107 protein-coding genes and 3 tRNA genes (2 of these 110 only partly in view) are annotated in these 112,795 nt (G+C 66.1%); 29 read left to right on the top strand and 81 right to left on the bottom strand.

Going from position 1 to position 112,795, the window contains the following annotated elements; translation table 11 throughout:
• Positions 1–944 carry the start of a ComEC/Rec2 family competence protein gene (locus AE618_RS05180; protein WP_197280676.1) on the bottom strand. The gene continues 1,261 nt to the left of window position 1, outside the view, so 944 of the gene's 2,205 nt are visible here — the first part of the coding sequence; the start codon lies at positions 942–944; the stop codon falls past the left edge of the window.
• 315 nt (positions 945–1,259) lie between these two features.
• Between AE618_RS05180 and gltX the strand changes: the two genes are divergently transcribed.
• The 3 genes from gltX to AE618_RS05165 all read left to right on the top strand — a co-directional run bounded on the left by gltX (position 1,260) and on the right by AE618_RS05165 (position 5,412).
• Positions 1,260–2,714 carry a glutamate--tRNA ligase gene (gene gltX / locus AE618_RS05175; RefSeq protein ID WP_054207955.1) on the top strand — a complete coding sequence of 485 codons (1,455 nt, stop codon included), beginning with the start codon at positions 1,260–1,262 and terminating at the stop codon, positions 2,712–2,714.
• Between the two features lie 276 nt (positions 2,715–2,990).
• Positions 2,991–4,280 (top strand): citrate synthase, encoded by a 1,290-nt coding sequence (gene gltA / locus AE618_RS05170; RefSeq protein WP_054207954.1) that lies wholly within the window; start codon positions 2,991–2,993, stop codon positions 4,278–4,280.
• A gap of 142 nt (positions 4,281–4,422) precedes the next feature.
• The gene (locus AE618_RS05165) at positions 4,423–5,412 is read left to right on the top strand and encodes a Bug family tripartite tricarboxylate transporter substrate binding protein (protein WP_054207953.1); all 990 of its coding nucleotides are present in this window, start codon (positions 4,423–4,425) and stop codon (positions 5,410–5,412) included.
• Positions 5,413–5,439: 27 nt separating this feature from the next.
• Here the strand turns inward: AE618_RS05165 and lpxB are convergent, their stop codons facing one another.
• The 24 genes from lpxB to AE618_RS29025 form a co-directional block, all read right to left on the bottom strand.
• Complete coding sequence (lpxB, locus tag AE618_RS05160) at positions 5,440–6,612, bottom strand: lipid-A-disaccharide synthase (RefSeq protein ID WP_054207952.1); 1,173 nt, start codon at positions 6,610–6,612, stop codon at positions 5,440–5,442.
• Positions 6,609–7,460, bottom strand: a complete 852-nt coding sequence (locus tag AE618_RS05155; RefSeq protein WP_082364999.1) for an LpxI family protein — start codon at positions 7,458–7,460, stop codon at positions 6,609–6,611. The genes lpxB and AE618_RS05155 overlap by 4 nt, the downstream gene beginning before the upstream one ends.
• Positions 7,461–7,483: 23 nt before the next feature.
• The gene (gene lpxA, locus AE618_RS05150) at positions 7,484–8,293 is read right to left on the bottom strand and encodes an acyl-ACP--UDP-N-acetylglucosamine O-acyltransferase (RefSeq protein WP_054207950.1); all 810 of its coding nucleotides are present in this window, start codon (positions 8,291–8,293) and stop codon (positions 7,484–7,486) included.
• Positions 8,294–8,338: 45 nt separating this feature from the next.
• Positions 8,339–8,797, bottom strand: coding sequence for a 3-hydroxyacyl-ACP dehydratase FabZ (gene fabZ / locus AE618_RS05145; protein ID WP_054207949.1), 459 nt, complete (start codon positions 8,795–8,797; stop codon positions 8,339–8,341).
• A gap of 187 nt (positions 8,798–8,984) precedes the next feature.
• Complete coding sequence (lpxD, locus tag AE618_RS05140; protein WP_054207948.1) at positions 8,985–10,040, bottom strand: UDP-3-O-(3-hydroxymyristoyl)glucosamine N-acyltransferase; 1,056 nt, start codon at positions 10,038–10,040, stop codon at positions 8,985–8,987.
• A gap of 40 nt (positions 10,041–10,080) precedes the next feature.
• Positions 10,081–12,597 carry an outer membrane protein assembly factor BamA gene (bamA, locus tag AE618_RS05135; RefSeq protein ID WP_054207947.1) on the bottom strand — a complete coding sequence of 839 codons (2,517 nt, stop codon included), beginning with the start codon at positions 12,595–12,597 and terminating at the stop codon, positions 10,081–10,083.
• 338 nt (positions 12,598–12,935) lie between these two features.
• Complete coding sequence (gene rseP, locus AE618_RS05130) at positions 12,936–14,087, bottom strand: RIP metalloprotease RseP (RefSeq protein WP_054207946.1); 1,152 nt, start codon at positions 14,085–14,087, stop codon at positions 12,936–12,938.
• A gap of 23 nt (positions 14,088–14,110) precedes the next feature.
• On the bottom strand, positions 14,111–15,289 hold the full coding sequence (gene dxr, locus AE618_RS05125; RefSeq protein ID WP_054207945.1) for a 1-deoxy-D-xylulose-5-phosphate reductoisomerase: 1,179 nt from the start codon (positions 15,287–15,289) through the stop codon (positions 14,111–14,113).
• A gap of 7 nt (positions 15,290–15,296) precedes the next feature.
• On the bottom strand, positions 15,297–16,091 hold the full coding sequence (locus AE618_RS05120; protein ID WP_054207944.1) for a phosphatidate cytidylyltransferase: 795 nt from the start codon (positions 16,089–16,091) through the stop codon (positions 15,297–15,299).
• 50 nt (positions 16,092–16,141) lie between these two features.
• The gene (locus AE618_RS05115; RefSeq protein ID WP_054207943.1) at positions 16,142–16,900 is read right to left on the bottom strand and encodes an isoprenyl transferase; all 759 of its coding nucleotides are present in this window, start codon (positions 16,898–16,900) and stop codon (positions 16,142–16,144) included.
• A 78-nt stretch (positions 16,901–16,978) separates the two neighbouring features.
• Positions 16,979–17,542, bottom strand: a complete 564-nt coding sequence (gene frr / locus AE618_RS05110) for a ribosome recycling factor (RefSeq protein ID WP_054208023.1) — start codon at positions 17,540–17,542, stop codon at positions 16,979–16,981.
• Positions 17,543–17,765: 223 nt separating this feature from the next.
• Positions 17,766–18,473: a UMP kinase gene (gene pyrH / locus AE618_RS05105; RefSeq protein WP_054207942.1), complete on the bottom strand. Its 708-nt coding sequence runs from the start codon at positions 18,471–18,473 to the stop codon at positions 17,766–17,768.
• Positions 18,474–18,579: 106 nt separating this feature from the next.
• Positions 18,580–19,503 (bottom strand): translation elongation factor Ts, encoded by a 924-nt coding sequence (gene tsf, locus AE618_RS05100; protein ID WP_054207941.1) that lies wholly within the window; start codon positions 19,501–19,503, stop codon positions 18,580–18,582.
• 190 nt (positions 19,504–19,693) lie between these two features.
• Complete coding sequence (locus tag AE618_RS05095) at positions 19,694–20,731, bottom strand: 30S ribosomal protein S2 (protein WP_054207940.1); 1,038 nt, start codon at positions 20,729–20,731, stop codon at positions 19,694–19,696.
• A gap of 189 nt (positions 20,732–20,920) precedes the next feature.
• Complete coding sequence (locus AE618_RS05090) at positions 20,921–21,643, bottom strand: FkbM family methyltransferase (protein WP_156330107.1); 723 nt, start codon at positions 21,641–21,643, stop codon at positions 20,921–20,923.
• Between the two features lie 284 nt (positions 21,644–21,927).
• A complete protein-coding gene (locus AE618_RS05085; protein WP_054207938.1) occupies positions 21,928–22,299 on the bottom strand; it encodes a VOC family protein in 372 nt (123 codons plus the stop codon).
• A gap of 69 nt (positions 22,300–22,368) precedes the next feature.
• Positions 22,369–23,061: a helix-turn-helix transcriptional regulator gene (locus AE618_RS05080; protein ID WP_054207937.1), complete on the bottom strand. Its 693-nt coding sequence runs from the start codon at positions 23,059–23,061 to the stop codon at positions 22,369–22,371.
• Between the two features lie 43 nt (positions 23,062–23,104).
• Entirely contained in the window at positions 23,105–26,578 is a 3,474-nt protein-coding gene (gene dnaE / locus AE618_RS05075) for a DNA polymerase III subunit alpha (RefSeq protein ID WP_054208022.1), read from the bottom strand.
• Positions 26,579–26,959: 381 nt separating this feature from the next.
• Positions 26,960–27,658 carry an ABC transporter ATP-binding protein gene (locus tag AE618_RS05070; RefSeq protein ID WP_054207936.1) on the bottom strand — a complete coding sequence of 233 codons (699 nt, stop codon included), beginning with the start codon at positions 27,656–27,658 and terminating at the stop codon, positions 26,960–26,962.
• 5 nt (positions 27,659–27,663) lie between these two features.
• A complete protein-coding gene (locus tag AE618_RS05065) occupies positions 27,664–28,962 on the bottom strand; it encodes a lipoprotein-releasing ABC transporter permease subunit (RefSeq protein WP_054207935.1) in 1,299 nt (432 codons plus the stop codon).
• Entirely contained in the window at positions 28,959–30,290 is a 1,332-nt protein-coding gene (gene proS / locus AE618_RS05060) for a proline--tRNA ligase (protein ID WP_054207934.1), read from the bottom strand. The genes AE618_RS05065 and proS overlap by 4 nt, the downstream gene beginning before the upstream one ends.
• A 132-nt stretch (positions 30,291–30,422) precedes the next feature.
• Positions 30,423–30,923 (bottom strand): pantetheine-phosphate adenylyltransferase, encoded by a 501-nt coding sequence (gene coaD / locus AE618_RS05055; protein WP_054208021.1) that lies wholly within the window; start codon positions 30,921–30,923, stop codon positions 30,423–30,425.
• An 86-nt stretch (positions 30,924–31,009) separates the two neighbouring features.
• On the bottom strand, positions 31,010–33,136 hold the full coding sequence (locus AE618_RS05050; RefSeq protein ID WP_156330106.1) for a methyl-accepting chemotaxis protein: 2,127 nt from the start codon (positions 33,134–33,136) through the stop codon (positions 31,010–31,012).
• 83 nt (positions 33,137–33,219) lie between these two features.
• Entirely contained in the window at positions 33,220–33,342 is a 123-nt protein-coding gene (locus AE618_RS29025; RefSeq protein WP_282568488.1) for a hypothetical protein, read from the bottom strand.
• Positions 33,343–33,490: 148 nt separating this feature from the next.
• Between AE618_RS29025 and AE618_RS05045 the strand changes: the two genes are divergently transcribed.
• Together AE618_RS05045 and AE618_RS27820 are read left to right on the top strand one after the other, a co-directional pair.
• The gene (locus AE618_RS05045; RefSeq protein ID WP_054208020.1) at positions 33,491–35,374 is read left to right on the top strand and encodes an ABC-F family ATP-binding cassette domain-containing protein; all 1,884 of its coding nucleotides are present in this window, start codon (positions 33,491–33,493) and stop codon (positions 35,372–35,374) included.
• Positions 35,375–35,526: 152 nt separating this feature from the next.
• The gene (locus AE618_RS27820; protein ID WP_197280675.1) at positions 35,527–36,078 is read left to right on the top strand and encodes a hypothetical protein; all 552 of its coding nucleotides are present in this window, start codon (positions 35,527–35,529) and stop codon (positions 36,076–36,078) included.
• Between the two features lie 49 nt (positions 36,079–36,127).
• Here the strand turns inward: AE618_RS27820 and AE618_RS27815 are convergent, their stop codons facing one another.
• The 5 genes from AE618_RS27815 to AE618_RS05020 all read right to left on the bottom strand — a co-directional run bounded on the left by AE618_RS27815 (position 36,128) and on the right by AE618_RS05020 (position 39,050).
• Positions 36,128–36,277: a hypothetical protein gene (locus AE618_RS27815; RefSeq protein WP_156330104.1), complete on the bottom strand. Its 150-nt coding sequence runs from the start codon at positions 36,275–36,277 to the stop codon at positions 36,128–36,130.
• 105 nt (positions 36,278–36,382) lie between these two features.
• Positions 36,383–36,562 carry a hypothetical protein gene (locus AE618_RS05035; protein ID WP_054207931.1) on the bottom strand — a complete coding sequence of 60 codons (180 nt, stop codon included), beginning with the start codon at positions 36,560–36,562 and terminating at the stop codon, positions 36,383–36,385.
• 75 nt (positions 36,563–36,637) lie between these two features.
• Positions 36,638–37,057 (bottom strand): hypothetical protein, encoded by a 420-nt coding sequence (locus AE618_RS28400; RefSeq protein ID WP_054207930.1) that lies wholly within the window; start codon positions 37,055–37,057, stop codon positions 36,638–36,640.
• Positions 37,054–37,506, bottom strand: a complete 453-nt coding sequence (locus AE618_RS05025) for a DNA polymerase III subunit chi (protein WP_054207929.1) — start codon at positions 37,504–37,506, stop codon at positions 37,054–37,056. Before AE618_RS05025 ends, AE618_RS28400 begins: the two co-directional genes overlap by 4 nt.
• Before the next feature lie 50 nt (positions 37,507–37,556).
• On the bottom strand, positions 37,557–39,050 hold the full coding sequence (locus AE618_RS05020; protein ID WP_054207928.1) for a leucyl aminopeptidase: 1,494 nt from the start codon (positions 39,048–39,050) through the stop codon (positions 37,557–37,559).
• Between the two features lie 164 nt (positions 39,051–39,214).
• On the opposite strand from AE618_RS05020, the gene lptF reads away from it, so the two are divergent.
• Genes lptF through AE618_RS04990 form a run of 6 tightly spaced genes read left to right on the top strand, consistent with a single transcriptional unit; the run spans position 39,215 to position 47,067 of the window.
• The gene (gene lptF, locus AE618_RS05015; RefSeq protein WP_054208019.1) at positions 39,215–40,402 is read left to right on the top strand and encodes an LPS export ABC transporter permease LptF; all 1,188 of its coding nucleotides are present in this window, start codon (positions 39,215–39,217) and stop codon (positions 40,400–40,402) included.
• On the top strand, positions 40,402–41,490 hold the full coding sequence (gene lptG / locus AE618_RS05010) for an LPS export ABC transporter permease LptG (RefSeq protein WP_054207927.1): 1,089 nt from the start codon (positions 40,402–40,404) through the stop codon (positions 41,488–41,490). Before lptF ends, lptG begins: the two co-directional genes overlap by 1 nt.
• A 58-nt stretch (positions 41,491–41,548) precedes the next feature.
• A complete protein-coding gene (locus tag AE618_RS05005; protein WP_248310748.1) occupies positions 41,549–44,080 on the top strand; it encodes an LPS-assembly protein LptD in 2,532 nt (843 codons plus the stop codon).
• 42 nt (positions 44,081–44,122) lie between these two features.
• A complete protein-coding gene (gene pdxA, locus AE618_RS05000) occupies positions 44,123–45,172 on the top strand; it encodes a 4-hydroxythreonine-4-phosphate dehydrogenase PdxA (protein WP_432704488.1) in 1,050 nt (349 codons plus the stop codon).
• Positions 45,169–46,017, top strand: a complete 849-nt coding sequence (rsmA, locus tag AE618_RS04995; RefSeq protein ID WP_054207925.1) for a 16S rRNA (adenine(1518)-N(6)/adenine(1519)-N(6))-dimethyltransferase RsmA — start codon at positions 45,169–45,171, stop codon at positions 46,015–46,017. The genes pdxA and rsmA overlap by 4 nt, the downstream gene beginning before the upstream one ends.
• A gap of 60 nt (positions 46,018–46,077) precedes the next feature.
• Positions 46,078–47,067 carry a Bug family tripartite tricarboxylate transporter substrate binding protein gene (locus AE618_RS04990; RefSeq protein WP_156330103.1) on the top strand — a complete coding sequence of 330 codons (990 nt, stop codon included), beginning with the start codon at positions 46,078–46,080 and terminating at the stop codon, positions 47,065–47,067.
• A 14-nt stretch (positions 47,068–47,081) separates the two neighbouring features.
• Here the strand turns inward: AE618_RS04990 and gmk are convergent, their stop codons facing one another.
• From gmk to fabD, 7 genes are all read right to left on the bottom strand, one after another.
• Positions 47,082–47,735 (bottom strand): guanylate kinase, encoded by a 654-nt coding sequence (gene gmk / locus AE618_RS04985; protein WP_054207924.1) that lies wholly within the window; start codon positions 47,733–47,735, stop codon positions 47,082–47,084.
• Positions 47,736–47,741: 6 nt separating this feature from the next.
• Positions 47,742–48,623 (bottom strand): YicC/YloC family endoribonuclease, encoded by an 882-nt coding sequence (locus AE618_RS04980; RefSeq protein ID WP_054207923.1) that lies wholly within the window; start codon positions 48,621–48,623, stop codon positions 47,742–47,744.
• 123 nt (positions 48,624–48,746) lie between these two features.
• The gene (mltG, locus tag AE618_RS04975; protein WP_248310747.1) at positions 48,747–50,129 is read right to left on the bottom strand and encodes an endolytic transglycosylase MltG; all 1,383 of its coding nucleotides are present in this window, start codon (positions 50,127–50,129) and stop codon (positions 48,747–48,749) included.
• A gap of 198 nt (positions 50,130–50,327) precedes the next feature.
• Complete coding sequence (gene fabF, locus AE618_RS04970) at positions 50,328–51,599, bottom strand: beta-ketoacyl-ACP synthase II (RefSeq protein WP_054208016.1); 1,272 nt, start codon at positions 51,597–51,599, stop codon at positions 50,328–50,330.
• Between the two features lie 57 nt (positions 51,600–51,656).
• Positions 51,657–51,890 carry an acyl carrier protein gene (locus AE618_RS04965; protein ID WP_054207921.1) on the bottom strand — a complete coding sequence of 78 codons (234 nt, stop codon included), beginning with the start codon at positions 51,888–51,890 and terminating at the stop codon, positions 51,657–51,659.
• A gap of 259 nt (positions 51,891–52,149) precedes the next feature.
• Positions 52,150–52,887 carry a 3-oxoacyl-[acyl-carrier-protein] reductase gene (fabG, locus tag AE618_RS04960; RefSeq protein WP_054207920.1) on the bottom strand — a complete coding sequence of 246 codons (738 nt, stop codon included), beginning with the start codon at positions 52,885–52,887 and terminating at the stop codon, positions 52,150–52,152.
• Positions 52,888–52,933: 46 nt separating this feature from the next.
• The gene (gene fabD / locus AE618_RS04955; protein WP_054207919.1) at positions 52,934–53,878 is read right to left on the bottom strand and encodes an ACP S-malonyltransferase; all 945 of its coding nucleotides are present in this window, start codon (positions 53,876–53,878) and stop codon (positions 52,934–52,936) included.
• A 346-nt stretch (positions 53,879–54,224) separates the two neighbouring features.
• Here fabD and rpsF point away from each other — a divergent pair, with 346 nt between their 5' ends.
• From rpsF to AE618_RS04900, 11 genes are all read left to right on the top strand, one after another.
• Positions 54,225–54,686, top strand: a complete 462-nt coding sequence (rpsF, locus tag AE618_RS04950) for a 30S ribosomal protein S6 (RefSeq protein WP_054207918.1) — start codon at positions 54,225–54,227, stop codon at positions 54,684–54,686.
• A gap of 3 nt (positions 54,687–54,689) precedes the next feature.
• Positions 54,690–54,935, top strand: a complete 246-nt coding sequence (gene rpsR, locus AE618_RS04945) for a 30S ribosomal protein S18 (protein WP_038367644.1) — start codon at positions 54,690–54,692, stop codon at positions 54,933–54,935.
• Between the two features lie 162 nt (positions 54,936–55,097).
• Positions 55,098–56,054, top strand: coding sequence for a DUF2232 domain-containing protein (locus AE618_RS04940; RefSeq protein WP_054207917.1), 957 nt, complete (start codon positions 55,098–55,100; stop codon positions 56,052–56,054).
• Between the two features lie 53 nt (positions 56,055–56,107).
• Positions 56,108–56,671, top strand: coding sequence for a 50S ribosomal protein L9 (gene rplI, locus AE618_RS04935; protein ID WP_054207916.1), 564 nt, complete (start codon positions 56,108–56,110; stop codon positions 56,669–56,671).
• A 197-nt stretch (positions 56,672–56,868) separates the two neighbouring features.
• Positions 56,869–57,924 (top strand): 2,3-butanediol dehydrogenase, encoded by a 1,056-nt coding sequence (locus AE618_RS04930; protein WP_054207915.1) that lies wholly within the window; start codon positions 56,869–56,871, stop codon positions 57,922–57,924.
• A gap of 154 nt (positions 57,925–58,078) precedes the next feature.
• Positions 58,079–59,566 carry a replicative DNA helicase gene (locus AE618_RS04925; protein ID WP_054207914.1) on the top strand — a complete coding sequence of 496 codons (1,488 nt, stop codon included), beginning with the start codon at positions 58,079–58,081 and terminating at the stop codon, positions 59,564–59,566.
• Positions 59,566–60,696, top strand: a complete 1,131-nt coding sequence (alr, locus tag AE618_RS04920; protein WP_082365011.1) for an alanine racemase — start codon at positions 59,566–59,568, stop codon at positions 60,694–60,696. The genes AE618_RS04925 and alr overlap by 1 nt, the downstream gene beginning before the upstream one ends.
• A 166-nt stretch (positions 60,697–60,862) precedes the next feature.
• Entirely contained in the window at positions 60,863–62,257 is a 1,395-nt protein-coding gene (radA, locus tag AE618_RS04915) for a DNA repair protein RadA (protein ID WP_054207913.1), read from the top strand.
• Positions 62,258–62,364: 107 nt separating this feature from the next.
• Complete coding sequence (locus tag AE618_RS04910; protein WP_054207912.1) at positions 62,365–63,048, top strand: CvpA family protein; 684 nt, start codon at positions 62,365–62,367, stop codon at positions 63,046–63,048.
• Positions 63,049–63,125: 77 nt separating this feature from the next.
• Positions 63,126–64,613: an amidophosphoribosyltransferase gene (gene purF / locus AE618_RS04905; protein ID WP_054207911.1), complete on the top strand. Its 1,488-nt coding sequence runs from the start codon at positions 63,126–63,128 to the stop codon at positions 64,611–64,613.
• Positions 64,614–64,770: 157 nt separating this feature from the next.
• Positions 64,771–65,511 (top strand): SDR family NAD(P)-dependent oxidoreductase, encoded by a 741-nt coding sequence (locus AE618_RS04900; RefSeq protein ID WP_054207910.1) that lies wholly within the window; start codon positions 64,771–64,773, stop codon positions 65,509–65,511.
• A gap of 93 nt (positions 65,512–65,604) precedes the next feature.
• Here the strand turns inward: AE618_RS04900 and der are convergent, their stop codons facing one another.
• From der to AE618_RS04755, 29 genes are all read right to left on the bottom strand, one after another.
• A complete protein-coding gene (gene der, locus AE618_RS04895; protein ID WP_054207909.1) occupies positions 65,605–67,026 on the bottom strand; it encodes a ribosome biogenesis GTPase Der in 1,422 nt (473 codons plus the stop codon).
• 204 nt (positions 67,027–67,230) lie between these two features.
• A complete protein-coding gene (locus AE618_RS04890) occupies positions 67,231–67,896 on the bottom strand; it encodes a tetratricopeptide repeat protein (RefSeq protein ID WP_054207908.1) in 666 nt (221 codons plus the stop codon).
• Between the two features lie 183 nt (positions 67,897–68,079).
• Positions 68,080–69,177, bottom strand: coding sequence for a tRNA preQ1(34) S-adenosylmethionine ribosyltransferase-isomerase QueA (queA, locus tag AE618_RS04885; RefSeq protein ID WP_054207907.1), 1,098 nt, complete (start codon positions 69,175–69,177; stop codon positions 68,080–68,082).
• Positions 69,178–69,202: 25 nt separating this feature from the next.
• Entirely contained in the window at positions 69,203–69,673 is a 471-nt protein-coding gene (locus AE618_RS04880; RefSeq protein WP_054207906.1) for a peptidylprolyl isomerase, read from the bottom strand.
• Positions 69,673–70,314: a hypothetical protein gene (locus tag AE618_RS04875; RefSeq protein ID WP_156330102.1), complete on the bottom strand. Its 642-nt coding sequence runs from the start codon at positions 70,312–70,314 to the stop codon at positions 69,673–69,675. Before AE618_RS04875 ends, AE618_RS04880 begins: the two co-directional genes overlap by 1 nt.
• Positions 70,315–70,368: 54 nt before the next feature.
• Positions 70,369–70,929, bottom strand: coding sequence for a peptidylprolyl isomerase (locus tag AE618_RS04870; protein WP_156330101.1), 561 nt, complete (start codon positions 70,927–70,929; stop codon positions 70,369–70,371).
• Between the two features lie 433 nt (positions 70,930–71,362).
• Positions 71,363–71,593: a DUF1467 family protein gene (locus AE618_RS04865; protein ID WP_054207904.1), complete on the bottom strand. Its 231-nt coding sequence runs from the start codon at positions 71,591–71,593 to the stop codon at positions 71,363–71,365.
• The gene (locus AE618_RS04860) at positions 71,590–72,006 is read right to left on the bottom strand and encodes a RidA family protein (protein WP_054207903.1); all 417 of its coding nucleotides are present in this window, start codon (positions 72,004–72,006) and stop codon (positions 71,590–71,592) included. The genes AE618_RS04865 and AE618_RS04860 overlap by 4 nt, the downstream gene beginning before the upstream one ends.
• A 1-nt stretch (position 72,007) precedes the next feature.
• Positions 72,008–72,412 (bottom strand): methylmalonyl-CoA epimerase, encoded by a 405-nt coding sequence (mce, locus tag AE618_RS04855; RefSeq protein WP_054207902.1) that lies wholly within the window; start codon positions 72,410–72,412, stop codon positions 72,008–72,010.
• Positions 72,413–72,513: 101 nt separating this feature from the next.
• Positions 72,514–74,184 carry a ribonuclease J gene (locus AE618_RS04850; RefSeq protein ID WP_054207901.1) on the bottom strand — a complete coding sequence of 557 codons (1,671 nt, stop codon included), beginning with the start codon at positions 74,182–74,184 and terminating at the stop codon, positions 72,514–72,516.
• Positions 74,185–74,297: 113 nt separating this feature from the next.
• Positions 74,298–75,053 (bottom strand): biotin--[acetyl-CoA-carboxylase] ligase, encoded by a 756-nt coding sequence (locus AE618_RS04845; RefSeq protein WP_054207900.1) that lies wholly within the window; start codon positions 75,051–75,053, stop codon positions 74,298–74,300.
• A gap of 97 nt (positions 75,054–75,150) precedes the next feature.
• Entirely contained in the window at positions 75,151–76,578 is a 1,428-nt protein-coding gene (gene nuoN / locus AE618_RS04840; RefSeq protein WP_054207899.1) for an NADH-quinone oxidoreductase subunit NuoN, read from the bottom strand.
• Positions 76,579–76,588: 10 nt separating this feature from the next.
• Complete coding sequence (locus AE618_RS04835) at positions 76,589–78,100, bottom strand: NADH-quinone oxidoreductase subunit M (RefSeq protein WP_054208013.1); 1,512 nt, start codon at positions 78,098–78,100, stop codon at positions 76,589–76,591.
• Between the two features lie 4 nt (positions 78,101–78,104).
• The gene (nuoL, locus tag AE618_RS04830; RefSeq protein ID WP_054207898.1) at positions 78,105–80,147 is read right to left on the bottom strand and encodes an NADH-quinone oxidoreductase subunit L; all 2,043 of its coding nucleotides are present in this window, start codon (positions 80,145–80,147) and stop codon (positions 78,105–78,107) included.
• Positions 80,148–80,173: 26 nt separating this feature from the next.
• Positions 80,174–80,482 carry an NADH-quinone oxidoreductase subunit NuoK gene (gene nuoK, locus AE618_RS04825; RefSeq protein WP_054208012.1) on the bottom strand — a complete coding sequence of 103 codons (309 nt, stop codon included), beginning with the start codon at positions 80,480–80,482 and terminating at the stop codon, positions 80,174–80,176.
• On the bottom strand, positions 80,479–81,102 hold the full coding sequence (locus AE618_RS04820; RefSeq protein ID WP_054207897.1) for an NADH-quinone oxidoreductase subunit J: 624 nt from the start codon (positions 81,100–81,102) through the stop codon (positions 80,479–80,481). Before AE618_RS04820 ends, nuoK begins: the two co-directional genes overlap by 4 nt.
• 148 nt (positions 81,103–81,250) lie before the next feature.
• Complete coding sequence (gene nuoI / locus AE618_RS04815) at positions 81,251–81,739, bottom strand: NADH-quinone oxidoreductase subunit NuoI (RefSeq protein ID WP_054207896.1); 489 nt, start codon at positions 81,737–81,739, stop codon at positions 81,251–81,253.
• A gap of 19 nt (positions 81,740–81,758) precedes the next feature.
• Positions 81,759–81,998 carry a hypothetical protein gene (locus AE618_RS04810; protein ID WP_054207895.1) on the bottom strand — a complete coding sequence of 80 codons (240 nt, stop codon included), beginning with the start codon at positions 81,996–81,998 and terminating at the stop codon, positions 81,759–81,761.
• Positions 81,998–83,017, bottom strand: a complete 1,020-nt coding sequence (gene nuoH / locus AE618_RS04805) for an NADH-quinone oxidoreductase subunit NuoH (protein ID WP_054207894.1) — start codon at positions 83,015–83,017, stop codon at positions 81,998–82,000. The genes AE618_RS04810 and nuoH overlap by 1 nt, the downstream gene beginning before the upstream one ends.
• 6 nt (positions 83,018–83,023) lie before the next feature.
• Positions 83,024–85,102, bottom strand: a complete 2,079-nt coding sequence (gene nuoG, locus AE618_RS04800) for an NADH-quinone oxidoreductase subunit NuoG (RefSeq protein WP_054207893.1) — start codon at positions 85,100–85,102, stop codon at positions 83,024–83,026.
• A complete protein-coding gene (locus AE618_RS04795) occupies positions 85,099–85,623 on the bottom strand; it encodes a DUF6717 family protein (RefSeq protein WP_197280674.1) in 525 nt (174 codons plus the stop codon). The genes nuoG and AE618_RS04795 overlap by 4 nt, the downstream gene beginning before the upstream one ends.
• Before the next feature lie 5 nt (positions 85,624–85,628).
• On the bottom strand, positions 85,629–86,933 hold the full coding sequence (gene nuoF, locus AE618_RS04790; RefSeq protein ID WP_054207892.1) for an NADH-quinone oxidoreductase subunit NuoF: 1,305 nt from the start codon (positions 86,931–86,933) through the stop codon (positions 85,629–85,631).
• 10 nt (positions 86,934–86,943) lie between these two features.
• Positions 86,944–87,873, bottom strand: coding sequence for an NADH-quinone oxidoreductase subunit NuoE (nuoE, locus tag AE618_RS04785; RefSeq protein WP_054207891.1), 930 nt, complete (start codon positions 87,871–87,873; stop codon positions 86,944–86,946).
• Positions 87,873–88,157: a hypothetical protein gene (locus tag AE618_RS04780; RefSeq protein WP_054207890.1), complete on the bottom strand. Its 285-nt coding sequence runs from the start codon at positions 88,155–88,157 to the stop codon at positions 87,873–87,875. The genes nuoE and AE618_RS04780 overlap by 1 nt, the downstream gene beginning before the upstream one ends.
• Complete coding sequence (locus tag AE618_RS04775) at positions 88,154–89,344, bottom strand: NADH-quinone oxidoreductase subunit D (RefSeq protein ID WP_054207889.1); 1,191 nt, start codon at positions 89,342–89,344, stop codon at positions 88,154–88,156. Before AE618_RS04775 ends, AE618_RS04780 begins: the two co-directional genes overlap by 4 nt.
• Before the next feature lie 12 nt (positions 89,345–89,356).
• On the bottom strand, positions 89,357–89,962 hold the full coding sequence (locus AE618_RS04770) for an NADH-quinone oxidoreductase subunit C (RefSeq protein ID WP_054207888.1): 606 nt from the start codon (positions 89,960–89,962) through the stop codon (positions 89,357–89,359).
• Positions 89,959–90,210 (bottom strand): hypothetical protein, encoded by a 252-nt coding sequence (locus AE618_RS04765; protein ID WP_054207887.1) that lies wholly within the window; start codon positions 90,208–90,210, stop codon positions 89,959–89,961. The genes AE618_RS04770 and AE618_RS04765 overlap by 4 nt, the downstream gene beginning before the upstream one ends.
• A 3-nt stretch (positions 90,211–90,213) precedes the next feature.
• Complete coding sequence (locus tag AE618_RS04760) at positions 90,214–90,798, bottom strand: NuoB/complex I 20 kDa subunit family protein (protein ID WP_054207886.1); 585 nt, start codon at positions 90,796–90,798, stop codon at positions 90,214–90,216.
• 66 nt (positions 90,799–90,864) lie between these two features.
• Positions 90,865–91,245: an NADH-quinone oxidoreductase subunit A gene (locus AE618_RS04755; RefSeq protein WP_054207885.1), complete on the bottom strand. Its 381-nt coding sequence runs from the start codon at positions 91,243–91,245 to the stop codon at positions 90,865–90,867.
• Positions 91,246–91,529: 284 nt separating this feature from the next.
• Between AE618_RS04755 and AE618_RS04750 the strand changes: the two genes are divergently transcribed.
• From AE618_RS04750 to AE618_RS04735, 3 genes are all read left to right on the top strand, one after another.
• Positions 91,530–91,868, top strand: a complete 339-nt coding sequence (locus tag AE618_RS04750; protein ID WP_156330099.1) for an HdeA/HdeB family chaperone — start codon at positions 91,530–91,532, stop codon at positions 91,866–91,868.
• 89 nt (positions 91,869–91,957) lie between these two features.
• Positions 91,958–92,509, top strand: a complete 552-nt coding sequence (locus AE618_RS04745; RefSeq protein WP_156330098.1) for a YcbK family protein — start codon at positions 91,958–91,960, stop codon at positions 92,507–92,509.
• A gap of 595 nt (positions 92,510–93,104) precedes the next feature.
• Complete coding sequence (locus tag AE618_RS04735; RefSeq protein WP_054207881.1) at positions 93,105–93,944, top strand: alpha/beta fold hydrolase; 840 nt, start codon at positions 93,105–93,107, stop codon at positions 93,942–93,944.
• Between the two features lie 253 nt (positions 93,945–94,197).
• On the opposite strand, the gene AE618_RS04730 is transcribed toward AE618_RS04735, so the two are convergent.
• Positions 94,198–94,274: transfer RNA gene (locus tag AE618_RS04730), tRNA-Asp, on the bottom strand.
• Between the two features lie 191 nt (positions 94,275–94,465).
• Here AE618_RS04730 and AE618_RS04725 point away from each other — a divergent pair.
• Positions 94,466–94,541 (top strand) — tRNA-Val (locus AE618_RS04725).
• A gap of 5 nt (positions 94,542–94,546) precedes the next feature.
• Here AE618_RS04725 and AE618_RS04720 read toward each other — a convergent pair.
• The 6 genes from AE618_RS04720 to AE618_RS04695 all read right to left on the bottom strand — a co-directional run bounded on the left by AE618_RS04720 (position 94,547) and on the right by AE618_RS04695 (position 103,232).
• The gene (locus AE618_RS04720; protein WP_054207880.1) at positions 94,547–96,331 is read right to left on the bottom strand and encodes a methyl-accepting chemotaxis protein; all 1,785 of its coding nucleotides are present in this window, start codon (positions 96,329–96,331) and stop codon (positions 94,547–94,549) included.
• A gap of 115 nt (positions 96,332–96,446) precedes the next feature.
• Complete coding sequence (gene lon, locus AE618_RS04715) at positions 96,447–98,873, bottom strand: endopeptidase La (RefSeq protein WP_054207879.1); 2,427 nt, start codon at positions 98,871–98,873, stop codon at positions 96,447–96,449.
• A 405-nt stretch (positions 98,874–99,278) separates the two neighbouring features.
• Complete coding sequence (clpX, locus tag AE618_RS04710; RefSeq protein WP_054207878.1) at positions 99,279–100,547, bottom strand: ATP-dependent Clp protease ATP-binding subunit ClpX; 1,269 nt, start codon at positions 100,545–100,547, stop codon at positions 99,279–99,281.
• 285 nt (positions 100,548–100,832) lie between these two features.
• Complete coding sequence (locus AE618_RS04705; protein ID WP_372689310.1) at positions 100,833–101,459, bottom strand: ATP-dependent Clp protease proteolytic subunit; 627 nt, start codon at positions 101,457–101,459, stop codon at positions 100,833–100,835.
• 161 nt (positions 101,460–101,620) lie between these two features.
• Positions 101,621–103,063: a trigger factor gene (tig, locus tag AE618_RS04700; RefSeq protein ID WP_054207877.1), complete on the bottom strand. Its 1,443-nt coding sequence runs from the start codon at positions 103,061–103,063 to the stop codon at positions 101,621–101,623.
• Between the two features lie 84 nt (positions 103,064–103,147).
• Positions 103,148–103,232, bottom strand: a tRNA-Leu gene (locus tag AE618_RS04695).
• 188 nt (positions 103,233–103,420) lie between these two features.
• Here AE618_RS04695 and AE618_RS04690 point away from each other — a divergent pair.
• Both AE618_RS04690 and AE618_RS04685 read left to right on the top strand, forming a co-directional pair.
• Positions 103,421–104,863, top strand: coding sequence for a multicopper oxidase family protein (locus AE618_RS04690; protein ID WP_054208010.1), 1,443 nt, complete (start codon positions 103,421–103,423; stop codon positions 104,861–104,863).
• Between the two features lie 38 nt (positions 104,864–104,901).
• Positions 104,902–105,264: a DoxX family protein gene (locus tag AE618_RS04685; RefSeq protein WP_432704489.1), complete on the top strand. Its 363-nt coding sequence runs from the start codon at positions 104,902–104,904 to the stop codon at positions 105,262–105,264.
• Positions 105,265–105,282: 18 nt separating this feature from the next.
• On the opposite strand, the gene AE618_RS04680 is transcribed toward AE618_RS04685, so the two are convergent.
• From AE618_RS04680 to AE618_RS04665, 4 genes are all read right to left on the bottom strand, one after another.
• The gene (locus tag AE618_RS04680; RefSeq protein ID WP_248310746.1) at positions 105,283–105,810 is read right to left on the bottom strand and encodes a gluconokinase; all 528 of its coding nucleotides are present in this window, start codon (positions 105,808–105,810) and stop codon (positions 105,283–105,285) included.
• Between the two features lie 6 nt (positions 105,811–105,816).
• Positions 105,817–106,869, bottom strand: a complete 1,053-nt coding sequence (gene gnd, locus AE618_RS04675; RefSeq protein ID WP_082364994.1) for a phosphogluconate dehydrogenase (NAD(+)-dependent, decarboxylating) — start codon at positions 106,867–106,869, stop codon at positions 105,817–105,819.
• Positions 106,870–106,991: 122 nt separating this feature from the next.
• A complete protein-coding gene (locus AE618_RS04670) occupies positions 106,992–107,297 on the bottom strand; it encodes a hypothetical protein (RefSeq protein WP_054207875.1) in 306 nt (101 codons plus the stop codon).
• A 5-nt stretch (positions 107,298–107,302) separates the two neighbouring features.
• On the bottom strand, positions 107,303–108,313 hold the full coding sequence (locus AE618_RS04665; protein ID WP_054207874.1) for a 1-aminocyclopropane-1-carboxylate deaminase: 1,011 nt from the start codon (positions 108,311–108,313) through the stop codon (positions 107,303–107,305).
• 158 nt (positions 108,314–108,471) lie between these two features.
• On the opposite strand from AE618_RS04665, the gene AE618_RS04660 reads away from it, so the two are divergent.
• Positions 108,472–108,936, top strand: a complete 465-nt coding sequence (locus AE618_RS04660) for an Lrp/AsnC family transcriptional regulator (protein WP_054207873.1) — start codon at positions 108,472–108,474, stop codon at positions 108,934–108,936.
• A gap of 7 nt (positions 108,937–108,943) precedes the next feature.
• Here AE618_RS04660 and ppk2 read toward each other — a convergent pair whose 3' ends face one another.
• From ppk2 to urtC, 4 genes are all read right to left on the bottom strand, one after another.
• Positions 108,944–110,020 (bottom strand): polyphosphate kinase 2, encoded by a 1,077-nt coding sequence (ppk2, locus tag AE618_RS04655; protein WP_054207872.1) that lies wholly within the window; start codon positions 110,018–110,020, stop codon positions 108,944–108,946.
• Positions 110,021–110,191: 171 nt separating this feature from the next.
• Positions 110,192–110,887 (bottom strand): urea ABC transporter ATP-binding subunit UrtE, encoded by a 696-nt coding sequence (gene urtE, locus AE618_RS04650; RefSeq protein ID WP_054207871.1) that lies wholly within the window; start codon positions 110,885–110,887, stop codon positions 110,192–110,194.
• Between the two features lie 193 nt (positions 110,888–111,080).
• Positions 111,081–111,845, bottom strand: coding sequence for an urea ABC transporter ATP-binding protein UrtD (gene urtD / locus AE618_RS04645; protein WP_054207870.1), 765 nt, complete (start codon positions 111,843–111,845; stop codon positions 111,081–111,083).
• A 5-nt stretch (positions 111,846–111,850) separates the two neighbouring features.
• On the bottom strand, positions 111,851–112,795 hold the 3' portion of the coding sequence (gene urtC / locus AE618_RS04640; RefSeq protein ID WP_054207869.1) for an urea ABC transporter permease subunit UrtC. Its footprint extends 195 nt past the window's final position; the window shows 945 of its 1,140 coding nt (coding positions 196–1,140); its start codon lies beyond the right edge, outside the window; its stop codon occupies positions 111,851–111,853.

Here is a 112,795-nt window from a genome sequence, read left to right as displayed (position 1 = left end):
TTGACCGGCCATCGCAGTGCCAGCGTCTGCGACAGGGCGAGAAGCGCCCGCACCAGCCAGAAGATCGTGCCGGCGGCCAGCACCATGTGCAGGCCCGAGATCGAGACGATGTGGTAGATGCCCGCGGCGCGCAGGTCGGTATTGGTGGTCTCGGTGATCAGGCCGCGCTTGCCCGTCACCAGCGCCGCCGACATCGCGCCGGCCTGGCCGCCGCCGATCTCGGCGATACGCCGCGTCAGGGCGTTCCTGGCCTGGTCGATCGTCGCCGCCATCGTCAGTCCGGCCGGCGGCGGACGCGGCGGCGGCGTGAGCGCGATCTTGCCGGGAATGCTGCCGACGGCGCCGAGCCCGCGAAAGAAGGCATCCCGCCCGAAGTCGTATCCGCCCGGCCGGGCCGGTCCCGGCGGCGGCAGCAGGCGCGCCACGGCCGCGATATGATCACCCGACGAGACCGTGCCGCTGCGGACATTGACGCGCACGCGCTTGGGCCAGCGCTCGGGCTCCACCCCTGCAAGCCCGGTCACCAGGATCACGAGCCTGGCGCCCACGTCACGAGCCTCGACCGATTCCACGAAGCCGCTGAGTTGCGCGATGCGCGGGCGATCGAGCATCGGCGCGGCGACCGTCGCGGTCCGCCAGGCCGCGGCAGCAAAGCCGGCGAAGGCCGCTACGCAGGCGAGGCAAAGGAGCAGTGCGAACCGGCGCTGCCGCAGAACGAACGCTGCAGCACAGGCCGCGAAGAAGCCCGTCGCCGGCGCCCAGAGCGCGGGCTCACGGTCGGCGGCGAAGTAGAGGAGGATACCCGCCCCCATCATCACCGGCAGCCAGAGGAACAGTCTTCGGCGCTCGGCCTCGCGCGACAGCGCGGCCAGCAGGCGGTCGCGCCAGGCCGACAGGGTCAGTTCAAGATTGGGACCACCGAGCGCGAAGGCTGAAGGACGCAATGACAAGACGCCAACGCGCGCGCCGCGCGGTTTCGACGAACTCCCCTGCCCTGGCGGCCCCGGCTGCATCGGCCGTTCCCTGTGCCTTGCCGATTGCGATCCCTGCCGGTCGCGTCCCCTCTGATCGCGGTCTTTCGCTGCGATCTTGCGCTTAACGCTGGCGGCCGGAGCATGTTACAGGGGCGGCGCCGGATGTCATCTCACGCCCGGCGCGATCCCGGGTCGGGGTTATCCGCATTCGATACTCCCCCGTCTGGCCGTCCTGAATTCTATCGCTGGGCCATCCATCCTCGCCCAGCCGGAGCTTTGCCTTTCATGAGCGATGCCGTCGTCACCCGCTTTGCGCCCTCGCCCACCGGTTTCCTGCACATCGGCGGCGGGCGCACGGCCCTGTTCAACTGGCTCTATGCCCGCCGGCATGGCGGCAAGATGCTGCTGCGCATCGAGGACACCGACCGCGAACGCTCGACCGATGCGGCGATCACCGCGATCCTCGACGGCCTGAAATGGCTCGGCCTCGATTGGGACGGCGACACCGTCTACCAGTTCCAGCGCGCGGCGCGGCATCGCGAGGTGGCCGAGCAGATGCTCGCCGCCGGCAACGCCTATCGCTGCTACGCGACGCCGGCCGAACTCGACGAGATGCGCGAGCAGGCCAAGGCCGCCGGCAAGCCGATGCGCTATGACGGACGCTGGCGCGATCGCGACCCCGCGACCGCGCCGGAGGGCGTCAAGCCGGTGATCCGGCTGCGCGCACCGCAGACCGGCGAGACGGTGGTCGAGGACGAGGTCCAGGGCCGCGTCGTCTGGCAAAACGAGAATCTCGACGATCTCGTGCTGCTGCGTTCGGACGGCAACCCGACCTATATGCTGGCCGTGGTCGTCGACGATCACGACATGGGCGTGACCCATGTCATCCGCGGCGATGACCACCTGACCAATGCCGCGCGCCAGACCCAGATCTACCAGGCGATGGGCTGGCGCGTGCCGAGCATGTCTCACATTCCGTTGATCCATGGCGCCGACGGCGCCAAGCTGTCGAAGCGTCATGGCGCGCTGGGCATCGATGCCTATCGCGCGATGGGCTATCTGCCGGCCGCCTTGCGCAACTACCTGCTGCGGCTGGGATGGAGCCATGGCGACCAGGAGGTCTTCTCGACCAAGGAGATGATCGACCTGTTCAACCTGGGTTCGATCGGCCGTTCCGCGGCGCGTTTCGACTTCGCCAAGCTGGAGAGCCTGAACGGCCTCTACATGCGCCAGTCGGAGGATCGCGATCTGCTCGAGGCGCTGAAGGTGATCCTGCCCGAGATCGGGCCGGCGCGCGGCGTGCCGGCGACGCTGTCGCCGGAGCTGGAGGCGCGCTTCCTCGCGGCGATGCCGGGGCTGAAGGACCGAGCCAAGACGCTGATCGAGCTTTTGGACAGCGCCTACTACCTTTATGCCGCGCGCCCGCTCGCGCTCGACGCCAAGGCCACGGCCTTGCTCGACGATGCGGCACGGCAGCGTCTGCCGGGCCTGGCGGCAAAACTCGCGGCCGTGAACGACTGGTCCGTAGCGGCGCTGGAAGCCGCGGTGCGCGGCTATGCCGAGGAGCAGGGCCTGAAGCTCGGCCAGGCTGCACAGCCGCTGCGGGCAGCCCTGACGGGGCGGGCGATGTCGCCCGGCCTGTTCGACGTCATGGCCGTGCTCGGGCGCGAGGAGACGCTGGCGCGGCTTTCTGACCAGCCAGCCCCTGCCGACCGGACAACCCTTGCCGACCAGACATGAGCGGAAGACGTTGCAGACCGTCTTTCGGCTCTGTTGAACAGCCTCTGCAAATGGTCTAGTGACGCGACCTGTGGCCCGCTCCGGCACCCGCCGGATCGGGCACAAATATTGCTTGAAAATCAGTCGATTGAACCGCTCCTTCCACCGCCCCGCCTCTGCTTCGACACGACGTTGTCATGTCGGGAAAGTCAGATAACGGGACGGTCTCACGGACAACCAGGAACAGATCGAGCGGAACGGCGACTGACAGCAACGAGCCTGAAAGGATCGGTATCGATGAGCGGAACCACCAGCCAGCTTCAGATCGACGGCAAAACCGTCGACATGGCGATCAAGACGGGTTCGATCGGCCCGTCCGTCATCGACATCGGCAAGCTCTACGCCCAGACGGGCATGTTCACCTTCGACCCCGGCTTCACCTCGACGGCGAGTTGCGAGTCGCAGATCACCTATATCGACGGTGACGAGGGCGTGCTGCTCTATCGCGGCTACCCGATCGAGCAGCTCGCCGAGCATGGCGATTTCCTCGAGACCTGCTTCCTGCTGCTGGAAGGCCAATTGCCGACGGCCTCCCAGAAGGCCGACTTCGACTATCGCGTGACGCGCCACACGATGGTCCACGAGCAGATGGCTCGCTTCTTCCAGGGCTTTCGCCGCGACGCGCACCCGATGGCAGTGATGGTCGGGTCGATCGGCGCCCTGTCTGCCTTCTACCACGACTCGACCGACATCTCGGATCCGCATCAGCGCATGATCGCCTCGATGCGGATGATCGCGAAGGTGCCGACGCTGGCGGCGATGGCCTACAAATACACGGTCGGCCAGCCCTTCGTGTATCCGCTGAACTCGCTCGACTACACCTCGAACTTCCTGCGCATGTGCTTTGCGGTGCCGGCCGAGGAGTACAAGGTCAATCCCGTGCTGTCGCGCGCGCTCGACCGGATCTTCATCCTGCATGCCGACCACGAGCAGAACGCCTCGACCTCGACGGTCAGGCTCGCCGGCTCCTCGGGCGCCAATCCCTTCGCCTGCATCGCGGCCGGCGCGGCCTGCCTGTGGGGTCCCGCCCATGGCGGTGCCAACGAAGCGGCGCTGAAGATGCTCGAGGAGATCGGCTCCGTCGAGAACATCCCGAAATACATCGCCAAGGCGAAGGACAAGAACGACCCGTTCCGCCTGATGGGCTTCGGCCACCGCGTCTACAAGAACTACGATCCGCGCGCCAAGATCATGCAGAAGACCACGCATGAGGTGCTGAACGAGCTCGGCATCAAGGACGACCCGCTGCTCGACGTGGCGATCGAGCTCGAGCGCATCGCGCTGTCGGACCCCTATTTCATCGAGAAGAAGCTTTACCCGAACATCGACTTCTATTCGGGCATCACCCTGAAGGCGATGGGCTTCCCGACCTCGATGTTCACCGTGCTGTTCACGCTGGCCCGTACGGTCGGCTGGATCGCGCAGTGGAAGGAGATGATCGAGGATCCGTCCCAGCGCATCGGCCGCCCGCGCCAGCTCTACACCGGCGCCCCGGCCCGCGAATACACGCCGATCGGCCGCCGCTGAACGCGACCGCCTGAGTCTGGCGACACAGGGGCGCGACGGTTTTCCGTCGCGCCCCTGATTGTCTCGGATCATTGAGACGATGGCGGGCAATGGCCGCGCCACGTATCGCGCTAGAGTCGCAAAAGCATCTGGAGGAAAGAGCTTGTCCCAGTCCCACGATCTGAACCGGCGCGGCTTCCTGGCCGGCGCATCCGCACTGACCCTTGCCGGTGGCGCGGCCCATGCGCAGGCCGCCTTCCCCACCCGCCCGATCACCCTGGTCGTTCCGTTCGCCGCCGGTGGCTCGACCGATATCGTCGCCCGCCTCGTCGGCCAGAAGATGACCGAGCTCCTCGGCCAGTCGGTCGTGATCGAGAACCGCGGCGGCGCCGGCGGCAATGTCGGTTCGACAGCCGTCGCCCGCGCCACGCCGGATGGCTACACGATCCTGATGGGCACGATCTCGACCCACGCCCTCAACCCGGCGATCCTGAAGACGGTGACCTTCGATGCGGTGAAGGATTTCACGCCGATCTCGCTGCTTGCGCTCGTGCCGAACGTCATGGTGGTGCATCCGAGCTTCCCCGCCAAGACGGTCAAGGAGGTGCTCGAGGTGCTGAGGGCCAATCCCGGCAAGTACTCCTACGCCTCGTCGGGGGTTGGCACGCCGCTGCATCTCTCGGGCGAACTGTTCAAGTCGCTCGGCAAGGTCGAGATGAACCATGTGCCCTATCGCGGCGCAGGTCCGGCGCTGAACGATGTCGTCTCCGGCGCGGTGCCGATCATGTTCGACAACCTCCCGTCCTCGGCCCAGTTCATCCGCGGCGGCCAGCTGCGCGCGATCGGCGTCACCACCAAGGAGCGCGTCTCGTCCTTCCCCGAACTGCCCACGATCGCCGAAGGCGGGCTCGGCGGATACGAGACCTATACCTGGAATGCGCTGTTCGGCCCCGCCAAGATGCCGGCCGACATCGTCGCCAGGCTGAACAAGGCGGCCAATGACGCGCTCAAGGACGCGAATGTGAAGAAGCGCCTCAACGATGTCAGCGCCGAGATCGTCGGCTCGACTCCGGAGGCACTCGGCGAGCACGTCAAGGTCGAACTGGCCAAATGGGCGCCGATCGCCAAAGCGTCCGGCGCCGTGGTGGAGTGACGCGCCGACTGTGCCGAGCCGGCCGGATCAGGCCGGCCGGGTTGCGACCAATGTCAGCGCGGCCTCGACCGCGTTGGCGGCCGGGCTCGCCCCGGCCGATTTCATGATGGTTTCGACCTCGGCGAAGCCTTCGAGCTGCCGCTGGCGCTCCGGCCCGTCCGTCAGGGCCGCGAGAAGATTCAGGCTCAATGCGTCGGGTGTCGCATCGTCCTGGATGAACTCCGGCACGACGCTGCGGCCCAGGATCAGATTGGGCAGGATCACGCTCGGCAACTTGATCAGGCGCCGCGCGATGGCAGCTTCCCAGCTGGCGCCGCGATAGGCCGCAACCGTCGGCACCTGCGCCAGCGCGAGTTCGAGCGTCACGGTTCCCGATGCCGCCAGCGCTGCTCGGGCGACGCGGAAGGCAGCAAGCTTTTCAGCCTCGCCGACGACGATGTCGGGCTGAACGGCCCAGTTTCGTGTCGCCTGCCCAATCTCCTCGCGCAGATGCGAGACCGCGGGCAGCAGAATGCGCGCGTCCGGACGCACCGCGGCGATCCGCACGACTGCTTCGCCGAAGACCGGCAGCAGGTGGCGGATCTCCGAACGCCGGCTCCCAGGCAGGATCAGCACCACGGGAGCCGCAACATCGGCCCGGATCGCCGCCTCGCGCGCATCGGGCCGCAAGGTTGGTAGCCGTTCGATCAGGGGATGGCCGACATAGATCGTCCTGGGGCCGTGCAGGCGCTCCAATGCCGCCGGCTCGAAGGGCAGCAGCGCCAGGATGCGGTCGACATGAGGCGCCATGCGCCGCGCCCGGCCGGAGCGCCAGGCCCAGACGCTGGGGCAGACCCAATGGGCGATCGGGATTGACGGCGCCCTGGCGCGGACTTTCTTCGCGACGCGCAGGCAGAAATCCGGCGCATCGATCGTCAGCAACAGATCGGGCGCAAAGTCTGCGATGCCGCGGGCTGCGTCCTCCATGCGGCGCAGCAGCAATGGCAGTCGCGCGACCACCGGACCAAAGCCCATCACGGCGATATCGGCCTGCGGGAAGAGCGGGACCATCCCTGCTGCGATCAACGCCTCGCCGCCCACGCCCGTTAAAACGAGTTCGCGGTCGCCGAGCCTTTCCCGGAGGCTTTCGAGAAAGCGCAGTGCCAGCGCATCGCCCGAGGCCTCGCCCGCCACAAGCGCGAGGCGGAAGGGCGGGCTCACGCCTTGTCCCCCGCCATGGCGACGCCTTCGATGAACAGCCCGGCCTTGTCGGCAAGCCTGGCGATCTCCACAGCATCGCCGACCAGCACGCGCCCTGCCCGCAATCCGATGCCCGACAGCCCGGCGGCCGCGACATGGCGCAGCGTTTGCGGGCCGATCGCCGGCATGTCGACCCGCAGATCCTGGCCGTCCTTGGGCGCCTTGACCAAAACGCCGTCGCCCTTGGCGATCTTCAGACGCCCCGAGGCGATCATGTCGCCGACGCGGCGGATCATGGCATCGGTGCCTTCGGCGGCTTCGATCGCGACGACGCGATGGTCCGCGATGATCGCGGCCTGCCCGACATCGAAGGGCGAGAGCGCAGCCAAAAGCTCGAAGCCCCGAGTCATGAGCTCCCTCTGCGAGGGGGAGGCCGACTTTCGGCCGAGCGGGCCTGGCGGGGCCGTCATCTCCGGTCCGATATCGGCCGGGCCATGGACGGTGAAGCCCTGCCCCTCGAAGAACGCCACGACGCCGCGCAGCAGATGATCGTCCCCGCCCCGGAATGCGCGGGCGAAATGCGGCAGATATTTCAGCGTCGAGGCTTCCGGCCGCAAGCCGGCGAAACTCGGACGCGGCAGGCTGCCAATCAGGACGAGGTCCGCAATCTCGCGCCGGCGCAGCTCCTCCAGCAGGCGGCCGAGTTGTCCCAGGCGATAGCTGCACAGATCGGCCTGCCCGAAGGCCGACGGATCGGCGGCGCCGTCAAGCGCCGCGATGAAGACCGGCCGGCCGCTTGCAGCAGCCAATTCGGCAAGGCGCGGCGGAAAGTCGCCTGCGCCCGCGATGATCGCGAGAGGACCACGCATGGCGGCAGAGGCTCGATCAGCGCTCACCGATCCGGCGCATTGACGTCATGGGGCACGCAGATCGCACGCTCGCCGCCGACCCGGATGAAGTCGAGGATTTCGTGGATCAGCGGATGCGCCGCGAACTCGCTGGCGACATCCTCGACGCGCTCAGACAAGGTGCCCTCATCGGCAAAAAGCAGGCGGTACGCACGGCGCAATTCGTGGATCTGCTCGCGCGTGAAGCCGCGACGGCGCAAACCCACAAGGTTGAGCCCGGCGAGATGGGCCGGATTGTCGCGCACCATGCCGAAGGGGATGACGTCGTGCATCACGCCGGCACCGCCGCCGATGAAGGCGTGGTCGCCGACGCGGATGAACTGGTGCAGGCCGGTGCCGCCCCCAACGATGACGAAATTGCCGACCTTCACATGGCCGGCGCACATCACATTGTTCGAGAAGATGACGTTGTCGCCGATCGAGGTGTCATGCGCGACATGGGAGTTGGCGAGGAAGAAGCAGCGATCGCCGATCGTCGTCGTCATCCCGCCGCCCTCGGTGCCGGGGTTCATCGTGACGCCCTCGCGGATCAGGCAATCGATGCCGATCGTCAGGGTCGAGGGCTCGCCCTTGTACTTCACGTCCTGCGGCGGGTGGCCGATCGAGGCGAACGGGTAGATCTTGGTACGGGCGCCGACCGTGGTGCGCCCGGCGATCGCGACATGGCTGATGAGTTCGACGCCTTCGGCCAGCACGACATCGGGCCCGACGGTGCAGAACGGGCCGATCGTCACGCCGTCGCCGATGCGCGCGGCCGGATCGACGACCGACATCGGGTGAATGCTCGAACTCATGGCCGTAAACTCATGCAATCAGGAAACATTTGGCTCGTCATCGGGTCAGACGACCATGGCCGAGAGATCGGCCTCGGCGACGAGCACGCCCTCGACGCGGGCTTCGCCTCGGTAGAACCAGATGTTGCGCTTGCGCGCGACCTTGGTGAGATGAAAGCGCAGCGTGTCGCCCGGCACGACCGGCTTGCGGAACTTGGCTTTGTCGATCGTCGTGAACAGCACCGTGCTGACCGCTGGATCGGCCTCGCCGCGCGAGCTGACGACGAGCACGCCGGCCGTCTGCGCCATGGCCTCGATCATCAGGACGCCCGGGAAAACCGGCCGCCCCGGAAAATGGCCGGTGAACTGCGGCTCGTTGACCGTCACGTTCTTGATGCCGATGCCGGATTCATCGCCGTTCATCTCGACGACACGGTCGACGAGGAGAAACGGGTAGCGGTGCGGAATGCAGGCCATGATTTTCTGGATGTCGGCCACACCCAGGGCCGTCGTCGCCTCGGTCATCGTATCTTCTCTCCCGTGCGCGCCGTCCGTGCGGCTGCATCATCGTTCCGTTCTAGCGGCGTCATCGCAGGACGCCAACACTCCCGAGCATACCGATTGGCGCGCTCGTCGCATCGGTACGGTTGACGGAACGCGAAACGAAAAGGGGCGCGCACGGGCCGCTTGCGGCCGCACGCAAACGCCGAGTTCAGCCTTCCGTCCGGCCCTTGCCGCGATTGGCGACCAGCGACTTCAGCAGCGCGCTTTCGCGTGCCCAGCTCAGGGCGGGCTGGGCCGGATAGCCGCCATAGCGCGCGCCACGCGGAATGTCGCCGGCAACGCCGCTCTGTGCGGCAACCTGCGCGCCCATGCCGACCGTCAGGTGCCCGGCGAGGCCAACCTGACCACCGAGCACGACGAAATCCTCCAGCGTCGTCGATCCGGCGATGCCGACCTGGGAAACGATGACGCAATGGCGCCCGACGACGACATTATGGCCGATCTGGACGAGGTTATCGATCTTGGTGCCCTCGCCGATCACCGTGTCGCGGCTGGCGCCCCGGTCGATGCAGGTGTTGGCGCCGATCTCGACATCGTCCTGGATGATGACGCGCCCGATCTGCGGCACCTTCATATGGCCGCGCGGACTCATGGCGAAGCCGAAGCCATCCTGCCCGATGCGGACGCCGGGATGGATGATGACGCGGTTGCCGATCAACGCGGCCTGCAGCGTGCAGCCTGCGCCGATCGAACAGTCGCGGCCGATGCGGACCTGCGGGCCGATGACGGCATGCGATGCGATCACGGTGCCGGAACCGATCTCGGCCCCCGGGCCGATGACGGCGCCCGGATCGACCGTGACCCCAGCTTCCAGGACAGCGGTTGCATGAACGAAGGCGCCCGGCGCCACGCCCTGCGAGCCGAAGACGGAACCCGGCTTCAGCGCCGCGGGAAAGAAGCGGGCCAGAACCTTGGCGAAGGCATGATAGGGCGCAGGCGATACGAGCGCCGTGGTGCCGGCGGGAACACGTTCGGCAAAGCGGGCCGAGACCAGGCAAAGCCCCGCCGAGGTCGCGGCGAGAGCCTGCGTGTATTTGGGGTTGTCCATATAGGCGATGTCGCCCGGGCCGGCGTTCTCGAGCGCAGCGGCTCCGGTGATCGCGCGCGTCGGATCGACGCCTTCAGGCAGCGTTGCGCCCGAAATGGCAGCGACCTCGCCGAAATCGAGCGAGGTCGCGATGGGGAAAAACTGCGGGTCTGACATCGGTTTTGTCCGGAGCGGGGTGCGGAGGCACCCCGCCTCGTCAGAAGCGGGTGCCACCCGAGAAGCGGAAGGCCTGGGTGCGGTCGCCACCGTACTTGGCGGTGATGGCCTGGCCGTTGATGATCGCCGTGCCGTACTGACCGTCGTCCTTCGACAACGCATAGGCGTAGTCGAAGCGGATCGGACCGAGCGGCGACTGCCAAAGAAGGCTGACGCCGACCGACGAGCGGATGATGTTCTTATCACGCACGCAGGCCACGTTCGTCTGGTAGGGCGACGAGGTCGCAACGTTGAACTGTCGCGCCGACGCACCCGCCGGGCAGCCCGCGAAGGCCGTGGCATTGCCGCCGTCGTAATTGAACAACGTACCGGCATCGGCAAAGAGCGCACCGCGAAGACCCAGGTCACGCGGCAGGCCCCAGATCGGGAACTGCACCTCGAGCGACCCACCGAAATAGGTCGTACCGCCGAGCGCGTTGGCCGTCGGGTCGTTCAGAACGTCGCGCGGGCCGATACCCGATGGCGCGAAGCCGCGCACCAGTGTCGGTCCGAGGAAGTAGTGGTCGATCATGCGCAGATCGCCGCTGGTGGCCTGGACGTGACCGCCCTGGACACGGACGAAACCGACCACGTCGTCGAAGATTTCCTTGTAGTAGCGCGCATCGGCTGCGACGCGAAGGAACTTCGAATCACCGCCCAAACCGGCAAATTCCGGCTTGATCTCAGCGATGAAGCCGTTGCGCGGGTTCTGGAAGCTGTCGAGCGAGTTGTAGTTGAAGCCAAGCCCAACCAGCGAGGTCAATGTCGTCCCGGCCGCTTCCTTGACCGCAATCGTCGCCTCGCCATTGCTCAGGCAGTTATAGACGTTTGTTGCAGCGATCGCGCCGGCAGTACCGGGCGTCACACCCGCGAGCGGCACCGAACAGTCGTTATAGGGACGCTCGGCATCGTTCCGGATCTCGATCTCCGTGCTGTAGATCGAGTAGCGCGGGGTGATCGAGAACTCTTCCGTGATCGGGAAGGTCAGGCGAACCGTGCCGCCGTTGACGCGGCTTTCGAAGCGTCCGGTGTTGTAGTTGTCGCTGAACTTCGAGAACAGGTCGAAGCCCGCCGCGATGCGGCGACCGAGGAAATAAGGCTCGGTGAAGGAGAAATCGACGCCCTGGGTCCGCTGGCCGAGCGTGCCCGCGATGCGGACGAACTGGCCGCGGCCGAGGAAGTTCGACTCCGACAGCGAGACCTCACCGATGACGCCGTCCGAGGTCGAGTAGCCACCCGCGATCGAGAACGAGCCCGTCGCCTTGTCCTCGACATCGATGTTGACCACGACGCGATCGGGGGCGGAGCCCGGCTCGTTGGTGATGCGGACCTTGTTGAAGAAGCCGAGATTGTTCAGGCGCCGCTCGGCGCGATCGACGAACACCTTGTTGTAGGCATCGCCCTCGCCGAGATCGAGCTCGCGACGCACGACATAATCGCGCGTGCGGGTGTTGCCGCGCACGTTGATGCGCTCGACATAAACCCGCGGACCCTCGTCGACGACATAGGTGATGCCGATCAGGCGGCCGGCAGAATCCCGGTCGCCGCGCGGGCGAACCTGGGCAAACGCATGGCCGCGGCGCGAAACCTCGGTCGTCAGGTTGACGAGCGACTTCTCGACGGCTTCTGCATTGTAGGTGTCGCCGGCCGAGGTGACGACGTAGCTCTGAAGCAGGGCGGGATCGATGCCGCGCAGGGTCGAATCAACAGCGACATTGCCGACCTTGTACTGCGGCCCTTCGTCGACGGTGACGTCGATGACCCAACCGCCCGCGGTTTCGTCGAAGCGGGCGGTGTTGCCGACGATCTGGAAGTCGGCATAGCCGTTCTTCAGGTAGAACCGGCGGATCAGTTCGAGATCGGAGGTGATGCGATCGGGGTCGTAAACGTCGGACGTCTTGATCCAGCTTAGGAAGTTCGATTCGGTCGAACTCATCAACCCGCGCAGGCGGCCAGAGGAATAGACGCCGTTGCCAGCGAAATTGATCGACTTGATGCCGGTCTTGCCGCTCTCGTTGATCGTGAAGACCACGTCCGAGCGGCCGTTCGGCAGCGGCGCAATGCGGCCGCTGACCGAGGACAGACCATAGCCGGCGCGGCGATAGACTTCCTTCAGGCGGGCGACGTCGGAATCGATCAGCGCCTGGCTCATCGGGCCGCCGGCCTTCGACTGAACCTGCTGCAGCAGGACGTCGCTCTTCAGGCGGCGATTGCCTTCGAAGGCGACGCGGTTGATGGCGTCGTTTTCCTGAACCGAGATGACGGTCTGCGCGCCACGGCGGCTGACCTGCACATTGGTGAACAGGCCGGTCGCGAGAAGATTCTGGCGAATCTCCTGCGGCGCGTTCTGTCCCGCGGCGTAGGAGCGGATCGTCTCCGCATCGACGCGTCGGTTGCCCTGGACAATCACAGCCTGCGCGAACGCCACGCCGCCGCTAACGGCCAGCATGAAGGCCGAAAGTCCGACTGATCGAGAGAGCCGCGCTCTGAAGGTCCGGCTCTTTTGGGTCGACGTCATCGGGTCGCCTATTCCATTTTCTCAGGTCACCACCCCATAAAGGGGGCCACCACCTTGGGGCAGGGGCACGGAGACATTGCAGTCCATTCGCTTCTACAAAGTTTCCCGCAGGGTGCAAACCGGCATTGTCGTTAACAAAATATTTTTAGCCCCCTCGTTGCCGTCAGGCCACGCGTCGTGCCGCGATTTTGCCGCAAAGTAGGGCCGATTTCGCGCGGAAAACAGGTCGACCGCTCAGACGCGCGGGCTCCGCAACATTCGCTTGCAGCGCCACATTCGCTAAAATTGCGCGCCATCCGTTAATGCCGCGCGCCCTCTCAGGGCCGCCTCGACACGGCTCAAAGCAGCGAGCGGACGTGAACGATGTCGTTCCAGGTGACGAACAGCATCAGCATCAGCACGAGGCCCAGCCCGACACGAAAGCCGATTTCCTGCGCGCGCTCGCTGAGAGGCCGGCCGCGCAGCGCCTCGATGGCATAAAAGAGGAGATGGCCACCGTCGAGCATCGGAACGGGGAAGAGATTCATCAGCCCGATCGAGACCGACAGGATCGCGGCAAGGTTGATCAGGCCGAGCAGGCCGGCGTTGGTCGCGACAAGCCCCGAGACCTGCGCGATCCGAATCGGACCGGAGAGCTGATCGACCGATTCCCGGCCGCTGACCAGTTTCGCGATATAGTCGTAGGTCCGCTCGACGACGTACCAGGTCTCGCTGACGCCGACCTTGGCCGATTCGACCAGGCCGAAATGCTGGGTCTTCCAGTCGCTGGCCTGGCGCGAAGCCTGGATGCCGAGCACGCCGATGCGCTGCTTGCCCACCGGCGTGGTCTGCTCGACGAGCGCCGGCGTCACCGGCAGCGTCACCGTGCCGCTCGCCCGCTCGACCACGACCGACAGCGTCTCGTTGGGGCGCACCGAGATCGCCCGCTGCATGTCGGAGAAGCTGCCGATCGGATGCCCATCGATCGAAACCACGAGGTCTCCGGCGAGAAGCCCGCCGCGTTCGGCTGCGCTGCCCGCCACGACCTGATCGATGCGCGGGGCGAGCACGGGCTTGCCGAAGATATAGACCGTGGCGCCGAAGATCAGGATCGCGAGCAGGAAATTGGCGATCGGGCCGGCGGCGACGATGGCGGCGCGCTCGCCGATCGACTGCGCCGGGAAGGAGCGCTCGCGCTGCAGCGCGGTCATGGCCTGGAGCTCGTCGGAATCGGTGGTCGAGGAGGTGGCGTCGGAGTCGCCGGAGAATTTGACGTAGCCGCCGAGCGGGATCGCCGCGAATCTCCAGCGCGTCCCGTGCTTGTCATTGAAGCCGAAGAGCTCGCGGCCGAAGCCGATCGAGAACACCTTCACATCGACCCCGCACCAGCGGGCGACGAGGAAATGCCCGAGCTCGTGGACGAACACCACAACCGTCAGGACGAACAGGAAGGGCACGATATAGCCGAGCAGGAACGCGCCGGCGTTCCAGAGTGTCGCCACGAAATCCATTACCGTCTCCCAATCCGTCTGCCTTAGGTGACAGCGAAGGGCGCCCGCGACAAGAGCGCCCGCGCGCGGTTTCTCGCCTCATGGTCAATGGCGAGCGCGGCGGCGACATCCGAAGGTGCCGCGGCATCCGGCGCCGCGCTGGCGCAGACGGCCTCGACCAGCGCCGCGATGCCGGGGAAGGCGATGGCCCCTTCGAGATAGGCCGCGACCGCAACCTCGTTGGCCGCGTTCAGGATGGCGGGCATGGCGCCGCCCGCGCCCAAGGCCGCGATGGCGAGCCCGAGCGCCGGGAAGCGCAGGAGGTCAGGGCGCTCGAAGGTCAGCGGCGCGGTCAGCGCCAGATCGAGGAAGCGCGCGGCCGGTGCGTCCAGCCTGCCATCGACGCCGAGGCAATGGGCGGCGGCGACGCGCATGTCGGGCAGGGCCATGCCGGCGCTGACGGAGCCGTCGCGGAAGGTCACGAGGCCATGGACGAGCTGCTGCGGATGGACCAGCACCTCGAGCTGCCCGGGCTCCAGGCCGAACAGGAAGCAGGCCTCGATCAGTTCCAGCCCCTTGTTCATCATGCTGGCGGAGTCGATCGAAATCTTGGCGCCCATCGCATAGTTGGGGTGAGCCAGAGCCTGTTCCGGCCGGGCCACGGCGATCTCAGCCGCGCTCCAGGTTCGGAACGGCCCGCCCGACGCCGTCAGCGTCATGCTGCGGATGGCGGAGATCGGCTCGGTGCCGAGCACCTGGAACAGCGCGTTATGCTCGGAATCGAGTGGCAGGATGCGGGCTCCGACCGCCTTGGCCCGCGCCATCACGGCCGCTCCGGCGCAGACGAGGCTCTCCTTGTTGGCCAGCGCCACGACCCTCCCGGGCGTCAGCGCCGCGAAGGTCGCCTCGAGCCCGGCAGCCCCCGAAATCGCGCTGACGACGATGTCGCTCTCCATCGCGACAGCATCGAGCACGGCCTGGCGCCCTGCCCCACAGGCGATACCGGTTCCCGCCAGAGCCTGCGCCAGTGCCGGCCCCGCGCCGGCATCGGCCAGGGCGGCGAAGGAGGCACCGGTCTCGATCGCGACGCGTGCAAGCGCCTGCGCATCACGTCCCGCGACGACGACGCCGATGCGCAGCCGCTGCGGATTTTCAGCCACGACATCGCGTGTCGATTTGCCGATGGAGCCTGTCGCTCCCAGAAGCGTAACGGTGCGGAGCATGCGTGGTTCAGAGTCCGGGGCGGGTCAGGAACAGCACCGCGCCGGCGAAGACGAGCACCGCCCAATAACCGTCGAGCCGATCGAGAAAGCCGCCATGGCCGGGAATGAGCCTGCTCGAATCCTTGACGCCGAAGCGGCGCTTCAGGCTCGATTCGAACAGATCGCCCATCTGGCTGAAGACGGACGCCGCCAGCGACCCGGCGACGACCAAAGCCGGGCCGACGAGCGGCACTGCGGCAGGCGTCAGCGCCCAGACGACGTAACCGCCGAGCGTGCCCGCAATCGTTCCGCCGATCGCCCCGGACCATGTCTTGCCTGGGCTGACGCTCGGCATCAACTTCGGCCCACCGAGACGGCGGCCGGTGAAATAAGCCGCGATGTCGGTGAACCAGACGACGGCAAAGCTCCAGATGATGACGGCCAGGCCGAGCTCGGGAAGCGAGCGCAGCGCAGGCGCGATCAGCGCGAAGGCCAGCGCGTAGGCCATGCCGCAGGCTTCGAGCGCGAGCCGGCCCCTGACGAAGGGCGTGGCAATGGCGCCGGTCAATGCCGCGGCGGCCGCGACGCCCGCCAGCGCCGCCTGGTTTATCGGGGAGACGCCGAGGACAAAGCCGGCCACGACGACACCGATGCCGGCGGCCACCGCGTTGCCGCGTTGAACCATCGCCAGCCATTCATAGGCGACGAACCCGGCGACCAGCACCCAGACGATCCGAAACGGCCAGCCGCCCCATGCCGTCGCGAGCAAAATCGCGCCGGCAAGGACGAGCGCGGAGATGATCCTGAGCCGCAGCTCGCTCACTGGTCCCGCCTTGCCGGGACCGGCTTCGGGCCCGCCGGGGGGCTTTTGGGTCACGCTGCGCCTGCCGCGCGGTCTGCCGGCTCAGACAGGCCGCCGAAGCGCCGCTCGCGGCGCCGATATTCGGCCAGGGCCTCCTCGAAGGCGGCGCGGTCGAAATCGGGCCAGAGCACGGGTGTGAAGACGAATTCGGCATAGGCCGCCTGCCAGAGCAGGAAGTTCGAAATGCGCGTCTCACCCGAGGTGCGGATCACCAGCTCGGGATCGGGCAGATCGGCGGTATCGAGACGCGAGGCCAGCATCGCCTCGTCGATCGCGGCGGCATCGAGCCGGCCGGCGGCCGCGTCGGTCGCAAGCTGGCGCGCCGCGCGGACGATCTCGTCGCGTGAGCCGTAGTTGAAGGCGACGACCAAGGTCATGCGGGTGTTGTCGCGGGTCACCGTCTCGGCATGCTCGATCAGACGGCGAATGTCGGGGGCGAGGTCATCGCGCCCGCCGATGATGCGCACGCGCACGCCGGCGGCATGAAGCTCGCCGAGATCCTTCTCGACGAACCGTTTCAGCAGGCCGAGTAGGAATGAGACCTCTGTCGCCGGCCGGCGCCAGTTCTCGGTCGAGAATGAGTAGAGCGTCAAAATCCGGACACCGAGTTCGCCGGCGTTCCTGACCGCGGCGCGCAGGGCCTCGAGCCCGCGCCGGTGGCCCTCCTGGCGCGGCAGGCCGCGCATCTGCGCCCAGCGGCCATTGCCGTCCATGATGATGGCGACATGGCCGGGATTGGCGGCTTGTCCCGGGCGTTGGCCTGCTGACATTCTTTTGTATGCCTTGTTCGGCCTGGCGCCGATGATCTCGCGCGGAGCAACCTTGCGCAGGATACCGCGCCGACGGCGTCAGACGCTCAGGATTTCCTTTTCCTTGGTCGCAAGCGCCTGGTCGATCTCGGAGATGTGCTGGTCGGTGGCCTTCTGGACGAGATCGGACTGGCGCGTCACGTCGTCCTTGGTGAAGGCGCCATCTTTCTCGACCTTCTTGATGATGTCGATGGCGTCGCGGCGGACATGGCGGACCGCAATCTTCGACTCCTCGGCATATTTATGCGCGACCTTGACCATCTCCTTGCGGCGCTGCTCGTTCAGCTCGGGGATGCGGATGCGCAGGACCTGGCCTTCGGTCTGCGGGTTCAGGCCGAGATCGGATTCGCGGATCGCCTTCTCGACCGGGCCAACCATGCTGCGGTCCCAGACCTGCACGCTGAGCAGGCGGGCTTCAGGCACGCTGACGGTCGCGAGCTGGGCAAGCGGCTGGCGCGCGCCATAGGCCTCGACCTGGATCGGGTCGAGCATGTTGGCGGAGGCGCGGCCCGAGCGCAGGGAGGCCAAATCGCCCTTGAAGGACTGGAGCGCGCCCTGCATGCGGCGCTTCACGTCGTCGAGATCGAATGTCGTCTGGGCCATCGTCTTCAAGACCTTGAACTGGTGCATCGCACGAAAAGCGAAATCCCGGCTTTCCGCCAGCAACGATGCGACTTCGGTGTTGCATTCCCGGGCGTTACGTAACCGGGCGCGACCATGGCGGGGGGGCCGGCCAGGGTCAAGAACATCATAGCGCTAGAGCAGGCGCGAAAAAGTGGGAACCGGCTTTTCGCTCCAATCCTGCTCGAACTCCATGATAAGAGCCTTACGGCGTCACATAGGTTGCCCTGCCCTCGCCGCGCAGCACGGCGGCAAGCATGCCGGCTTCCGCGATCGAGAACACCACGATGGTCAGCCCGGCATCGCGCGCCAGCGCGAAGGCTGCGGTATCCATGACTTTGAGGTCGCGCTTGATGGCGTCCTCATGGGTCAGCGTGTCGTAGCGGGTGGCGGCCGGATCCTTCTTGGGATCGGCGGAATAGACGCCGTCGACCTGCGTCGCCTTGAGCAGATGGCTGCAGCCGAGTTCGGCCGCGCGCAGGGCTGCGCCCGTATCGGTGGTGAAATAGGGATTGCCGGTGCCGCCACCCAGCACGACGACCTTACCGTTGGTGAGGTGGTCGAGCGCGCGCTTGCGGGCGTAGCTCTCGCAGAGAGAAGGCATCGGCACGGCCGACATCGCGCGCGCCGGGGCGCCGGCGCTCTCGATCGCATGCTCGAGCGCGAGCGCGTTCATCACGGTGCCGAGCATGCCGATCGAATCGGCGCTGGTGCGGTCGAGCCCCTTGGTCAGGCCCTGGACGCCACGGAAGAAATTTCCGCCGCCGACGACGATCGCGATCTCGACGCCCTCGCGCGAGGCGTTCGAGATGTCGGCGGCAAGCGCGGTCAGCGTGCCACCATCGAGGCCATATCCTGCTTGTCCCGCAAGGGCTTCGCCGGAGAGCTTCACCAGAACGCGCTTGGGTCTCACCGGCTTTACTCCATGCTTTCAAGCGGTACGATTCGGCACCCGCGTGGCCTTCTTACAAAAAAGGCCGCGCAGGGCGCGGCCTTTTTCTCATTCATCACCGCCAGGCTCAGCCCGTGGTGCCGCCGGCAGCGGCGACCTCGGCGGCAAAATCGGTCTCTTCCTTCTCGATGCCCTCGCCGAGCGCATAGCGGGCGAAGCCGGTAAGCTTCACCGGCGCGCCGACCTTGCCCTCGAGTTCCTTGAGAACCTGGCCGACCGACTTCGAGCCGTCATGGATGTAGGACTGCTCGAGCAGGCAGTATTCCTTGGCGTAGCTCTTCAGGCCGCTCTCGGTGATCTTCTCGAGCACATGGGCGGGCTTGCCGGCGTTCTTCTCGGCGAGGATCGCCTTTTCGCGCTCCAGCACCTCGGGGGCGACCGAGGCGAGGTCGAGCGCGACGGGGTTGGTCGCGGCGACATGCATGGCGAGCTGGCGGCCGAGCGTGGCGAGCTCATCGGTATTGCCGGTCGATTCCAGCGCGACGATGACGCCGATCTTGCCGAGCCCATCGGCGACCGCGCCGTGGACATAGGTGCCGATCAAGCCGGCCGAGACCTTGAGCTGCGCGACGCGGCGCAGGTTCATGTTCTCGCCGATGGTGGCGATCGCGTTGGCGATGGCATCCTTGACCGTGCCGCCGCCCGGATAATGATGGGCGAGGACCGCCTCGGCGTCGCCGCCGCGCTCCAGCGCGACATTGGCGATGCCATGGGCCAGGCCCTGGAATTCAAGGTTGCGGGCGACGAAATCGGTCTCGGAATTGAGCTCGATGACAACGCCGGCATGGCCCGACACCGCCACGGCGACGAGGCCCTCGGCAGCGACGCGGTCGGCCTTCTTGGCGGCCTTGGCGAGGCCCTTGGTGCGCAGCCAGTCGATCGCAGCCTCGATGTCGCCATCGACGGCGGTGAGCGCGGTCTTGCAGTCCATCATGCCCGCGCCGGTCTTGTCGCGGAGTTCCTTCACCAATGCGGCGGTGATCGCAGCCATCTTTGTCGTCCTCGTCTGTCGTGCGGCGCCAGGCACTCAGGCCAGCCGCGTCATCCCGTCGACCCATCCCCTATCGGGAAACGCCGACGTTCCGTTTCCGGCCGTCGGCGCTGGTCGTATTGATCAAAGTCGAATTTCAGCAACCGGATTGCGACGCGCCGATGACGCGCCGCGCTCCGTTTTGCCATCGTCAGGCGTCGGCGAGCTCGCGCGACTGGGCGACCCAGCCGTCACGCTCGATGCGGCCGGCAAGCTTCAGGTCCTGATCGACCTTGGTCACGTCGGCAGGCGTCATCGCGGCGAACTGCCAGAAGTGGAACAGGCCGCCATCGTTGAGCTTCTGCACGAGCTCGGGACCCATGCCCTGAAGCTTCATCAGGTCGTCCGGGGCGCCGCGCGGCGCGGTCAGAAGCTCGAAGGCGGGGCCGGCATCGGCAGCGGCCGGCTCGGCAGCAGCGGCCTCGGCGATTACCGGGAGAAGGGCCTCCTCAATGATCACCGGAGCCTCGGCAGCGCCGAGATCGATGCCATGGTCACCCGAGGCGCGCGAGATGCCGTCGATGGCCGAGCGGGCAACCAGATCGCAATAGAGCTGGATGGCGCGGCCGGCGTCGTCATTGGCGGGCACCGGGAAGGTGATGCCATCCGGATCCGAGTTCGAGTCGATGATGGCTGCGACCGGGATGCCGAGGCGCTGGGCCTCCTTGATCGCGAGCGCTTCCTTGTTGGTGTCGATGACGAAGATCATGTCGGGCGTGCCGCCCATGTCCTTGATGCCGCCGAGCGCCTTCTCGAGCTTGTCGCGCTCGCGGGCGAGCATCAGGCGCTCCTTCTTGGTCAGACCGGTGCCGCCGCCGCTGAGCAGCTCGTCGACCTTGCGCAGGCGCTGGATCGAGGCGGAGATGGTCTTCCAGTTGGTCAGCATGCCGCCGAGCCAACGCGAATTCACGTAATACTGGGCCGAACGCTTGGCCGCATCGGCGATGGCGTCCTGCGCCTGGCGCTTGGTGCCGACGAAGAGAACGCGGCCGCCGCGGGCGACGGTATCCGACACCGCCTGCAGAGCGCGCGAAAGCATCGGCACCGACTGCGAGAGGTCGAGGATGTGGATGTTGTTGCGCGTGCCGAAGATGTAGGGCGACATCTTCGGGTTCCAGCGATGCGACTGGTGACCGAAATGCGCACCCGCCTCGAGGAGCTGGCGCATGGAGAAATCTGGCAGTGCCATCGTCTTTACGTCCTTACCGGTTGAGCCTCTGGGGTGCGAATAACCGAGCATGAGCTGCAAGGTCACCGGAACGCCTCAGGATATGAGACGGTGCTCCCCATGTGGGATGGGCTGCGCCATACAGGGGATGGCGTAGGAATGCAAGGCGCGGTGCGCCGTGCATCTCACCGAATTCGGATTGCCGCAGCCCTACCTCCCGGCGGCGCGCGTCATCCGCGTCATGCCCTTGCGGGCGGCGAACATGCGGCCATAGACGTCACCGGCAAGATCCGGACGGTAGCAGCGCTGTTCGAGCAGCGGGTCCCAGATATGCTCGACGGTGTCGATCAGGTCGAAATCGGCGCTCAGGCGGGCCGCAAGCTGATCGCGATTCCTGCGGTTCTGATACTCCAGCAGCACCAGCGAGGTTTTCGACAGGTCGATCGAGTCGAGCACGTCGCCCTCACCGCCTTCGATGTCGATCTTGACGATGTCCGCCGATGGCAGGCTGGCGGGATCGACGACCGCGACCTCGTAGCGCTCGACCATGGCGCCATCGACGAAGGTGTCGCCCGCGTAGGAGGCCAGCCCGGATTCGCCGTCGCCGGCAAAGCGGCTGACGAAGCTCGCGGTCTTCGCGCCGCCTGGAAACAGCGCGGCATTGACTGCCACGATGTCGCGGCGCTGGTGCGTGTTGCGCTTCAGCAGTTCGAAGGTGCCGGGATGGGGCTCATAGGAGGTGACCAGACAGCCCGGCCAGCGCGCCGTCGCCCAGAGCGCGAAGGAGCCGACATTGGCGCCGATATCGAGAATATCGAGGCCGACGCCATCAAACCCGGTCTCGTACTCGCCCTCGAGGACGTCCTTGATCGCCCAGTACATGGCATCGGGCACGGCGAGGCTCATCGGGATGTGTGCGACGTAGTGCTTCACGGCTGCCCCCCGGCATCGACGTCGCGGCCCGCCATGGTGGCAGAACCGGACGTCTCTCCGTCAGAATGCATTGCCGGCTGCCCCGCACAAGGGCGGAGCAGGCGATTTCAGCGCAACCCCGCACTCACGACGCCCGGCGCCGCCCGCACTGCATCGGCGATCTGCTGGTTGACCAGGTGGCGGCCGGGCAGCTCGATCTCGACCTCCGGGCGCCGTGATTGACGATCATCACCACGGCAACCTTACCCTCGGCCTCCAGAACGTCGCCCGGCCCCGGGGGCCGGTCACCCTTGCGAAGGGCAGAAGACACGTAGCCTGTGGCCGTCTGGATCGAGCGCCACGAAGGTCCGGCCGAAATCGAGGTCCGTGGGGGCCTGCAGGATCGAGAGGCCGCGCGCGATCCAGTCGGCATGCGTCGCATCGACCGTGGCGGCATCCGACACCGTCATGGCGATCTCGGCTCCGCCGCCCGCGGCCTTGGCGGCCGGCTCGACGGTGTGGCGCGACCAGAGGCCGAGCATGAGGCCCGAGGGCAATGAAAGCATCGCGAAGGTCGGCGATTCCTCGATCGGCTCGCGCCCGAGCAAAGCGGCATAGAAGCGCGCGCTCGCGGCGGGGCTGTCGACATAAAGAAGCACGAAATGGGCGTCGAACATGGGTCTCTCCTGCTGGGTTGTGATGCGGAGAGACTAGAATCAGATGCTGCCAATTTCCGGCAGCGTCGATCACGCAGGCGGCGGGATGCCCTCGCGTTCGCGCCACTCCTTCAGCAGAACCTGACGCCGTCGCGGATAGCGGATGTCCAATGGCGTCATCGTCGCAATCCGGTCGGCGCGAAAGCTTCGAAAATCCTGGCGCAGTTCGCACCAGCCCAGCACGACGCGGACATGGTCGAAGAAGCCCAGAGCGAACGGCCAGATCGTGCGCTGCGTCCGCGCATCGCGGCCATCGGCATAGACCAGCGACAGCTTGCGCTCGGCCCGGATCGCCTTGCGCACGGCTGCGAGGTCGATGTCGCCGCCGGCGAGCGACGTGCCGGGCCCGACGATCAACGCCGAGGTCTCGGTGCTGTCACGCAAATCCCCCGGCAGGACCGCCGCGATCTTGGCAATGGCGTCACGGGCCGCCGCACCGAGGCGATCATCGGCGCGTTCGGCAACCCAGCGGGAGCCGAGCACCAGCGCCTCGATCTCGTCCTCGGTGAACATCAGCGGCGGCAGCATGAAGCCGGGCTTGAGCACATAGCCCAGCCCGGGCTCGCCCTCGATCGGCGCGCCCTGCCCCTGCAGCGTCGCGATATCGCGGTAGAGCGTGCGGATGCTGACGCCGGTTTCCTGCGCGAGCCTGCGGCCGCTGACCGGACGACGATGACGGCGCAGCACCTGGACGAGATCGAGAAGGCGCTCGGATCGCGACACGGACAGCCTCCCGATTCAGCCTCGAGCCCGTCCCCGCCCGGGCTCAGCGCAACTCGACGCTGACCACGCCCGGTGCCGCCCTGACCGCATTGGCGATCTGCTGGTTGACCGGGTAGCGGCCGGGCAGCTCGATCTCGACCTCCTGGGCGCCGTCGTTGAGGATCATGACCAGCGCGATCTTGCCGTCGGCCTTGATGCCGTCACCCCGTGGCCGGACGCGCTCGGCGATGGAGGCCAGCGCCTTGTCGTCGCGCAGATAGACCAGGAGATCCTGCTTCTGGCGCGCAGCGAGATCGTCCAGCACCTCGACATCCTCGATGCGCGGGCGGACATCGTCGCCGTCAAGCACGGCCGAGAGGCGCAGGACCAGCGCCCTGCCCGGCTCGAGCAGGTCGCGGTAGCGCTGCAACGCTTCCGAGAAGAGGATCGCCTCGAACTGGCCGCTGGGATCGGAGAGGTTGACGATGCCCATCTTGGAGCCGGATTTCGTCCGCCGCTCCGATTTGTCGATGACGGAGACCGCGACCTTGGCGACGCCGGTGCCGTTGGCGCGCACCATCTGCGCGAAGTCGGCGAAGCGCTGCACGCGCAAGCGCTTGAGCACGTGCTCGTAATCGTCGAGCGGATGGCCCGACAGGAAGAAGCCGACGGCGTCGTGCTCCCGCTTGAGGCGTTCGGCCGGGGCCCAGGGCTCGACCGGTGGGATACGGAAGGCCTCCTGCGCCGCACCGCTACCGAAGAAATCGGATTGGCCCGCGGCGGCTTGGTCGCGCGTGCGGTTCGAGAGCGCCAGCATGCCGTCGATCGCGGCCATGGCACGGGCGCGTTCAGGCTCCAGCACGTCCATCGCGCCGGCCGCGATCAGGGCCTCAATGGTGCGGCGGTTGACCAGCCTGGTGTCGATGCGGCGGGCGAAATCGGCGAGGTCCCGAAAATCGCCGCCTGCCCGCCGCGCGGCGACGACCGATTCGACGGCCGCCGTGCCGACGCCCTTGATCGCGCCGAGCGCATAATGGATCGCGCCCTCATGCACGTCGAACTCGACGCCGGAGCGGTTGATCGCGGGCGGCAGGACCTTGATCCCCATGCGCTCGGCATCGCGGCGGAATTCCGAGAGCTTGTCGGTGTTGCCCATGTCGAGCGTCATCGAGGCCGCGAGGAACTCGACCGGGTAATTGGCCTTGAGATAGGCGGTCTGGAAGGCGACGACGGCGTAGGCCGCCGCGTGGCTCTTGTTGAAGCCGTAATCGGCGAACTTCGCCAGAAGATCGAAGATCTCCGATGCGATGTCCTTGGTCATGCCGCCCTCGACGGCTCCGCGCACGAAGCGGTCGCGCTGGGCGTCCATCTCGGCCTTGATCTTCTTGCCCATGGCGCGGCGCAGCAGGTCCGCCTCGCCGAGCGAATAGCCCGAGAGTGCCTGCGCCACCTGCATCACCTGCTCCTGGTAGACGATGATGCCATGTGTCTCCGACAGGATCGGCTCCATCTTGGGATGGAGATAGGTCGGTTCTTCCAGCCCGAGCTTGCGGCGGCAATAGCTGGGGATGTTGTCCATCGGGCCCGGCCGGTAGAGCGCGACGAGCGCGATCAAATCCTCGATCCGGTCGGCCTTCATCTCGACCAGCGCCCGGCGCATGCCCGCGCTTTCCACCTGGAACACGCCAACGACCTCGCCGCGCGCCAGCATCTCGTAGCTCTTGGGATCGTCGAAGGGCAGGCTCGCCAGATCGATCGCGATGCCGCGCTGGGCGATCAGCTTCACCGCTGTCGCCAGCGTCGTCAGGGTCTTGAGGCCGAGGAAGTCGAACTTCACCAGCCCGGCCTGCTCGACCCATTTCATGTTGAACTGGGTAACGCGCATGCCGGTGCGCGGATCGACCGAGAGCGCCACGAGTTCTTCCAGCGGCCTGTCGCCGATGACGACGCCCGCCGCATGGGTCGAGGCGTGTCGATGCAGGCCTTCCAACTTCTGGCCGATTTCGAGCAGGCGCGCGACGATCGGCTCCTCCTCCGCCGCTTGCTGCAGCTTCGGCTCGCCCTCGATGGCGTCCTTGAGCGAGATCGGCTTGGCCGGGTTCTGCGGCACGAGCTTGGTCAGCCGGTCGACCTGGCCGTAGGGCATCTCCAGAACGCGGCCGACGTCGCGCAGCACGCCGCGCGCGAGCAGCGTGCCGAAGGTGATGATCTGGGCCACGCGCCCCTCGCCATAGCGATGCTTGACGTACTCGATCACCTCTTCACGCCGGTTCTGGCAGAAGTCGATGTCGAAGTCCGGCATCGAGACGCGGTCGGGATTGAGGAAGCGCTCGAACAGAAGGCCGAAGCGCAGCGGATCGACGTCGGTGATCGTCAGCGCATAGGCGACGAGAGAGCCCGCGCCCGAGCCACGACCGGGACCGACGGGAATGTCGTGGTCCTTGGCCCATTTGATGAAGTCGGCGACGATCAGGAAGTAGCCCGGGAACTTCATCCGGGTGATGATCGAGAGCTCGAAATCGAGACGCTTCTCGTACTGCTCGACCGTGTATCCCGACGCCGGGCCGTGCTTGGCGAGCCGTGCCACGAGACCGGCCTTTGCCTGCGTCTCCAGTTCCTCCGCCTCGTCGCGGCCCGCCTCGCCGAAGCGTGGCAGGATCGGCTTGCGCAGGCCGACGCGCCAGATGCAGCGCATCGCGATCTCGACAGTGGCCGCCAGCGCCTCGGGCAGATCAGCGAAGCGGCGCTTCATCTCGGCCCGGCTGGCGAAATAATGCTCCGGCGTCACCCGGCGGCGCTCGCCATCCGAGACGAGACGTCCGGCGGCGACGGCGAGCAACGCGTCATGGGCGTCGTAATCGGCGGGCTTGGCGAAGAAGGGTTCGTTGGTCGCGACGATCGCGAGGTCGGACTCATAGGCGAGCGCGAGCAGATGCGCCTCGACGGCGGCATCGCCATCCCCGCCATGGCGCTGGACCTCGACATAGAGCCGGTCGCCAAAGATGGCCGACAGTGCCGCAAGCCGGCTGCGCGCCTGCGGCATCTGGCCGTTGCGAAGTGCGAGATCGACCGGCCCGCCATGGCCGCCAGTGAGCGCGATCAGCCCCTCGTGATGGGAGGCGAGCCGCTGCAGGTTCGAGATCGGCTGGCCCGAGCCGCCGCTGGCGAGCGCGGCCTCCGTGACAAGCTTCATCAGATTGCCGTAGCCGATCTCGTTCATCGCGAGCAGGACGAGATGCGGCGGCACCTGCTGGAGGGTCTTGCGACTGCCCTCGGCCTCATCCGCGAAATCGACCGAGAGCTGGACGCCGACGATCGGCTGGACGCCGACACCGACGAGCTTCTCGGAGAATTCGAGAGCGCCGAACAGGTTGTTGGTGTCGGTCAGCGCCAGTGCCGGCTGGCCGTCGGCGGCGGCCATCTTGGCCAGCGTCCCGACCATCAGGGCACCTTCGAGCAGCGAATAGCTCGAATGGACATGGAGATGGACGAAGCCGACCTCGGACAGGATGCGCGCGTCGTCCGGTTGCCGTGTCATCATCCGCCCTGCGCTGCCCATCGCGACTCGATCCGTCGCCTTCAGGGCCTTTATGGAGCGGGGCAGGCTCCGACGTCCACGACGCCGATCGCCACGCTGTGGATGATCAGACGTTGGGTGCCGAGAGCAGCGCCGCCCAGACCCAGATCATGCCGAGGAAGATCCCAAGCGATGCAATCTCCGCGATACCGGCAGCCAATTTGCGCGCTACGATCATGACCATCTCCTCGTGTTTTTGATATGTTCAAATTAGTTCATGTTTTGTTCTCGTCAATGTCTTTGCGTCAATTGCATGGCACGCATGTCAAGCGCGGTTAACGATCAATGAATCGCGTCGGGACGTCGCGGCTGCGCCCTCGGAGACGTCGCGGGCGGCAGCCCTCAGAGAGGCACCACCAGGCCGTCGCGGATCGTCACCTGACGATCCATCCGGCGCGCGAGATCGAGATTATGGGTCGCGATCAGCGCCGCCAGCCCTGATGCCCGCGCCAGCGCGACCAGCGTGGAGAAGACGTGCAGTGAGGTGTGCGGATCGAGGTTCCCTGTCGGCTCGTCGGCGAGCAGCAGGCGCGGCGTGTTGGCGACAGCCCGGCCGATGGCGACACGCTGCTGCTCGCCGCCGGAGAGTTCGCCCGGCAGATGGTCGAGCCGCTCGCCGAGGCCGAGGAAGGTCAGGAGTTCGGCCGCCCTCTCCTCCGCCAGCCCCTTGGCGAGGCCGCGGATGCGCTGGGGCATGACGACGTTCTCCAGCGCCGTGAATTCCGGCAGCAGGTGATGGGCCTGGTAGACGAAGCCGATCTCGGTCCGGCGCAGGCGCGTGCGGCCCTTGTCGTCCAATTTGGCCGTCGGCAGGCCACCGATGAAGACCTCGCCGCCATCGGGCTTCTCGAGCAGGCCAGCGACGTGCAGCAGGGTCGACTTGCCGGTGCCTGACGGTGCGACGAGCGCGACGAGTTCTCCCGGCCACAGGGCGAAATCCGCCTTGCGCAGGATCTCCAGCGGAGCGTCGGTCTGGGGGTAATGGCGCTCGACCTGGGAGAGGAAGAGCGCCGGTGTCTCGCGGGGCGCAGCGTCGGACATGGACCTCACCCCATCCTGAGAGCCTGGACGGGGTCGAGCCGCGCCGCCTTCCAGGCTGGATAGAGAGTTGCCAGCAGCGACAGGGTCAGCGCCATCGCGACGACGCTGACGACGTCGCCCCAGTCGATGACGGAAGGGATGTCGCTGAGGAAGCGCACGGTCGGGTCCCAGAGATTGGCGCCGGTGAGCCAGTTCAGCGAGGCCATGATCGACTTGATGTTCTTGGCGAAGACGACGCCGAGCCCCAGCCCCGCCAGCGTACCGAAGACGCCGATCGCCGCGCCGGTGATCAGGAAGACGCGCAGCACCGTGCCGCTGGTCGCCCCCATCGTGCGCATGATGGCAATGTCGGCAGTCTTGTCCTTCACCAGCATGATCAGCCCGGAAACGATGTTCAGCGCCGCGACGAGCACGATCAGGGTCAGGATGATGAACATGACGTTGCGCTCGACCTCGAGCGCATTGAAGAAGCTGCGGTTGCGTTGGCGCCAGTCGGAGAGCACGAGCGGTCGCGGTGCGTCGGCCTCGATCGCATCGCGCACGCTTTGCGTCTTGTCGGGATTGTCGACGAAGATCTCGATGACGTTCACATCGCCGTCGCGGTTGAAATAGGCCTGGGCCTCGATGAGCGGCATGTAGACGAAGCTGCCGTCGAACTCGGTCATGCCGATCTCGAAGATCGCCTTGACCGGATAGGCCTTGATGCGCGGCGCCGTGCCGAAAGGCGTGGCGGCGCCCTGCGGCGAGACCAGCGTCATCGAATCACCGGCCTGGATGCCGAGCGAATTGGCGAGCCTGCGACCGATGGCGACGCCCGGGGTTCCGTCGAAGCCGTCGAGCGAGCCCGACTTGATGTTGCCGCCGATGAAGGGGATCGCCTTGATGTCGGCCTCGCGGATGCCGCGCACCAGCACGCCGCCATTGCCGGTCTGCGAGGAGGCCAGCGCCTGCCCTTCCACCAGCGGAATGGCGAGCCTGATGCCAGGAATCGAGCGCAGCCGCTGCGAGACGACGTCGTAATCGTCGAGCGGACGATCGATCGGCGTCGCGAAGATGTGGCCGTTCACGCCGACGATCTTCTCCAGCAGCTCCTTGCGGAAGCCGTTCATCACCGACATCACGATGATCAGCGTGGCGACGCCGAGCAGGATACCGAGGAAGGAAAAGCCGGCGATGACCGAGACGAAGCCCTCGCGACGGCGTGTGCGCAGATAGCGTCCGGCCAGCAGCCATTCGAAGCCGGCGAAGGGGCGCGTGCCCGTCGGGGCTTTGCTGGGCGGCTCCACGCCGGTTGCGACGCTCACGCCGCCTTGCCCTTGAAGCGATCCAGCGCCGCCTCCAGCGAGACGAGTTCGCGTTCGCCACCGGCGCGACGCTTGATCTCGACCTTGCCCTCGGCCAGCCCCTTGGGGCCGACGATGATCTGCCAGGGCACGCCGATCAGGTCGGCAGTGGCGAATTTTCCGCCCGGCCGCGCATCGGTGTCGTCGTAGAGCGCGTCATAGCCCTTCGCCAGTAGCGAGGCGTAGAGCTGCTCGCAGGCGCCGTCGGTGGCCGCGTCGCCGGCCTTGAGGTTGAGGACCGCAACATCGAAGGGCGCGATTTCGTCGGGCCAGACGATGCCGGCGTCGTCATGGCCGGCCTCGATCAGGGCCGCGACCAGGCGGCTGGGGCCGATGCCGTAGGACCCCATGTGGACGGGCGCGTTCTGGCCGTCCGGCCCCTGCACGGTCGCGCCCATGGGCTCCGAGTACTTGGTACCGAAATAGAAGATGTGGCCGACCTCGATGCCGCGCGCCGAGAGCTGCTTGTCTGCGGGAATGGCGTCGTAGGCAGGCTTGTCGTGCATCTCCTCGGTAGCGGCATAGAGGCTCGTCCACTTGTCGACGATGCCCTTCAGCCCCTCGACGCTGTCGAAATCGGTGTCGACCGCGGGCGTTTCGAAATCAAGATAGTCCTTGTGGCAGAAGACCTCGCTCTCGCCGGTGGAGGCCAGCACGATGAACTCGTGGCTGAGGTCGCCGCCGATCGGACCCGTATCGGCCCGCATCGGGATCGCCTTCAGGCCAAGCCTGGCGAAGGTGCGTAGATAGGCGGTGAACATGCGGTTATAGGCGTGGCGAGCCGACTCCTGGTCGACGTCGAACGAATAGGCGTCCTTCATCAGGAACTCGCGGCCGCGCATCACGCCGAAGCGGGGGCGGACCTCGTCGCGGAACTTCCACTGGATGTGGTAGAGGTTCAGCGGCAAGTCCTTGTACGACTTCACATAGGACCGGAAGATGTCGGTGACCATCTCCTCGTTGGTCGGTCCGTAGAGCATCTCGCGGTCGTGCCGGTCCTTGATGCGCAGCATCTCCTTGCCATAGGCGTCGTAGCGCCCGCTCTCGCGCCAGAGATCGGCGGACTGGACCGTCGGCATCAGGATCTCGATCGCACCCGAGCGGTTCTGCTCCTCGCGCACGACATTGCTGATCTTGTTGAGCACCCGCAGGCCGAGCGGCAGCCAGGAATAGATGCCGGCCGATTGCTGACGGATCATCCCGGCGCGCAGCATCAGCCGGTGAGAAACGATTTCGGCTTCCTTGGGCGTGTCGCGCAGGATCGGCAGGAAATAGCGGGAGAGGCGCATGGACAAACTCGAATGGGGGGCGATGCACGGCGGCTGGCGCATCGAGTCACTTGGTCCCAGAGACACCATCGCTCCGGGTAAAATGCAAACCAAAATCCGCGGGATGTGAACGAGGCCGGGACAAACCCGGCGTCAGCGCTGCGCGAATCGGGCCTTGAGCGCCGGCAGCACGGCGGCGGGGACGAAGGCTGTGACGTCGCCCCCCATCGCGGCGATCTGGCGCACGAGCGTCGCGGTGATGTGTCGGACAGCCGGGGACGCCGGCAGGAAGACCGTCTGGATGTCGGGTGCCATCACCGCATTCATGCCGGCCATCTGCATCTCGTAGTCGAGATCGGAGCCGTCGCGCAGACCACGGATGATGATGGTGGCACCAGCGCGGCGCGCCGCATCGACCGCAAGATCGTCGAAGGTCACGACGTCGAGCGCAGCGCCCGTCCCCGCCAGCAGCGGCGCGGCGACCTCGCGCAGGAGGTCCCCGCGCTGGTTCGCGTCGAGCAGCGGCGCCTTGCCGGGGTGGACTCCGATTGCCAGCACGAGCCGGTCGCAAAGCGTCGCGGCCCCGGCGATGACGTCGGCATGGCCATTCGTGACGGGATCGAAGGAGCCGGTGTAGAAAGCGGTGCGTGTCATCATGCCAGCGTTAAACGCTGGCCCGGCGCGCGACAAGCGACAGGTACAAAGCCTGCGCGCGCTCGGCCTGGGCTGCGCGCTCGGCCTTAAGCCGCGCGGACCTGCACGATGAAGTCCGCGACGCGCGATTTGAGCGAGTGGGCGAGTTGCGTGAGTTCGCTGGACGCCCTCGATACGGCTTCGGCGGCATCCGAGGTCTGCTGCGACGCGGTGGAAACAAGGCTGGTCGCCTCACCGATGCGGCTGAATTCGCTCGTCGCCATGCCGACATCGGAGACGATGGCATGCGTCACGCCGTGCTGGCGCCGCATCGTCTCGGCCGAACGCCTGACGGCCTCGCTGAGGTCGCCGATCATGTCGCGGATTCCCGTGATCGCCTCGACGGTCGCGGTCGTCGCCTGGTTCATTGTCCCGATCTGTCGCGAGATATCGTCGATCGCACGTGCGGTCTGGCCCGACAGGCCCTTCACTTCCGAGGCGACGACGGCAAAGCCCCGCCCGGCCTCGCCGGCGCGGGCTGCCTCGATCGTCGCGTTGAGGGCGAGCAGGTTGGTCTGGGCGGCGATCTCGGAAATCAACCCGATGACATCCGACACGCGCGCGGCGCCGGCGGCCAGCTGATCGACCACGGCACCCATCTGGTCGGCATGATCCTTGGCGGAGCGGGCCGACATGTCGGAGGATTGAACGTCGTCGTCGAGTTGATCGATCGCGAGCCGCAATTCCTGCACAGCGCCCTCGATGGAACGGATGCTCGCGACCGCGCGCGAGGCCGAGCTGTGGACAGTGCAGGCATTCGCCTGCGTCTGCCTCGCGCCGCTGGAGAGTTCCTGCGCCGTCACGCTGAGCTGCTCCGCAGCCGCCGAAACAGCCGCCGTCACGCCGAGTATCGACCGTTCGAGATCGCTTGCCAGGTCGGCCAACAGGATCGTTCGCTGGGTTCCCGCTTCCCGTTCGCGCTCTTCGCGCTCACGCAGGCGCTCGGCTTCGTCCTTCAACATGTTGGCCCGAATCCGCGAGACGGCGGCGGCGATCGCCCCGATCTCGTCGCGCCTGTTTTCGGCCGGAATGCGCTGGTCGGTGCGGCCCGCCGCTATGCCGGCCAGCGCTTCGGCGAGACCCGCGATCGGCTGCGCCACCGACAGCCCCAGCAGCAGCGCCACCAGAAGCAGCGGACCGAGTACGCTCAGCCCGCCGATGATAATGGCCCTGTCGAGCTTGTTGACCACCGCGAAGGCCGCGCTCTCGGGCTCCGACAACCAGAGCAGCCAGGCGCCGTCGCCGACCTTGATCTCGCGGCCGGCTGCGACGAGCCGCTCACCGTCGCGGCTGGTCAGTTTCAGCAACGCTCCGCCGGCTTCCGCCAGCCGGCTTCGGTCGAGCGTGCCTGCGGGCGCCGTCCCGGCGCGGCGCGCGGCCGGGTCGGAACGCATGAAGCCGTCCACGCCGACGACATAGGTCATGATGCCGTGGGACATGCCTGCGATCGAGGCCAGAGTGTTGTCGATGAAGGCGGTGCTGACCGAGACCACGATCGTGCCGACAGGCTCGCGCGAGGTCGGATTGTAGAAGCGCTGAGCCAGGAAGGCGCGGGGTTCGCCGCCGACCAGGTCATAAGGCGCAAAATCGAGGATGACGGGCATGTCGTCGCTCGCTGTCGCAGCTGCGGCGACGACTTTGGCGAAACCGGTGTCTACCAGGTCGGGCTCAGTGACAAGGCGGCCGAACTCCGGCCCCTTGGTGACGCTGTAGACAACGCGCCCCTTCGGCGAAACGAGGTAGATGTCGGCATAGTCGAACTCCCGCAGCGCCGCGAGATAGGTGTCGTGCATCGCCTCATGGCGCTGCAGGTAGCCATGGCTCTGCCCGGCACCGGAGCGCTGCGGGCGCTCGGCACGATCGAACGCGCCGTCCCCCTGGAAGTGCCCGAGGATGGCCCTGCGTTCGTCCGGCAGCTCCATCCACCCTCTGATCTCGTCGAGCGAGGACACTTGGTAGGCGCTGCGGGCCTGGACGGAGAGTTCGGCGCCGAGTCGCTGCCAGCGTCGCTCCAGCGCCCTGGCACGCCCGTCGGCGAGGACACCGAGACGCTCCCTGACAGCCTCCTCGGCCCAGATCGTCACCGCCCGATACCCCGAGAGTCCGACCGCGAGCACGGCCAGGCAGGCCAGCAAGAGCATGGCAGCGGGAAGTCTGACTCTCAGACTGAACAAGGTCCGGAACTCCGGATGCGGCGGCGGATCAGACGAGCGCTAACTACATTGCATCGGAGTTAAATTTGACTGAAGCTTTCGGGTCAGGATGAGGGAACAACAACCGCCAGCGCAGCGATGCTTGCCATGGCGACCGACAGCAAGACCAGCATCGAGGCCGCCACGGAGTGGCGGCGCCGACCGAATGCATTCAGATCAAACAGCATGAAAGTCCCGCCGAATCAAAAGTTCTTGTCTTCCTTTGCGTGAGCGCGACTCCGGGCCAGGAAAGGGCGGGACCGTGGCCGAAACATGGCCGGTGTTTCCGGCGGTTTCGCGATTGCGTTCGGCCCGGCTTCACGCCAAAACCCCGCCATGCTCACGATCAACGACATCACGTACCGTCTCGGCGACCGATTGCTGCTGGACCATGCCAGCGCCTCGCTGCCCGACGGGTCGCGCGTCGGCCTCGTCGGCCGCAACGGCACCGGCAAGACGACGCTGTTCAAGATGATCACGGGCGACCTCTCGCCCGAGGGCGGCACGATCAGCCTGCCCAAGGGGCGGCGCATCGGCGGCGTCGCGCAGGAGGCGCCGGGCGGACCTGAAACGCTGATCGAGGTCGTGCTCGCAGCCGACACCGAGCGCGCCGCGCTGATGACGGAATCGGAAACCGCGACCGATCCGCACCGCATCGCGGAGATCGAGACGCGGCTCGCCGACATGAATGCTCACTCCGCCCCCGCCCGCGCCGCGACGGTGCTGCACGGGCTGGGCTTCGACGAGGCGGCGCAGCAGCGCCCCTGCTCCGACTTCTCCGGCGGCTGGCGCATGCGCGTCGCGCTGGCGGCGGTGCTCTTTTCAGAGCCGGATCTGCTGCTGCTCGACGAGCCGACGAACTATCTCGACCTCGAAGGCACGCTCTGGCTCTACGATTATCTGGAGCGCTACCCGCATACCGTGCTGGTTGTCAGCCATGATCGCGAGCTGCTCGACACCTGCGTCGACCACATCCTTCATCTCGATGGCGGCAAGCTGACGATCTATCGGGGCGGCTACACCTCGTTTGCCAGGCAGCGCGCCGAGAAGCAGATGCAGCTCTCCAAGGCCAAGGAAAAGCAGGACGCCGAGCGCAAGCATCTGCAGGCCTTCGTCGACCGCTTCAAGGCCAAGGCCTCGAAGGCGCGCCAGGCCCAGTCGCGCGTCAAGCGGCTGGAGAAGATGGGCACGATCGACACGATCGTCGACCGCGACGTCCAGCCCTTCAGCCTGCCCGGGCCGGAGCGGCCGCTGGCGCCGCCGATGATCGTGCTCGACAATGCCAGCGCCGGCTATGGCGAGCGCACGGTTTTGTCGAAGCTGAACCTGACGCTTCTGCCCGACGACCGGATCGCCCTGCTCGGGTCCAACGGCAATGGCAAATCGACCTTCTGCAAGCTGATCGGCGGGCGCATGGCGCCGCTGACGGGCACGATGCGGAAATCCTCGAAGCTGGAGACGGCCTATTTCGCCCAGCACCAGCTCGACGAATTGCGGATGGAGGACACGCCCGTCGCCCATCTGCGCGACCTGATGCCCGACGCGCCGGAGGCGAAGGTGCGTTCCAAGGCGGCGCAGATCGGCTTTCCTGCGGCCAAGGCCGAGACCCCCGTCAAGAACCTGTCGGGCGGCGAGAAGGCGCGGCTGATGCTGGGGCTCGCAGCTTTTGGGGGCCCTCACCTGCTGATCCTCGACGAGCCGACCAACCACCTCGACATCGACAGCCGCACGGCGCTGGTCAACGCGATCAACGACTTTCCCGGCGCTGTGATCCTGGTCAGCCATGACCGCTTCCTGATCGAATCCTGCGCCGACCGGCTCTGGATCGTCGGGGACGGCACGGTGAAAAACTTCGACGGCGACATGGAGGACTATCGCAGCCTCGTGCTCGGCGGCGCCAAAGCGGCCAAACGAGAGAAGGCCGCGACCGAGACGACGATGGCAGCCCCCGCCGGCAAGGCCGAGGAGCGCAAGGGCGCAGCCGTCAAGCGCGTCGCGCAGGGGCCGCTTCGCCAGAAGCTCAACCTGGCGGAGGCGAAGATCGCCAAGCTGACCGGGCTGATCGAAAAGGTCGACGGCGTGCTCGGCAACGGCTCGGCCTTCGCCCGCGACCCCGACAAGGCGCGCGAGCTCTCGAAGCAGCGCGCGGTCCTGGCCAAGACGCTGGAGGCGGCCGAGGAGGAGTGGCTGGAGCTGAGCACGGAGCTGGAGAGCGCGTAGGGCGACGTCGGCTGAACTAAAGAAGTCGTGCCCTGATGCCACTGCTACCACGCGCAGGGTCGCTTCCGGATCAAATTAATCTGCTCTAAAGCTACGGCGTCAGCGTTGAGGCTGAACTGCGAAAAGGAGCAGTGGCACGACTCATGCGTCACATGGAGGTTGTTTGGAGAGCAGCGCTCGCAACTACACTCGCTGGCTTTTCACCCATATCGGAGACATTCGCAACCGAGCGCCCGACAATCAATTCGCTCTTTCGTCAAGCTGTACAACAGGTAGAGCGTGAATTTGGACATGAAATTTCTATCAGTCCGATAATTGTAAGCGTCCAAACCTCAAGCGTCGGCAAATTTGGACTTTCCGCAATCGACATGAGTGTTGTCAGAGATGTCGCGGGGCTGAAGTTTGTCTCGGCAGATCGGCGCGGCGCCACTGATGTGGAGTGGAAAGAGGCTATCAGCATCTTGACTGCTATTATTGCCCCAGAGGCCGCCTTCGACGAGAAGCAGCGGGCGCTTGCAGAGCTACAAGATGCCCGGAAAAAGGGCTGCGTGCTAGCCAAGCAGATTTCAAACTCATGGATTATGGCGAGCGGCAATCCGCAAGAAAGTGATAGCTGGTTTGCCTTTCAGATTGGCATGAAGCTCAACGACAAAATTCTCGAACGCCCTGCTCCATTGCCGTCAGCACCGTGCAACGGCCGTTGACGAGCAGCGACCGCCACAAAGGGGCGAAAACCAAGCCCAGCGCTGTCCGTCATCCCTGCCAAGGCTTCACGATGCGGCTAAGCCGGTTGTCGATGAACATATAGATTTCGCGGCCGCCGCCGGGCTCGGCATAGAGGATCAGCGTCTCGATCTGGCCCATGCCGTTCTCGCCGATCAGGACATCGATGCTTAGACCCATGCACCAACTCGCGGGTGATTGCTGCCGGCGGCAGCGGCCCACAGACTTTGCCTTCGAGCTTCGCCTCCCGCCGAGGCACAAAGCTCGAGCGCGCCTCAGCGCCCCCTATCGCAGCTTGGCGATCCCGATTCCGTCGAGCTTGGCGCGATCCTTGATCGATTCCTCGCTGCGGGTCAGCGCCTTGGCGATCGCCTTCAGCGCCATGCCCTTCTTGGCGAGCGTCTTCAGCTTGTCGAGTTCCTCGCCAGTCCACGGTTGACGATGACGTTCGAAACGCTCGGTCACGATCGGCTCTTGCTGTCGAGAGGGAGGCGGATGGGAAGCGGAAGCCCGGCAGTCATCAGGAGCCAAGCCGCCGGCTCACCCCTGCCCCGGCTTCACGATCCGGCTCAGCCTGTTGTCGGTGAACATGTAAATCTCGCGTCCGCCGGGCTCGGCATAGAGCACCTGCGTCTCGCGCTGGCCCTTGCCGCTCTCGCCGATGAGGACGTCGGTCGGGCGGGTGCCCTTGAGCTTGACCAGCTCGCATTCGGTGATGCCTTCCGCGATCAAAGGCGGCAGGGTGCGGCCGGCAGGAGCCTCGGCGCTGCATTCGCCCTCGGGCGTCAGGCTCGCCTCCTGCGTCGCTGCGCGAGCCGGGATGGTGCCCGTCACCGTTGCGGTGCTCGTCGTCGTGGTCGTGCGGCCATCGCGGCTGTCCGAGGTGAAGGCGAAACCGCCCATGTCGACGGCGCATCCGCCGAGCGCGGCGGCGCAGAGCAGCAGAACAGGTAACTTCACGCTTTTTTCTCCCAGCGGCCGGTGTCGTCCTGCTGCCAGTAACTGGCGGCGAGGCCTGACGCCCTGGCCTTCTTCCAATCTTCGCGCGCCGCGGTTAGCGCGTCGGGGTCGTCACCGTCGAATATCAGGACGACGCGCTCATAGTCGGCCATTGCGTCGGGAATGCGGACGCCCTCGGCGCAGATGCGGACCTGCGCGCCATTCGGGTTGTGATCATGCGTGGTCAGCACCACGGGGCTCGTGGCGGCATCGGCCTCCATCGCCGTGACATGGGGCAGGAAGCTCTCGTCGGAATAGCTCCAGAGATGATCGTCGACCGCGCTCAGGCGCTCCTGGCTCGACACCTCCACCACGACCTTCTGGCCGCGCGACAAGGCGCGGTCGAGGATCGTCGGCAGCACCTGCTCGAGCGGGCGCGACTGGAGGTGGAAGAAGAGGATCTCGGCCATCAAATCACTTTGTACCGCATGGGCTTGCGCGCTTCCCCTGCCACAATGATTCAGCCCTCGTAATGTTCCGCGACCAGCCGGTCGAGCAGGCGTACGCCCCAGCCGGAGCCCCAGGAGCGGTTGGTCTCGGAATTGGGCGAGCTCATGCCGGTGCCGGCGATGTCGAGATGCACCCAGGGCGTGTCGTTGACGTGGCGCTGCAGGAACTGGGCGGCAGTGATCGAGCCGCCATGGCGGCCGGCGGCGTTCTTCATGTCGGCGAACTTTGAATCGATCATCTTGTCGTAGGCCTTGCCCAGCGGCATGCGCCAGACCGTCTCGCCGGTCGCCTCGCCCGCCGCGGAGAGCCGCACGGCGAGTTCGTCGCTGTTGGAGAACAGGCCGGCATGCTCCTGCGCCAGCGCGACCAGGATCGCGCCGGTCAGCGTCGCCAGATTGATCATGAACTGCGGCTTGAACTGCTCCTGCGTGTACCAGAGTACGTCTGCGAGAACGAGACGGCCTTCCGCGTCGGTGTTGATGATCTCGATGGTCTGTCCCGAGAGCGAGGTCACGATATCGCCGGGACGCTGGGCGTTGCCGTCGGGCATGTTCTCGACGAGGCCGATGATGCCGATGGCGTTGACCCTGGCCTTGCGGGCCGCGAGCGTGTGCATCAGGCCGACGACGCAGGCCGCGCCCGCCATGTCGCCCTTCATGTCCTCCATGCCGGCACCCGGCTTCAGCGAGATGCCGCCAGTGTCGAAGGTGACGCCCTTGCCGACGAAGGCGACCGGCTGGACGCTGCCCTTGGCGCCGTTCCAGCGCATGATCGCGACGCGGCTTTCGCGGCGTGAGCCCTGGCCGACAGCCAGAAGCGCGCGCATGCCGATCTTCTTGAGCTGCTTCTCGTCGAGGATCTCGACCTCGACGCCGAGCTTCTCGAGCTTCGCGGCCCTGTCGGCGAACTCCTCCGGAAAGAGGACGTTGGGCGGTTCGTTGACGAGGTTGCGCGCCAACTCGACACCGGCTGCGATGGCTTCGGCCGCCTTGAAGGCCTTCTTGCCGATGGAGGGATCGGGAAGGCGCAGCGTCACCGCGATCGGCTCGGCCTCCTCGGGTTTCTTGCTCTTGGTCTTGTACTCATCGAACACATAGGACCGCAGCCGCATGCCCAGCGCGATCTCTGCCGCGTGCTCGGGACCCAGCGGGCCTTCCGGAAGTGCCAGAATCACGTCCGCGCTGCGGCCATGACCGAGGCGGCCGGCAATCGCGCCACCGAGCTTGGCGAAGTCGAGCGTGCCGCGTTCCGACTCGGGACCGACACCGACGGCGATCAGGCGCTCGTAGCCTGCACCGTCCGGCGCCAACAGCGTCAGGCCGGAAAGGGCCTTGCCCTTGAAGCGCTCGGCGGCCGCGCCGCGCGCAAGCAGGCCATGGGCGCCCTCGCCCAGCCATTCCTCGGCCGCCTTGGGCGGCGCCAGCGTATCGGACACCAGGATGACGAGATCCTGCCCCCCTATGGCGTTGAGGGCTTTGATCTCGAGCTTCAGGCGCTGCGACATGGTCGGCTCACGATGTTGCGAGTGGGCTTTGGACGGGGCGAAACGAGACGGCCGCAAACGATTCCTGTTTGCGCCTTGATTGCGCCTATACCATAGGGTCATTTCCGCGAACCACCAGCGCCGGGCCATCCGCCGCTGCCGATACGGAAGTCCCCAGCGTGCTGCTGCAGCGTCTCGACCGCTATATTCTGAAGATGGCGACGATCGCGTCGATCGTCCTCCTGATCGGACTGACGAGCGTGATCTGGGTCACGCAGGCGCTGCGTGAGGTCGATCTGATCACCGGCAAGGGCCAGACGGTGGTGATCTTCTTCACCGTGACGCTGCTCTCGCTGCCGGCGCTGATCGCCGGCATCGCGCCGGTCGCGCTGTTCATGGCGACTCTCTACACGCTCAACCGCCTGAACGGCGATTCCGAGCTGATCGTGATGAACGCGGCCGGCGTCGCGCCGCATCGCATCACAAGACCCTTCATCGTGCTGACCATCGCGGTCTCGCTGCTGGTGAGCTGGATGACGCTGTCGGTGATGCCGACGGGCTTTCGGGTCCTGCGCGACCTGATCACACTGATCAGGGCCGATTTCGTCGCCAATGTCGTCAAGGAGGGCCAGTTCGTCTCGCTCGATTCCGGCATCACCTTCCATTACCGCGAGCGGTCGGGCGATGCGCTGGTCGGCATCTTCATGCAGGATCGGCGCGACCCGAACCAACCCTCGATCTACATTGCCGAGCGCGGCCGCACCGTCGAAGTCGACGGGTCGAGCTTCCTGATGCTGGAGAAGGGAACGATCCAGCGCGAGACCAAGAACACGGACACGACCTCGATCATCTCGTTCGAGCGCTATGCCTTGAACCTCTCGGCACTGTCGGGCGATCCGACCGGCGGAGCGGGCGAAGGCGACGGCGACAAGGTCGTCTACAAACCGCGCGAACGCTCGACCTGGCAGCTTCTCAACCAGGATCCGAACGAGAACTACTACAAGTACCAGGAAGGCCGGTTCCGCGCCGAATTGCACAACCGCCTCTCTGCGCCGCTCTATCCGATGGCCTTCATGCTGATCGCCTTCGCCTGCATCGGCGAGGCGCGCACCACCCGCCAGGGCCGCGCCTTCGCGTTGCAGGCTGCAATCGTGATCGTCGCGACGACCCGCATCGGCGCCTATATGGCGTGGACGGCGAGTGTCCGATCCCCCTTCGCAGCGGTGCTTTTGTATATCCTGCCGCTCGTTGCCATCGCTTGCGCCAGCGCGGTCATCCTCTATGGCCAGCGGCTGAGGCCGTTCCTGTCACGGATGACCGCGCCGCTGCTCGCCCCCCTGGCCGGGCTGACGGCGCGGTTCAGGCGCGCCTGATGCTGCTGACCTCGACCTTCGGACGCTATCTGACGAAGCAGTTCGCCCGCTCGATCCTGGGCGTGTTCGGCACGTTCTTCTTCCTGATCGGGACGCTCGATTTCGTCGAGCTGATGCGGCGAGCCGGCGATTCGCCGGCAGCGACGACGCCGCTGATCGTGCAGCTCGCGCTGTTTCGCGTGCCCAGCGTGGCCGAGCAGATTTTCCCGTTCGCCGTTCTGTTTGGCGGCATGTTCGCCTTGCTGACGCTGAGCCGGAAGCTCGAACTCGTCGTCGCCCGGTCGGTCGGCGTCTCGGCCTGGCAGTTCCTGCAGCCCGCAGCCCTGGTCGCAGGGGTGATCGGCCTGGTCTCGATCCTGGTCTACAACCCCGTCGCGGCCGATCTGAAGCGCAAGGCGACGTCCCTCGAGACGCGGCTGTTCGTGCGGGCCGCCCAGTCGAGCGCAGCACCCGACATCTGGCTGAGGCAGCGCAGCGTCGACGGACAGGCGATTATCCGGGCGGCGGGATCGCTGCCCGACGGCAACGGCCTGTCGCAGGTCGCGATCTTCAGCTTCTCGGCAGGCGGCGGCTTCAGCGAGCGAATCGATGCCAGGCAGGCCGTGCTCCATCGCGGCTACTGGGAGCTGACGGATGCGCGCGTCGTCTCCGCCATGGAAGAGCCACAGACGTACAAGAGCTATCTGTTTGCGACGACGCTGGAGCCCGAACAGGTGCGGCAGAGCTTCACACCGCCCGAGGCCGTCGGCTTCTGGTCGATGCCGGCCGTGATCGAGCGGACGCAGCGGGCCGGCCTCGATACCACCCGATATGAATTGCGCTACCAGTCGCTTATGGCGCGGCCGCTTCTGCTCGTCGCCATGGTGCTCGTGGCAGCATCCGTTTCCTTAAGATTTTTCAGGTTTGGTGGGGTGACCAAACTGGTGATAGGTGGTGTCGCGGCAGGCTTCGTGCTCTATGTTGCGACGCAGCTGTCGGAGGAGCTCGGCTCATCGGGCATCGTCAATCCAATGATCGCGGCGTGGCTGCCGGCAACCATTGGAGCGATGCTGGGTGCTCTGGCCCTCCTCCATCAGGAAGACGGGTAAAACGTACTGTGCCTATGGTTAATTTAGGATTGAGCGCATGCTTCCGGGCGTGACACGCATGGCTCGTTTTGCCGCGGCGACCGCGCTTGCCTCGAGCCTTGCCTATGTCCTGGCATTCGCCGGGAGCGCTTCCGCGCAAACCGCGCCCGCCAAGCCGCAGGAGCGGATGGTCGTCGATGCGCGCGAACTCGTCTATGACAACGACAAGAAGACCGTGTCCGCCGTCGGCGAGGTGCAGATTCTCTATCAGGGCCGCACGATCGAGGCCGACAAGGTCACCTACGACCAGGCCGGCAAGCGTGTCATCGCGACCGGCAATGCCCGCATCACCGAATCGAACGGGACCGTCATCACTGGCGACCGCTTCAACCTGACCGACGATTTCCGCGACGGCTTCATCGATTCGTTGCGCGTCGTGAACCCGGACAAGACCCGCTTCAGCGCACCGCGCGCCGAGCGCACGGACGGCGAAACCTTCATCTTCGAGAAGGGCATCTACACGGCCTGCGAGCCCTGCAAGGACAACCCCGAGAGGCCGCCGCTGTGGCAGGTCCGCTCGGCGCGGATCATCCACAAGAAGGCCGAACAGACCATCTATTACGAGGATGCGCGCCTGGAATTTGCCGGCGTCCCGCTTGCCTACATCCCCTACATGTCGGGACCGGATTCGACGGTGAAGCGGAAGTCGGGCTTCCTGTCGCCGAAGTTCATCAACACCGGACCGCTCGGCTTCGGTGTCGGACTGCCCTATTTCATCAATCTGGCGCCGAACTACGACCTCACGCTCACCCCGACCTACCTGACCCGGCAGGGCCTGCTCGGCCAGGTCGAATGGCGCCACCGACTGGTGAACGGCTCCTACACGGTACGGGCCTCGGGCATCTTCCAGCAGGAGAAGGAAGCGTTCCTCGCGGCACCGCTCGGCGCCGGCGACGACAAGTTCCGCGGCTCCATCGAGACGAACGGCAAGTTTTACATCAATCCGCGCTGGAATTTCGGCTGGAATGCCTCGATGTCGACGGATCGCTGGTTCTACAAGAACTACCGCATCCTCAACGAGAGCCTGAGCGCGACGACCTATCTCCAGGAGGCGATCTCGACCGCCTATCTGAACGGTCAGACCTCAACCGGCTGGTTCGACCTTCGCGGCTATTATTTCCAGCCGCTGACATCGGTGGACTGGCAAAAGCAGCAGCCGGTCGTCCTGCCGGTGCTCGACTACAACAAGCGCATTCACAAGCCGAGCTTCCTCGGCGGCGAGCTGACGTTCAACGCCAACGTCACCCATCTGACGCGCGACGCGGCAGCGTTCCAGCAACTGCCGCAGCAGTCCGCTTTTCTGATCAACGGCACGACGAGCTCCGGTACGGGCTATAACTTGTATGATGGCTGCGCCGTCTACCAGAAGAGCACCTGCCTGGTCCGCGGGCTTGCGGGCAATGTCGCGCGCGCCACCGCCGAGGTCTCATGGCGGCGTAACTTCATCGATCCGATCGGCCAGGTCTGGACGCCGTATGCCTCGGTGCGGGCCGACATCTTCTCGGTCAATCCCGATACCACCGGCTATCCGAACGCCAATGTCCGGACGATCGTCGACACCTCCGACGAGGTCTTCGGCCGCGCAATGCCGGCGATCGGCCTGATGTACCGCTATCCCTTCGTCGCCAAGACGTCCTGGGGCACGCACATCATCGAGCCGGTGGCGCAGATCGTGGCGCGCCCGAACGAGACCAACAGCCTGCGCGTGGCCAACGAGGACGCGCAGAGCCTCGTCTTCGATGCCAACAACCTGTTCGAGTGGAGCGGCAAGTTCTCCGGCTATGATCGCGTCGAGGGCGGCACGCGTGCCAATGTCGGCGCACTCTATACCGGGCGCTTTGGCGCGAATGCCTATGCCAACCTGCTGCTCGGCCAATCCTACCACCTCGGCGGACGCAACTCCTTCGCAACCGGCGATCTCGTCAACACCGGCCTCGATTCGGGCCTGGAGACGGACAAGTCGGACATCGTCGCCCGGGCGCAGATTTCGCCGTTCACGGGCCTATTCTTTACGGGGGCGACGCGGCTCAACCAAACCACATTCGAGACGCAGCGCATCGACGCGGCGGCGACCTATGCAACCAGCGTCGTGACCGCCTCCGTCGGTTATGGACGCTATGAGCCGCAGCCGAGCCTCGGAATCTTCCGCCGACGCGAGGGTCTGTCCCTGAACGGATCGGTCGGCGTGACGAGCAACTGGCGGCTGCGGGCGGGCGTGTTGTTCGACCTCGACAAATACAAATACGACCGCGAGGTGTTCCGCACCCAGTACACCGCATGGCTGGCTTCACCGTCGACGATCGCCATTCCGAAATATGCCAATGGCGGCCTGTTCCAGACGGCATCGACCTCGTTCGGCATCAACTACACGGATGAGTGCACGGTCTTCGACGTCAGCTACTCGCAGAGCTACGCCGACCGCCAGTCGGGCACGACCAAGGATACGCGCACGGTGATGCTGCGCCTGGAACTGCGGACGCTTGGCGAACTCAGCTACTCGCAGAACCTCGACACCTCGTCGACCGGCGACGGCGTGACCTCCAGCCGCTGACCGGAGACCCGCAGCGGCGCGATGGGTGACAGGAACAGACCCATGCGCGCGGAAGCAGTGATGCCCTTGACGGCGAAGCCTTTGGCACCGATTGCCCTGACCCAGGGTGATCCGGCCGGCATCGGGCCAGAACTCACCCTGATGGCCTGGCAGCGTCGGCAGGCGCTGGACCTGCCCGTCTTTGGCTTTGTCGGCGATATCGATCACCTGGGGAGACTGTCGCGGCAGCTCGGCCTGGACGTTCCCCTCGTCGCCTGCGACTGGGACGAGATCGGCCGCCACTTTCCCGACGCGCTGCCCGTCATTCCGCTCGACGAGGCGGTGACCGCGCAGCCGGGACGTCCCGACCCAGCGACGGCGCCCGGAACGATCGCGTCGATCTCGCGAGCGGTCGCGGCCGTGCGACAGGGCCTTGCAGGCGCAGTGGTGACCAATCCGATCGCAAAATCGGTGCTCTACCGGGCAGGCTTCGCCCATCCCGGCCACACCGAATATCTCGCTGATCTCGCCGCCGATGGCGGCACGCCGCCGCTGCCCGTGATGATGCTGTGGTGCTCCGATCTCGCCGTCGTGCCGGTGACGATCCATGTGCCGCTACGCAGCGTGCCGGATCTGCTGACGACGGAACTGATCGTCGAAACCGGCGCGATCGTGGCGCGGGCGCTGAGGCGCAGCTTCGGCATCGCGGCGCCGCGCCTCGCGCTCAGCGGGCTCAATCCCCATGCTGGCGAGAGCGGCGCGCTGGGGCATGAGGATGCGGCCGTGGTTGCGCCCGCGGTCGAGGCGCTGCGCGCGCTCGGCATCGACGCCACAGGCCCCTATCCGGCCGACACGATGTTCCATGCGCGGGCGCGGGCCGGATACGACGCAGCCTTGGCGATGTACCACGACCAGGCCCTGATCCCCATCAAGACAATTGCCTTCGACGAGGGCGTCAACGTCACGCTCGGCCTGCCCTTCATCCGCACCTCGCCCGACCACGGCACGGCCTTCGACATCGCAGGCAAGGGCATCGCCAGACCCGACAGCCTGATCGCCGCGCTGAGGCTCGCGGCGCGGATGGTGGCGCAGCACGAACAGACCGCCCGATGAGCCAGATCGATTCGCTGCCGCCGTTGCGCGAGGTCGTCGAGCGCCATGGGCTGATGGCCCAGAAGTCGCTGGGCCAGAACTTTCTCTACGACCTCAACCTGACCTCCAGGATCGCACGCTCCGCCGGGACGCTCGAAGGCGAGACCGTCGTCGAGATCGGCCCTGGACCGGGCGGGCTGACACGGGCGCTGCTTGCCAACGGCGCCGCCCGTGTCATCGCGATCGAGCGCGACCGCCGCTGCCTGCCGGCGCTGCAGGAGATCGCCGCGCACTATCCCGGCCGGCTCGATATCGTCGATGGCGACGCGCTGGCTGTCGATCTGTCGAGCCGGCTCGACGGAGGCAAGGCCCGGATCATCGCCAACCTGCCCTATAACATCGGGACGCCGCTGCTCGTCGGCTGGCTCAATCTCGACCCCTGGCCGCCATGGTGGACGTCGTTGACCCTGATGTTCCAGCGCGAGGTCGCCGAGCGGATCGTGGCGACACCAGATCAGCGGGCCGATTACGGCCGCCTCGCGGTTTTGTGCAACTGGCGCTGCGAGACGAAGATCCTGTTCGACGTTCCACGCACCGCCTTCGTGCCGCCGCCCAAGATCACCTCGGCCGTGGTGCAACTCCTGCCGCGCCAGACTCCTGAGCCTTGCGACCGGCGCCTGCTGGAACGGATCACGCTCGCAGCCTTCGGCCAGCGCCGCAAGATGCTGCGACAAAGCCTGAAGGCCGTGCTGGCGGAGCCCGGCGCCTGGATCGAAGCGGCCGGGCTGATTGCGACCGCGCGCGCGGAAGAAATCCCCGTGGCAGGCTTTGTGCGTCTGGCGAATACCCTGTCGGAGCACGCCTGAGCGGATCGCGTTGCGAGCCGCGCGGATGCGTTGCCGCCAAACGTTAAAGAGAGCCGCCCCATGTTGCGCATCGCCACGCTGCTGTTGAATGCCTGCCTCTGTATCGCCATGGCGGCGGTTTCTGCGCCTGCCGACGCGCAAAGCCTCGACTTCCCGAGCAAGCCGATCAAGATCATCGTTGGCTTTGCGGCAGGCGGCGCTCCCGACGCACTCGCGCGGATCGTTGCGGAGACTCTGACGCAGCGCTGGCGTCAGGGCGTGACCGTCGAGAACCGCGTCGGCGCCCAAGGCAACACGGCAATGGCTGCCGTCGCGAAGGCCGAGCCAGACGGCCATACGCTCGCGCTGATGCCGGTCGGCAATGCGGCCGTGAACCCGGCGCTCTTTGCCAACCTGCCTTATGATCCGGTCAAGGATTTTGCGCCGGTGACGCAGATTGCGAGCGTCGAGAATGTGCTCGTCGTCTCGGCGTCGTCACGAATCAGCTCGCTGCAGGACCTCGTCGCGCGCGGACGCGCCGGCGCGAACACGCTGACCTATGCGTCGCCCGGCGCCGGTAGCCTGGCTCATCTCGCAGCGGAACTCCTGGCACGCTCGGCCGGCTTCAGCATGACCCATGTGCCCTATCGCGGCGTGGCCCCGGCGCTGACCGACGTCATGCGTGGCGATGTCGATCTGATCGTCGCTCAGCTCTCGACCGCCAAGCCGCTGATTGACGGAGGACAGTTGCGCGCCCTGGGTCTGGCCAGCAGCCGGCGCAGCCCGGTGATCCCCGACTTGCCCACGATCGCCGAGGCGCTCGCCCTGCCCGGCTTCGAGGCCGTGTCGTGGTATGCGCTGATGGCGCCTGCCGGGACGCCGGCTGCGGTCGTCGCCCGGCTGAACGAAGCCGTGGCGCAGGCTGTGCGGTCGCCCGACGTCGCGGCGGCGATGGCAGCGCAAGGGGCCACCCCGATCGGCAATTCGCCGGCAGAACTGGCTGCGGTCATCGCGACCGATACGGCACGATGGTCGAAGCTCGTGCGGGAGGCCGGCATCCAGCCGAACTGAAGCGCGATCCGCCGTTACGGAAGGGTTTCGGTGAGCAGTTGCTCGACGAACTCGCCGAGGCCGATCGCCCGGCTGCGCTTGAGCCGCTCGGCTGCCAGGATCGAGCGAACGGCGTCATAGGCCTTGTCGAGATCGTCGTTGACGATGACGTAGTCGTAGACGGTCCAGCGCGCGATCTCCTCGCGGGCATTGGCGAGGCGCTTGGCGATGACGTCGGGCGCATCCTCGGCGCGGCGCACCAGGCGCGACCGCAGCTCCGCCATCGAGGGCGGCAGGATGAAGATACTGACGACATCCTCCCGGGCGCGCTCCAGGATCTGCTGGGTGCCCTGCCAGTCGATGTCGAAGAGCACGTCGCGCCCTGCCTTCAGCGATGCCTCGACGGGCTTTCGCGGCGTGCCGTAGCCATTGCCGTGGACCTCGGCCCATTCGAGCAGTTCGTCGCGGTCGCGCATTTGCTCGAAGGTTTCGCGATCGATGAAATGGTAGTGCACGCCCTCGATTTCGGAGGGGCGCTTGGCGCGCGTCGTGACCGAGATCGACAGGTCGAGATTGGTTTCGCTCGGCGACTTCGACAGCGTCCGCGTCAGCGTCGACTTCCCCGCCCCCGAGGGCGAGGACATGATCATGATCAGCCCGCGACGGGCCGGGCGCAGAACATCGGCCATCACCACTCACTCCACATTCTGCACCTGCTCGCGCGTCTGGTCGACGACGGTGCGCAGTTCGAGCCCGATCCGCGACAAGCCGGCATCGCCGGCCTTGGCGCAAAGCGTCGAAGCCTCGCGGCCGAATTCCTGAGACAGGAAATCGAGCTTGCGGCCGATTGGCCCGCCCTGCTCCAGCAGCAGGCGCAGCGCCGCGACATGCGCGTGCAGCCGGTCAATCTCCTCACGGATGTCGGCCTTCACGGCCAGCAGCGCAGCCTCCTGATGCAGGCGCTGCGGGTCGAGCGCCTGGCTCGCCTCCAGCAGCGCGCCGACCTGTGCGGCGATGCGCTCGCGGATGGCGTCGACGCTGCGGGCGGGATGCTGTTCGGCCTGTGTGGTCAACCGCGCGATGGTTTCGAGATGGCCCGACAGCACAGCCTCGAGCGCACGCCCCTCGCTGCCGCGAGCCTCCTTGAGCCCAAGCACGACCGCCTCGAGCCCCGCCAGCACCGGCGCCTCGATCACGGTCAGCGTATCCTCGCTCTCCTCCGCGAGTTCGATGACGCCGCGAATCCCGAGCAGCCCGTCATAGGAGGGTGGGCGCACGGTGTCGGAGGCCGGCAGGCGGGCGATGGCCTGCAGCAGCCCCGCCAGCGCCGCCTCGTTGATGCGCGGGCGCGGTGGGCCGGCATCGCTGGTGATCTGGAGATTGACGTGGAGCGTGCCCCGCGCGAAGGCGCCGGTCAGGCGCTTGCGCGCGGCTTCGGCCAGGATTTCGAAACCCGGCGGGACGCGGACGCGGATATCGAGCCCGCGACCATTGACGCTGCGGATTTCCCAGGCCCAGGCGTGGATGGCCACGGTCCCGGCCGCGCGGGCAAAGCCCGTCATGCTCTCAATGGCCATGGTGTCCCGGTCTCCGCCTCAACGCGGCGGGACCCTAGTGGTGGGGGAACCGGGGGGCAAGCGCGCCAGCCGGCGCCGTCGCAGGAAGATGGGGATGGCCGGGCCTTCGGTCGATCGCCATCGTCAAGGCCGCAGCGTGGGAATCTGCTTGGGCGAGTTCAGATCGAACGTCTTGTTCAGCAGCGGGTCGCGCGGCGTCCCCTCCGAGGCATCGAAGGCGCGTGCGCGCGTCCCGGCCGCACCAGCCAGGCTCGCTCCCTGCTGCGTCGGAGCCACACCGGCGCGGCGATTGCCCGGAGCCGGCCAGGTCTCGATGGCTTCTCCTTCCACCGGCTGCTGGGCTGGCGCCTCGGTGCGCGTGTCGGGAGCCGGCGGCGGCTCGACCTTGTCGACAGACGCTTCCGCGGGTGGCTTGCCGGGCTCGCGACGCGTCGACTCGAGCTGGCGCCAGCGGCCGACATTACGATTGTGCTGCTCGAGGGTCTCGGCGAAGGCATGGCCGCCGCTGCCGTCGGCGACGAAATAGAGGTCCTTGGTGCGGGAATGATTGACCACGGCCTCCAAGGCCGCGCGGCCTGGATTGGCGATCGGGCCAGGCGGCAGGCCGTCGATGACGTAGGTATTATAGGGCGTCGCCTGCGTGATCTCGCTGCGCTGAATCGAACGGCCGAGCGTACCCTTGCCGCCGACGATGCCGTAGACGATCGTCGGGTCGGACTGGAGCTTCATCTTGCGGTTCAGCCGGTTGATGAAGACCCCCGCGACGCGCGGCCGCTCGTCGGCACGCCCGGTCTCCTTCTCGACGATGGAGGCCAGCACGACCAGTTCCTGCGGCGTCTTGATCGGCAGGTCGGCGGGCTTGCGCCGCCAGACATCGGCGAGGATCTGGCGCTGGTCGCGCGTCATCCGATCGATGATGCCCTGGCGCGTGAAGCCGCGCGGAAAGCGGTAGGTGTCGGGCAGGATCGTGCCTTCGCGCGGCACCTGGATGACGTCGCCGGTCAACAGGTCATTGTCACGCAAACGCGCCACGATCTGCTCGCTGGTCAAGCCTTCCGGTACCGTCAGCGCATGTTCGACGGCCTTGCCGTCGGCAATGATGTCGAGAATATCGGCCTGGCTCGCGCGCGCCTTGAACAGATATTCGCCGGCCTTGAGCTTGGTCCAATTGCCGCTGACCAGAGCTGAAACGCGAAAAGCCCAGGGGTGCTCGATCATGCCCTCGCGCTGGAGCAGTTCCGCGATCTCGGTCAGACCGCTGTCCTTGGGAATGATCAGGACGCGATCGGACGTCAGCGGACCGGGCGCGCGGCTCTGACTGCCGACCATGGCGATGCCTGCACCGACCAGCCCGGCGACAACCAGCACGGCCGTGAACAACCCGCTCATCATCCCGATGAAAGGGCTGCGTCTGCGACGGCGCGCCTTGGGCGGCGGCGCCGGCGGCGCGACCGGCTTCAACGCCTCGCTGGGGCTCTTGGGGGCGACGCGGGGCGAATGGGTCACGGTTTTAGCGCTCGCACTTCGGACATCATCACGGCACGCCAGGGACGGGCCAGACGGACACGACCCTGAACCCAGTCACTCGGCAGATCGCCAAGGCATTAGAACCGGATTCACGCCGCCTGTGAAAGCGGAATTACCTCCGCCACAGCAGCAGCGCACTCTAATCAACATTATGGCGAAAGCGCGCTGTCTCGCGCCTCAGGCGCCGTCGCGATAGCGTCGCATCACCAGCGAGGCATTCGTGCCGCCGAAACCGAAGGAGTTCGACAGGACGACGTCGATCTTCCGCTTGCGCGCGACATGCGGGACGAGATCGAGATCCGTCTCGACGGAGGGGTTGTCGAGATTGATCGTCGGCGGCGCGATCTGGTCACGAATCGCAAGGATCGCGAAGATCGCCTCAACTGCGCCGGCAGCACCGAGCAGATGCCCCGTCGCCGATTTGGTCGAGGACATGGCAGGCTTCGTCGGCGAATTGGCGAGCAGACGTTCTGCGGCGCGCAACTCGATCTCGTCGCCGAGCTGCGTCGAGGTGCCGTGCGCGTTGATGTAGTCGAGCGCGGACGCAGCGATGCCGGCCCGGTTCAACGCCATCGACATGCAGCGATAAGCGCCGTCGCCATCCTCGGCAGGCGAGGTGATGTGATAGGCATCGCCCGACAGGCCGTAGCCGACGACTTCCGCATAGATGCGCGCTCCGCGCGCCAGAGCATGATCGAGTTCCTCGAGAACCACGACGCCGGCGCCCTCGCCCATGACGAAACCGTCACGGTCCTTGTCATAGGGGCGCGAGGCCTTCTCGGGCGTGTCGTTGAAATCCGTGGACAAGGCGCGGCAGGCGCAGAAGCCTGCGATGCCGAGCCGGTTGATCGCCGATTCGGCACCGCCCGCCAGCATGACATCGGCATCGCCGAGCGCGATCATGCGCGAAGCATCGCCAATCGCGTGCGCACCGGTCGAGCAGGCGGTCACAACCGAGTGGTTGGGCCCCTTAAGGCCATGTTCGATCGAGACATAGCCCGCCGCAAGATTGCTCAGGCGGCCCGGAATGAAGAAGGGTGATAGACGGCGCGGACCGCGCTCCTTGAGCAGGATCGAGGCCTCGTAGATGCCACCGAGGCCGCCGATTCCGGAACCGATGGCGACGCCCGTCGCGATCTGGTCCTCGTAGCTCTCGGGCTTCCAGTTGGCGTCCGTCAGAGCCTGCCGGGCAGCAGCCATCGCGAAGACGATGAAATCATCGACCTTGCGCTGCTCCTTCGGCTCCATCCAATCGTCGGGATTGAAGGTGCCGTCGCTGCCGTCGCCCCGCTGGATGTTGCAGGCGATGCGCGCCGGCAGATCGCTGCAGTCGAAGCTGGTGATGGGGCCGGCGCCACTGGCGCCGGCGAGAATACGCGACCAGGTCAGTTCGACGCCGCTCGCGAGCGGCGTCACCATGCCCAGACCAGTCACGACGACGCGTCGCATCGAGAGACTCTGTGAAACCATGACGCTCTGCTGCGGCCAACCGACCGATAAGGCCGATCAGGCGGTCTTCGACAGGAACTTGACGGCGTCGCCGACGGTCACGATCGTCTCAGCCGCGTCGTCGGGGATTTCGACGCCGAATTCTTCCTCGAACGCCATCACGAGCTCGACCGTATCGAGGCTGTCGGCCCCGAGATCCTCGATGAAATTGGCGCCATCCACGACCTTCTCAGGCTCGACGCCGAGATGCTCGACCACGATCTTCTTCACGCGCTCGGCGACATCGCTCATGGGTCTTTTCCTTGCAGATTGAAAAATACGCAACGCTGGATCGCGTCGCATATGGGGACGTTCACTCCTGAATCCCACCTCACCGAAGCGGTGTCGACGGGTCGGAACTCGAAGCCTGCACAAACGCAACAACCGGGTTCCCGTCAAGCCCCCCCGAACCCTGCATCGCTGCGCGACGGCGCTAGTTAACACACCCGATGAAGGCTGGCGAGAGCGTCCAGAGGCCGATCAGCTTTGTCTGGAAATGCTCTCAACTCTCTCAGATCATTGTCATTCCGCCGTTGACGTGAAGGGTCTGTCCCGTCACATAGGCGGCTTCGGTGCTGGCGAGGTAGACAACTGCGGCGGCAACATCGGCGCCGACGCCGAGACGCCCCATCGGCACGTCCGACAGAATGCCCTCGCGCTGTTTCTCGTTCAGCGCCTGAGTCATCGGTGACTCGATAAAGCCCGGCGCAACGACATTCACCGTGATGTTGCGGCTGGCGACTTCGGCAGCAAGCGCCTTCGACATGCCGATCAGCCCGGCCTTCGAGGCGGCATAGTTGCCTTGGCCGGGATTGCCGGTGGTGCCGACCACCGAGCCGATCGAGATGATGCGGCCATAGCGCCGGCGCATCATCGACTTCACGGCGGCGCGCGAGAGCCGGAAGGCCGCCGTCAGATTGACCGCGATGACGCTGTCCCAGTCCTCGTCCTTGAGACGCAGGAAGAGATTGTCCTTGGTCACGCCGGCATTGTTCACGAGAATATCGAGACCGCCGAGCTTCTCTTCGGCCGCGGGCACGAGCGCTTCGACCGAATCCTTGTCGGCGAGGTTGCAAGGCACGATCACCGCCCGCTCGCCGAGTTCGGTGGCCAGTGCCTCCAAAGCCTCGGCGCGGGTGCCCGAAAGCGCAACGGTTGCGCCCTGGCCGTGGAGCATGCGCGCGATGGCGCCGCCCAGCCCGCCGGTCGCGCCGGTGACCAGGGCCTTCTTGCCCGTCAAATCAAGCATCGTCTCTCCCCTTCGGCATTCTGCCGTCTGTACCCGTTCCGGGTTCTTAGCTGTCCAAGGCCTTGTAACCAGCGATATCGTCGGCCGTTCCGACCGAGATCGGCGTCGCCCCAGCTGCGATGCGCTTGACCAGCCCGGCCAGAACCTTGCCGCTGCCGACCTCGACGAAGCGGGTCACGCCAGCTGCCGTCATCGCCTCGACGCATTCGCGCCAGCGCACCGTGCCCGTGACCTGTGCCACGAGTGAGGCGCGGATGCCGTCGGGGTCGCTGAGCGGTGCAGCGCCGACATTGGCCATCACCGCCACGACGGGCGCCTGCATCGCGACCTGTTCCAGCGCGGCCTGCATGGCCTCCGCCGCCGGCTGCATCAGGGCGCAATGGAAGGGAGCCGAAACCGGCAGAAGCATGGCACGCCGGACCCCGCGCTCACCAGCGAGCACGATGGCGCGATCGATCGCGGCCTTGGCGCCCGAGAGCACCACCTGGCCGCCGCCATTGTCGTTGGCCACTTCGCAGACTTCGCCTTGCGCCGCGTCGGCCGCGATGGCACGCGCCAGATCGAGTTCCGCCCCGAGCAGGGCCGCCATGGCGCCCTCGCCCGCCGGCACGGCCTTCTGCATGGCATCGCCGCGGATGCGCAGAAGGCGGGCGGCATCAGTGATGCTGAAGGTGCCGGCAGCGGCGAGCGCCGAATATTCGCCCAGCGAATGCCCGGCGACGAAGGCCGCGTCGCGCTTCAGGTCCAGCCCGGCTTCCGATTCGAGTACGCGGATCACCGCGAGACTGACCGCCATCAGCGCCGGCTGCGCGTTGCTGGTCAGCGTCAGCTCGTCACCCGGCCCCTCCCACATCAACACGGAGAGCTTCTGAGACAACGCGACATCGACCTCGTCGAAGACAGCCTTCGCGACGGGGAAGTTCTCGGCCAGGGCCTTGCCCATGCCGACGGCCTGGGAGCCCTGGCCAGGAAAAAGGAACGCGGTCGTCATTCGGCAAGCCTCGAATTCAAACGTTTTCAGCGAATTGACGGGGCTGTCACACTGCCTTGGACGCCAAGTCAAGCTTCGAGGCGAGATTTCCGCGCCCGGAACCGCGCTCCGGCACGGATTTCGGTTGCATGACCGCGCCCTAGCCTGTAACGACCGGCTCCTGTTTGTTCGGCCGGAGGCTGAACGGATGGCAGTGCGCCCTCACCGTCTTCGAGATCGCTCCGCAGGCTCCCTATCCTGAGCCGTCATCCCGTGTCTCCGCCTTCGATGAAATCCTGTCGGGCCTTATCCAGGGCTCGGAGGGCTCCGCGCCGAGCGAAACAGTGTGAAACGAGGAAGGCCAACCATGGCATTGTACGAGCATGTTCTGCTCGCGCGACAAGACGTCAGCGCGCAGCAGGTCGAGACCCTTGTCGAGACGTTCAAGGGCATCATCGAGGCGAATGGCGGCTCGGTCCCCAAGGTCGAGTACTGGGGCGTCAAGTCGCTGGGCTATCGCATCAAGAAGAACCGCAAGGCGCATTATTCGCTTTTGAACATCGACGCCCCCTCCGCCGCCGTGCTGGAGATGGAGCGCCAGATGCGCATCAACGAGGACGTGCTGCGCTTCCTCACCATCCGCGTCGAAGAGCTCGAGGAAGGCCAGTCGGCCATGCTCCAGAAGCGCGACCGCGATGATCGCGGCGACCGTTTCGACCGTCCCGGCGGCGGCGACCGCTTCGACCGTGGCGGCGATCGTGGCCCGCGCCGCGACCGTCCTCGTCGCGATGACGAAGGCACCGAAACCACAACCGGCGCGGAGGCCTGATCCATGTCGACTGCATCTGCTGGCGCACGCCGCCCCTTCTTCCGCCGCCGCAAGTCCTGCCCCTTCTCGGGCGAGGGCGCTCCGAAGATCGACTACAAGGATGTGCGCCTGCTCTCGCGCTACATCTCCGAGCGCGGCAAGATCGTGCCGTCGCGCATCACGGCGGTCTCCGCCAAGAAGCAGCGCGAGCTCGCCCAGGCGATCAAGCGCGCCCGCTTCCTCGGCCTGCTGCCCTACGTCATCCGCTGAGCGTATCTGACAATCCCGGCGGCGAGCGATCGCCGCCGGTTTGAACTGCCTGAAATGAACCAGTCGCCCGGTGGTGCAACTTCATCGGGTTCGTTGAGGCAAATGCCTCTCACCCTGCCCGGCCGCTCTAGGCCCGGGAGCAGCGGGACAGCAGGACGAAGAATGATACCGGTTGTCGGCATCGGCGCGGGCCTCGTTGCGGCCCTGCTTTTCTCAGTGGTGATCACCGGATCGCCGCTGGCCGTGCTGTTGTACTCTGCCGCTCCCCTGCCGATCTTCATCGCCGCGCTGGGCTGGAACCACCGCGCAGGACTGGTTGCCGTCGGTGCCGGCGCAGTCGCCGTGGCGATCGCGCTCAGCTTGCCGGCCGGGATCGCCTTCGCCTTCATCATCGCGCTGCCGGCGTGGTGGATCGCCTATCTCGCACTGCTGGCACGGACCGATGCCGCCGGAACCGCCGAGTGGTATCCGCTCGGCAGTCTCATGGTCTGGATCGCAGCGACCGCGGCGATGGCGACGATTGCCAGCGCGCTGGTGATGACGACGGATTACGAGGCCTATCGCTCGGTCATCGCCCGGATCGTCGAGAACCTCCTGTCCGAGATGGTCCGCAGCAAGATGATCAGCCTGCCGCAAGGCACGACGCAAGCCGAGCTTGCGGCGAATGTGACACCACTGCTGGTGCGGGCCGTCCCGCTCGGCATCGGGGCCTCGATCGTCACGACGATCACCGCCAATCTCTGGCTCGCCGCGAAAACCGTGCAGCTCTCGGGCCGTCTGCCGCGTCCCTGGCCCTTCATTCCATCGACGACGCTGCCACGTCAGGCGCTGCTGCTGCTGGTGGCGGGCCTTGCGACCGCCGCGCTGGATGGCTTCGTCGGTCTGGCGGGCGTCGCCCTGGTGGGGGCGCTGCTGGCGACCTTCATGTTCACAGGGCTCGCCATGCTGCACGACCTCTCGCGCGGCCAGGCCTGGCGCACGCCGATGCTGGTCAGCGTCTATGTCGCGCTCGTCCTGATGCAGGCCGTGCTGACGCCGCTGCTGGCACTCGCGGGTGTCATCGACAGCCTTCTCGGCCTGCGCAAGCGGGCTGCCCTGCCTCCACCGCCTTCCACCTGACTTGACCACCAAGACCTGAACACACCAACCGATCTCAAAAGGAGAACAAGACCATGGAAGTGATCCTGCTCGAACGCGTCGCCAAGCTCGGCCAGATGGGCGAAGTCGTCCGCGTCCGCGACGGCTTCGGCCGCAACTACCTGCTCGCCCGCGGCAAGGCGCTGCGCGCCACCGAGGAAAACAAGAAGCGCTTCGAGGGCCAGAAGATCGAGCTCGAGACTCGCAATCTCGAACTGCGCTCCGAGGCCGAGGCCGTCGCCGAGACGCTCAACGGCCATTCGGTCGTGATCCTGCGCCAGTCGGGCGAATCCGGCGTGCTCTACGGCTCGGTCTCGACCCGTGACATCGCCGAGTCCCTGACCGCCGACGGCTTCCACGTCGCCCGCAGCCAGGTGACGCTGAACGCCCCGATCAAGACGCTCGGCCTGCACACCGTCCCGGTCGTGCTGCATCCGGAAGTCTCGGTCACGGTCACGGTCAACGTCGCCCGTTCGGCTCAGGAAGCCGAGCGCCAGGTGCGCGGCGAGAACGTCACCGCTCGCGAGGAGTTCGATCTCGACGATCTCGGCCTCGAGGTCGGCGCAGCGCTGGCGGAAGCCGGCGAGGACGATCGCTGAGATCAACCGGGCTCTTCAGCCGGTTTGGAAGGCGCCGCGAGCCATCGCGGCGCCTTTTTTGATGGGCGTGCCACCTGCACGCTGCTGGGGCAGCCAGCAGCGCTGTCCGCAATTGATCCCTCTATGCGCGAGATCAAGGCGCATGTCTGAGACCCACTTATGAAAGAGGCGCTGGGACGACAAAAGGAACGACGCCGATGAAAGCCGCATGCTGGCACAAGGCTCACGACATTCGCGTGGAGCAGGTGCCCGAACCGACCCCCTCGGCCGGCCAGGTAAAGATCAAGGTGGCGTGGGCCGGGATCTGCGGCAGCGATCTGCACGAATATCTCGCAGGCCCGATTTTCATCCCTGTGGACCAGCCGCACCCGCTCAGCCATGACCGCGCGCCCATCGTGATGGGCCATGAGTTCTCCGGCGAAGTGGTAGAGGTCGGGCCGGAGGTCAGGCGCATTCGGCCCGGAGACCGCGTCGTCGTCGAGCCGATCCTTGCCTGCGGCGTCTGCGATGCCTGCCGTAGGGGCAAATACAATCTGTGCGACAAGCTGGGCTTTCACGGTCTGTCGGGTGGCGGCGGCGGCTTCGCCTGCCACACCGTCGTCGATGAGCGCATGGTCCATGTCATGCCGGAAGGCTTGTCGTTCGAACAGGGCGCCTTGGTGGAGCCCGCCGCCGTCGCGCTTCATGCGGTGCGCCTCAGCAGCCTCAAGGCGGGCGGTACCGCGGCTGTCTTCGGCGCGGGCCCGATCGGGCTGCTCCTGGTCGAGGCGCTGCGTGTCGCAGGGGCGTCAGTGATCCATGTTGTCGAACTGTCCGCAGAACGCGGCGCCAAGGCGCTCGAACTGGGGGCGACGACCGTCACGGACCCCTCGCAGGACGAACCCGTCGCCAAACTGCGCGCGTTGAGCGCCGGGGGCGTGGACGTCGCCTTTGAGGTCACCGGCGTACCAAAAGTGCTCCAGCAATGCATCGAGTCCACGCATTACGAGGGCGAAACCGTCATCGTCTCGATCTGGGAGAAGGAAGCCGCCTTCCAGCCCAACACCGTGGTGCTGAAAGAACGCGTGGTCCGGGGCATCATCGCCTATCGCGACATCTTCCCGGCGGTCATGACATTGATGACCAAAGGCTTCTTCCAGGCCGACAAGCTGGTGACAAAGCGTATCGCGCTCGACGACATCGTAGCGCAGGGCTTCGAAGCGCTTGTGCGGGACAAGCAGCACATCAAGATTCTGGTCCAGCCGCCGCATTGACGCCGGCACCGCCGGCCGCGCCGTCAAGCAAGGATTCGGCCCCCGACGCGTGATGGGGGCCGAAGCTGTGGACAGCGGGCAGAGTTCCGGCTAATTCTGCTGTTCTTGATTTGTTTCCGTTTCTTTGCGGGTGGATTCTGACCTATCGAACCCCATGGCCACTGCAACCGCCCTCGTCACCCGTCTCGAAGCCCGCGAGGCCGAATACCGGGTCCAGCCTCACAACATCGAGGCCGAGCAGGCGCTGCTGGGCGCGATCCTGGTCAATAACGACGCCTTCTATCGCGTTTCCGACTTCCTGCTGCCGGATCATTTCTTCGAGCCGATCCACCAGCGCGTCTTCGAGCTGGCATCGAGCCTGATCCGGGCCGGCAAGATCGCGACCCCGATTACGCTCAAGACCTTCGTCGGCGAGATGGATCTGGGCGGCATCACCGCCTCGCAGTACCTTGCCCGGCTCGCGGCGGAGGCGACCACCGTCATCAACGCGGGCGATTACGGCCGCACGGTCTATGACCTCGCGATCCGCCGGCAGTTGATCGGCGTCGGTGAGGACCTGGTCAACGTCGCCTATGATTCGCCGGTCGACGCCGCCCCGCGCGAGCAGATCGAGGAAGCCGAACGCAAGCTCTACGAACTCGCGGAGAAGGGCCGCTACGAGGGCGGTTTCCAGAAGTTCGACGGCGCGCTGTTCACCGCGATCGAAATGGCCGCCAACGCCTATCAGCGCGCCGGCGGCCTGTCGGGGGTCTCGACGGGTCTGCGCGACCTCGACCAGCGGATGGGCGGCCTGCAATCCTCCGACCTAATCGTGCTCGCCGGCCGCCCGGCCATGGGCAAGACCTCGCTTGCCACCAACATCGCCTTCAACATCGCCAAGGCCTGGCGCGGCGAACGCCAGACCGACGGCACGATCAAGACCGTCGATGGCGGAATCGTCGCCTTCTTCTCGCTGGAAATGTCGGCCGACCAGCTCGCAACGCGTATCGTCGCCGAGCAGTCGGGCATCTCGTCCTACAAGATCAGGCAGGGCCGCATCACCGAGGCCGATTTCGCCAGGCTGACCGATGTCGCGGCGCAGATCGAGAAGCTGCCGCTTTATATCGACCAGACCGGCGGCATCTCGATCGCCCAGCTGGTCGCCCGTGCCCGCCGGTTGAAGCGCCAGAAGGGCCTCGACGTCCTGTTCATCGACTACCTGCAGCTGCTTTCGGGCTCGGCCAAGAACGGCCAGAACCGCGTGCAGGAGCTGACGGAGATCACCACCAGCCTGAAGGCCCTGGCGAAGGAACTGGCCGTGCCGATCGTCGCGCTCTCGCAGCTCTCGCGTCAGGTCGAGAGCCGCGACGACAAGCGACCGCAGCTCTCGGACCTGCGCGAATCGGGCTCGATCGAGCAGGACGCCGACGTCGTGATGTTCGTCTACCGCGAGGAGTACTACCTCAAGGGCAAGGAGCCGCGTCCCGGCACCGAAGACCACAACAAGTGGCAGATCGAGATGGAGGCCGCCCATGGCGTGGCGGAGCTCATCATCGGCAAGCAGCGCCATGGCCCCACCGGCGCGATCGCCCTGCAGTTCGACGCGGAGGTGACGCGCTTCTCCGACCGTGCTGACGAAATGCGACTTCCGGACCGCGAATGATGACTTTCGACACGCCCGATTCCCAAACGACCGGCGCGACGCTGACGATCGATCTCGGCGCGCTGGTCTCGAACTGGCGCGCGTTGAGCGGGCTTGCGGGCACGGGCCACGCCGGTGCTGTGGTCAAGGCCGACGCCTATGGCATTGGCATCGAGCCCGCCGTCTCGGCGCTGACGCAGGGCGGCTGCGATACCTTCTTCGTCGCCCATGTTTCGGAAGGCATCAGGACCCGCGCCGTCGCGCCCGATGCCACCGTCTATGTGCTCAACGGACTTCTGCCGGGCACGTGCGACGCCTATGCCGCGCACCGTCTTTCGCCCGTTCTGGGATCTCATGACGAACTGCTGGAATGGGCGGGTTTCCGCCAGGGCGGAGCGGCGGTGGCCCCTGCCGCCCTGCATGTCGACACGGCGATGAATCGACTCGGTCTTTGGCAGGGCGAGGGCCTGAGCCTGGCGCGCGAGCGCAAGGACACGATCGAGGCGGCAGGGATCGGCCTCGTGATGACGCATTTCGCCTCGTCGGAGGACGTCGGCGATCCGGCCAATGCGCGCCAGATCGCGGCCTTCTCCCATATCGTCGAGGCGCTGCCGGGCATCCCGGCCTCGATCAAGAATTCGTCGGGCCATTTCCTGAAGGACTGCCCCTCCTATCAGGTGACGCGGCCGGGCTATGCGCTCTATGGCGGAAATCCGACACCGGGGCAGCCCAATCCGATGAAGCCGGTCGTGGGGCTGACGGCGCGGATCATCCAGCTGCGCGACGTCGAGGCAGGGATGCAGGTCGGCTATAATGGCCGCTGGACCGCCAAGGGGCGTCGCCGGCTCGCGACGATCTGCCTCGGCTATGCCGATGGCTATCCGCGCAATGCCAGCGCGCCCGAGGGCACGGCCGGCGGCTTTGCCCTGGTCGACGGGGTGTCCTGCCCCTTCGTCGGGACCGTCTCGATGGATCTGATCATCGTGGATGTCACCGACGCAGCCCCCGCAGCCTGCAAGCGCGGCGCGGCCGTGACGCTGATCGGCGGCTCGCTCGACCTCGAAGCCGTCGGCGCTGGCGCCAAGACGATCGGCTATGAAATCCTGACCAATCTCGGCCGCCGCTACACCCGTCGCTATGTCGGGCTGTGAGATGCGGACAGGCGACCCGGCTGTCTTTCCGGGGCTTCGCGACAGCGAAGAACCCGGAACCCACGACTGGGCAAGCGCTCTCGATCGTGCCCTCGGCCGGTCGCGTCCCGTCGTGGGTTCCGGGTTCGCGGCTGCGCCGCGCCCCGGAATGACAGCGTAGCGGCTGATGGCCAAACGCGGTCCCACCTACACCTGCCAAGCCTGCGGCGCGGTCTATCATCGCTGGCAGGGCAAGTGCGATTCCTGCGGGACCTGGTCATCGCTCTCCGAGGAGGCGCAGGCAGCGCCTGTGCCCGGCGCGCGCAGTTCCGGCGGAAAGCCGCGCGGTCGCGTCTTCGCGCTGGAGAGCCTCAAGGGCGACACACAGGATGCGCCGCGCATCGTCTCTGGCATCGGCGAGCTCGACCGCGTCACCGGCGGCGGCTTCGTGCCGGGCTCGGTGCTGCTGATCGGCGGCAATCCGGGCATCGGCAAGTCGACCCTGCTGATGCAGGCCTGCGCTGCGCTGGCGCTGTCGGGACGCCGCGTCGTCTATGTCTCCGGCGAGGAATCGACCGGCCAGGTGCGCCTGCGCGCCGAGCGCATGGGGCTGGCCGAGGCCCCGGTCGACCTCGCGGCCGAGACCAATGTCGAGGACATCATCGCGACTCTGGGCCAGGGCACCCGCCCTGCCCTGGTGGTGATCGATTCGATCCAGACGATGTGGTCGGGCGAGGTCGAGAGTGCGCCGGGCACCGTGACGCAGGTGCGGGGTTCCGCCCAGGCGCTGATTCGCTACGCCAAGACATCAGGCGCCTGCATGATCCTGGTCGGCCATGTCACCAAGGACGGCCAGATCGCCGGACCGCGCGTGGTCGAGCACATGGTCGATGCGGTGCTCTCCTTCGAGGGCGAAGGGGCGCATGCCTTCCGCATCCTGCGCGGGCAGAAGAACCGCTTCGGCGCGACCGACGAGATCGGCGTCTTCGAGATGACGGGCATGGGCCTGTCGGAGGTGACCAATCCGTCCGCGCTATTCCTCGCGGGACGCGACCAGGCGGCGCCGGGCGCGGCCGTCTTCGCTGGCGTCGAGGGTACGCGCCCGGTTCTGGTCGAGATCCAGGCGCTGGTCGCGCCGACATCGCTCGGCACCCCGCGCCGCGCCGTCGTCGGCTGGGAGAACAGCCGGCTCGCCATGGTGCTGGCCGTACTGGAGACGCATGGCGGCCTTCGGCTGGGACAGCACGATGTCTATCTCAACGTCGCCGGCGGCCTGAGGGTGAACGAGCCGGCGGCCGACCTCGCCGTGGCAGCCGCGCTTGTATCCTCGCTGACGGGCGCGATCCTGCCGGCCGAATCGGTGTATTTCGGCGAGATCGCGCTCTCGGGCGCGATCCGGCCGGTTTCGGTCGCCGGCGCGCGGCTGCGCGAGGCCTCCAAGCTCGGTTTCGAGGCGGCCCTGATGCCGTCGGGCGGCGCCGATGCCGGCGACGGCGGCGGGCTGCAGCTGAGGCGTTTCGGCCATGTCACGGAACTCGTTGCGGATATCGCGTCCCGGGCGCCTCGCAGAGATGTGAAATGACGGCTTCGCAATAGTGACGCAGAGCCCCCGAGCGCGTATAGCAAAGCCGATGCGGTCGACCCATCTGCGGCAGGCCATTCCGAGACCATAAAGAAGCGGCTCAACCAATGCCTGTCACCATTCTCGATCTCGTCGTCGTCGGCGTGGTTCTGATCTCGGCATTGCTGGCCGCCGTGCGCGGACTGACGCGCGAGGTTCTCGCGATCGCCTCCTGGGCTGCGGCCGCTGCGGTGGCCTGGGTGTTCCACCCGCAGATGCTGCCGATTCTGAAGCAGTACATTCCCAACGACACGATCGCGCTGATCGCCTCGATCGCCTCGCTCTTCCTGGTGACGCTGATCGTCGTATCGTTGGTGACGGCGCGGATCTCGGATTTCGTGCTCGATTCGCGCATCGGTGCGCTCGACCGCACGCTCGGCTTCGTTTTCGGTGCGGCGCGCGGCGTCCTGCTCGCCGTGATCGGCTATCTCTTCTTCGCGGCGTTGATGGGCGACAAGAACATGCCGAGTTGGGCCAAGGATGCCAAGGCCAAGCCGATGCTCGAGGAGACGGGCCGGTCGCTGATCACCATGCTTCCCCAGGACGTCAACGCCGACTTCATCAAGAATTTGCTGAAGCCCAAGACGGGTGCGGAGCCGACAGAGGCGCCTGCCGAGGAGCCTCGCGCGCCGACAAATCCGACGGCCGACCCGCAGCGCCGCACCGAAGTGCCCAACGCTGCCGACCGCCAGGCGCTGCAGCGCGCCATCGACGCGACGCGCCCGACGGCGCCCGCCCCGACTCGCCCATAATCTTCGCGTAACAACCTGTTCTTCGAGCCGCTTTATCCTTCGAGCCGCGCTCTTCAAGAGGCGCATGGAGCCTTGATATGATCTCGCAATTCGAGACGGGGACTGCCGAGACCGAGGGCGCTTTCGATCCCAACGCCGATCGGCTGCGGGAGGAATGCGGCGTGTTCGGCATCTTCGGCCACTCGGACGCCGCGGCTCTGACCGCGCTCGGCCTGCATGCGCTCCAGCATCGCGGCCAGGAGGCGGCGGGCATCGTCAGTTTCGACGGCACGCGCTTCCATTCCGAGCGCCGACTGGGCCTCGTCGGCGACGCCTTCTCGGAAGTCTCGGTGATCGAGAAGCTCAAGGGCACGCAGGCGATCGGCCATGTCCGCTATTCGACCACCGGCGAGACGATCCTGCGCAACGTCCAGCCGCTGTTCGCCGAACTGCATGGCGGCGGCTTCGCCGTCGCGCATAACGGCAATTTGACCAATGGGCTGACCCTGCGGCGCAATCTCGTGCGCGACGGCGCGATCTACCAGTCGACGTCGGACACCGAGGTGCTGCTGCATCTCGTCGCGCGCAGCCGCAAGCCGCATTTCATCGAACGCTTCGTCGAGGCGATCCGCCAGATCGAGGGCGCCTACGCCTTCGTCGGCATCACCAACAAGAAGCTGATCGGCGCGCGCGACCCCCTCGGCATCCGCCCGCTGGTGCTGGGCGAGCTCGATGGCTGCCCGATCCTGACCTCCGAGACCTGCGCGCTCGACATCATCGGAGCGAAGTTCGTCCGCGAGGTCGAGAACGGCGAGGTCATCGTGATCTCCGAAGGCGGCATCGAGAGCCATAAGCCCTTCCCGCCCGTCGCCGAGCGGCCCTGCATTTTCGAATACATCTATTTCGCCCGTCCCGATTCGATTGTGAAGGGCCAGAGCATCTATGAGCGCCGCAAGCGCATGGGCGCGCAGCTCTCGCTGGAGGCGCCGGCCAATGCCGACGTGATCGTGCCTGTCCCGGATTCCGGCGTGCCGGCCGCGCTCGGCTTCTCGCAGGCCAGCGGGATCCCCTTCGAACTCGGCATCATCCGCAACCACTATGTCGGCCGCACCTTCATCGAGCCGACGCAGAAGGTCCGCGAGCTCGGCGTGCGGTTGAAGCACTCGGCCAACCGCTCGGTCGTCGAGGGCAAGAGCATCGTGTTGGTCGACGATTCGATCGTGCGTGGCACGACCTCGCTCAAGATCGTGAAGATGATGCGCGAGGCCGGCGCCAAGGAGGTGCATTTCCGCATCTCCTCGCCGCCGATCACCCATCCCGACTATTACGGCATCGATACGCCCGACCGGGAGAAGCTGCTGGCCGCCACCCATACGCTGGAGGAGATGCGCCAGTTCGTCGGCGCCGATTCGCTGGCCTTCCTTTCGGTCGAGGGCCTCTACCGCGCCATGGGCCATGAGCGGCGCGATCCCGTCCGGCCGCAGTTCACCGACCACTGCTTCACCGGCGATTATCCGACCTCGCTGACCGACGTCGTCGGCGAGAGCGCCAAGCAGCGCATCTCCCTGCTGGCCGAGGCCGGCTGAGTCGATCCCGGTTCACGCTCAGGTTATTCCGGGCGTAGCGAAGCGAAGACCCGGAATCCATTCCGGAACGCTGTCCGGTCAGTTTCAGGAATGGATCCCGGATCGGCGCGGCTTTGCCACTTGTCCGGGATGACACCGTCATCTGGAAAAGATCACCATGACCAAACCTCTCTCCGGGCGCGTCGCCCTCGTCACCGGCGCGTCGCGCGGCATCGGCCGCGCGGCGGCGCTCGCTTTCGCACAGGCCGGCGCCCATGTCGTTGCGCTCGCCCGCACCAGCGGCGCGCTGGAGGAACTCGACGATGAGATCCGTGCCATCGGCGGCACGGCGACGCTGGTCCCGCTCGATCTCGGCGATGAGCCGGCGATCGAGAAGCTCGGGCCTGCGCTCATGCAGCGCTGGGGCAAGCTCGACATCCTGCTGGCCAATGCCGGCATCCTCGGCCCGCTCTCGCCGCTGACCCATGCCTCGCCGAAGGAATGGGCGAAGGTCTTCGACACCAACGTCACCGCCAACTGGCGTCTGCTGAAATCGGTCGAGCCGGCGCTGCAGGCATCCGACGCTGCCCGCGTGATCCTGATGACCTCGGGCGCGGCGCATAAATGCCTCGCCTATTGGGGGCCGTACTCGATCTCCAAGGCCGCTGTCGAGGCGATGGGGCGCACCTACGCCGCGGAGACTGCGACGACGCCGCTGAAGGTCATGATGGTCAATCCCGGGCCGTTACGGACGCGCATGCGGGCCGAGGCGATGCCCGGCGAGGATCCGCTGACGCTGAAGACGCCGGAGGATCTTGCGCCGCATCTGGTCGCGATCGCCTCGCCCGACTGGGCGCAGAGCGGCAAGATCTTCGATTTCCCGAAGGGCAAGGTGCTCACGCCCCAGATGCCGGGCTGAGCCTCAGACGTCATGCTCGGGCTTGACCCGAGCATCTCTTGCACGAGATTCTCGGGTCTGCGCTTCGCTTCGCCCGAGAATGACGGCTCCGCCCTACCCCGCTCGCTTGTTCTTGTCGAAGGGGTTCTCGCCGCCGCGTGTGTGCAGGCGGATCGGCGTTCCCGGCAGTTCGAAGGCCTCGCGCAGATTGTTGACCAGATAGCGGGTGTAGGACACCGGCAGATGGTCGAGCTGGTTGCCGAACAGGGCAAACGTCGGCGGGCGGGCCTTGGCCTGCGTCATGTAGCGGATCTTGATGCGCCGGCCGGCGACGGCTGGCGGCGGATGGGCCGAGAGCACGCCTTCGAGCCAGCGGTTGATCTTCGCGGTCGAAATGCGGCGGTTCCAGACATCGTAGCTCGCAAACACCGCCTGCATCAGCCGGTCGATGCCCTCGCCCGCCAGCCCCGACAGCGGTACGATCGGCACGCCGCGCACTTGGGCGAGCAGATGCGTCGCCTTTTCCTTGAGTTCGGCGAGCAGTCCGTTCTTGTCGGCGACGAGATCCCATTTGTTCAGGCCGATGACGACGGTGCGGCCCTCGCGCTCGGTGAAATCGACCAGCGTCAGGTCCTGCTTCTCGAAGGGGATGGTGGCGTCCAGCAGCACGACGACGACCTCGGCGAAGCGGATGGCGCGCAACGCATCCTGCACCGACATCTTCTCGAGCTTTTCCTCAATTCGGGCGCGCTTGCGCATGCCCGCCGTGTCGAAGAGCTTCACCGGCCGGCCGCGCCACTCATAGTCGACCGAAATGGTGTCGCGCGTAATGCCGGCCTCCGGGCCGGTCAGCAGGCGCTCCTCGCCGATCATGCGGTTGACCAGCGTCGACTTGCCCGCATTGGGGCGGCCGATGATGGTGACGCGCAACGGCTTGTTGGGGTCGTTGTACTCCGCCTCCTCGTCGACGAAGACGGCGGGCGCTTCGACCCATTTCTTGTCGCCATAGCTCTCGTCGAAGGGCTCTTCTTCCTCCGGCTCGACATCGACATAAGGCGCGAGCGCCTCGAGCAGGTCTGACGTGCCCTCGCCATGCTCGGCGGAGAACGGAACGGGGTCGCCGAGGCCCAGCGCATAGGATTCGAAGATGCCGTCAAGGCCCTTCCTCCCCTCGGCCTTGTTGGCGAGCAGGATGACGGGCTTGCCTGACTTGCGGACGAGATCGGCGAAGGGTTGATCCATCGGCGTCAGGCCGAGCCTGGCATCGATCATGAACAGGATGACGTCGGCCTGATCGATGGCGGTCTGCGTCTGCGCGCGCATGCGGCCAGCGAGCGAGCCCGGATCGGCCTCTTCAAGCCCGGCGGTGTCGACGATGTTGAAGCGCAGATGGCCGAGCGAGGCCTCGCCCTCGCGCCGGTCGCGGGTCACGCCGGGCAGGTCGTCGACCAGCGCGAGCTTCTTGCCGACAAGCCGGTTGAACAGCGTCGACTTGCCGACATTGGGGCGGCCGATGATGGCGACGGTGGCGGTCATGGCAGTTCAGATAATCCTGTTTCGCCTGCGCGGCTCAACGACGTTGATCCTTCGCAACCGATAAAAAACGTGCGGTCATTCCGGACAAGCCGCGAAGCGGCGCCGATCCGGAATCCATGCCGGAGCGCAGCATGGCAAGTCTCAGACATGGATCCCGGGTCTCACTGCGGTCGCCCGGGATGACGGCGTCTGTTCGTGTCTTACTCAGTTCTTGGTCTCGACAGGACCGCCGCGGACCAGCGCCAAATAGAGTTCCGTGCGCTGGCGCAGCACGGCGGGCGATTGCGGGTCGGTGACGATGGCGTCGAACCAGCGGCCGGCATCCTCGAAGAGATTGGCCTTGAGCGCGGCGATGCCGAGGAATTCGCGGGCCGAATGGCGCCAGATGCCCTGCGGCGTCGCCAGCGGCTCCAGCGCCTGCCGAAGCTCGGCATAGGGCACGAGATCGACACGCAGCATGCCGGCGCGCAGGCGGGCCAGGTCGCGATAGAGCTGCGTCAGCGAGCCGTCATTGGCGAGCGCGTCGAAGGCGGTCGCTCCGGCAGCCGCATCGCGCTTGGCGGTCTCGGCGGCGAGGCGGAAGCGCGCGATCTGGCGATAGCCGGCGGGCGTGCTGCTCGCGGCAAGCTCGCCCAGGATCGTCTCGGCTTCCGAGCCGTTGCCGTCGCGCGAGGCCTTCAGCGCCGCCTCCAGCTTGGCGCCGACGATCTGCGAGGCCTGCTGCTCGCGATAGAGCCAGAACTGCCAGCCGGCCACGGCCAGGACGGCTGCAACCGCGAGCCCGACGAAGACAACGCCGTATTTGCTCCAGAGCGCTGCCGCCTTGTCGCGGCGCACCTCCTCGTCGATTTCGCGGAAAATATCGGCCATGGTCGTTTGGAGTTCCTGTGTGGTGGTGCCGGGTAGCATTTTCGCCGGGCGATGGCGAGCCGGAACACGATATTTGCCGTGCCCTCATCCTGAGGAGCCGCGAAGCGGCGTCTCGAAGGATCCTTCAGGAGGCTCCCGAGATCGCTAAAGCATCCTTCGAGACGCGCTCCTGCGGAGCGCTCCTCAGGATGAGGGCTGAGAAACTCGATGCAGAAGGCTGCCATCGCCATAGGAGTAGAAGCGATATCCCCCGGCGATGGCATGCGCGTAGGCGCGTTGCATCAGCTCGAGACCGCAAAAGGCCGAGACCAGCATGAACAGCGTCGAGCGCGGCAGGTGAAAATTCGTCAGCAAAAGGTCCACCGCACGAAAACGATAGCCCGGCGTGATGAAGATCGCGGTGTCTCCCGAGAAGGGTGCGATCACGCCATCCTCGCCCGTCGCGCTTTCGAGCAGGCGCAGCGACGTCGTGCCGACAGCGACGATGCGCCCACCATTCTGCCTGACGGCATTCAGCGCAGCCGCCGTCTGCGCCGATACGCTGCCCCATTCGGCATGCATGCGGTGGTCATCGGTGTCGTCGGCCTTGACCGGCAGGAAGGTGCCGGCGCCGACATGCAGCGTGACGAAATGGCGCGAGACGCCATGCGCTTCCAGCGCGGCGACAAGGTCCGGCGTGAAATGCAATCCGGCGGTTGGCGCCGCGACCGCACCGTCCTCGCGGGCGTGCATGGTCTGGTAGTCGCTGGCGTCCGCGTGGTCGGTCGGGCGCTTGCCGGCGATATAGGGCGGCAGGGGCAATTCGCCCAGGCGGGCAATGGCTTCATCGAGTTGGCTGCCGGCCAGCGTGAAGCGCAGCTCGACCTCGCCGGCCTCACCCTTCCCAACGATCTCGGCCTGAAGCCGGCCGAGCTCGCAGGCGCTGCCCTCGGACTCGTCGCCGAAGGCAATGGTCTCGCCCAGCGCCAGCTTCTTGGCCGGACGGGCGAAGGCGCGCCAGCGGTCGGCCCCCTCGCGTTTGTGCAACATGATCTCGACGCGGGCGACGGAATCGCCGCGCCGGCGCCGTCCACGCAGCCGCGAGGGGATCACGCGGGTGTCGTTGAGGACGAGTGCATCGCCGGGCCGCAGCAGCGCGACGAGGTCGCGGATGCCGCGATCCTGCAGGGGCTCGCTCGCCGCCGGGTTGACGACGAGCAGACGCGCCGCATCGCGCGGGCTGGCTGGCCTCAGCGCGATGCGGTCTTCTGGGAGGTCGAAGTCGAAGAGCCCGATGTTCATCTGCAATCAGGCCGCCCGACGTCGCTCAGGCGACGTCGGCCATCACCTTCATCGAGACGATCGAGTCGGGATCGCGCACGGGTTCGCCGCGCTTGATCGTGTCGACCACCTCCATGCCTTCGACGACATTGCCCCAGGCGGTGTACTGCTTGTCGAGGAAGCGGGCATCCTCGAAGACGATGAAGAACTGGCTGTTGGCCGAGTTCGGGTTCTGCGAGCGGGCCATCGAGCAGACGCCGCGGACATGCGGCTCGGCGTTGAATTCCTGGGCGAGATCGGGATGCTTCGAGCCACCCGTGCCGGTGCCATGCGGGCAGCCGACCTGGGCCATGAAGCCATCGATGACGCGGTGGAAGACGATGCCGTCATAGAAGCCCTCGCGGGCGAGCAGCTTGAGGCGCTCGACATGGTTCGGCGCGAGATCGGGGCGTAGCTTGATCACCACCTTGCCCTTGGTGGTTTCCATGACGAGGGTGTTCTCGGGATCGAGCGACATCAGATCGGCCTTTCTGGGTTTGGCGCGGGGCGCCCTTCTGGGGTCGGCGCGCGGCCGTGGAAGCGAATGGACAAAGGTCGCCCCGCGATAGCCGCTCCGAGCGGCTGGGACAACCTCATAGGTGTGCAATTGCGAACGGCGGCAGCGACCGAGTCGGAGAAGCGTCGGCGCAGATCGGGGGCCGTTTGCCTGGTTTCCCAAGTCACCCGGGGCTGGCCGAAGAGCGAGCCGTCGCGCCGCAGGCTGAACCTGACGGTCGCCATCGCGTCGGTTACGTCGCTCGCGGGCGGAGTCCAGCAGCGTCGCAACGCTGGCGCGATATCCGCCAGCGTGTCGAGCGCCTCACCATCGAAGGCCTTGGTCGCGGGACCGATCGTGCCGATGACGCCGATCTCGCCACTGCCCGAACGGGGCGGCGGCAGGAGCCGGCGGTCTCCGCTGCCGGGAAGGTCGCTGCCGCCAAAGCGCCCACCGACACCCGGCAGATAGCGCTGCCCCGAAGGCGGCGGCAGCACCGGGTTCTGCGAACCCGACGGCGGCGGCAGGACAGGGTTCTGAGAGCCCGAAGCCGGCGGCAGGCCGAAATCGGTCGTGCCTTGCGCATCGACCCGCACGCCGCTGCAAAGGAGCAGGGTCAGCATGATCGAAAGCGCCAATGCCCGCATGACCCGGCCCTGCCTCGCGCGGCCGAGACCTTACTTGGCGTCGGCCTGCAGGCGCATGCGGACGATCTTGTCGGGGCCCGAGACCTGGCCGCTGCCGGCGGCGCCCTTCTTGATCTTGCGCACGGCATCCATGCCCGACACGACCTCGCCGAAGAGCGTGTACTGGCCGGTCAGCGAGCCGCAGCCCTCATAGCAGATGAAGAACTGCGAGTTGCCGGAATCGGGCGATTGCGAGCGCGCCATGCCGACCGAGCCGACCTTGTAGGGCGTCGGAGTGAACTCGGCCTTGATGTTGGGCAGGTCCGAGCCGCCGGTACCGGTGCCGGTCGGGTCGCCGGTCTGGGCCATGAAGCCGTCGATGACGCGATGGAAGACGATGCCATCATAGAAGCCGCGCTTGGTCAGCGCCTTGATCTGCTCGACATGCTTGGGCGCGAGATCGGGCCGCAACCGGATCGTCACCGGCCCGTCCTTGGTTTCCAGGATCAGCGTGTTGTTCGGGTCCGGCGCCTGGGCCTGTGCGGGCATCTGGGCGAGTCCGAGCGAGGCCAGGACGGCAAGGGTAGCGAGCGAGGTGCGCAGCATTGTCATCTCCATCTCCGCCGACGATCCGGCGGGAAATCCTATCCCGGCGCGTGGTAGCGGCATCCTTTGGCCGGAACAAGGCGCGATAGGCCGTCGAATCGCATGATGTTGCACTGCACAAGTGCAACGGAGAATAAATTTGCAAAAATATCGGGCTAGCCATGCCTAAAGTGATGACAGCGCTGTCATGATCGGTTATCAAACTCTCGCTGGACACGCTTTGTTAATCGAAGCGCCGCGGACCAGGTCTCGGGAGGACAAACGCCCGCCTAGTATACGAGTCGCACGCAAACAGACGCGCGCCGTTACTGCGGTAAAAACAGACTAGAGAAGGCAAGGCATCGGCCTTGCCTTTTTCTTTGTCTGCTGTCCGGATTGAGTCTCTGCCGGGCTGCCTCGCTGCCGCCGGCCGGACCGGGCAACAGCCGCCTCGCCTGTCCTACAAATCGAAATTCGCCCAGACATACCAGACGATACCGAAGACGATCGCCGCGATGACCGAGGTGATCGCAGCCTTGCGCAGCAGGCCCGGCATTGCGGGCGCTCCGGGCTCAGTCCCTTGCGTGACCTCTCCGGCGTCCGCCTGGCTGCGGACCCCGAAGGGCAGTACGGCGAAGAGCACCGTCCACCAGATCACGAAATAGACGGCGAGTGCGCTGGCGATGGTCATCGCTGGCGATCCTGCCCCGCATCGCCGGCGAGCGCGATGCATGAGAATGCCACCCGCGCCTGCGTCGGCACGCCGAAGCGCGCGGTGTGCCGGGCCGGCAAACCACCCGGGAAGTGCCTTACATATTCGGCGTTGCAGGCGGCGTAGTCGGCCGGGTCGGTGATCAGCATCGTCATCTGGACGACGCGATCCAGAGAGCTGCCCGCCCCTGCGAGAATTCCGGAGATATGCGCCAAGGCATTGCGGACCTCGTCGGCCGGCGTCTCGCCACGGTGGATGCCGCGCGCGGGATCATGCGGGGCGGAGTGACCGGACACGAAGACGAGCCCGGCGGCGCGTGTCGCGGCGCTGAAGGGACGGGGCGAGCCCGGCTCCGGCTCGCCGAAGAAGCTTATCGGGGAGACATCCGTCACGTCAGGCCTGCTCGAGTTCGACCAGCGTGCCGGTGAAATCCTTCGGATGCAGGAAGATGACCGGCTTGCCATGGGCGCCGATGCGCGGCTCGCCGGTGCCGAGAACGCGGGCACCCGTCGCTTTCAGGCGGTCGCGGGCGGCGATGATATCGTCGACCTCGTAGCAGATGTGGTGGATACCGCCGTCAGGATTGCGCTCGATGAACTTGCCCACCGGCGAGTCGGCGCCCAGCGGCTCCAGCAGCTCGACCTTGGTGTTGGGCAGTTCGACGAAGACGACGGTGACGCCATGCTCGGGCTGCGGCAAGGGCTGCGAGACGTGAGCGCCCAGCGTGTCGCGATAAAGCGCGGTCGCAGCCGCGAGATCCTTCACGGCGATGGCGACATGGTTGAGGCGTCCGATCATGACAGCTCCGCTGGGCGAGTGGCGAAAAGTGACTGGCGAATGGATGACGGAACGGATGGCTTCAGCCTTCTTACCATTCGCCACTCGCTGTTCGCCACTCGCTACACCTCGATGACCAGTGCGTGCACCAGCGGCTTCTTGCCCCACTCCTCGTTGACGGCGCTGCGCAGGCCACGCTCCAGCGCGTTGCGCAGCGCCTCCGGGTCGCGCCGGCGCGCCTTGGGGATGCCGTCGATCAGTTCCGAGACGGCCTCGGCGACATATTCGTCGAAGCCCGTGCCGTCGCGCGTATAGGGCGGCAGGCCCAGCACCGCGATCTCGGGATCACCGGCGAGCCCGCCCTTCTCGTCGATCGCGACGGCGACCGAGATCATGCCGACGAAGGACAGGCGACGGCGTTCGGCGATCGTCTTCTCGAGCGCGTTCACCAGCAGGTTGCCGTCCTGGTAGAGCCGGCCATGCGTGACCTCGTCGATCTTGCTGGCACCCTCGGCCGTGATCGCGACGACGTCGCCATTGCCGGCACGCACCACGGTCTTGACGCCCAGCCCGCGCGCGAAGATCGCGTGCTCGGAGAGATGCAGGTCTTCGCCATGGGCGGGGATGACGATCTTCGGCTTCAGCCAGCCATAGAGCCTCGCCATCTCCTCGCGGCGGGGATGGCCGGATACATGGACGAGGTGGGTCCGGTCGGTGATGATCTCGATGTTGTCGCGGGCGAGCGCGTTCTGGATCGCGCCGACGGCCTTCTCGTTGCCGGGGATGGTGCGCGAGGAGAAGATCACGCGGTCGCCCGCCGTCAGGGTGATCTCCGGGTGGTCATCGGAGGCGATGCGCGACAGCGCGGCGCGCGGCTCGCCCTGGCTGCCGGTCAAAAGGCAGACGACCTTGTCGCGCGGCAGATAGCCATAGGTGTCGGCCGAGCGGAAGGCCGGAATGCCGTCGAGATAGCCGCATTCGCGCGCGACATCGATGACGCGGTCCATGGCGCGGCCGACGACGACGACCTCGCGCTGATCGGCCATCGCCGCTTCAGCCACGGCGCGCAGGCGCGCGACATTGGAGGCGAAGGTGGTCACGGCGACGCGGCCCGGAGCCGAATGCACCAGTTCCTTGAGCTTGGCGGCGACCTCGGCCTCGCTCGGCGAGGTGCCGTCGCGCATGACATTGGTCGAGTCGCAGATCAGCGCCAGCACGCCCTCGTCGCCGAGCTCGCGCAGGCGCTTCTCGTCGGTGGGCAGGCCGACCTGGGGGGTCGGGTCGATCTTCCAGTCGCCGGTGTGGATGACGAGGCCAACCGGCGTGCGGATGGCGAGCGCGTTCGATTCGGGGATCGAGTGGGCGACGGGGACGAACTCGATGTCGAAGGGACCGAGCTTGAAGCTCCCGCCCTGCGCGATGATGTGCATCGGCACCTTGGGCGCGCCAGGCTCCGAGAGGCGACGCGTCGCCAACAGCCCGGCTGCGAATTGCGTGCAGTAGACCGGCGCGCGGAGGGAGGGCCAGAGCGCGGCGAGCGCGCCAATATGATCCTCATGGGCGTGGGTGATGACGATGCCCAGAAGGTTGGCGCGTTCCTCGATGATGTAGCGCAGATCGGGGAAGACGATATCGACGCCCGGCACCTCCGGCCCGGCGAAGGACAGGCCGCAATCGACCAGGATCCATTTGCGCCGCCCCTCGGGCCCCAAGCCGTAGAGAGCGGCATTCATGCCGATCTCGCCGAGGCCGCCGAGAGGAACGAAAACGAGCTGGTCTTGAGAACGGGACACGGGCAATCCTGACTTGGACGATCGGCGGCGCGACAGCGCTGCAAGAAGTTGAGGGAGCCGTAGCACGCTCGCCACGCAGCCTCCAGACCGCAGCGGACGCTATCGGCTCGCGTTCAGGCGGGCGAGCCGAAATAGAGGTCGCCGGCATCGATGACGCGCAGACCGGCGCCCGTTTCGAGTTCGAGGCGTCCGCTCGCATCGAGACCGGCGAAGCGGCCGCTCAGCGGCCCCTCGGTCAGCCGGATCGTGATCTCCTCGCCGAGAAAGGCGGCCCGCTCGAGCCAGGCGGCTCGGATCGGCCCGAACCCGCCGGGGCGGGACCAGGCCTCGAAGCGGGACAGCCAGGCATCGCTGAGCGCCGCCAGCACCGCCTCGACCGCCACGTGCGGCACATGCTGTCTGAGAAAGGCCGCGGGATAGGGCGTGTCTGATGGGCATGAGGCGATGTTGACGCCGAGCCCGATGACGACATCGAGCCGCCCTGCCCGGCTCTCGCCCTCCAATAGCAGGCCGGAAACCTTGGCGCGCCCGACCAGCAGATCGTTGGGCCATTTCAGCTTCAGCCCCTGCAGCCCGCCGCTGACGAGCATGGCAGCGTCGTGCAAGGCAAGCCCCGCGACGAAGCCGAGTTGCGGCGCCAGCGCGGGCTCGCAGGGTGCGACGAGCAGCAGGCTCGCATAGAGATTGCCGGGCGGCGAGCCCCATTGCCGGCCGTGGCGGCCGCGCCCGGCGTTTTGGCTGCGGGCGACAATCCAGAGCTTGCCGGCGTCGCCCTGTGCCAGAGCGCGGCGCGCCTCCTCCATGGTGGAGCCGACCTCGTCGCGGACAATCAAACGGTAGCCGGCGGCGCGGGCCGCTTCACCGAGCATGGGACGACCCGTCGTTCTCGGGCGCAGCGAAGCGGAGACCCGAGAATCTCCTGCAAGAGATGCTCGGGTCAAGCCCGAGCATGACGGCGGGTTGCATTCAAAACAGCGACTTCGCCGCCGCAGCTGCCGAGTTCAGCAGCGGGGCCGGCAGCAGCGAGAGCGCCAGCACGAAGATCGCCGACACCAGAAGCACGGCCCGAACGCCGAGATCGCCCTTCTCGAAGGCGGGCTTCGCGTCGTCGAAATACATCACCTTGACCAAGCGCAGATAGTAATAGGCGCCGACGACGCTGGTGACGACGCCGATAACGGCAAGGACGTAGAGCTTGGCATCGATGGCGGCGAGGAAGACGTAGAACTTGGCCCAGAAGCCGGCGAGAGGCGGAATGCCGGCGAGCGAGAACATCATCATCGACAGCGCGAAGGCCATCCACGGATTGGTGCGCGAGAGCCCGGCGAGCTCGGAGATGTCCTCGACCGCCTTGCCGTCGCGGCGCATCAGCAGCACGCAGGCGAAGGCGCCGAGCGTCGTGGCGAGATAGATCGCCATGTAGACCATCACGCCCTGGACGCCCGCCGCAGTGCCGGCAGCGAGGCTGACCAGGGCGTAGCCCATGTTGGCGATCGAGGAATAGGCGAGCAGGCGCTTGATGTTGCGCTGGCCGATCGCGGCGAAGGCGCCGAGCGCCATCGAGGCGATCGCGATGAAGATGATGATCTGCTGCCATTCATGCAGCGCGCCGGGGAAGGCGCCGACGAAGATGCGCACCACCATCGCCATTGCCGCCATCTTGGGAGCCGAGGCGAAGAAGGCGGCGACCGGGGTCGGGGCACCCTCATAGACGTCAGGCGTCCACATATGGAACGGCACGGCCGAGATCTTGAAGGCGACGCCCGCGGCAATGAAGACGATGCCGAAGATCAGGCCGATGCCGGGATGGCCGTGCTGCACGGCAGCGGCGATGCCCGGATAGGTCACGGTGCCGGTGAAGCCATAGGTCAGCGATGCGCCGTAGAGCAGCATGCCCGACGAGAGCGCGCCGAGAACGAAGTATTTCAGGCCAGCCTCGGTCGACTTGGCATTGTCGCGGTCGAAGGCGGCGACGACATAGAGCGCCAGCGACTGCAATTCGAGGCCGACATAGAGGCTAATGAGATCATTGGCCGAGATCATCATCATCATGCCGACCGTCGACAGCACGATCAGGATCGGGAACTCGAACCGCATCGAGCCGTCGCGACGAAGCGAATCCGACGACAACAGGATCGCGGCCGCCGCGCCGAGCAGCGTCAGGACCTTGAAGAAGCGGGCGAAGCTGTCGACGATGAAGCCATCGTTGAAGGTCGTCACCTTGCCGGTGCCCGACAGCACCAGCACCAACGCCAGGGCGAAGAGCGCGATCGCCATGCCTTCGAGCAGGCGCGTCGCGCGCTCACCCTGGATCGCGCCGATCAGCACCATCGCGATGGCGCCCAGCGCGAGGATGATTTCCGGAAGCGCCGGGCCGAGAGCGGGCAGAGCCATCTGACAGACCTTACTGAACGGCCAGCATCGCCGTTTTCGCGGCGGTGAGTGCGGCCTGATAGTTCTTGATGAGAGCTTCGGTCGGCGCGGCGAAAGCGTCGAGGATCGTGCCCGGACGGATACCGTACCAGATCGTCAGCACGACGAGCGGGGCGAGGATGACCATCTCGCGCGGGTTGAGATCGAGAATGGTCTTGAGCTCGGGCTTCACCAACTCACCGAACATGACGCGGCGATAGAGCCAGAGCGCATAGGCCGCCGAGAGGATGACGCCGGAGCAGGCGATGAACGACACCCAGGGGTTGGCCTTGAAGGCGCCCATCAGCGTCAGGAACTCGCCGACGAAGCCGGCCGTGCCCGGCAGGCCGACATTGGCCATGGTGAAGATCATGAAGACCACGGCGTAGATCGGCATTCGGTTGACCAGCCCGCCATAGGCCGCGATCTCGCGGGTGTGCATCCGGTCATAGATCACACCGACGCAGAGGAAGAGCGCGCCCGAGACCAGCCCGTGGCTGACCATCTGGAACATCGCGCCCTGGATGCCCTGCGTCGTCAGCGTGAACAGGCCCATCGTGACGAAGCCCATATGCGCAACCGACGAGTAGGCGATCAGCTTCTTGATGTCCTCCTGCATCAGCGCCACCAGCGATGTGTAGACGATGGCGATGACGGAGAGCGCGAAGACGAAGGGCGCGAAATACTGCGACGCCTCGGGGAACATCGGGATCGAGAAGCGGATGAAGCCGTAGCCGCCCATCTTCAGCATGATCGCCGCCAGCACGACCGAGCCTGCGGTCGGCGCTTCGACGTGGGCGTCGGGCAGCCAGGTGTGGACCGGCCACATCGGCATCTTCACCGCGAAGGAGGCGAAGAAGGCGAGCCACAGCCAGGTCTGCATGCCGGCCGGGAACTTGTGCGCCAGCAGCGTCGGAATGTCGGTGGTGCCGGCATTCCAGTACATCGCCATCAGCGCCAGCAGCAGCAGGACCGAGCCGAGCAGCGTGTAGAGGAAGAACTTGTAGGAGGCGTAGACGCGCCGCTTGCCACCCCAGATGCCGATGATCAGGAACATCGGGATCAGGCCGCCCTCGAAGAACAGGTAGAACAGCACGAGGTCGAGCGCCACGAAGACGCCGATCATCAGCGTCTCCAGGATGAGGAACGCGACCATGTATTCGCGCACCCGCTTCGTGATCGAGGTCCACGACGCCAGGATGCAGAACGGCATCAGGAAGGCGGTCAGCACCACGAAGGGAAAGGAGAAGCCGTCGACGCCGAGCTTGAACTTGATGGCATCGGAAACCCAGGCATGGGTCTCAACCATCTGGAAGCCGGGATTGGCGGGATCGAACTGGCTCCAGGCGTAGCAGGCGAGCACGAAGGTCGCGACGGTTGCCGCGAGCGCTGCATAGCGCGCGTTGGAGTCGACCGACGCCTCGTCGCCGCGCTGCGCCAGGATGAAGACCGCGCCGACCAGCGGCAGGACGAGAAGACCGGTGAGGATACCGAAGCCGAACATCATCTCACCCGCGCGCCAAGAGATACCAGGTCACGAAGCCTGCGACGCCGATCAGCATGGCGAAGGCGTAGTGATAGACATAGCCGGTCTGGAGCCGGACGACCCGGTTGGTCACGTCCACGACGCGGGCCGAGATGCCATCGGGGCCAAAGCCGTCGATGACCAAGCCGTCGCCCTTCTTCCAGAGAAACTTGCCCGCCCACATCGCCGGCTTCACGAACAGGAAGTCGTAGATTTCGTCGACATACCACTTGTTGAGCAGGAACTTGTAGAGGACCGGGTTGGCCGCCGCGAGCTTGCGGGGCACGTCGGGGCTCAGGACATACATGTAGAGCGAGAGCAGGAAGCCGAGCACCATCGCGATGAAGGGCGAGGCGACGACCCAGCCGGGAACCTCGTGCATCTCGTGCAGGATGTGGTTGTCCTTGCCGGTGAACAGCGCGGCCTTCCAGAAGTGCTCGTAGTTGTGGCCGATGAAGGCCTCCTTGAAGGCAAAGCCAGCCGCAACCGCGCCGAGCGAGAGCACGGCGAGCGGGATCAGCATCACCAGCGGGCTCTCATGGGGCATGTGATCATGGCCGTGGCCGTGATCGTCATGAGCGTGAGCGGCATGCGCGTGGTCGTCATGGGCGTGAGCCGCATGGGCGTGGTCGTCACGCCCATGGGCATCATGCCCATGCGCGTCCGCGCCCCAGCGCGGCTTGCCCTCGAAGGTCATGAAGTACAGGCGCCAGGAGTAGAACGAGGTCATCAAGGCGGCGACGACCAGCAGCACGAAGGCATAGGAGGCGGCGAAGCCCTTGTGGCCGACGGCGGCGTAGGCGCTCTCGATGATTGCGTCCTTGGAGAAATAGCCGGCGAAGAGCGGGAAGCCGGTCAAAGCGAGCGTGCCGATGGTCATGGCGGCGGCCGTCAGCGGGATGTGCTTGCGCAGGCCACCCATCTTCCGCATGTCCTGCTCGTGATGCATCGCGTGGATGACAGAGCCCGCGCCGAGGAACAGCAGCGCCTTGAAGAAGGCGTGGGTGAAGAGATGGAAGATGCCCGACGAGTAGGCGCCGACGCCCATCGCCACGAACATGTAGCCGAGCTGCGAGCAGGTCGAATAGGCGATGACGCGCTTGATGTCGTTCTGCACGAGGCCGACGGTGGCGGCGAAGAAGGCCGTCGTCGCGCCGATGACGATGACCACGGTCATGGCGACCGGCGCATATTCGAAGATCGGCGAGAGCCGCGCGACCATGAAGACGCCGGCGGTGACCATCGTCGCGGCATGGATCAGGGCCGAGACCGGGGTCGGGCCTTCCATTGCATCCGGAAGCCAGGTGTGCAGCAGGAACTGCGCCGACTTGCCCATGGCGCCCATGAACAGCAGCAGCGCGGTCAGCGTCAGCGCATTCCAGTCATAGCCGAGGAAGCGGAAGCTGCGCTCGGTCAAGCCTGCGATCTGCGGGAAGATCGAGTCGAAGGCGACCGTTCCGGTCAGCACGAAGACCATGAAGATGCCGAGCAGGAAGCCGAAATCGCCGACACGGTTGACGATGAAGGCCTTCATCGCGGCGGCGCAGGCGGAGGGCTTCTGGTACCAGAAGCCGATCAGCAGGTAGGAGGCGAGGCCGACGCCCTCCCAGCCGAAGAACATCTGCACCAGGTTGTCGGCCGTCACCAGCATCAGCATGGCGAAGGTGAAGAGCGACAGATAGGCGAAGAAGCGCGGCCGGTGCGGATCCTCGTGCATGTAGCCGATCGAGTAGAGATGCACGAGGGAGGAGACGGTGTTGACGACGACCAGCATCACCACGGTCAGCGTATCGACGCGGAAGGCCCAGTCGACCTGCAGGCCTCCGGACGCCATCCAGGTCGCGACCTGGATGCGGGTGGTGCCGGAGCCGAAGCCGACGCTGAAGAAGGCGATCCAGGACAGGACGGCGGAGACAATCAGCAGCGAGGTGGTGACGATCTCTGAGCCGCGCGCGCCGATCAGACGGCCGAAGAGGCCGGCGATCAGGAAGCCGATCAGGGGGAGGAAGACGATCGCGTGATACATGGGGCGGTTCCGGGCGCTTTAGCGCCTCAGCCTTTCATCATGTTGATGTCTTCCACCGCGATCGTGCCGCGGTTGCGGAAGTAGACGACGAGAATGGCAAGCCCGATGGCGGCTTCGGCCGCCGCGACGGTCAGCACCAGCAGGGCGAAGACTTGCCCGACGATGTCGCCCAGGAAGCTCGAGAAGGCGACGAAGTTCAGGTTGACCGCGAGCAGGATGAGCTCGACCGACATCAGGATGACGATGACGTTCTTGCGGTTCAGGAAGATGCCGAGCACGCCGAGCGTGAACAGGATCGCGCCGACGGCGAGGTAATGGCCAAGTCCGATCATCAGACCGTCTCCTCCGGCAGGGCTGCGCCCGAGGGCACCTTCTTGACGTCCATCGCGGTGGCCTTGCTGCGGGCGTTCTGGATCGTGATATCCTGGCGCTTGATACCGGTGCGCTCGCGCAGCGTCAGCACGATCGCGCCGATCATGGCGACGAGCAGGACGAGGCCGGCCGCCTGGAAGTAATAGACATATTGCGTGTAGAGCACGCGCCCGAGCGCCTCTGTGTTGGTGATGCCGGCGGGGATCGCCGCCACGGGCGCCTTGACGATCTGCGGATCGATGACCCAGGCGCCGACGACCAGCAGCAGCTCGACCGCGAAAATCAGCCCGATCAGCCCGCCGATCGGCAGGTAGTTCAGGAAGCCCTGGCGGAACTCGGCAAAATCGACATCGAGCATCATCACCACGAAGAGGAAGAGCACCGCGACGGCGCCGACATAGACGACGATCAGCAGCATCGCCAGGAACTCGGCCCCGAGCAGCATGAACAGGCCCGCCGCGTTGACGAAGGCCAGGATCAGGAAGAGCACCGAGTGAACGGGGTTGCGCGAGGTCACCACCATGAACGCCGAAGCGACGGTGACGCCTGCGAACAGGTAGAAGAAAGCCGCTGCGGCATTCATCTCGGTCAGCCTTTCCGCCCCTGCGGGCGGCTCTCGTTTTCAATCACGTCCGACTCTCGCCGGCCGCAGTTTGCAAGGGTCTATAAGGGTGCGAACGGCGAGTGGCGAGTGGAAGGAAGCGGTTCCATTCGCCATTCGCCACTCGCCGCTATCGATAGGGCGCGTCCATCGCGATGTTGCGCGCGATCTCGCGCTCCCAGCGGGCGCCGTTCTCGAGCAGCCTGTCCTTGTCGTAGAACAGCTCCTCGCGGGTCTCGGTGGCGAACTCGAAATTCGGCCCCTCGACGATGGCGTCGACTGGGCAGGCCTCCTGGCAGAAGCCGCAATAGATGCATTTGGTCATGTCGATGTCGTAGCGCGTCGTACGCCGGGTTCCGTCGTTGCGGCGCGGGCCGGCCTCGATGGTGATGGCCTGAGCCGGGCAGATCGCCTCGCAGAGCTTGCAGGCGATGCAGCGTTCCTCGCCATTGGGATAGCGACGCAGCGCATGCTCACCCCGGAAGCGCGGCGACAGCATGCCCTTCTCGAAGGGGTAGTTCAGCGTCGCCTTCGGCTTGAAGAAATAGCGCATCGACAGCGCGAACGCGCCGACGAATTCCTTCAGCAGCAGGCCCTTGGCGGCTTGTGCGAGAGACATGCCTTCTCGTCCTTCCAACTCAGCCAAACACCGTCTGGCCGATCACATAACCCAGCACGGGCGTGACGCCGATCATCAACACGACCAGCGCGACCCTGACCAAGCCGATGCGACGCTCGTAATCGTCGCGCTCGGCTTGCGTCTTCGACGGATCGGTCCGGCGCAAGGCCCCGATGACCAGCCCCGACACGATCCTGTATTCAACGATCCCCACCACGAGCCCGATCAGCGCACCGATCAGGCCGGGCGAGATCGCCATCAGCGCACCGGCCCCCAGCCGGTGACCTGCAGCACGAAGGCGACCACGACCACGGACACTAGCGACAGCGGCAGGAAGACCTTCCAGCCCAGCCGCATCAGCTGGTCGTAGCGGTAGCGCGGCACGAAGGCCTTCACCATCGCGAACATGAAGAAGACCATGCAGACCTTGAGCGCGAACCAGAACACGCCCGGCAGCCAGGTGAAGGGCGCGATCGGGAATGGCGGCAGCCAGCCGCCCATGAACAGGATCACGGTCAGCGCGCACATGGTCATGATCGCCACGTATTCGCCGAGCATGAACAGCAGGTAGGGCGTCGAGGAATACTCGACCATGAAGCCGGCGACGAGCTCGGACTCGGCTTCGGGCAGATCGAAGGGCGGGCGGTTGGTCTCGGCCAGCGCCGAGATGAAGAAGACCACGAACATCGGGAACAGCGGCAGCCAGTACCAGCCGAACATGCCCAGACGGCCGTTCTGCGCCTCGACGATGGCGGTCAGGTTCAGCGAGCCGACGCAGAGCAGCACGGTGATGATGACGAAGCCGATCGAGACCTCGTAGGAGACCATCTGCGCCGCCGAGCGCAGCGCGCCCATGAAGGGATATTTCGAGTTCGAGGCCCAGCCGGCCATGATCACGCCATAGACCCCGAGCGACGAGATCGCGAGGATGTAGAGCACGCCGACATTGATGTCGGCGATCGCCCAGCCCTCGGCCACCGGAATCACCGCCCAGGCGCCCAGCGAGAGCAGGCAGGAGATGAACGGCGCCAGCAGGAACACGCCCTTGTTGGCGCCCGACGGGATGATCGGCTCCTTGAAGGCGAATTTCAGCAGGTCGGCGAAGCTCTGGAACAGGCCGAAAGGCCCGACCACGTTGGGCCCGCGCCGCAGCTGCACCGCCGCCCAGATTTTCCGGTCGGCGAGCAGGATATAGGCGATGAAGACCAGCAGGCAGACCAGCAGCAGCAGGCTCTTGCCGAGCATGATCGCGATCGAGAGGACGAGGTCCCAGTTCATGGCCGCTTACTCCGCCGCCTGCTGGAGCCGGCCCGAGGCCAGCGCCGAACACTCGGCCATCACGGCGGAAGCGCGCGCGATCGGGTTGGTCTGGTAGAAATCGGTCACCGGCGAGACGAAGCCCGCCTTGTCGGCGTTGCCGCCGAGATCGGCGAGCGAACCGAGCCCGGCCGGGTCGGCCGCCTGCAGCACATCGAGCGCGGCGAAATGCGGATGCGCTTCGTAGAGCGCCTTGCGCAGGCCGGCGAGCGAGTCGAAGGGCAGCGTCTTGCCCAGCGTCGCCGAGAGCGCCCGCAGGATCGCCCAGTCTTCGCGGGCATCGCCCGGCGGGAAGGTGGCGCGGTCGGTCATCTGAACGCGGCCTTCGGTGTTGACGTAAGTGCCGGACTTCTCGGTATAGGCCGAGCCCGGCAGGATGACGTCGGCGCGATGGGCGCCCTTGTCGCCATGCGTGCCCTGATAAACCACGAAGGCGCCTGCCGGAACATCGATCTCGTCGGCGCCGAGCAGGAACAGCACATCGAGCGCGCCGGGCGTGAGCATGCCGGCGACATCCAAGCCCCCCAGTCCTTCAGCACTTTCTTGCGGCACGAAGCCGAGATCGAGCCCGCCGACGCGGGCAGCCGCCGTGTGCAGCACGCCGAAGCCGTTCCAGCCATCCTTGACGACGCCGAGCGAGCGGGCGGCCTTCGCAGCCATCGCCAGGATCGCCTCGCCATCGGGACGGGCCAAGGCGCCCTGCCCGATCAGCAGCATCGGCTTCTGCCGATTGGCGGGAGCGTGATCGACGAAGCCCGCGAGCGTATCGGGGCCAGCGCCGAGATAGGCGTAATCATAGGTCAGATCGGCCTTCTCGCCGATCATGCCGAGCGTGAAATCGCCACGCAGCCAGCGCTTGCGGATGCGCGCATTGAGGATCGGCGCCTCCTTGCGGGGATTGGCGCCGATGATCATCAGCGCGTCCGCCTGCTCGATCCCGGCGATGCCGGCATTGAGGATGTAGCTGGCGCGGCCGAACTTCGGATGCAGCTTGGAGCCGTCCTGACGGCAATCGAGGTTGGCGCTGCCGAGCGAAGCCATCAGGCTCTGTAGCGCGAACATCTCCTCGACCGCGGCGAGATCGCCGGCGATGGCGCCGATCTTTTCCGGCTTCGCCGCCTTCACCTTCTCGGCGATGACAGCGAAGGCTTCGGCCCATGAGGCCGGGCGCAGCGCGCCGCCTTCGCGGATATAGGGCCGGTCGAGGCGCTGCGTGCGCAGGCCGTCGACGATGTGGCGGGTCTTGTCGGAGATCCATTCCTCGTTCACCGCCTCGTTGAGGCGGGGCAGGATGCGCATCACTTCCTTGCCGCGCGAATCGACGCGGATGGCCGAGCCGACCGCATCCATCACGTCGATGGACTGGGTCTTGGTCAGCTCCCAGGGGCGGGCCTTGTTCTGGTAGGGCTTCGAGGTCAGCGCGCCCACCGGGCAGAGATCGACGACGTTGCCCTGGAGCTCCGAGGTCATCGCCTGCTCGAGATAGGTGGTGATCTCCATGTCCTCGCCGCGACCGATGGCGCCGAGATCCTGGCCGCCGGCAACTTCCGTGGTGAAGCGGACGCAGCGCGTGCACTGGATGCAGCGCGTCATCGAGGTCTTGACCAGCGGGCCGATATACTTGTCCTCGACGGCGCGCTTGTTCTCGGCATAGCGCGAGGTGTCGACGCCATAGGCCATGGCCTGGTCCTGGAGATCGCACTCGCCGCCCTGGTCGCAGATCGGGCAATCCAGCGGGTGGTTGATCAGGAGGAACTCCATCACCCCCTCGCGCGCCTTCTTGACCATGGGCGACTTGGTCGAGACGACCGGCGGCTCGCCATTGGGGCCGGGGCGCAGGTCGCGCACGCCGATGGCACATGAAGCCTGCGGCTTGGGCGGGCCGCCCTTCACCTCGACCAGGCACATGCGGCAATTGCCGGCGATCGAGAGCCGCTCATGGAAGCAGAAGCGCGGCACCTCGGCGCCTGCCGCCTCGCAAGCCTGCAGGACCGTGTATTCGGCGGGAACGTCGACCTCGATGCCGTCGATGATGAGTTTGGTCATTGTTGCCTCTCCAGGCGCTCGACGCGCTTGGCTTCGTCTTCATATTGCGCTCGCGAACCGGCCTCGAGCAAAGAGACGCGCTCGCTCAAGACTGCGATCTGCCGGAGGATGAGGTCCAGCTTTGCATCGATGCCGACAAGCGAAACCTCTCCGACATCGTCAGAAGCCCGATCGGCCTTCAACGCGCTCGCGCGACAATAGATTTCCGCCGGTGGCTTGTCGAAATAGCGGAACAGGGCCGGGCAGAGCCAACCCTGCTGGCGCGTCTCCGGCCACCCATACCAGTTGCCATCGTACTCACGGCGCAGCCAGATCAGCTTCACTTGGAAGTCTGGAAAGGGCTGCGCCGAAAAGGTCAGCTCGAAGCCATCGGCCGCGTTCGGAATATCCTTCACGAATGCCTCGATCATCTCGGGCACGCCCGACACGAAAGGCTCCTGCTCCAGGCCGACCGACGCATCGTCGAACACCCAAATGCCTTCGTGCAGATACGGCCTGATGACAATCATGGCATTTGCCATCGATCTCACTCCGCCGCCATCAAGCGCACAGGCTCGCTATGCGGGTTGGCGGCATAGTCGTCGATGCGCTTCTCGATCTCGTGACGGAAATGCGCGATCAGGCCCTGGATCGGCCATGCCGCGGCGTCGCCGAGCGCACAGATGGTGTGGCCCTCGATCTGCTTGGTGACGTCGAGCAGCATGTCGATCTCGCGCTTCTGCGCCCTGCCCTCGGCCATGCGGTTGAGCACGCGCCACATCCAGCCCGTGCCCTCGCGGCAGGGCGTGCACTGGCCGCAGCTCTCATGCTTGTAGAAATAGCTGATGCGGGCGATCGCGCGGACGATGTCGGTCGACTTGTCCATGACGATCACTGCCGCCGTGCCGAGGCCCGAGCGCAGCTTCGAGAGCGAATCGAAATCCATCGGCGTGTCGATGATCTGCTCGGCCGGCACCATCCTGACCGAGGAGCCGCCGGGGATGACGGCCATCAGGTTGTCCCAGCCGCCGCGCACGCCGCCGCAATGCCGCTCGATCAGCTCGCGGAAGGGGATGCCCATGACCTCTTCGACATTGCACGGCTTGTTCACATGGCCGGAGACGCAGAACAGCTTGGTGCCGACATTGTTGGGGTTGCCGAGCGACGAGAACCAGGCCGCGCCGCGACGCAGGATGGTCGGCGCCACCGCGATCGACTCGACGTTGTTGACGGTGGTCGGGCAGCCATAGAGGCCGACATTCGCGGGGAATGGCGGCTTCATCCGGGGCATGCCCTTCTTGCCCTCGAGGCTTTCGAGCAGGGCCGTCTCCTCGCCGCAGATATAGGCGCCGGCGCCGTGATGGACGTAGAGGTCGAAGGGATAGCCGTGGATGTTGTCCTTGCCGATCAGCCGGGCCTCATAAGCCTCGTCGACGGCGCGCTGCAGCGCCTCGCGCTCGCGGATGTACTCGCCGCGAATGTAGATGTAGGCGGCGTTGGCGTTCATCGCGAAGGAGGCGATCAGGCAGCCCTCGACCAGCGTATGCGGGTCGTTGCGCATGATCTCGCGATCCTTGCAGGTGCCGGGCTCCGACTCGTCGGCGTTGACGACGAGGTAGCTGGGCCGCCCGTCGCTCTTCTTGGGCATGAACGACCATTTCAAGCCGGTCGGGAAGCCGGCGCCGCCGCGTCCGCGCAGGCCGGACTTCTTCATCTCGTCGATGATCCAGTCCTGGCCCTGCTCGAGCAGGAATTTGGTGCCGTCCCAGGCGCCGCGCGCCATGGCGCCCTTCAGCGACAGGTCGTGAAGCCCGTAGAGGTTGGTGAAAATCCGGTCGCGATCAGCAAGCATGGCCGTTATCTCACTTCACCGGCTTGGGAGCGGCGGCGTCCGCCGACTTGGCGGCTTCACCGGCGGATTTGTCGTCGACTTTTCCCTGGCTGGCCGGCGTATCGTTGGCCGCGCTGGTGGGCTGTCCCGGCGAGGATGGCTGAGGCCGCCCCGGCGACGCCGTCTCGGTGGCGGGCTTGGATGGCGTGGCCGGCGTCGCCTCGGCCTTGACCGCTTCCGCCTTCTTGGCCTCGGCCTCGGCAGCAGCCTTGGCGGCAGCCGCTTCGGCCGCTGCCTTGCGCTGCTCGGTGACACGCGCCTGCCAATCGCCGGCGCCGATCACCGTGCCGTCATAGAGCGCGGGGTCCTTCAGGGTCTCGCCGCCACCGACCGGCTCGGAGCCGGAGCGGCCGATCTGCGAGCCGGTCTTGACCGGGCGGCCATGGCGCAGGTCGTCGAGGAGCGCCGTGAAATTCTCGGGCGTCAGATCCTCGTAATAGTCGAAATTGATCTGCACCATCGGGGCGTTGCAGCAGGCGCCGAGGCACTCGACCTCGAGCCAGGAGAGCTTGCCGTCGGCGCTCACCGTCGATTGCGGGCCGATGACGTCCTCGCAGACCTTTTTGATCGCCTCGGCGCCGCGCAGCGCGCAGGGCGTCGTTCCGCAGAGCTGGATGAAGTGCTCGCCCACCGGCTGGAGGTTGAACATCGTGTAGAAGGTCGCGATCTCCATGACGCGCATCGGCGCCATGCCGAGCTTGCGCGCGACGGCCTCGATCGCAGCGCGCGGCACCCAGCCTTCATGCTGCTCCTGCGCCTTCCACAAAAGCGGGATCACGGCCGAGGCCTGGCGGCCTTCCGGATATTTGGCGATCTGCTGGTCTGCCCAGTTCTCGTTCGCCGGATCGAAGGCGAAGGAGGCGGGCTGGACGTGATCGGGGGCGAGACGACGGACGGACATCAGTTGAACTCCCGAAGACCGTTCGAATGAGCGATCTTCGTAAAACAAGCTTCGCAGATGAGCTGGATATCGAACTTTGTTTCGATGTCGCTGGTCAGTTCGCCACCGTTATCGTCGATGGCGTCCGCACAGCGCGAGCAATACGCATTGATGCAGCCATCGTGATCGCGCGACCAGAAAACGCCGCGAGCCTCCCCGTCCCTCAGCGTCTCGACGAGATGCGAGCAGACGAAGGCAGCGGTATCCGAGCCGTGGGTCGCGCAACGCACGAGATGGGAGCTCACCGATCGACCTCCCCGAACACGATGTCCAGCGAGCCCAGGATCGCGGAGACGTCCGCCAGCATGTGCTTGCGGCACATGAAATCCATGGCCTGGAGATGGGCGAAGCCCGGTGCCTTGATCTTGCAGCGATAGGGCTTGTTGGTGCCGTCGGAGACGAGATAGACGCCGAATTCGCCCTTGGGCGCCTCGACCGCCGCGTAGACCTCGCCCTCGGGCACCTTGTAGCCCTCGGTGTAGAGCTTGAAATGGTGGATCAGCGCTTCCATCGAGCGCTTCATCTCGCCGCGCTTGGGCGGCACCATCTTGCCGTCGAGCGAAGAGATCGGCCCGCCGCCTTCGGGGGCCAAAAGCTTCTCGCAGCACTGCTTCATGATGCGCACGGACTGGCGCATCTCTTCCATGCGGATGTGATAGCGGTCGTAGCAGTCGCCGTTCTTGCCGACGGGGATGTCGAATTCCATCTCCTCGTAGCACTCATAGGGCTGCGACTTGCGCAGGTCCCAGGCGGCGCCGGACCCGCGCACCATCACGCCCGAGAAACCCCATTTCCAGCAGGTTTCGAGATCGACGACGCCGATATCGACATTGCGCTGCTTGAAAATGCGGTTGTCGGTCAGCAGGCCCTCGAGATCGTCGCAGACCTGGAGGAAGGGGTCGCACCATTCGGCGATGTCGTGGATGAGGCCGGTCGGCAGGTCCTGATGCACGCCGCCGGGCCGGACATAGGCCGCATGCATGCGCGCCCCGCAGGCCCGCTCATAGAAGATCATCAGCTTCTCGCGCTCCTCGAAGCCCCAGAGCGGGGGCGTCAGCGCGCCGACGTCCATCGCCTGCGTGGTGACGTTGAGGATATGCGAGAGAATGCGGCCGATCTCGGAATAGAGCACGCGGATGAGCTGGCCGCGACGCGGAACCGTGACGCCCATCAGCTTCTCGACCGCGAGCGAATAGGCATGCTCCTGGTTCATCGGCGCGACATAGTCGAGCCGGTCGAAATAGGGCAGCGCCTGAAGATAGGTCTTGGCCTCGATCAGCTTCTCGGTGCCGCGATGCAGCAGGCCGATATGGGGGTCGACGCGCTCGACGATCTCACCGTCGAGCTCCAGCACGAGGCGCAGCACGCCATGGGCGGCCGGGTGCTGCGGGCCGAAATTGATCGAGAAGTTCCGGATGTTGTGTTCTGACATGTCCGGCTCCGATCAGGCCGTCTTCGCTTTTTCGTCGCCCGGCAGGACATAGTCCGTACCTTCCCAGGGCGAGAGAAAGTCGAAATTCCTGAATTCCTGATTCAGCTTCACCGGCTCATAGACGACGCGCTTCTGCTCGTCGTCGTAGCGGACCTCGACATAGCCGGTGAGCGGGAAGTCCTTTCGCAGCGGATGCCCCTCGAAACCGTAATCGGTGAGGATGCGGCGGAGATCCGGATGGCCCGAGAACAGGATGCCGTAGAAGTCATAGGCCTCGCGCTCGTACCAGTTCGCCGCCGGAAAGACCTCGATGATCGAGGGCACGGGTGTCGCCTCGTCGGTCTGGACCTTCACGCGGATGCGGCGGTTCGAATAGGGCGCCAGCAGGTGATAGACGACGTCGAAACGCTTCTCGCGGCCGGGATAGTCGGCGCCCGCGATGTCGGTGAAATTGACGAAGCGAAAGCGCGGATCGCTGTAGAGCGTCGCCATGACCTCCAGGATCGACGCCGCCTGCGCGTGAACCGTCAACTCGCCGAAGGTGACGACGGCATCCGTCACGGCGCCGGGCAGCGCCGCCTTGATCTCTTCGCCGAGTGCTACGAGCGCTTCGCTCACTTGTGCGACTCCAATTCGCGGACCTTGGCTTCGAGCGCTTCGATGCGCTCCTCGAACTCACCGGTCACGAGTTTGCTCATCAGCGTGTCCGCAGTCAGGGCGTGCCGGAAGGACTCGATATGCCCCTCAATCTTCGACAGACGCTTGTCCACGAGGTCGAAGCGGGTCGAATGCTGGTCGAGGCGAGCAACGATATCGGCGCGCATCTCACGAAGCATCGGAACGATCATGTCCGTCGGCTCAGCCATGCCTCACCTCTCGATCGTGCCGGTGCGGCGGATCTTCTTCTGCAGCAGCAGCACGCCATAGAGCAGAGCTTCCGCCGTCGGCGGGCAGCCCGGCACGTAGATGTCGATCGGCACGATGCGGTCGCAGCCGCGCACGACGCTGTAGCTGTAGTGGTAATAGCCGCCGCCATTGGCGCAGGAGCCCATCGAGATGACGTAGCGCGGCTCCGGCATCTGGTCGTAGACCTTGCGGAGAGCTGGGGCCATCTTGTTGGTCAGCGTGCCCGCAACGATCATCACGTCCGACTGGCGCGGTGACGCGCGCGGCGCGAAACCGAAGCGCTCGACATCGTAGCGCGGCATCGAGAGCTGCATCATCTCGACGGCGCAGCAGGCGAGCCCGAAGGTCATCCACATCAGCGAGCCGGTGCGCGACCAGTTGATCAGGTCGTCGGTGGCGGTAACGAGGAAGCCCTTGTCGGCCAGTTCGCTGTTGATCGAGGTGAAGAAGGGATCGCGCTGGCCCACCGGCAGGCCATCGGGCCCGAGCACGCCCTTCGGCGCGGGCGCGACGAGCGGATCGCCGCGGTCGATCGCTGTTGTTGCCATGAAACGAACCCTTGTGAACCCGTAACCGTCAGATAAGTCGCGAAGTCTGTGCCGACGATGGGACGATCAGTCCCACTCCAGCGCGCCCTTGCGCCACTCATAGACGAAGCCGACCGTCAGCACGCCGAGGAAGATCATCATCGAGACGAAACCATACCAGCCGAGCCCGCCGAACGCGACCGCCCAGGGAAACAAGAAGGCGACCTCGAGATCGAAGATGATGAACAGGATGGCGACGAGATAGAAGCGGACGTCGAACTTCATGCGGGCATCGTCGAAGGCGTTGAAGCCGCATTCATAGGCCGAGAGCTTCTCGGGATCGGGCTTGGAATAGGCGATCGCGAAAGGCGCGATCAGCAAGGCCAGACCGATGATCGCGGCAACGCCGATGAAGATGACCAGAGGCAGATAGTCGTTCAGCAGCGATGGCACTGGGAGAGCTTGCATGGACGATCCCGCTTCAAACGGCCGATGACGGCGCGCCGGTTTCTGTCGATTAGCCCTTGCATTAGAATGAAGCAAGACTCTGCCGCGCCGCAGCATCGCGCAGCCGGGTTGAAATTGACGCAGGCGCGGCGGAGTTCGGCGCTCGTCACCGGATCGGCGTCCGACTGTGCCGGATTTTTGCCGCTTCTCGCCGGCTTCCGACTGGCGAAGGCGGCCATGACGCGACACACTTGCGGCGAATCGGTTTCCGCGCGGCGCATGTCGCATTCGAGAAGGGCGGCTCAATGCGCACGCGTTCCACGATTTTCCCGACAGTCCCCGCTCTCACGGCAGCAAGCCTCATCGTCATGACGGCGTTCGCCCCGTCCAGCGTCCGCGCCGAGGGCATCGATCTGACTCGCGCGCGGTGCGCCGATTTCATCGCGATGACCGAGGGCGACCAGAGCCAGCTCTCGCTGTGGCTGGCTGGCTACTTCGCCGGCAGCGCAACCCGTCCGGTGCTCGACCTCGAGAAGATCACCGCCGCTCCCGCGGGGCTCACCGCGCTTTGCACCAAATCCCCGCAACTGCCCCTTGTCGGCCCCGAAGCGCGGGACATCTTCATGCCGCCCACTGCTCCCTGAATGCCGTGAAGCCGTGCCTCCACGTCGCATTGGGGCTGGCGCTCGCCGGCGCCCTGAATCCTGCCGTCGCCTGGGCGCAGGACGGGCAGATGATCCGCTCCCCGCTTCCCCCGCAGCGGCCCTTCGACCTCGAACTGCCGGGCAACCCGGCATTGCCCGCGATCGTCGTGCCGCCCCCCGCGCCTGAGCCGCAGAACGCCTCCCGCGACGTGTCCTCCGACGCCACCTCGCCGGTGACGGCCGAACCCGACGAAGATGAAGGGCCTGAATGGCCGCAATTGACGCCCGGCCAGAAAGCCGGCGCCGAGCCGGAGTTCGACCCGAACGAGAAACCCGACAGGCCAGGCATATCGACCGATCCGGGAACGTCGACCGCCTGCCTGCCGCAGCGGCTGAAGCTGATCCTGGCGAAGATTTCCGACAAGTACGGCGCGGTGAAGGTGACGTCGACCTGGCGCCCCCCCTGGCGCGCGCGGCGCGGCTCCTTCCACAAGCGCTGCGAGGCGATGGATTTTCGCGTTCCCGGCGTGCGCCCACGCAGCGTCATCGAATGGGTGCGCGCCCTGCCCGAGGTCGGTGGGCACAAGGTCTACTGGAACGGCATCCTCCATGTGGATACGGGGCCGCGCCGGCCCTGGTGAAAGGCGAGAGGCGTGCGCTCACTCGAGCGCCGGCTCCATGCTTTTCTCGGCGAGGATGGGTTTTCGCGAGGGCAAGGGATCGAACGCTGCCATCGGCGCCGGTCACGGTTCACACAACTGTGAGCAGGCACTTCACGGAACGGGACACTGACAAAGGCGATGAGGCTTCGCCGATGCCTTCCGACGCAGGCAGCGCCACCCACGATCGGCAACATCGGGCGCCGGAGGCTGATCGAACGCGCCGCATGGCTGCTGGCGATCGAATCGTCTGCAGGCTGCCCTCAGGCGGCGAAGAGCCTGCCGAAGCTTGCGGGAAAAGTGGCGGCCCAGCCTGCGGCCCGCAAGGCGCCACACAACGTCACGGTCACGCAATCGATCACCAGTATGCCGTGCTCGGCCTTCCAGCGCATGACATGGCCACAGGGGTGCCTGGACGTTCGGTAGCGGGATGATGCGAGGTGAGGCATGATCGAGACCGCGCAAACGCAGCACGACGCGCCAATCGGCATGGGCGCCGTCGCGGCCGGCACCGTCTTGCCGGGCCGGGACCACGCCCATCCCCCCTCCCGCGCACGACCAGCAAGGAGTTTCCCGGATGACCGGCTTCGTGAAGACCAAGGATGGGCTCGACATCTTCTACAAGGACTGGGGACCGAAGAACGCCCAGCCGATCATGTTTCATCACGGATGGCCACTGTCGTCGGATGATTGGGACGCACAGATGCTGTTCTTCGTCTTGAACGGCTATCGCGTCGTCGCGCATGATCGCCGCGGCCACGGTCGCTCGACGCAGGTCAGCGATGGCCACGACATGGATCATTACGCAGCCGACGCCTTTGCGGTCGCCGAGCATCTCGACCTGCGCAACGCCGTGCATATCGGCCACTCCACCGGCGGCGGCGAGGTCGCCCGTTACGTCGCCCGGCACGGCCAGCCCGCCGGCCGCGTCGCCAAGGTGGTCCTGGTGAGCGCCGTGCCCCCGCTCATGCTGAAAACGGCAGCCAATCCAGAGGGTCTACCGATCGAGGTCTTCGACGGCTTCCGCCAGGGCACGGCCGAGAATCGCGCTCAGCTCTTCCTCGACGTGGCTTCAGGCCCATTCTACGGCTTCAATCGCGAAGGCGCGACGGTCTATCCGGGCGTTGTCCAAAACTGGTGGCGGCAGGGCATGATGGGCTCTGCCAAGGCGCATTACGAGGGCATCAAAGCCTTCTCGGAGACCGACCAGACCGAGGATCTGAAGGCGATCACCGTCCCGACCCTCGTCATGCATGGCGACGACGACCAGATCGTCCCGATCGCCGATTCCGCTTTGAAATCGGTGAAGCTCCTCAAGAACGGCACGCTGAAAGTCTACAAGGGCTATCCGCACGGGATGCTCACAACTCATGCGGAGGTGATCAACCCCGACCTGCTCGCCTTCATCAAGGGCTGAAGCCGGCATGCGGCCGGTGGTTTGCGCGCCGGAGTTTCACGCCGGTCGCAAGCTCTCGCCCGCCGCCAGGCAGGCCTCATCAGGCCCTTGGCAAGGCCACTCCCACCTGCCGATCAACGAGGGCACAGAAGCCTGCCTCGACGAGCGCTTGTGCCCTCGTCCAGCTTGGACAGACCCTCGCATCCATCGACATCACGGTGTCGACTCGTGCTGGCATCATGAGTTCGGGAGGACTTCAACTATCTGATTTATATGGCGCGGGCGACGGGGCTCGAACCCGCGACCTCCGGCGTGACAGGCCGGCACTCTAACCAACTGAGCTACGCCCGCGCAGGGCGGCTGCGACGCGGTGGCCGTCAGCGAGGTGTGGATTATGGCGATGGGCCGGAAGTGTCAAGCGTGTGTCAGCGGATAAAACGGCAATGCGCTAAAACGGCCGTGGACGGATCGAGCTGCATCGCCGATCGGCAGCGACTCAATGCTTGATGGCCGGGGCACCAGAGCTTACATCCTGCTGCACCGGGCGGTTAGCTCAGTCGGTAGAGCATCTCGTTTACACCGAGAGGGTCGGCGGTTCGAGCCCGTCACCGCCCACCAGCGCCTCAGGGCGAGGCGATCTCCCGCGACAAGGCGCAGGCGTGCTTGTCCAGAACCTCGACCGTCGCGTCGACCCTCCGGGACGCCTCGTCCAGGGCTTCGAAGCTGCCACGGGCGGCCTTGGTCTCCGTTCTGATTCGATCGAGGGCGTCGAGCATGGCGCGCGCCTCGTCGAACACGGTGCGCATGTGCCGGCCGATGTCGCCGGAGACCGCAACGTCCTCGCGCAGCCTGTGCGCCAACTGCCCTGCCCTTTCTCCCTCTCCCGCCAGCCCATCGGTCATGCTGGTGATCTGAGCGGCGACCTCGCCTGACGCCGTCTGGATCGTCGCGATTCGATGCGCGATGTCCTCGGTCGCCGATGCCGTCCGCGAGGCGAGGGCCTTGACCTCGGCGGCAACGACGGCAAATCCTCGCCCGGCGAGACCGGCACGGGCCGCCTCGATCGTGGCGTTGAGAGCGAGCAGGTTGATCTGCTCGGCGATGTCCCGGATCACGCCGACGACGTCTCCGATCCCCGCCACCTCCGATGCGAGGCGCAGTGTCCGCTCCTCGGCATCGCGCGATCGCTGGATGTTCCAGACGGCGTGGTCACCGACCGTGGTCAGGTGCGTCTCGACCGCGCTGACCGCCGTGCCGATCGCATCCGCCAGACCGATGACCGACTGGCCGGCATGGGCGAGCTTGTCGGCGTGCTGCTCGGCATCCCTCACCAGGTCGCCGCTGACGGCAGACAGCGTGGCGACTTCTGCGGTGGCGGCTCGGATCGCGCTGGAGGACGAGGCCACCTCAGAGCGAAGTCTGTCGAGGTCCTGCCCCAGCCCCGCGTTGAACTCATGCAGGCGTCCGGCGCGCGCCAGCCGGCTTCGCGCCTCCTCGTCAGCTTCGCGCCGCAGATGCAGGAAGGTTTCACGCTCGCGCTTGAGCATCTGCAGAGCACGCGCGACGATCCCCAATTCATCGCGACGCTCGACATAGGGCACGGTCACGTCGTTGCGATCACGCGCCAACTGGCCGATCGTTCCCGTCAGGTCACGCAGCGGCCGCACCACGCGCATCGCGACGATCGCGAAGACGAGCAGCAGGACCAGGGTTGCAGCCGCCCCCCAAAAGGTCAGCCGCCAGACGATCTCGCGCGCCTCCTGGGTGACGACCGCGAGGGGCTGCTTGATCTCGACCAGGCCGCGCACGTCGCCGAGCTTCCAGTCCTTCTTCGGGGACTGGGGATGCGAATTGTGACAATCGACACAGCTCTGCGCCATTCGATCGGGAACAGCGACGCGCAGAACGGCCTGGGGACCGCTGCCCTCGATGCTGCTGAAGGAGCCGACGCCGCCTTGCGAGAGGGCCTTCCATGCATCGGCCTGGAAACCGTCGAAGGCTGGCCGCCCCTGACGCTGCGGCCAGGGAAAGGGGCTAATGAGCCTGATCTCGTTGCCCGGCCCAGAGATCCGCGCCGCATAGTCGAGGATGAAGGTCGTCGGGACGGGGATCGCATGCGGCTGCCCGATATAGTCGGCCGTCGCCTTCGTCTCGCCGCCCGACGACAACTTGGCGACGACGTTCCCGGAATACATCGCGCGCAACTCGGTCAGTTGCGCGCCCCAGGCGATCGCTCTCGCGCGGGCCGCGCGAATTTCGATCCCGACGATCGTATCCGGCAGATACACCACCAACGCCGCCAGCAGGAGGCAGGTCACGGCGGCGACGGGAAAAATGATCGACCAAACGAGTGAACGCCCCGCCGTCACATACGCGACGGAATCGGGACTCGGCGCCGGATCCGACATGCTGGGATTTCGCTGTTACAGACAGTCGGACAATGGAACCCTTTTGATTAACGTTACGTCAAAACAAAGGCCGCCGGTTGCCCGGCGGCCTTGTTGATTGCATCCGAGGCGATGCTCAGTGAGCGACGAGGCCCGAGGCGTCATCCTCGACCGGCTTGGCGGGGATCGCCTTCAGATCCTCTTCCCAGACGATCGGCGCCGGCACGCGGGTCAATGCGTGCTGGAGCACCTGCTCCATGCGCGAGACCGGGATGATCTCCATGCCCTCGCGGACCGACTTGGGCAGGTCGATCAGATCCTTGGCGTTGTCCTCCGGGATCAGCACCTTCTTGATGCCGCCACGCAGCGCCGCCAGGAGCTTCTCCTTCAACCCGCCGATGGGCAGCACCCTGCCCCGCAGCGTGACCTCGCCGGTCATGGCGACGTCGCGGTTGGTCGGGATGCCGGTCAGGACCGAGATGATCGAGGTCGCCATCGCGATGCCGGCCGATGGACCGTCCTTCGGGGTCGCCCCTTCGGGAACGTGGACGTGGATGTCGCGCCTGTCGAACAAAGGCGGCTCGATGCCGAAATCAAGAGCCCGCGAGCGGACATAGGACGCCGCTGCCGAGATCGATTCCTTCATCACCTCCTTGAGGTTGCCCGTGACGGTCATCTTGCCCTTGCCGGGCATCATGACGCCTTCGATCGTCAGCAACTCGCCGCCGACCTCGGTCCAGGCCAGGCCGGTGACGATACCGACCTGATCCTCGGTCTCGGCCATGCCATAGCGATAGCGCGGCGGGCCGAGATACTCCTCGAGCAGTTCGTTATTGACCGCGACCTTCTTCTTCTTGGTCAGCACGATGTCCTTCACCGCCTTGCGGACGGTGTTGGAGAGTTCGCGCTCGAGATTGCGGACGCCCGCCTCCCGCGTATAGCGGCGGACCAGCGTCTGCAGCGCGTCGTCGTCGATCGACCATTCCTTGGATTCGAGGCCGTGCTTCTTGATCGCGTTCGGGATCAGGTGACGCCGGGCGATCTCGGTCTTCTCATCCTCGGTATAGCCGGCGATGCGGATCACCTCCATCCGGTCCAGCAGGGCCGGCGGGATGTTCAGCGTGTTGGCCGTGGTCACGAACATGACGTTCGACAGGTCGTAATCGACCTCAAGATAGTGGTCGTTGAAGGTGCCGTTCTGCTCGGGATCGAGCACCTCCAGCAGGGCCGCAGAGGGATCGCCACGGAAGTCCTGACCCATCTTGTCGATCTCATCGAGCAGGATGAGCGGGTTGGCGGTCTTGGCCTTCTTCATCGACTGGATGATCTTGCCGGGCATCGAGCCGATATAGGTGCGCCGGTGACCGCGAATCTCGGCCTCGTCGCGCACGCCGCCGAGCGACATGCGCACGAACTCGCGCCCCGTCGCCTTGGCGATCGACTTGCCGAGCGAGGTCTTGCCGACGCCCGGAGGGCCGACGAGGCACAGGATCGGGCCGGCGAGCCGGTTGGTCCGCTGCTGCACGGCAAGGTACTCGACGATGCGGTCCTTGACCTTGTCGAGGCCGAAGTGATCATCGTCCAGCACCGCCTGCGCAGCCGCCAGATCCTTCTTGATCTTCGACTTCTTGCCCCAGGGGATGCCGAGCATCCAGTCGAGGTAGTTGCGCACCACCGTCGCCTCGGCCGACATCGGCGACATCTGCCGCAGCTTCTTCATCTCCGCGATGGCCTTGTCACGGGCCTCCTTGGAGAGCTTGGTGCGGGCGATGCGCTCCTCCAGCTCGGCCAGCTCATCGCGGCCTTCCTCGCCGTCGCCGAGTTCCTTCTGGATCGCCTTCATCTGCTCGTTGAGGTAGTACTCGCGCTGGGTCTTCTCCATCTGGCGCTTGACGCGCGAGCGGATGCGCTTCTCGACCTGGAGCACCGACATCTCGCTTTCCATCAGCGAGAGAACCTTCTCCAGCCGATGTGTGACATGGGCGATCTCGAGCACGGCCTGACGGTCGGCGATCTTGACGGCCAGATGCGAGGCGACCGTATCGGCGAGCTTGCTGGGCTCATCGATCTGAGAGACGGCCGCCACGATCTCGGGCGAGATCTTCTTGTTGAGCTTCACATAGCTCTCGAACTCGCTGACGACCGAACGGCCCAGCGCCTCGACCTCGACCTTCTTGCCGTCTTCCTCGGCCAGGCCGATGGCCTCTGCCTGATAGAAAGCCTCGTCGGCGACATAGGCCGTGGCCTTGGCGCGACCGACGCCCTCGACCAGCACCTTCACGGTGGAATCGGGCAGCTTCAGCAATTGCAGCACGCGGGCGAGCGTGCCGATCTCATAGATATCCTTGGTCTCCGGATCGTCGTCTCCGGCGTTCTTCTGCGTCGCGAGCAGGATCAGCCCATCGGTCTTGACGACCTCCTCGAGGGCACGGATCGACTTCTCGCGGCCGACGAAGAGCGGCACGATCATATGGGGGAAAACGACGATGTCGCGCAGGGGGAGAACCGGATAGGTGCCGGTCTCACCGGAAACGAAAGGAGCGCGGGGCGCCGAGCCAGTCATGACTTTTCCTTTGTGGTTGCGCCCGGAGCATCCCCATAATGGGCGAAGCGATCGGACGTAAGCGACCGGAGCGACCATTCACCCCGTCCGCCCCCGCGCATCGCACCCTGAACAGGCATGCGACTCTCGCGAGTGATGCTAAAGTGGAGACTTCCTCGCCGGCTTTCAAGCGAGCCGCCGCGGCCTGCCCCCAGAAGTTTCATCCGCGTCGATTTTCTCCAGCCCAGTCGAGGGCAGGATATCGAGCCGGGGCAACACATCGTATCGAGATTCCGATCAAATCCGATCGCTGAACTGTGAAGCAAAAAGCGCGCTATGCTGGCTTGATACGCAAAACGCGCGCCAATCGGCGCGCGCTTGCTGTTTCGAACACTGCCGTCAAGCGAATCGAACAAGGCCCGATGCTCACGCGGAAGCGGATTTGGCCTCGTCCTCGCGCTCCGAATAGATGAAGAGCGGACGGGACTTGGACTCGACGGCCTCGGGACCGATCACGACCTGCTCGACGCCTTCCAGCCCCGGCAATTCGTACATGGTCTCGAGCAGGATGCCCTCCATGATCGAGCGCAGGCCGCGCGCGCCGGTCTTGCGGTCGATCGCCTTGCGGGCAATCATCGCGACCGCTTCGTCGGTGAAGGTCAGCTCGGTGTCCTCCATCTCGAAGAGACGCTGATACTGCTTGACCAGGGCGTTCTTCGGCTCGGTCAGGATCGTCTTCAGCGCGGCCTCGTCGAGATCCTCGAGCGTCGCCAGGACCGGCAGACGGCCGACAAACTCAGGGATCAGGCCGAACTTCAGCAGATCCTCGGGCTCGACCTCGCGGAAGATCGCGCCCGTGCGGCGATCATCGGGCCCCTTCACGGTCGCGCCGAAGCCGATCGACGTGCCCTTGCCGCGGCCCGAGATGATCTTGTCGAGGCCGGCGAAGGCGCCGCCGCAGATGAACAGGATGTTGGTGGTGTCGACCTGCAGGAATTCCTGCTGCGGATGCTTGCGCCCGCCCTGAGGCGGCACGGAGGCGACCGTGCCCTCCATGATCTTCAGCAGCGCCTGCTGCACGCCCTCGCCCGAAACGTCGCGGGTGATCGACGGGTTGTCGGACTTGCGGCTGATCTTGTCGATCTCGTCGATATAGACGATGCCGCGCTGCGCCCGCTCGACATTGTAGTCGGAGGCCTGGAGCAGCTTGAGGATGATGTTCTCGACATCCTCGCCGACGTAGCCGGCCTCGGTCAGCGTCGTCGCGTCCGCCATGGTGAAGGGCACGTCGAGGATGCGGGCGAGCGTCTGCGCGAGCAGCGTCTTGCCCGAGCCGGTCGGCCCGATCAGCAGGATGTTCGACTTCGCCAGCTCGACGTCGTTGTGCTTCGTCGCGTGGCTGAGGCGCTTGTAATGGTTGTGGACCGCCACCGAGAGCACCTTCTTGGCGTGCTCCTGGCCGATGACGTAGTCGTCCAGGACCTTGCGGATCTCCTTGGGAGTCGGCACGCCGTCCTTCGATTTCACCAGCGCGGATTTGGATTCCTCGCGGATGATGTCCATGCAGAGCTCGACGCATTCGTCGCAGATGAACACGGTCGGGCCCGCAATCAGCTTGCGAACCTCGTGCTGGCTCTTGCCGCAGAAGGAGCAGTAAAGCGTGCTCTTCGAATCGCCGCCGCTGACCTTACTCATCGTCCATCTCCATTCTCGGAGCCGGAGACCACACCAGCGTTAGCGGATGCAACCGTCGTCTCTCCGTCATAATAGGCGCCCAGTTCACGCTCATCTGGTTAACGCGCCGTTCCGGCACGCCCGAATTTGCGGCTGATCCACAACAGGATCAGGCTGGGACACCTTCGGGATCATCCCGGGGCCTGTCCGATTCCCCATGCAAACACGGGGCCGGTTCTCATGCAATATGGGCGCGGGATGCGGCCGCGCCAACCCACAGGCGGCGCGCCCGCTGGTCGCAGCCGCTCAGGCAGCGAGTTCCTCGGGCCGCTTGTCGATGACCTTGTCGATCAGGCCGAACTCGCGGGCCTGTTCGGCGGTCATGAAATTGTCGCGCTCGAGCGCGGCCTCGATGTCCGCGTAGGAGCGGCCGGTGTGCTTGACATAGATCTCGTTGAGCCGGCGCTTCAGGCTCTCGACCTCGCGGGCATGGATCAGGATGTCGGTGACCTGGCCCTGGAAACCACCAGAGGGCTGGTGAACCATGATGCGGGCGTTGGGCAGCGCGAAGCGCATGTCCTTGGCGCCGGCGGTCAGCAGCAGCGAGCCCATCGAGGCGGCCTGGCCGACGCAGAGCGTCGTGACCGGGCAGCGGATGAACTGCATGGTGTCGTAGATCGACATGCCCGAGGTCACCACGCCGCCGGGCGAGTTGATGTAGAAGGAAATCTCCTTCTTCGGGTTCTCGGCCTCGAGGAAGAGGAGCTGCGCCACGATCAGCGAGGCAGAGTAATCCTCGACCGGGCCGGTCAGGAAGATGATGCGTTCGCGCAGCAGGCGCGAATAGATGTCGAAGGCGCGCTCGCCGCGGCTCGACTGCTCGACCACCATCGGGACGAGATTGTTGTAGGTCTCGATCGGATCGCGCAGCATGAAAATGTCCTTGGATGATGGAGGCCGGGAACCGGCATTGGTCGAATCGCGGCTGTCTTGAGAAGACACCACATAAGCACGGCAAAGGCGGCTGAAAAGAGAAGCGCCGCCCGGCACGGGGCCGAGCGGCGCGAATGTTGCGATTAAGGTTTCCGCGCCGCTCAGGCGGAGGCGTCGTCGGCAGCCGTCTCGTCAGCCTTGTCGGCCTTCTTCGCCTTCTTGGCGGCAGCCTTCTTCGGCTTCGCCCCGGCCGCCTCGTCGGCGTCCTCGTCGGCATAAAGCGCCTCGCGGGAGACCGTCTGGTCCTCGACCTTCACCTGGCCGAGCAGATGGTCGACGACCTTCTCCTCGAAGATCGGGGCGCGAATCTCGGCCAGCGCCTGCGGGTTCTTGCGGTAGAACTCCCAGACCTGCTTCTCTTGGCCCGGGAACTGGCGGGCGCGCTCGACAAGCGCCTGGGTGACCTCGTCATCCGATATCTGGACCTTGGCCTGCTCGCCGATCTCGGCCAGCACGAGGCCCAGCCGCACGCGGCGCTCGGCGATCTTGCGGTAGTCCGCCTTGGCGGTCTCCTCGGTCGTGCCCTCGTCCTCGAAGGACTTCTTGGCGTCCTTCATGTCGGCCTCGACCTGGCTCCAGACGCTGGCGAACTCCTGCTCGACCAAGGTCGGGGGCAGCTCGAAGGTGTACTTGCCGTCGAGCGCATCGAGCAGGCTCTTCTTGAGCTTGCGGCGCGACTGGGTGCCGAAATCGCGGCCGATCTGCTCGCGGATAGCAGACTTCAGCGCATCCAGCGACTCCAGCCCAAAGGCCTTGGCGAGCTCGTCATCGATCTTCACCGCTTCCGGGGCCTGGACCTCGGTGACGGTGACCTCGAACTCGGCCGGCTTACCGGCGAGCTGCTCGGCGGTGTAGTTCTCCGGGAAGGTGACCTTGACGGTCCGGATCTCGCCGGCCTTGGCGCCCTCGAGCTGCTCCTCGAAGCCGGGAATGAACTGGCCGGCGCCGAGATCGAGCGGAATGCCCTCGCCCGTGCCGCCGTCGAAGGGCTTGCCCTCGAGCGTGCCGACGAAGGAGATCAGCAGGCGGTCACCGCTGGCGGCGACGGCGCCCTCGCCCTTGTCGGCGAAGGTGCGGTTCGACGCAGCCATGCGCTCCAGCGAGGAATCGACATCGGCGTCGGGCACCTCGGCGACCGGCTTGACCAGCGCTACGTCCGAGAGATCGGCGAGCTCGATCTTGGGGAGCACTTCGAGCGCGACCGTGAAGGCGAGATCGCCCTTGGCCTCCATCGCGGCCTCGATCTCGTCCTTGTTCTCGGGGAACTTGATCTGCGGCTCGAAGGCGAGCTTCAGGCCGTTGTCGGCGACGATCTTCTGGTTGGCCTCGTTGACCGCGTTCTGCAGCACATCGGCCATGACCGAGCGGCCATAGAGCCGGCGCAGATGGCCGACCGGCACCTTGCCGGGCCGGAAGCCGTTGATCTTGGCCTTGCCCTGGAGGCCCTGGAGGCCGTCATCGAGCCGCGTCTTGAGGTCGGCAGCGTTCAGCACCACCTGAAATTCGCGCTTGAGGCCCTGCGAGAGGGTTTCGGTCACGTTCATCTTTTTCGATCCGCCAACAGCTCGTTATGCAATGTCCAAAGCGCGACGTCGTTACCGCCGCCGCGCTCGCGAAAGCCAATTCGATGGTGCGGGCGGAGGGACTCGAACCCCCACGACTTTCGCCGCTGGTACCTAAAACCAGTGCGTCTACCAGTTCCGCCACGCCCGCCGGCCCGATGGCGCCAGCGCGCGAGAATACGCAGCGCGGCCATCATTGGGCGCCGGTGCTATACGCATTTGTGCCGCGCCATGCAGCAAAAAAATGACGGTTCTGCAAAACACGCCAAGCAATGCCGGGCTTGGTTCCGCGCCGCGCCCCCCTCGCCATCGGGCGCGCCGGCAATTATGCCGGTGGCCATGAGCACAGCGAACGAACGCAACGAAGCCCATGAACGCCCTGCCGCCCCGACGCGCCGCGCGGCGCTCGCCGGCCTTGGCGCTGTGACGACGCTGGCGTTGACCGGAGCGGCAGCGGCACAGACGCCGGCCGCAGCGCCCGAAGTGGCGCCGCGTATCCTCACAGCCGGGCCGGCCAAGGTCCGGCTCAGGCCGACGCCCGCGGCCGAGACCGAGATCTGGAGCTTCGATGGCGTGACGCCGGGTCCGCCCCTGCGAATCAAGCTTGGCGAGACGCTTCGGCTGACCCTGGCGAACAGGACGACGAGCCCGCTGTCGCTGCATTGGCAGGGCCTGCGGGGCGATGCGGCGATGGATGGCGTCGGCGGCTTCAGCCAGCCGGCGATCGCGCCGGGCGAGAGCTTCACATACCGGCTCAAGCCAACCGACTCCGGCACGATCCTGTATCGCCCGCTCGTCATCGGCGGCTCCTCGGAGCCGGCCGGGCGCGGGTTGAGCGGCCTGCTGGTGGTCGAGGAGCCCGAACCGCCGCCGGTCGATCTCGACCTTCCCGTCCTGGTGACGGACTGGCTGCTCGGCGACGACCACGCGATTCAGGCTTTCTCCGCCAGCAGCCCCGACGGCGCTGCGGCCGGGCGGCTGGGAAGCTGGATCACGGTGAATGGCGGCTCGCCGCCGCAGCGCGTCGCGGTCGCGCCCGGTGCGCGGGTGCGCCTGCGCCTCGCCAATGCCTGCAATGCCCGGATCATGCGGTTGCGCTTCGACGGCATCAAGGCGGTCGTCGTCGCGGTCGACGGCCAGCCGACCGAGTCCTTCGAGCCCGTGCGTGCGCAACTGCCTTTCGCTCCGGGCACCCGCTACGACCTGCTGATCGACATGCCCACGGAGATCGGCGCCACTGCGATGGTGACGGCCCTGATCGGCTCAGGCGTGCCGCTTGTCCGGCTCGTCGCCGAGGGGGCCGCCAAGCCGACCTCGACGGCTCCGATGGCGCTGAAGGCGAACCCGACCCTGCCCGCGGCCGTCCGTCTCCAGGACGCGGTTCGCCCCGCCATCGTGATCGAGGGCGGAGCGAAGGTCGCGGCCGATTTCAAGCTCGATCTGACGGGACTCGACCCCGCCCGCCCCTGGCGCATCAATGGCGGCCTTGGCGAGGCCGGCGCCAAGCCGCTGTTCAGCGTCAAGCGCGGCACCCCGATCGTGCTCGCCATCGAGAACAGGACGGCGTTCTTCCAGCCGATCCATGTCCACGGCCATTGCTTCCGCCTGCTGCATCCGCTCGACGATGGCTGGGAGCCCTATTTCCTCGATACCGTGCAAATCCCCGAAGGCAAGCGGCTGCACATCGCCTTCATCGCCGAGAATCCGGGCCGCTGGCTAATCTCCTCGACCGTGCTGGAGCGCTTCGACCGCGGCCTGTGGACCTGGTTCGAGGTAACGTGACGCTCCTGCCGCACCATCGCCTCGCGATGCGCTGGCTGATGGCGGCGTTCTATCTCGGCGCCGGGCTGTTGCATCTGCGCTCGCCCGACGCCTTCCTGCCGATCGTGCCGGCATGGGTCCCCGAACCGCGCCTGGTGGTGATCGCCACCGGCGTCGCGGAAGTTCTCGGCGCGATCGGCTTGTTCGTGCCGCAGCTGCGCCGGGCGGCAGGGATCGGGCTCGCGCTTTACGCGCTGTGCGTCTTCCCGGCCAACATCAAGCATGCGATCGAAGGCATTACGCTGGCAGGGCTTCCGTCGAGTTGGTGGTATCATGCGCCGCGCCTGGCGCTGCAGCCGGTTCTGATCTGGTGGGCGCTCTATGTCGGCGGCGTCATCGACTGGCCATGGCGTCGGCCGTGACCGCTTAACGTCAGTCCTTCAGGCCAGCCCGAGCCTTGTCATCACGTCGGAGACGATCGCCTCCTTGGAGGATTCGACCGAGACGACGAGCGGACCCTCGTCCTCCCCCGGCTCCTCGAGCGCCGCGAACTGGCTGTCGAGCAGGGCCGGCGGCATGAAGTGATGCTGGCGCTGTGCCATCCGGGCACCGATCAACTCGCGCGATCCCTTGAGATAAACCAGCGCGACATCGGGCCTGTCGCCGATGATGACACGGCGATAGGCGCGCTTCAGCGCCGAGCAGGTGACGATGCCATTGCCGCCGGACGCGCGCAGATCGTCGATCCAGGCGGCGATCGCGGTCAGCCAGGGCTTGCGATCCTCGTCATTGAGCGGCGTTCCGCCCGCCATCTTGGCGACGTTCTCAGGCGGATGGAACGAGTCGGCGTCGCGGAAGGGCCAGCCGAGCTGGCCGGCGAGACGCTCGCCCAGCGAGGTCTTGCCCGAGCTGGCGACGCCCATGACGACGACGACAGCCGGCCTCACATGCGACATCTGCTGTGTCACCACGGCTCAGCCCTGCTTGCCGGAGACGACCGGAATCGGTGCCGCGCCGACCGCGACGGGGCCCGTCGGCAGGACCGTGCCGGGCTTGGGCTCGACATGGCCGCCGAAGCCGGCGCGCATGGCCGAGAGCACCTTCTCGCCGAAGGTATGGTCGACGCGGGAGCGGAAGCGGGCAAACAGCGCCGAGGTCAGCACCTCGGCGGGCGTCGCCGTCTCGACGGCGGCATCGACCGTCCAGCGGCCCTCACCCGAATCGGAGACGGTGCCGGAATAGGCGGCGAGTTCCTCATCGGCGGCCAGGGCCTCGGCCGTCAGGTCGAGCAGCCAGGACGTCACCACCGAGCCCCGGCGCCAGACCTCGGCGATCTCGGCGGTGTCGAAATCGAATTCGTATTCGGGCGGCAGGCCCTCCTTGGCGGAGGCGTTGCGCAGCAGGTCGAAACCCTCGGCGAAGGCCTGCATCATGCCGTATTCGATGCCGTTATGGACCATCTTGACGAAGTGCCCGGCGCCGACCGGGCCGCAATGCAGATAGCCCTGTTCGCTGGTCGGATTGCGACCGTCGCGATGCTTCGTCGGCTCGATGTCGCCCTTGCCCGGAGCCAGCGTCGCGAAGATCGGCTCCAGCCGGTCGAAGGCCTGCTTGTCGCCGCCGATCATCAGGCAATAGCCGCGATCGAGCCCATGCACGCCGCCCGACGTGCCGACATCCATGTAATGGATGCCCTTCGCCGCGAGTTCCCGCCCACGCCGGACATCGTCCTTCCAGAAGGCGTTGCCGCCGTCGATCAGCGTGTCGCCGGGCGAAAGCAGGCCGGCGAGCTCGGCCAGCGTCCCCTCGGTGATCTTGCCGGCGGGAAGCATGACCCAGATCGCACGCGGGGCCGTGAGCTTGGCGACCATGTCCTTGAGGTCCGACGCCACCACGGCGCCATCGGCGGCGAGCGCCACACCCGGCTTCGGATCGCGGTCATAGACCACGCTGTCATGGCCGGCGCGCATCAGGCGACGCACGATATTGCCACCCATCCGGCCGAGGCCGATCACTCCCAGCTGCATCGCGCAAACTCCTGACGTGCCGGCGGGAATGCCGCCGAGCCTTTGCCGGCGTTGTTGCATCCTCTCCGCCATGGCGGCAAGCCGCTGCGGCGCAGGGCACCCCGCACCGCCTCGGCCTGCCATCAAGGGAACATCAGCGCGAGCGGCTCCATCGACCAGATCGGCTGGACGCGCAGGACGCGCGCAGGGGTCGCATCCGTGAGAATGCCCTCGCCGCGCCAGCGCTCGATCAGCCCGGCCGCCGCGGCGGCCCGCGTCAGGCCGATCGCGACGACGTCGCGCTCACGCGCGTCAGGACCGCCAGCTTCCGTTGCGACGAAGCTCAGCCGTCCCTGTCCGGACAGCGCCAGCGCGCCGACGCGCTCCAGCAGGGCGGCGCGGGCGGGCGCCGTGCCCGCCCCGAACTCCACCAGGACGACGACCTCCATCGCCGTCAGCCGTTGCGGAAGGTGTAGCTGTAGCCGTTGATCGCAGGCACGCCGCCGAGATGGGCGTAGAGCACCTTCGAGCCCGCCGGGAAGAAGCCCTTCTTCACCAGGTCGATCATGCCCTGCATCGATTTCCCCTCATAGACGGGGTCGGTCATCATGCCCTCGAGCCGGGCCGAGAGCCGGATGGCCTCGATCGTCTCCTTCGAGGGGACACCGTAGACCGGATAGGCGTAATCCTCGTTCAGGACGATATCGTCTTTGACGATGTCCTTGCCGCCAACCAGGGCCGAGGTCTTCTGGGCGATGTCGAGCACCTGCGCCTTGGTCTGGGCCGGGGTGAAGGAGGCGTCGATGCCGATGACGTTGCGCTGGCGGCCGTCCTTGGCGAAGCCGACGACCATGCCGGCATGGGTCGAGCCCGTCACGGTGCAGACGACGATATAGTCAAACTGGAAGCCGAGCTGCGCCTCCTGCGCCCTCACCTCCTCGGCAAAGCCGACATAGCCGAGGCCGCCGAATTTGTGGACGGAGGCGCCGGCGGGGATCGGATAGGGCTTGCCGCCCTTGGCCTTCACGTCCTCCAGCGCATTCTCCCAGCTCTGGCGGATGCCGATGTCGAAGCCCTCGTCGACGAGCTGAACGTCGGCGCCCATCACCCGCGACAGCAGGATGTTGCCGACGCGGTCATAGACCGCATCCTCATGCGGCACCCAGCTCTCCTGGACGATGCGGCACTTCATGCCGATCTTGGCAGCGGTCGCGGCGACCATGCGGGTGTGGTTGGACTGCACGCCGCCGATCGAGACCAGCGTATCGGCGCCCGAGGCGATCGCGTCCGGCACAATGTATTCGAGCTTGCGCAGCTTGTTGCCGCCGAAGGCGAGGCCGGAATTGCAGTCCTCGCGCTTGGCGTAGAGCTCGACCTGGCCGCCGAGATGGGCGGAGAGACGCGGCAGCGGCTCGATCGGCGTAGGACCGAAGGTCAGCGGGTAACGCTCGAATTTCGACAGCATGGTTCTTGCTTGCTCCGGATTGAACTCCGGAAAAGCTAGCGAAAATCGCCTGAAAGGTACTTCCGAAGTTGGGGCACGGAAAGGTGTCTTGACGCCACGTTTGATCCTACCTCCTGTTATGGCTCTCAGATTGATCCCCTTTTTCGGAAGATCCTTTCATGGAGCCCAAACTCGACCGGACCGACCTCAAGATTCTGCGGCTGCTGCAAAGCGACGGGCGGATGGGCAATGCCGAAATCGCCAAGCGCGTGAACACCAGCGCCGCGACCTGCCACAGGCGGATCCAGCGTCTGTTCGCGGAGGGCTATGTCAGCGGTGTGCGGGCGCAAATCTCGCCGCAAAAGGTCGAGATGGGCACGCTCGCCTTCGTCGGCGTGGTGCTGGACCGCTCGACACCCGAGAGTTTCGGCGATTTCGAGACGGCGATCCGGGGCATGCCGGCGATCCTCGACTGCCACATCGTCGCCGGCGATTTCGACTACATCCTCAAGATCCGGGTCCGCGACATGGCGGATTTCAACAAACTCCACGCCGACAAGCTGATCGCGCTGCCCGGCGTGCGCCAGACCCGCACCTTTTTCGTAATGAAAGAGGTCGTCGACAACGCGCCGCTGGCGTTTTGACCTGCGATCAGGATTGACCCGGAACCTGCTCGTCGCGCTCGTAGACGAAATTGGCGCGGCCGATGAGCAGGGTATCGACGGCTCCAATGCGGTCGACGTCCTTGCCGGCATAGGGCAGCGAGCGCAGCACATAGCGAAACGCGTTGAGGCGCGCCCGCTTCTTGTCGTCGGACTTCACCACCGTCCAGGGCGAGTCGGCTGTGTCGGTGGCGAAGAACATCGCCTCCTTGGCCGCCGTGTAGTCGTCCCATTTGTCGAGGCTGGCGAGATCGACCGGCGAGAGCTTCCACTGCTTCAAGGGATGGGCCTCGCGCTCCTTGAAGCGCCGATGCTGCTCGTCGCGGCTGACCGAGAACCAGAACTTGATCAGGTGGATGCCGCTGCGCACCAGGTTGCGCTCGAACTCCGGCGCCTGGCGCAGGAACTCGCGGTACTCGGGGTCGGAGCAGAAGCCCATGACGCGCTCGACGCCGGCGCGGTTGTACCAGCTGCGATCGAACAGCACGATCTCGCCCGTCGTCGGCAGATGCTGGACATAGCGCTGGAAATACCACTGGCCGCGCTCGACCTCGCTGGGCTTCTCCAGCGCGACCACGCGGGCGCCGCGCGGATTGAGATGCTCCATGAAGCGCTTGATGGCACCGCCCTTGCCGGCCGCGTCGCGGCCCTCGAACAGGATGACGACGCGCTGGCGCGATTCCTTCACCCAGGTCTGGAGCTTGAGAAGCTCGGACTGGAGCCTGAACTTGTCGCGCTCGTAGTCCTTGCGCAGCATCTTGTAGCGATAGGGGTAGGCGCCATTGCGCCAGTCGCCCGACAATTCGTCGCTGGTTTCGCGCGGCTTCCCCTGCGCCTTCGGCAAGCCGAGCGCGCTGCGCAGCCGGCGAGCGTCGTCGGGAGCGGCGCCGGCAAGGATCGCATCGATGCCTCCCGCCGTATCGGCATCTCCTGCCACCGAGGAGATCGCGGCGATCTGCGCTTCCTGGACCGCTTCCGTCCGCTCCGCCGCCAGCCCGGCCTCGATTCCCTCTGATGTCGGGGCCGGCTCGACCGTGGTCGGCTCTGGACTCGGCTGCCGACGCATGGCGCCGGAAGAGGGCTGTCGACGGGTCGCCAAGATCAATCTCCTTCGGATGGGCCGTTGGCCCGATCTTGGGAGTGTCCCTGCAAGCGCCGCGGCGTCGCCTTGATCTGGATCAATCCGCCGCGGCCGGCACCGCCGGAGGGGCACCACCCCAGGCCGACACACTGACGCTCAGACCTGGATCAGGCGCTGCACCTGGTTGGCGTCGAGGTCCGCCATCGCGCCCGAGAGCACGACCTCGCCGCGATCCATCACGAACATCGTGTCGGCGAGGTCGCGGGCGAAGTCGAAATACTGCTCGACCAGGACGATCGCCATATCGCCCTTGGAGCGCAGATAGTCGATCGCGCGGCCGATGTCCTTGATGATCGAGGGCTGTATGCCCTCGGTCGGCTCGTCCAGCACCAGCAGTTTGGGCCGGGTGACCAGCGCTCGCGCAATGGCGAGTTGCTGTTGCTGGCCACCCGAGAGGTCTCCGCCGCGTCGGCCCAGCATGGACTTGAGCACAGGGAATAGGTCGAAGAGTTCGTCGGGAACGTAGCGCTCCTTGCGGGGCAAGGGGGCAAAGCCGGTTTCGAGGTTTTCCTTCACGCTCAGCAGCGGAAAGACCTCGCGGCCCTGCGGCACGAAGCCGATTCCGGCCCGCGCGCGGTCTTCGGTGCGCAGCGTCGAGATGTCCTGCCCGCCGAAGGAGATCGAGCCGGCGCTGATCGCCTGCTGACCGACGATGGCGCGCATCAGCGTGGTCTTGCCGACGCCGTTGCGGCCCATCACGCAGGTGACCTTGCCGGCTTGCGCCGTGATCGAGACGCGGCGCAACGCCTGGGCTGCGCCGTAGTGGAGATCGATGGCGTCGACGGTCAGCATGGAAGCGTTCCGATCTTGGTGGCGACCTCGCATGAGCAAACGCGTGTCATCCCGGGCGCAGCGAAGCGGGGACCCGGGATCCATTCCGGAGCGCGTACCGGAAAGGCTCCGGAATGGATCCCGGATCGGCGCCGCTTCGCGGCTTGTCCGGGATGACCGCGGAGGTGAACCGAGGGGTTGAGCGCGAACATCCTCATCGCCCCAGATACACTTCGACGACGCGCTCATTGGCGCTGACGACATCGAGCGGGCCTTCGGCCAGCACCGAACCTTCGTGCAGCACCGTGACCTTCACGCCGAGTTCGCGGATGAAGCCCATGTCGTGCTCGACGACGATGACCGAATGGTCCTTCGCGATCTCCTTGAGCAGCACCGCCGTCTCGGCGGTCTCACCGTCGGTCATGCCCGCGGCGGGCTCGTCGACGAGCAGCAGCTTGGGATCCTGCGCCAGCAGCATGCCGATCTCGAGCCACTGCTTCTGGCCATGCGAGAGGGAGCCGGCGAGCCGGTCGCGGGCGTCCCCGAGCTTGATGATGCCGAGGATGTCGTCGATGCGCTTCGCCTGGGCGGCCGCCGTCTTCCAGAACAGCGTCTTGGCGACGGAGCGCGGCGCCTTCAGCGCCAGCAGGATGTTGTCCTCGATGGTGTGGAAATCGAAGACGGTGGGCTTCTGGAATTTGCGGCCGATGCCGAGATTGGCGATCGCGGCCTCATCCAGCTTGGTGAGATCGATCGACCCGCCGAACATCACCGTGCCGACATCGGGCTTGGTCTTGCCGGTGATGATGTCCATCATGGTGGTCTTGCCGGCGCCATTGGGGCCGATGATGGCGCGCATCTCGCCGGGTTCGATCGTCAGCGACAGCCCGCGAATGGCCTTGAAGCCATCGAAGGAGACGCTGACGCCGTCGAGATAGAGCAGCGAGGAGGTCAGGGCTCCGGGGTTTGAAGCGTTCATCGCAGTCACTCCGCCGGTGCCGGTTCGGGGGTGGCGGTGGGCGCGGGCTTGCGGCGCTTCTCCCAGAGCTGCTGCGCCGTGCCGAGGATTCCCTTGGGCATGAAGATGGTGACGAAGACGAAGAGCGCTCCGAGCGCGAACAGCCAGTATGGCGCCATGAAGCCCGAGGTGAACACCGTCTTGGCGTAGTTGACGACGACGGCGCCGAGCGCGGCGCCGACCAGCGTGCCGCGCCCGCCGACGGCGACCCAGATCACGGTCTCGATCGAGTTCGCGGGCGCGAATTCGCTGGGGTTGATGATGCCGACCTGGGGGACGTAGAGCGCGCCCGCCACGCCCGCCATGCAGGCCGAGACGGTGAAGACGAAGAGCTTGAAACGGTCGACCCGGTAGCCGAGGAAGCGCGTGCGGGATTCGGCGTCGCGGATCGCGATCACCACCTTGCCGAGCTTCGAGACGACGATGCCGCGCGCGATCAGGAAGCCGGCGATCAGCATGACGCAGGTCATGGAAAACAGAGCCGCGCGAGTCGCTTGCGCCTGGACGTTAAAGCCAAGGATGTCCTTGAAATCGGTCAGGCCGTTATTGCCGCCGAACCCCATGTCGTTGCGGAAGAAGGCCAGCAGCAGCGCATAGGTCAGCGCCTGGGTGATGATCGAGAGATAGACGCCGGTGACGCGCGAGCGGAAGGCAAACCAGCCGAAGATGAAGGCGAGCAGGCCCGGCGCCAGCAGCACCATCAGCATGGCGAAGGGGAAGGAGGAGAAGCCGTACCAGTACCAGGGCAATTCCTGCCAGTTCAGGAAGACCATGAAGTCCGGCAGGATCGGGTTGCCATAGGTGCCGCGCGAGCCGATCTGGCGCATCAGATACATGCCCATCGCATAGCCGCCGAGCGCGAAGAAGGCGCCATGGCCGAGCGAGAGGATGCCGCAATAGCCCCAGACGAG

Source organism: Allobosea vaviloviae (assembly GCF_001298265.1).
In the GTDB taxonomy this organism is placed as follows: domain Bacteria; phylum Pseudomonadota; class Alphaproteobacteria; order Rhizobiales; family Beijerinckiaceae; genus Allobosea; species Allobosea vaviloviae_B.
This window is presented reverse-complemented; position numbering and strand designations above follow the sequence as displayed.

What these genes read in the sequence shown, in the direction of transcription:
- lpxD (WP_054207948.1), bottom strand. Translation starts at nt 10,040, where the DNA reads ATGTCAGACCCGCAGTTTTTCCCCATCGCGACCTCGCTCGATTTCGGC.
- tsf (WP_054207941.1), bottom strand. Translation starts at nt 19,503, where the DNA reads ATGGCTGCGATCACCGCCGCATTGGTGAAGGAACTCCGCGACAAGACC.
- AE618_RS04875 (WP_156330102.1), bottom strand. Translation starts at nt 70,314, where the DNA reads ATGCTGACCCTGCTCCTTTGCAGCGGCGTGCGGGTCGATGCGCAAGGC.
- gltX (WP_054207955.1), top strand. Translation starts at nt 1,260, where the DNA reads ATGAGCGATGCCGTCGTCACCCGCTTTGCGCCCTCGCCCACCGGTTTC.
- AE618_RS04865 (WP_054207904.1), bottom strand. Translation starts at nt 71,593, where the DNA reads ATGACCATCGCCAGCGCACTCGCCGTCTATTTCGTGATCTGGTGGACG.
- AE618_RS05155 (WP_082364999.1), bottom strand. Translation starts at nt 7,460, where the DNA reads ATGCGTGGTCCTCTCGCGATCATCGCGGGCGCAGGCGACTTTCCGCCG.
- AE618_RS04940 (WP_054207917.1), top strand. Translation starts at nt 55,098, where the DNA reads ATGATACCGGTTGTCGGCATCGGCGCGGGCCTCGTTGCGGCCCTGCTT.
- nuoN (WP_054207899.1), bottom strand. Translation starts at nt 76,578, where the DNA reads ATGGCTCTGCCCGCTCTCGGCCCGGCGCTTCCGGAAATCATCCTCGCG.
- AE618_RS04795 (WP_197280674.1), bottom strand. Translation starts at nt 85,623, where the DNA reads ATGGCAAATGCCATGATTGTCATCAGGCCGTATCTGCACGAAGGCATT.
- fabF (WP_054208016.1), bottom strand. Translation starts at nt 51,599, where the DNA reads ATGCGACGCGTCGTCGTGACTGGTCTGGGCATGGTGACGCCGCTCGCG.
- AE618_RS05025 (WP_054207929.1), bottom strand. Translation starts at nt 37,506, where the DNA reads ATGGCCGAGATCCTCTTCTTCCACCTCCAGTCGCGCCCGCTCGAGCAG.
- AE618_RS04670 (WP_054207875.1), bottom strand. Translation starts at nt 107,297, where the DNA reads ATGGAGGTCGTCGTCCTGGTGGAGTTCGGGGCGGGCACGGCGCCCGCC.
- AE618_RS04930 (WP_054207915.1), top strand. Translation starts at nt 56,869, where the DNA reads ATGAAAGCCGCATGCTGGCACAAGGCTCACGACATTCGCGTGGAGCAG.
- AE618_RS04685 (WP_432704489.1), top strand. Translation starts at nt 104,902, where the DNA reads ATGGCGGCGTTCTATCTCGGCGCCGGGCTGTTGCATCTGCGCTCGCCC.
- AE618_RS04965 (WP_054207921.1), bottom strand. Translation starts at nt 51,890, where the DNA reads ATGAGCGATGTCGCCGAGCGCGTGAAGAAGATCGTGGTCGAGCATCTC.
- mce (WP_054207902.1), bottom strand. Translation starts at nt 72,412, where the DNA reads ATGATCGGACGCCTCAACCATGTCGCCATCGCCGTGAAGGATCTCGCG.
- nuoH (WP_054207894.1), bottom strand. Translation starts at nt 83,017, where the DNA reads ATGAACTGGGACCTCGTCCTCTCGATCGCGATCATGCTCGGCAAGAGC.
- AE618_RS05070 (WP_054207936.1), bottom strand. Translation starts at nt 27,658, where the DNA reads ATGTCCGACGCTGCGCCCCGCGAGACACCGGCGCTCTTCCTCTCCCAG.
- AE618_RS04760 (WP_054207886.1), bottom strand. Translation starts at nt 90,798, where the DNA reads ATGGCAACAACAGCGATCGACCGCGGCGATCCGCTCGTCGCGCCCGCG.
- AE618_RS04755 (WP_054207885.1), bottom strand. Translation starts at nt 91,245, where the DNA reads ATGCAAGCTCTCCCAGTGCCATCGCTGCTGAACGACTATCTGCCTCTG.
- urtE (WP_054207871.1), bottom strand. Translation starts at nt 110,887, where the DNA reads ATGCTGACCGTCGACGCCATCGATCTCCACTACGGCGCAGCCCAGGCG.
- fabD (WP_054207919.1), bottom strand. Translation starts at nt 53,878, where the DNA reads ATGACGACCGCGTTCCTTTTTCCTGGCCAGGGCTCCCAGGCCGTCGGC.
- clpX (WP_054207878.1), bottom strand. Translation starts at nt 100,547, where the DNA reads ATGAGTAAGGTCAGCGGCGGCGATTCGAAGAGCACGCTTTACTGCTCC.
- rpsF (WP_054207918.1), top strand. Translation starts at nt 54,225, where the DNA reads ATGGCATTGTACGAGCATGTTCTGCTCGCGCGACAAGACGTCAGCGCG.
- proS (WP_054207934.1), bottom strand. Translation starts at nt 30,290, where the DNA reads ATGCGCCTCTCCCGCTATTTCCTGCCGATCCTGCGCGACACGCCCAAG.
- dxr (WP_054207945.1), bottom strand. Translation starts at nt 15,289, where the DNA reads ATGCTCCGCACCGTTACGCTTCTGGGAGCGACAGGCTCCATCGGCAAA.
- bamA (WP_054207947.1), bottom strand. Translation starts at nt 12,597, where the DNA reads ATGACGTCGACCCAAAAGAGCCGGACCTTCAGAGCGCGGCTCTCTCGA.
- AE618_RS04845 (WP_054207900.1), bottom strand. Translation starts at nt 75,053, where the DNA reads ATGCTCGGTGAAGCGGCCCGCGCCGCCGGCTACCGTTTGATTGTCCGC.
- AE618_RS04665 (WP_054207874.1), bottom strand. Translation starts at nt 108,313, where the DNA reads ATGCTGTCGAAATTCGAGCGTTACCCGCTGACCTTCGGTCCTACGCCG.
- der (WP_054207909.1), bottom strand. Translation starts at nt 67,026, where the DNA reads ATGACCGCCACCGTCGCCATCATCGGCCGCCCCAATGTCGGCAAGTCG.
- tig (WP_054207877.1), bottom strand. Translation starts at nt 103,063, where the DNA reads ATGAACGTGACCGAAACCCTCTCGCAGGGCCTCAAGCGCGAATTTCAG.
- nuoG (WP_054207893.1), bottom strand. Translation starts at nt 85,102, where the DNA reads ATGACCAAACTCATCATCGACGGCATCGAGGTCGACGTTCCCGCCGAA.
- AE618_RS04775 (WP_054207889.1), bottom strand. Translation starts at nt 89,344, where the DNA reads ATGTCAGAACACAACATCCGGAACTTCTCGATCAATTTCGGCCCGCAG.
- AE618_RS04690 (WP_054208010.1), top strand. Translation starts at nt 103,421, where the DNA reads ATGAGCACAGCGAACGAACGCAACGAAGCCCATGAACGCCCTGCCGCC.
- AE618_RS04990 (WP_156330103.1), top strand. Translation starts at nt 46,078, where the DNA reads ATGTTGCGCATCGCCACGCTGCTGTTGAATGCCTGCCTCTGTATCGCC.
- AE618_RS04765 (WP_054207887.1), bottom strand. Translation starts at nt 90,210, where the DNA reads ATGGCTGAGCCGACGGACATGATCGTTCCGATGCTTCGTGAGATGCGC.
- AE618_RS04810 (WP_054207895.1), bottom strand. Translation starts at nt 81,998, where the DNA reads ATGGCGATCTCGCCCGGCCTGATCGGTGCGCTGATCGGGCTCGTGGTG.
- dnaE (WP_054208022.1), bottom strand. Translation starts at nt 26,578, where the DNA reads ATGACACGGCAACCGGACGACGCGCGCATCCTGTCCGAGGTCGGCTTC.
- frr (WP_054208023.1), bottom strand. Translation starts at nt 17,542, where the DNA reads ATGGCCCAGACGACATTCGATCTCGACGACGTGAAGCGCCGCATGCAG.
- lptG (WP_054207927.1), top strand. Translation starts at nt 40,402, where the DNA reads ATGCTGCTGACCTCGACCTTCGGACGCTATCTGACGAAGCAGTTCGCC.
- purF (WP_054207911.1), top strand. Translation starts at nt 63,126, where the DNA reads ATGATCTCGCAATTCGAGACGGGGACTGCCGAGACCGAGGGCGCTTTC.
- queA (WP_054207907.1), bottom strand. Translation starts at nt 69,177, where the DNA reads ATGAACATCGGGCTCTTCGACTTCGACCTCCCAGAAGACCGCATCGCG.
- radA (WP_054207913.1), top strand. Translation starts at nt 60,863, where the DNA reads ATGGCCAAACGCGGTCCCACCTACACCTGCCAAGCCTGCGGCGCGGTC.
- nuoF (WP_054207892.1), bottom strand. Translation starts at nt 86,933, where the DNA reads ATGCTTGCTGATCGCGACCGGATTTTCACCAACCTCTACGGGCTTCAC.
- rpsR (WP_038367644.1), top strand. Translation starts at nt 54,690, where the DNA reads ATGTCGACTGCATCTGCTGGCGCACGCCGCCCCTTCTTCCGCCGCCGC.
- fabZ (WP_054207949.1), bottom strand. Translation starts at nt 8,797, where the DNA reads ATGACCGAGGCGACGACGGCCCTGGGTGTGGCCGACATCCAGAAAATC.
- AE618_RS05020 (WP_054207928.1), bottom strand. Translation starts at nt 39,050, where the DNA reads ATGTCGCAGCGCCTGAAGCTCGAGATCAAAGCCCTCAACGCCATAGGG.
- rplI (WP_054207916.1), top strand. Translation starts at nt 56,108, where the DNA reads ATGGAAGTGATCCTGCTCGAACGCGTCGCCAAGCTCGGCCAGATGGGC.
- AE618_RS04820 (WP_054207897.1), bottom strand. Translation starts at nt 81,102, where the DNA reads ATGAATGCCGCAGCGGCTTTCTTCTACCTGTTCGCAGGCGTCACCGTC.
- AE618_RS04735 (WP_054207881.1), top strand. Translation starts at nt 93,105, where the DNA reads ATGACCGGCTTCGTGAAGACCAAGGATGGGCTCGACATCTTCTACAAG.
- AE618_RS04660 (WP_054207873.1), top strand. Translation starts at nt 108,472, where the DNA reads ATGGAGCCCAAACTCGACCGGACCGACCTCAAGATTCTGCGGCTGCTG.
- nuoE (WP_054207891.1), bottom strand. Translation starts at nt 87,873, where the DNA reads ATGTCCGTCCGTCGTCTCGCCCCCGATCACGTCCAGCCCGCCTCCTTC.
- AE618_RS04870 (WP_156330101.1), bottom strand. Translation starts at nt 70,929, where the DNA reads ATGACAATGCTGCGCACCTCGCTCGCTACCCTTGCCGTCCTGGCCTCG.
- lpxA (WP_054207950.1), bottom strand. Translation starts at nt 8,293, where the DNA reads ATGAGTTCGAGCATTCACCCGATGTCGGTCGTCGATCCGGCCGCGCGC.
- AE618_RS04745 (WP_156330098.1), top strand. Translation starts at nt 91,958, where the DNA reads ATGATCCGCTCCCCGCTTCCCCCGCAGCGGCCCTTCGACCTCGAACTG.
- gnd (WP_082364994.1), bottom strand. Translation starts at nt 106,869, where the DNA reads ATGCAGCTGGGAGTGATCGGCCTCGGCCGGATGGGTGGCAATATCGTG.
- AE618_RS04720 (WP_054207880.1), bottom strand. Translation starts at nt 96,331, where the DNA reads ATGTCGGATCCGGCGCCGAGTCCCGATTCCGTCGCGTATGTGACGGCG.
- lon (WP_054207879.1), bottom strand. Translation starts at nt 98,873, where the DNA reads ATGACTGGCTCGGCGCCCCGCGCTCCTTTCGTTTCCGGTGAGACCGGC.
- alr (WP_082365011.1), top strand. Translation starts at nt 59,566, where the DNA reads ATGACTTTCGACACGCCCGATTCCCAAACGACCGGCGCGACGCTGACG.
- gmk (WP_054207924.1), bottom strand. Translation starts at nt 47,735, where the DNA reads ATGGCCGATGTTCTGCGCCCGGCCCGTCGCGGGCTGATCATGATCATG.
- AE618_RS04750 (WP_156330099.1), top strand. Translation starts at nt 91,530, where the DNA reads ATGCGCACGCGTTCCACGATTTTCCCGACAGTCCCCGCTCTCACGGCA.
- AE618_RS05095 (WP_054207940.1), bottom strand. Translation starts at nt 20,731, where the DNA reads ATGGCACTGCCAGATTTCTCCATGCGCCAGCTCCTCGAGGCGGGTGCG.
- ppk2 (WP_054207872.1), bottom strand. Translation starts at nt 110,020, where the DNA reads ATGCGTCGGCAGCCGAGTCCAGAGCCGACCACGGTCGAGCCGGCCCCG.
- AE618_RS04890 (WP_054207908.1), bottom strand. Translation starts at nt 67,896, where the DNA reads ATGGCCGATATTTTCCGCGAAATCGACGAGGAGGTGCGCCGCGACAAG.
- AE618_RS05005 (WP_248310748.1), top strand. Translation starts at nt 41,549, where the DNA reads ATGGCTCGTTTTGCCGCGGCGACCGCGCTTGCCTCGAGCCTTGCCTAT.
- coaD (WP_054208021.1), bottom strand. Translation starts at nt 30,923, where the DNA reads ATGACACGCACCGCTTTCTACACCGGCTCCTTCGATCCCGTCACGAAT.
- gltA (WP_054207954.1), top strand. Translation starts at nt 2,991, where the DNA reads ATGAGCGGAACCACCAGCCAGCTTCAGATCGACGGCAAAACCGTCGAC.
- AE618_RS04980 (WP_054207923.1), bottom strand. Translation starts at nt 48,623, where the DNA reads ATGGCCATTGAGAGCATGACGGGCTTTGCCCGCGCGGCCGGGACCGTG.
- AE618_RS04910 (WP_054207912.1), top strand. Translation starts at nt 62,365, where the DNA reads ATGCCTGTCACCATTCTCGATCTCGTCGTCGTCGGCGTGGTTCTGATC.
- fabG (WP_054207920.1), bottom strand. Translation starts at nt 52,887, where the DNA reads ATGCTTGATTTGACGGGCAAGAAGGCCCTGGTCACCGGCGCGACCGGC.
- AE618_RS04835 (WP_054208013.1), bottom strand. Translation starts at nt 78,100, where the DNA reads ATGTTCGGCTTCGGTATCCTCACCGGTCTTCTCGTCCTGCCGCTGGTC.
- nuoL (WP_054207898.1), bottom strand. Translation starts at nt 80,147, where the DNA reads ATGTATCACGCGATCGTCTTCCTCCCCCTGATCGGCTTCCTGATCGCC.
- AE618_RS27815 (WP_156330104.1), bottom strand. Translation starts at nt 36,277, where the DNA reads ATGGGTCTAAGCATCGATGTCCTGATCGGCGAGAACGGCATGGGCCAG.
- AE618_RS04705 (WP_372689310.1), bottom strand. Translation starts at nt 101,459, where the DNA reads ATGCTGCGCGATCCGATCGAGACCTACAACAATCTCGTCCCGATGGTG.
- AE618_RS05045 (WP_054208020.1), top strand. Translation starts at nt 33,491, where the DNA reads ATGCTCACGATCAACGACATCACGTACCGTCTCGGCGACCGATTGCTG.
- AE618_RS27820 (WP_197280675.1), top strand. Translation starts at nt 35,527, where the DNA reads ATGGAGGTTGTTTGGAGAGCAGCGCTCGCAACTACACTCGCTGGCTTT.
- nuoI (WP_054207896.1), bottom strand. Translation starts at nt 81,739, where the DNA reads ATGTCTCTCGCACAAGCCGCCAAGGGCCTGCTGCTGAAGGAATTCGTC.
- rsmA (WP_054207925.1), top strand. Translation starts at nt 45,169, where the DNA reads ATGAGCCAGATCGATTCGCTGCCGCCGTTGCGCGAGGTCGTCGAGCGC.
- urtD (WP_054207870.1), bottom strand. Translation starts at nt 111,845, where the DNA reads ATGAACGCTTCAAACCCCGGAGCCCTGACCTCCTCGCTGCTCTATCTC.
- AE618_RS05115 (WP_054207943.1), bottom strand. Translation starts at nt 16,900, where the DNA reads ATGTCAGCAGGCCAACGCCCGGGACAAGCCGCCAATCCCGGCCATGTC.
- AE618_RS04900 (WP_054207910.1), top strand. Translation starts at nt 64,771, where the DNA reads ATGACCAAACCTCTCTCCGGGCGCGTCGCCCTCGTCACCGGCGCGTCG.
- AE618_RS04925 (WP_054207914.1), top strand. Translation starts at nt 58,079, where the DNA reads ATGGCCACTGCAACCGCCCTCGTCACCCGTCTCGAAGCCCGCGAGGCC.
- AE618_RS29025 (WP_282568488.1), bottom strand. Translation starts at nt 33,342, where the DNA reads ATGCTGTTTGATCTGAATGCATTCGGTCGGCGCCGCCACTCCGTGGCG.
- pdxA (WP_432704488.1), top strand. Translation starts at nt 44,123, where the DNA reads ATGCGCGCGGAAGCAGTGATGCCCTTGACGGCGAAGCCTTTGGCACCG.
- rseP (WP_054207946.1), bottom strand. Translation starts at nt 14,087, where the DNA reads ATGGATTTCGTGGCGACACTCTGGAACGCCGGCGCGTTCCTGCTCGGC.
- AE618_RS04880 (WP_054207906.1), bottom strand. Translation starts at nt 69,673, where the DNA reads ATGTCGCTCGATCCCGAGAACACCCTCGTCATGGAAACCACCAAGGGC.
- AE618_RS05085 (WP_054207938.1), bottom strand. Translation starts at nt 22,299, where the DNA reads ATGTTCGACGCCCATTTCGTGCTTCTTTATGTCGACAGCCCCGCCGCG.